General features: G+C 45.0%; 89 protein-coding genes and 1 pseudogene (2 of these 90 running past the window's edge). 51 read left to right on the forward strand and 39 right to left on the reverse strand.

The window, feature by feature from the left end; all coding sequences use genetic code 11:
• From BCU07_RS13495 to kduD, 4 genes are all read right to left on the reverse strand, one after another.
• A protein-coding gene (locus tag BCU07_RS13495; RefSeq protein ID WP_048609763.1) for an RpiB/LacA/LacB family sugar-phosphate isomerase crosses the window boundary here: on the reverse strand, positions 1-414 show its 5' portion. The gene continues 225 nt to the left of window position 1, outside the view; only the first 414 of its 639 coding nucleotides appear in the window; the start codon lies at positions 412-414; its stop codon lies beyond the left edge, outside the window.
• A 72-nt stretch (positions 415-486) separates the two neighbouring features.
• Positions 487-807, reverse strand: a complete 321-nt coding sequence (locus BCU07_RS13500) for a cupin domain-containing protein (protein WP_010431369.1) — start codon at positions 805-807, stop codon at positions 487-489.
• 7 nt (positions 808-814) lie between these two features.
• The gene (locus BCU07_RS13505; RefSeq protein WP_102429220.1) at positions 815-1,339 is read right to left on the reverse strand and encodes a YgjV family protein; all 525 of its coding nucleotides are present in this window, start codon (positions 1,337-1,339) and stop codon (positions 815-817) included.
• Between the two features lie 18 nt (positions 1,340-1,357).
• Complete coding sequence (kduD, locus tag BCU07_RS13510) at positions 1,358-2,119, reverse strand: 2-dehydro-3-deoxy-D-gluconate 5-dehydrogenase KduD (protein WP_048609765.1); 762 nt, start codon at positions 2,117-2,119, stop codon at positions 1,358-1,360.
• Positions 2,120-2,365: 246 nt separating this feature from the next.
• Here kduD and kdgR point away from each other — a divergent pair, with 246 nt between their 5' ends.
• From kdgR to BCU07_RS13530, 4 genes are all read left to right on the forward strand, one after another.
• A complete protein-coding gene (gene kdgR, locus BCU07_RS13515) occupies positions 2,366-3,151 on the forward strand; it encodes a DNA-binding transcriptional regulator KdgR (protein ID WP_048609766.1) in 786 nt (261 codons plus the stop codon).
• A gap of 115 nt (positions 3,152-3,266) precedes the next feature.
• Positions 3,267-4,574 carry an IS4 family transposase gene (locus BCU07_RS13520; RefSeq protein ID WP_029235596.1) on the forward strand — a complete coding sequence of 436 codons (1,308 nt, stop codon included), beginning with the start codon at positions 3,267-3,269 and terminating at the stop codon, positions 4,572-4,574.
• A 295-nt stretch (positions 4,575-4,869) separates the two neighbouring features.
• On the forward strand, positions 4,870-6,201 hold the full coding sequence (locus BCU07_RS13525; RefSeq protein ID WP_102428977.1) for an MFS transporter: 1,332 nt from the start codon (positions 4,870-4,872) through the stop codon (positions 6,199-6,201).
• Positions 6,202-6,386: 185 nt separating this feature from the next.
• The gene (locus BCU07_RS13530) at positions 6,387-7,268 is read left to right on the forward strand and encodes a DMT family transporter (protein ID WP_017091732.1); all 882 of its coding nucleotides are present in this window, start codon (positions 6,387-6,389) and stop codon (positions 7,266-7,268) included.
• On the opposite strand, the gene BCU07_RS13535 is transcribed toward BCU07_RS13530, so the two are convergent.
• Positions 7,255-8,445 (reverse strand): GGDEF domain-containing protein, encoded by a 1,191-nt coding sequence (locus tag BCU07_RS13535; protein WP_102428978.1) that lies wholly within the window; start codon positions 8,443-8,445, stop codon positions 7,255-7,257. The genes BCU07_RS13530 and BCU07_RS13535 overlap by 14 nt on opposite strands.
• A gap of 319 nt (positions 8,446-8,764) precedes the next feature.
• Here BCU07_RS13535 and BCU07_RS13540 point away from each other — a divergent pair, with 319 nt between their 5' ends.
• From BCU07_RS13540 to BCU07_RS13550, 3 genes are all read left to right on the forward strand, one after another.
• The gene (locus tag BCU07_RS13540) at positions 8,765-9,553 is read left to right on the forward strand and encodes a phytanoyl-CoA dioxygenase family protein (protein WP_102332708.1); all 789 of its coding nucleotides are present in this window, start codon (positions 8,765-8,767) and stop codon (positions 9,551-9,553) included.
• A gap of 20 nt (positions 9,554-9,573) precedes the next feature.
• Entirely contained in the window at positions 9,574-10,563 is a 990-nt protein-coding gene (locus tag BCU07_RS13545; protein ID WP_017059992.1) for a zinc-dependent alcohol dehydrogenase family protein, read from the forward strand.
• A 301-nt stretch (positions 10,564-10,864) separates the two neighbouring features.
• On the forward strand, positions 10,865-12,769 hold the full coding sequence (locus tag BCU07_RS13550) for a bifunctional metallophosphatase/5'-nucleotidase (protein ID WP_102428979.1): 1,905 nt from the start codon (positions 10,865-10,867) through the stop codon (positions 12,767-12,769).
• Between the two features lie 258 nt (positions 12,770-13,027).
• On the opposite strand, the gene BCU07_RS13555 is transcribed toward BCU07_RS13550, so the two are convergent.
• The 7 genes from BCU07_RS13555 to BCU07_RS13585 form a co-directional block, all read right to left on the reverse strand.
• Positions 13,028-14,176: an iron-containing alcohol dehydrogenase gene (locus BCU07_RS13555; protein ID WP_017059994.1), complete on the reverse strand. Its 1,149-nt coding sequence runs from the start codon at positions 14,174-14,176 to the stop codon at positions 13,028-13,030.
• A gap of 46 nt (positions 14,177-14,222) precedes the next feature.
• On the reverse strand, positions 14,223-14,870 hold the full coding sequence (locus BCU07_RS13560) for an L-fuculose-phosphate aldolase (protein WP_029236427.1): 648 nt from the start codon (positions 14,868-14,870) through the stop codon (positions 14,223-14,225).
• 18 nt (positions 14,871-14,888) lie between these two features.
• Positions 14,889-15,323 carry an L-fucose mutarotase gene (fucU, locus tag BCU07_RS13565; protein WP_017059996.1) on the reverse strand — a complete coding sequence of 145 codons (435 nt, stop codon included), beginning with the start codon at positions 15,321-15,323 and terminating at the stop codon, positions 14,889-14,891.
• Positions 15,316-16,764 carry an L-fuculokinase gene (gene fucK, locus BCU07_RS13570; RefSeq protein WP_017059997.1) on the reverse strand — a complete coding sequence of 483 codons (1,449 nt, stop codon included), beginning with the start codon at positions 16,762-16,764 and terminating at the stop codon, positions 15,316-15,318. Before fucK ends, fucU begins: the two co-directional genes overlap by 8 nt.
• A gap of 59 nt (positions 16,765-16,823) precedes the next feature.
• Entirely contained in the window at positions 16,824-18,572 is a 1,749-nt protein-coding gene (locus BCU07_RS13575) for an L-fucose isomerase (RefSeq protein WP_102428980.1), read from the reverse strand.
• A 66-nt stretch (positions 18,573-18,638) separates the two neighbouring features.
• Positions 18,639-19,808 (reverse strand): L-fucose:H+ symporter permease, encoded by a 1,170-nt coding sequence (gene fucP / locus BCU07_RS13580; RefSeq protein ID WP_017059999.1) that lies wholly within the window; start codon positions 19,806-19,808, stop codon positions 18,639-18,641.
• A gap of 197 nt (positions 19,809-20,005) precedes the next feature.
• Entirely contained in the window at positions 20,006-20,692 is a 687-nt protein-coding gene (locus tag BCU07_RS13585) for a DeoR/GlpR family DNA-binding transcription regulator (RefSeq protein WP_229647401.1), read from the reverse strand.
• 735 nt (positions 20,693-21,427) lie between these two features.
• Here BCU07_RS13585 and BCU07_RS13590 point away from each other — a divergent pair.
• From BCU07_RS13590 to BCU07_RS13605, 4 genes are all read left to right on the forward strand, one after another.
• The gene (locus tag BCU07_RS13590) at positions 21,428-22,126 is read left to right on the forward strand and encodes an ABC transporter ATP-binding protein (protein WP_102428548.1); all 699 of its coding nucleotides are present in this window, start codon (positions 21,428-21,430) and stop codon (positions 22,124-22,126) included.
• An 8-nt stretch (positions 22,127-22,134) separates the two neighbouring features.
• Positions 22,135-24,669, forward strand: coding sequence for an ABC transporter permease (locus BCU07_RS13595; protein WP_102428550.1), 2,535 nt, complete (start codon positions 22,135-22,137; stop codon positions 24,667-24,669).
• A gap of 11 nt (positions 24,670-24,680) precedes the next feature.
• Positions 24,681-25,802: a lipocalin-like domain-containing protein gene (locus BCU07_RS13600; protein ID WP_372123362.1), complete on the forward strand. Its 1,122-nt coding sequence runs from the start codon at positions 24,681-24,683 to the stop codon at positions 25,800-25,802.
• A gap of 198 nt (positions 25,803-26,000) precedes the next feature.
• Positions 26,001-26,210 (forward strand): hypothetical protein, encoded by a 210-nt coding sequence (locus BCU07_RS13605; RefSeq protein ID WP_102428546.1) that lies wholly within the window; start codon positions 26,001-26,003, stop codon positions 26,208-26,210.
• 278 nt (positions 26,211-26,488) lie between these two features.
• On the opposite strand, the gene BCU07_RS13610 is transcribed toward BCU07_RS13605, so the two are convergent.
• On the reverse strand, positions 26,489-27,277 hold the full coding sequence (locus BCU07_RS13610; protein ID WP_029235520.1) for an AraC family transcriptional regulator: 789 nt from the start codon (positions 27,275-27,277) through the stop codon (positions 26,489-26,491).
• 98 nt (positions 27,278-27,375) lie between these two features.
• Between BCU07_RS13610 and BCU07_RS13615 the strand changes: the two genes are divergently transcribed.
• From BCU07_RS13615 to BCU07_RS13630, 4 genes and pseudogenes are all read left to right on the forward strand, one after another.
• Entirely contained in the window at positions 27,376-28,269 is an 894-nt protein-coding gene (locus tag BCU07_RS13615) for a DMT family transporter (protein ID WP_102428545.1), read from the forward strand.
• A gap of 48 nt (positions 28,270-28,317) precedes the next feature.
• Positions 28,318-28,572 (forward strand): annotated as a pseudogene (locus BCU07_RS13620) (peptide ABC transporter substrate-binding protein); the annotation flags it as partial.
• A 382-nt stretch (positions 28,573-28,954) separates the two neighbouring features.
• Entirely contained in the window at positions 28,955-29,458 is a 504-nt protein-coding gene (locus BCU07_RS13625) for an acyl-CoA thioesterase (RefSeq protein WP_004737700.1), read from the forward strand.
• A 237-nt stretch (positions 29,459-29,695) separates the two neighbouring features.
• Positions 29,696-29,968, forward strand: a complete 273-nt coding sequence (locus BCU07_RS13630) for a hypothetical protein (RefSeq protein WP_019822928.1) — start codon at positions 29,696-29,698, stop codon at positions 29,966-29,968.
• 561 nt (positions 29,969-30,529) lie between these two features.
• Here the strand turns inward: BCU07_RS13630 and malG are convergent.
• From malG to malE, 3 genes are all read right to left on the reverse strand, one after another.
• Entirely contained in the window at positions 30,530-31,420 is an 891-nt protein-coding gene (gene malG / locus BCU07_RS13635; RefSeq protein ID WP_017060050.1) for a maltose ABC transporter permease MalG, read from the reverse strand.
• Between the two features lie 11 nt (positions 31,421-31,431).
• On the reverse strand, positions 31,432-33,003 hold the full coding sequence (malF, locus tag BCU07_RS13640) for a maltose ABC transporter permease MalF (protein ID WP_017060049.1): 1,572 nt from the start codon (positions 33,001-33,003) through the stop codon (positions 31,432-31,434).
• An 81-nt stretch (positions 33,004-33,084) separates the two neighbouring features.
• A complete protein-coding gene (gene malE / locus BCU07_RS13645; RefSeq protein WP_017060048.1) occupies positions 33,085-34,269 on the reverse strand; it encodes a maltose/maltodextrin ABC transporter substrate-binding protein MalE in 1,185 nt (394 codons plus the stop codon).
• 664 nt (positions 34,270-34,933) lie between these two features.
• Here malE and malK point away from each other — a divergent pair.
• Positions 34,934-36,046: a maltose/maltodextrin ABC transporter ATP-binding protein MalK gene (malK, locus tag BCU07_RS13650; RefSeq protein ID WP_017060047.1), complete on the forward strand. Its 1,113-nt coding sequence runs from the start codon at positions 34,934-34,936 to the stop codon at positions 36,044-36,046.
• Between the two features lie 258 nt (positions 36,047-36,304).
• Here malK and BCU07_RS13655 read toward each other — a convergent pair whose 3' ends face one another.
• On the reverse strand, positions 36,305-36,505 hold the full coding sequence (locus tag BCU07_RS13655) for a hypothetical protein (RefSeq protein ID WP_010431457.1): 201 nt from the start codon (positions 36,503-36,505) through the stop codon (positions 36,305-36,307).
• A gap of 208 nt (positions 36,506-36,713) precedes the next feature.
• Complete coding sequence (locus tag BCU07_RS13660; RefSeq protein WP_102428544.1) at positions 36,714-38,630, reverse strand: methyl-accepting chemotaxis protein; 1,917 nt, start codon at positions 38,628-38,630, stop codon at positions 36,714-36,716.
• A 456-nt stretch (positions 38,631-39,086) separates the two neighbouring features.
• Between BCU07_RS13660 and BCU07_RS13665 the strand changes: the two genes are divergently transcribed.
• From BCU07_RS13665 to BCU07_RS13690, 6 genes are read left to right on the forward strand one after another with little or no spacing between them, the layout of a single operon-like run.
• Positions 39,087-40,043 carry an AAA family ATPase gene (locus BCU07_RS13665; protein WP_102428543.1) on the forward strand — a complete coding sequence of 319 codons (957 nt, stop codon included), beginning with the start codon at positions 39,087-39,089 and terminating at the stop codon, positions 40,041-40,043.
• Between the two features lie 10 nt (positions 40,044-40,053).
• Positions 40,054-40,980: a DUF58 domain-containing protein gene (locus BCU07_RS13670; RefSeq protein WP_102428542.1), complete on the forward strand. Its 927-nt coding sequence runs from the start codon at positions 40,054-40,056 to the stop codon at positions 40,978-40,980.
• On the forward strand, positions 40,977-41,462 hold the full coding sequence (locus BCU07_RS13675) for a DUF4381 domain-containing protein (RefSeq protein ID WP_102428541.1): 486 nt from the start codon (positions 40,977-40,979) through the stop codon (positions 41,460-41,462). Before BCU07_RS13670 ends, BCU07_RS13675 begins: the two co-directional genes overlap by 4 nt.
• Positions 41,455-42,462, forward strand: coding sequence for a vWA domain-containing protein (locus BCU07_RS13680; protein ID WP_102428540.1), 1,008 nt, complete (start codon positions 41,455-41,457; stop codon positions 42,460-42,462). The genes BCU07_RS13675 and BCU07_RS13680 overlap by 8 nt, the downstream gene beginning before the upstream one ends.
• Positions 42,455-44,434: a VWA domain-containing protein gene (locus BCU07_RS13685; protein ID WP_413286169.1), complete on the forward strand. Its 1,980-nt coding sequence runs from the start codon at positions 42,455-42,457 to the stop codon at positions 44,432-44,434. The genes BCU07_RS13680 and BCU07_RS13685 overlap by 8 nt, the downstream gene beginning before the upstream one ends.
• A gap of 2 nt (positions 44,435-44,436) precedes the next feature.
• Positions 44,437-46,116 carry a BatD family protein gene (locus tag BCU07_RS13690; protein ID WP_102428538.1) on the forward strand — a complete coding sequence of 560 codons (1,680 nt, stop codon included), beginning with the start codon at positions 44,437-44,439 and terminating at the stop codon, positions 46,114-46,116.
• Between the two features lie 69 nt (positions 46,117-46,185).
• Here BCU07_RS13690 and BCU07_RS13695 read toward each other — a convergent pair whose 3' ends face one another.
• From BCU07_RS13695 to BCU07_RS13715, 5 genes are all read right to left on the reverse strand, one after another.
• Positions 46,186-48,330 (reverse strand): GGDEF domain-containing protein, encoded by a 2,145-nt coding sequence (locus BCU07_RS13695; protein ID WP_102428537.1) that lies wholly within the window; start codon positions 48,328-48,330, stop codon positions 46,186-46,188.
• Between the two features lie 336 nt (positions 48,331-48,666).
• A complete protein-coding gene (gene pstB, locus BCU07_RS13700) occupies positions 48,667-49,416 on the reverse strand; it encodes a phosphate ABC transporter ATP-binding protein PstB (protein WP_004737715.1) in 750 nt (249 codons plus the stop codon).
• 90 nt (positions 49,417-49,506) lie between these two features.
• Positions 49,507-50,370, reverse strand: a complete 864-nt coding sequence (gene pstA, locus BCU07_RS13705) for a phosphate ABC transporter permease PstA (protein WP_017064256.1) — start codon at positions 50,368-50,370, stop codon at positions 49,507-49,509.
• A gap of 15 nt (positions 50,371-50,385) precedes the next feature.
• Complete coding sequence (gene pstC, locus BCU07_RS13710; protein ID WP_017064255.1) at positions 50,386-51,315, reverse strand: phosphate ABC transporter permease subunit PstC; 930 nt, start codon at positions 51,313-51,315, stop codon at positions 50,386-50,388.
• 111 nt (positions 51,316-51,426) lie between these two features.
• Positions 51,427-52,248 carry a phosphate ABC transporter substrate-binding protein gene (locus BCU07_RS13715; protein ID WP_017064254.1) on the reverse strand — a complete coding sequence of 274 codons (822 nt, stop codon included), beginning with the start codon at positions 52,246-52,248 and terminating at the stop codon, positions 51,427-51,429.
• 465 nt (positions 52,249-52,713) lie between these two features.
• Between BCU07_RS13715 and BCU07_RS13720 the strand changes: the two genes are divergently transcribed.
• Positions 52,714-54,357, forward strand: coding sequence for a methyl-accepting chemotaxis protein (locus BCU07_RS13720; protein ID WP_102428536.1), 1,644 nt, complete (start codon positions 52,714-52,716; stop codon positions 54,355-54,357).
• 107 nt (positions 54,358-54,464) lie between these two features.
• On the opposite strand, the gene BCU07_RS13725 is transcribed toward BCU07_RS13720, so the two are convergent.
• Both BCU07_RS13725 and BCU07_RS13730 read right to left on the reverse strand, forming a co-directional pair.
• A complete protein-coding gene (locus BCU07_RS13725) occupies positions 54,465-55,352 on the reverse strand; it encodes a lipase secretion chaperone (protein WP_065583797.1) in 888 nt (295 codons plus the stop codon).
• A gap of 38 nt (positions 55,353-55,390) precedes the next feature.
• On the reverse strand, positions 55,391-56,332 hold the full coding sequence (locus BCU07_RS13730) for a lipase family alpha/beta hydrolase (RefSeq protein ID WP_102428535.1): 942 nt from the start codon (positions 56,330-56,332) through the stop codon (positions 55,391-55,393).
• A 493-nt stretch (positions 56,333-56,825) separates the two neighbouring features.
• Here BCU07_RS13730 and BCU07_RS13735 point away from each other — a divergent pair, with 493 nt between their 5' ends.
• A complete protein-coding gene (locus BCU07_RS13735) occupies positions 56,826-58,073 on the forward strand; it encodes an SGNH/GDSL hydrolase family protein (protein WP_102428534.1) in 1,248 nt (415 codons plus the stop codon).
• Between the two features lie 157 nt (positions 58,074-58,230).
• On the opposite strand, the gene BCU07_RS13740 is transcribed toward BCU07_RS13735, so the two are convergent.
• The gene (locus BCU07_RS13740; RefSeq protein ID WP_017104563.1) at positions 58,231-59,562 is read right to left on the reverse strand and encodes a DEAD/DEAH box helicase; all 1,332 of its coding nucleotides are present in this window, start codon (positions 59,560-59,562) and stop codon (positions 58,231-58,233) included.
• 361 nt (positions 59,563-59,923) lie between these two features.
• Here BCU07_RS13740 and BCU07_RS13745 point away from each other — a divergent pair, with 361 nt between their 5' ends.
• On the forward strand, positions 59,924-60,190 hold the full coding sequence (locus BCU07_RS13745; RefSeq protein ID WP_029223276.1) for an Lpp/OprI family alanine-zipper lipoprotein: 267 nt from the start codon (positions 59,924-59,926) through the stop codon (positions 60,188-60,190).
• Positions 60,191-60,335: 145 nt separating this feature from the next.
• Here the strand turns inward: BCU07_RS13745 and BCU07_RS13750 are convergent, their stop codons facing one another.
• Positions 60,336-61,310, reverse strand: a complete 975-nt coding sequence (locus tag BCU07_RS13750) for a L,D-transpeptidase family protein (protein ID WP_102428533.1) — start codon at positions 61,308-61,310, stop codon at positions 60,336-60,338.
• 346 nt (positions 61,311-61,656) lie between these two features.
• Here BCU07_RS13750 and deoD point away from each other — a divergent pair, with 346 nt between their 5' ends.
• The 4 genes from deoD to BCU07_RS13770 all read left to right on the forward strand — a co-directional run bounded on the left by deoD (position 61,657) and on the right by BCU07_RS13770 (position 67,155).
• Entirely contained in the window at positions 61,657-62,367 is a 711-nt protein-coding gene (deoD, locus tag BCU07_RS13755) for a purine-nucleoside phosphorylase (RefSeq protein WP_017061880.1), read from the forward strand.
• A gap of 82 nt (positions 62,368-62,449) precedes the next feature.
• A complete protein-coding gene (locus BCU07_RS13760) occupies positions 62,450-63,919 on the forward strand; it encodes a lactate dehydrogenase (protein WP_017064249.1) in 1,470 nt (489 codons plus the stop codon).
• A 186-nt stretch (positions 63,920-64,105) separates the two neighbouring features.
• Complete coding sequence (locus BCU07_RS13765) at positions 64,106-65,575, forward strand: hypothetical protein (protein ID WP_017061878.1); 1,470 nt, start codon at positions 64,106-64,108, stop codon at positions 65,573-65,575.
• Positions 65,575-67,155 carry a GGDEF domain-containing protein gene (locus tag BCU07_RS13770; protein ID WP_017061877.1) on the forward strand — a complete coding sequence of 527 codons (1,581 nt, stop codon included), beginning with the start codon at positions 65,575-65,577 and terminating at the stop codon, positions 67,153-67,155. Before BCU07_RS13765 ends, BCU07_RS13770 begins: the two co-directional genes overlap by 1 nt.
• A 32-nt stretch (positions 67,156-67,187) precedes the next feature.
• On the opposite strand, the gene BCU07_RS13775 is transcribed toward BCU07_RS13770, so the two are convergent.
• Complete coding sequence (locus BCU07_RS13775; protein ID WP_102428532.1) at positions 67,188-68,090, reverse strand: DMT family transporter; 903 nt, start codon at positions 68,088-68,090, stop codon at positions 67,188-67,190.
• Positions 68,091-68,340: 250 nt separating this feature from the next.
• On the opposite strand from BCU07_RS13775, the gene BCU07_RS13780 reads away from it, so the two are divergent.
• From BCU07_RS13780 to BCU07_RS13805, 6 genes are all read left to right on the forward strand, one after another.
• A complete protein-coding gene (locus tag BCU07_RS13780; RefSeq protein WP_065583793.1) occupies positions 68,341-68,736 on the forward strand; it encodes a DUF3302 domain-containing protein in 396 nt (131 codons plus the stop codon).
• A complete protein-coding gene (locus BCU07_RS13785) occupies positions 68,736-69,866 on the forward strand; it encodes an HlyD family secretion protein (protein WP_050650987.1) in 1,131 nt (376 codons plus the stop codon). The genes BCU07_RS13780 and BCU07_RS13785 overlap by 1 nt, the downstream gene beginning before the upstream one ends.
• Positions 69,867-70,168: 302 nt before the next feature.
• Complete coding sequence (locus tag BCU07_RS13790) at positions 70,169-70,717, forward strand: ECF-type riboflavin transporter substrate-binding protein (protein WP_004732085.1); 549 nt, start codon at positions 70,169-70,171, stop codon at positions 70,715-70,717.
• Between the two features lie 6 nt (positions 70,718-70,723).
• Positions 70,724-72,418: an ABC transporter ATP-binding protein gene (locus BCU07_RS13795; protein WP_017064242.1), complete on the forward strand. Its 1,695-nt coding sequence runs from the start codon at positions 70,724-70,726 to the stop codon at positions 72,416-72,418.
• Positions 72,415-73,254, forward strand: coding sequence for an energy-coupling factor transporter transmembrane component T family protein (locus BCU07_RS13800; RefSeq protein WP_102428531.1), 840 nt, complete (start codon positions 72,415-72,417; stop codon positions 73,252-73,254). The genes BCU07_RS13795 and BCU07_RS13800 overlap by 4 nt, the downstream gene beginning before the upstream one ends.
• 223 nt (positions 73,255-73,477) lie before the next feature.
• Entirely contained in the window at positions 73,478-73,942 is a 465-nt protein-coding gene (locus BCU07_RS13805) for a TetR/AcrR family transcriptional regulator (RefSeq protein ID WP_017061871.1), read from the forward strand.
• 98 nt (positions 73,943-74,040) lie between these two features.
• Here the strand turns inward: BCU07_RS13805 and glgB are convergent, their stop codons facing one another.
• From glgB to BCU07_RS13820, 3 genes are all read right to left on the reverse strand, one after another.
• The gene (glgB, locus tag BCU07_RS13810; protein ID WP_102428530.1) at positions 74,041-76,221 is read right to left on the reverse strand and encodes a 1,4-alpha-glucan branching protein GlgB; all 2,181 of its coding nucleotides are present in this window, start codon (positions 76,219-76,221) and stop codon (positions 74,041-74,043) included.
• Positions 76,222-76,395: 174 nt separating this feature from the next.
• Positions 76,396-78,576 carry a 4-alpha-glucanotransferase gene (malQ, locus tag BCU07_RS13815; RefSeq protein WP_017067441.1) on the reverse strand — a complete coding sequence of 727 codons (2,181 nt, stop codon included), beginning with the start codon at positions 78,574-78,576 and terminating at the stop codon, positions 76,396-76,398.
• Between the two features lie 185 nt (positions 78,577-78,761).
• Entirely contained in the window at positions 78,762-81,215 is a 2,454-nt protein-coding gene (locus tag BCU07_RS13820) for a glycogen/starch/alpha-glucan phosphorylase (RefSeq protein ID WP_102332726.1), read from the reverse strand.
• Positions 81,216-81,782: 567 nt separating this feature from the next.
• On the opposite strand from BCU07_RS13820, the gene malT reads away from it, so the two are divergent.
• From malT to sstT, 7 genes are all read left to right on the forward strand, one after another.
• Entirely contained in the window at positions 81,783-84,491 is a 2,709-nt protein-coding gene (malT, locus tag BCU07_RS13825; protein WP_102428529.1) for an HTH-type transcriptional regulator MalT, read from the forward strand.
• A 601-nt stretch (positions 84,492-85,092) separates the two neighbouring features.
• The gene (locus BCU07_RS13830) at positions 85,093-86,013 is read left to right on the forward strand and encodes a DUF368 domain-containing protein (RefSeq protein ID WP_017064236.1); all 921 of its coding nucleotides are present in this window, start codon (positions 85,093-85,095) and stop codon (positions 86,011-86,013) included.
• Between the two features lie 203 nt (positions 86,014-86,216).
• The gene (locus BCU07_RS13835) at positions 86,217-86,657 is read left to right on the forward strand and encodes a hypothetical protein (protein ID WP_017064235.1); all 441 of its coding nucleotides are present in this window, start codon (positions 86,217-86,219) and stop codon (positions 86,655-86,657) included.
• Complete coding sequence (locus BCU07_RS13840) at positions 86,654-87,250, forward strand: SCO family protein (RefSeq protein ID WP_004732104.1); 597 nt, start codon at positions 86,654-86,656, stop codon at positions 87,248-87,250. Before BCU07_RS13835 ends, BCU07_RS13840 begins: the two co-directional genes overlap by 4 nt.
• Positions 87,251-87,333: 83 nt before the next feature.
• Positions 87,334-87,792 (forward strand): copper chaperone PCu(A)C, encoded by a 459-nt coding sequence (locus BCU07_RS13845; RefSeq protein WP_065583786.1) that lies wholly within the window; start codon positions 87,334-87,336, stop codon positions 87,790-87,792.
• A 469-nt stretch (positions 87,793-88,261) separates the two neighbouring features.
• A complete protein-coding gene (gene rsgA, locus BCU07_RS13850) occupies positions 88,262-89,326 on the forward strand; it encodes a ribosome small subunit-dependent GTPase A (protein ID WP_052879180.1) in 1,065 nt (354 codons plus the stop codon).
• Positions 89,327-89,717: 391 nt separating this feature from the next.
• The gene (gene sstT, locus BCU07_RS13855) at positions 89,718-90,932 is read left to right on the forward strand and encodes a serine/threonine transporter SstT (RefSeq protein WP_004732110.1); all 1,215 of its coding nucleotides are present in this window, start codon (positions 89,718-89,720) and stop codon (positions 90,930-90,932) included.
• Between the two features lie 193 nt (positions 90,933-91,125).
• Here sstT and BCU07_RS13860 read toward each other — a convergent pair whose 3' ends face one another.
• The 3 genes from BCU07_RS13860 to BCU07_RS13870 form a co-directional block, all read right to left on the reverse strand.
• Positions 91,126-92,370: a tetratricopeptide repeat protein gene (locus tag BCU07_RS13860; RefSeq protein ID WP_017058838.1), complete on the reverse strand. Its 1,245-nt coding sequence runs from the start codon at positions 92,368-92,370 to the stop codon at positions 91,126-91,128.
• Positions 92,371-92,692: 322 nt separating this feature from the next.
• Positions 92,693-93,295 (reverse strand): response regulator transcription factor, encoded by a 603-nt coding sequence (locus BCU07_RS13865; protein WP_102428528.1) that lies wholly within the window; start codon positions 93,293-93,295, stop codon positions 92,693-92,695.
• An 11-nt stretch (positions 93,296-93,306) separates the two neighbouring features.
• Positions 93,307-95,178, reverse strand: a complete 1,872-nt coding sequence (locus BCU07_RS13870) for a sensor histidine kinase (RefSeq protein WP_102428527.1) — start codon at positions 95,176-95,178, stop codon at positions 93,307-93,309.
• Positions 95,179-95,399: 221 nt separating this feature from the next.
• Here BCU07_RS13870 and dsrO point away from each other — a divergent pair, with 221 nt between their 5' ends.
• The 5 genes from dsrO (at position 95,400) to BCU07_RS13895 (ending at position 102,727) form a co-directional block, all read left to right on the forward strand.
• On the forward strand, positions 95,400-96,236 hold the full coding sequence (dsrO, locus tag BCU07_RS13875) for a sulfate reduction electron transfer complex DsrMKJOP subunit DsrO (RefSeq protein ID WP_017064229.1): 837 nt from the start codon (positions 95,400-95,402) through the stop codon (positions 96,234-96,236).
• Positions 96,233-97,381: an NrfD/PsrC family molybdoenzyme membrane anchor subunit gene (gene nrfD, locus BCU07_RS13880; protein WP_102428526.1), complete on the forward strand. Its 1,149-nt coding sequence runs from the start codon at positions 96,233-96,235 to the stop codon at positions 97,379-97,381. The genes dsrO and nrfD overlap by 4 nt, the downstream gene beginning before the upstream one ends.
• A 14-nt stretch (positions 97,382-97,395) precedes the next feature.
• Positions 97,396-100,488 carry a tetrathionate reductase subunit A gene (locus BCU07_RS13885; RefSeq protein ID WP_102428525.1) on the forward strand — a complete coding sequence of 1,031 codons (3,093 nt, stop codon included), beginning with the start codon at positions 97,396-97,398 and terminating at the stop codon, positions 100,486-100,488.
• Between the two features lie 526 nt (positions 100,489-101,014).
• Positions 101,015-101,656: a c-type cytochrome gene (locus BCU07_RS13890; RefSeq protein WP_048610546.1), complete on the forward strand. Its 642-nt coding sequence runs from the start codon at positions 101,015-101,017 to the stop codon at positions 101,654-101,656.
• 9 nt (positions 101,657-101,665) lie between these two features.
• Positions 101,666-102,727: a c-type cytochrome gene (locus BCU07_RS13895; RefSeq protein WP_102428524.1), complete on the forward strand. Its 1,062-nt coding sequence runs from the start codon at positions 101,666-101,668 to the stop codon at positions 102,725-102,727.
• Positions 102,728-102,868: 141 nt separating this feature from the next.
• Here the strand turns inward: BCU07_RS13895 and BCU07_RS13900 are convergent, their stop codons facing one another.
• Together BCU07_RS13900 and BCU07_RS13905 are read right to left on the reverse strand one after the other, a co-directional pair.
• A complete protein-coding gene (locus tag BCU07_RS13900) occupies positions 102,869-103,798 on the reverse strand; it encodes a LysR family transcriptional regulator (protein WP_004732134.1) in 930 nt (309 codons plus the stop codon).
• Between the two features lie 26 nt (positions 103,799-103,824).
• Entirely contained in the window at positions 103,825-104,265 is a 441-nt protein-coding gene (locus BCU07_RS13905) for an Lrp/AsnC family transcriptional regulator (RefSeq protein ID WP_065583777.1), read from the reverse strand.
• A gap of 140 nt (positions 104,266-104,405) precedes the next feature.
• Between BCU07_RS13905 and BCU07_RS13910 the strand changes: the two genes are divergently transcribed.
• Positions 104,406-104,990: a LysE family translocator gene (locus BCU07_RS13910; protein ID WP_017058847.1), complete on the forward strand. Its 585-nt coding sequence runs from the start codon at positions 104,406-104,408 to the stop codon at positions 104,988-104,990.
• A 55-nt stretch (positions 104,991-105,045) separates the two neighbouring features.
• Here BCU07_RS13910 and BCU07_RS13915 read toward each other — a convergent pair whose 3' ends face one another.
• A complete protein-coding gene (locus BCU07_RS13915) occupies positions 105,046-105,435 on the reverse strand; it encodes a DUF1294 domain-containing protein (protein ID WP_017064222.1) in 390 nt (129 codons plus the stop codon).
• 156 nt (positions 105,436-105,591) lie between these two features.
• On the opposite strand from BCU07_RS13915, the gene BCU07_RS13920 reads away from it, so the two are divergent.
• From BCU07_RS13920 to BCU07_RS13930, 3 genes are all read left to right on the forward strand, one after another.
• Entirely contained in the window at positions 105,592-107,364 is a 1,773-nt protein-coding gene (locus tag BCU07_RS13920; RefSeq protein ID WP_102428523.1) for an alpha-amylase family glycosyl hydrolase, read from the forward strand.
• 353 nt (positions 107,365-107,717) lie between these two features.
• Positions 107,718-111,410, forward strand: a complete 3,693-nt coding sequence (pulA, locus tag BCU07_RS13925) for a pullulanase-type alpha-1,6-glucosidase (RefSeq protein ID WP_102428522.1) — start codon at positions 107,718-107,720, stop codon at positions 111,408-111,410.
• A gap of 342 nt (positions 111,411-111,752) precedes the next feature.
• Positions 111,753-112,883, forward strand: coding sequence for an ISAs1 family transposase (locus tag BCU07_RS13930; RefSeq protein ID WP_413286170.1), 1,131 nt, complete (start codon positions 111,753-111,755; stop codon positions 112,881-112,883).
• Positions 112,884-113,259: 376 nt separating this feature from the next.
• Here BCU07_RS13930 and BCU07_RS13935 read toward each other — a convergent pair whose 3' ends face one another.
• Both BCU07_RS13935 and BCU07_RS13940 read right to left on the reverse strand, forming a co-directional pair.
• The gene (locus tag BCU07_RS13935; RefSeq protein WP_081229326.1) at positions 113,260-114,108 is read right to left on the reverse strand and encodes a MalM family protein; all 849 of its coding nucleotides are present in this window, start codon (positions 114,106-114,108) and stop codon (positions 113,260-113,262) included.
• A gap of 73 nt (positions 114,109-114,181) precedes the next feature.
• Positions 114,182-115,343 carry the 3' portion of a carbohydrate porin gene (locus BCU07_RS13940; protein WP_081229325.1) on the reverse strand. 185 nt of this gene lie beyond the right edge of the window, so the window shows 1,162 of its 1,347 coding nt (coding positions 186-1,347); its start codon lies beyond the right edge, outside the window; its stop codon occupies positions 114,182-114,184.

Consider the following 115,343-nt stretch of genomic DNA (forward strand, 5'->3'; position numbering starts at 1 on the left):
ACGCTCACCTGTAAACGCTTTTTCAAAGATGTAACGAACGTTTAGTTCACCAGCCCAACCAAAACCTTTCGCAAAAGCGAGCGCGATAGCGTTGCCGTTGTTGATTTGGTTAAACAAGAACGCATCAGAAGGCTCTAAACAGTAACCACAAACCACGCCTGGATGTAAGTTCAGCGACATCAAAGCACCTTGGCCAGTGCCACACCCTGTCACAACAAAGTCAACCGCCTTTGAGTTAATCAGAATGCTCGCCATAATACCTAGATGAATATACGTTAAGTGGTGATCGTTCTCGTCTGTCATTCCTAGGTTGAAAACATCGTGACCAAAACCACCAGCAACTGACTCTAGTTCAGCTGATACCATTGCATTTTTGCCTGCTTGACTGTTTTCCATCATTAGTGCGATTTTCATTTACTTTCTCCCGCAGCATTACTGCAAATTTAAAAATTAGTGCTCAAATGTTCGTTCTAAAAAATTTAGAGCTTAAACAAAGTCTTTACGCATTGGCGTAAAGTTATCAATTAATACGCCGGCTTCTAGGCAAACACAGCCATGTTCGATACCCGGCTCTTTGTACATAGTGTCGCCTGCGCGTACCACTTTCGTTACATCGCCAATAGTGAACTCAAAGGCTCCCGACAATACGTATGTGAGCTGCTCATGAGGATGGGTATGCAACGCACCAACAGCGCCTGTTTCGAAATGAACTTCTACAGCCATCACGTTCTCGCTATGAGCAAGCACCTTGCGAGAAACTCCCGCGCCAAGATCTTCCATTTTCACGTCTTCGTTATACACAAACATGTCGTTTTTATTCCTGTTGTTGCGGCGTAATTTTGCACTTGGCGTTATCTTGGTATAGACGAAAAATAGTAACGAGGTTAATCCCTATCACTGATATTTCCATCAGCGAGCCACCAATTGAACCAATAATTAGATTATTAGTTAGCCAGCATGCAGCTCCCAATAAAAAGCCGACTCTTAGTGCAATACCATTCAATCTAAATATTGAGTACGTTCCAATAATCGTTCCCGCTAAAGGCAGAAGTTGATACCAATGCTGAGCAAAACCGATTCCGCTGCCAACCGCGAGGGCAATAAATAACCCTGCAGCCCACAGCGATTTGGTATACATCGCGGTGCCAGTTCTGAGTGCTGAAATCAAAGCACCGATTGCCGATGTAATGGAACCCAATAATAAAAAGTGAATAAGATGGTTAACGTTCAACATCAACATAACCACTTTGAGCTTTTTGTCGTCCTTCTGGTAAAAGGTCGAAAGGCCCAGAAGGAAACTTACTAGCCCTACAGCTTGTGCAACGATCTCGTTAACCATCTTATATTACAAAAATCGTTATCGTGCTAACCATCCACCATCAACAGCAATGGTATAGCCATTAATGTAATCCGATGCAGGTGATGCTAAGAACACACATGGGCCAGCGACATCTTTTGGTGTACCCCAGCGATCAGCAGGAATGCGCTCAAGAATAGCTTGGTTACGATCAGCATCTTCACGCAGTGCTTGAGTATTGTTGGTTGCCATATATCCAGGTGCAATCGCATTAACATTAATGTTATCGCTCGCCCATTCGTTCGCCATCGCACGGGTGATACCCATTACAGCACTCTTAGACGCAGTATACGAAGGAACACGAATACCACCTTGGAAAGAGAGCATTGATGCGATATTAATGATCTTGCCGCCAGTGCCTTGCGCTTTAAACTGCTTCGCAACAGACTGAGACATAAAGAAAACGGTCTTAGTATTGATGTTCATTACGTCATCCCAGTTTTGCTCAGAAAACTCAATCGCGTCTTCTCGGCGAATAATGCCGGCATTATTAACAAGGATGTCGATGTGACCAAACTCAGTCAGCGCTTTATCTATAATTCCAGGAATATCTTCCTGCTTTAGAAGGTCAGCACGTACGTCTAAAAACGTATGACCCGCTGCATTCATTTTTTCGATGGTATCTGTTGGCTCAACACGATTTACGCCAACCACTTTACATCCAGCTTCAGCTAAACCAATTGCCATACCTTGACCAAGACCGGTATCACAACCCGTCACTATCGCTACTTTACCTTCCAGATTGAATGACTCTAACATCATGTTCGCTTCCTCAATTACGTTTAGTGTTGTGGCATTTCTGTAATGTCGCCCACTCGATTTAGTCATACAATAAAACATAAATTCGTTGCTGACAATTATTTTTGAAACGACATTTCAAAAATAATTTCTGATTAAGTTAAAACTTTGAAGTTGATCGTTCTCGTTTTTTATTTTTTTGAAAAGGCTTTTTAGAAATTACGAAAAGTGGTATTTTGTCTTGATATTAGATAGCCTAAAGGAAGAAAAATGGAGAAGTCCACCCAACCAGAAGCCGTTTCATCGGTATTAAAAGTTTTTAATATTCTTGAATCTCTGGGGGAACAGAAGGAAATAGGCGTATCAGACCTTTCACAACGTCTAATGATGTCTAAAGCCACTACCTATCGCTTTCTACAAACAATGAAAATGCTTGGCTATGTATCTCAACAAGGCGAAGCTGACCGATACTCACTCACATTAAAGATGTTCGAACTTGGTTCAAAATCACTCGAGTGGGTTGATATGATCACAATTGCAGAGAAAGAGATGCGTGTGATTTCAGAAGAGACTAATGAAACCATTCACTTAGGTGCGTTGGACCATGGCTCTATCATCTACATACACAAGATCGATTCTAGCTTCGCGCTGCGCATGCACTCGCGCGTTGGTCGAAGAAATCCTCTGCATACGACTGCGATTGGTAAGGTTTTATTGGCAGAACGTGACGAAGAATTCGTTCGCACTCAGTTGGCAGACGCCGAGTTTGTGAAAAGCACAAAAAATACCCTTGAAAACGTCGACCAACTTATCGACGAACTTAAAGCGGTTAAGCTACAGCACTTTGGCGAAGATAATGAAGAACAAGAGCCAGGCTTACGTTGTATCGCAGCTCCAGTTTACGACCGTTTTGGTACCGTAATTGCTGGCGTCTCAATTTCATTTCCTACCATTCGATTTGATGAAGAGAAAAAAGCTCACTATGTGGCGTTACTGCACAACGCAGGTAGAAATATATCCAAGCAATTAGGGTTTAATGATTACCCAATAAAATAATGATAAAGGCGGCAGTTATTGCTGTAATGCCGATCAGTTAAAGCCAAAGCGATCGGTTGAAGGATCCTTCAGAGCTGTCAAAATCCAAGTGTATTTAATGCACTTGGATTTTTTTATGGATGTTTCTCAAGCTCTAAACATAATTAATGATTGGAAACCTAGCAGCGTTGAGACTTTGTCTGACTTGCTTCCAATTGAACTCATCGACGAAGCCTATTCTCTTACTGATACTGTCACGATGAGAAAGAGGAAATTAACTTTAGAATCCATGGTGTGGCTGCTTGTTGGAATGGCTATCTATAACAGTAAATCCATGAAAGATTTAGTGAACCAACTTGATATTGTCGACCGTACAGGTAAAGCTTTTGTCGCACCGAGTGCGTTAACTCAACGTCGAAAGACGTTGGGTGAAGACGCAATTAAAGCGGTCTTTGAGCGAATGACTACGTCATGGTTAAACAGTGCAAAGTTACCCCAATGGAATGGATTAACGCTGCTTGGCGTCGATGGCGTTGTTTGGCGAACGCCCGATAACCCGCAAAATGAAAAAGCATTTTCTCGACAAAAAGGGACGCAATATCCGCAAGTGAGAATGGTCTGCCAAATGGAACTAAGCAGTCACATTATTACGGCCAGTGCATTTGATAATTACAATACAAACGAAATGATATTAGCTGAAAAACTGATAGAAACAACACCAAACCATAGCGTAACAATGTTCGATAAGGGGTTCTATTCTTTAGGTTTATTACATAAATGGCAAGACTCTGGCTCAGAGCGCCATTGGCTTATCCCCCTCAAGAAAAATACACAATATGACATTGTTCAATCTTTAGGGCGAAATGACAAACTTGTTCAATTACACAGTAATCCAAGAGCTAGAAAGCTATGGCCTGATTTACCAAAGTCGATAACCGCTCGACTTGTCACTCGTAAAATTAAAGGAAAAGACTACCAAGTATTAACCTCCATGACGGACTCCCTGCGTTACCCATCAAAAGATATTGCAGGCCTTTATGAGCATCGTTGGGAAATAGAGCTGGGCTACCGAGAGCAAAAACAATACATGCTTGGAAACCGTCTTACGCTGCGAAGTCGTTTACCAGAGCTGGTCAAGCAGGAGTTATGGGGCATCTTGCTTACTTACAATTTAATCCGATATCAGATGGTCGAGCTCTGCTTCAATTTAAAGGGAAATTACCTTCCTTATCAACTGAGTTTTAACGGCACGTTAGCTCATGTATCAGCGTTACTTGTAGGCTTACCTTATTCAACACCAGGCGCAATACCTCGTCAGCTAAAGGGGTTCCACAACATGGCTGAAAGCTTAATACTTGAAGGGCGAAGGGAAAGGACATTCCCTAGAAGAGTTAAACCCAGACCACAACGGTATGCTAAGAACAAAAATGCCGTTCACTCTTAAGTGAACGGCATTAGCAGTTATTGCTGCCTTTTTTATTGCGAGTTGTCCCCTTCAATTAATAGCCCAAGAATCATCGACAAGTCATGTTGTGCGTAAATAGAACGACATATAGCTCAGATAAACTCCTCCCCCCTTCCACCAATCATACGCAGACCATCAAGCCTATAACCCACCATGAACCATGCTCTCGAAGATCACCCAAACCAGATATTGTAGGGATTTGACAACAATTCATGATTTAAAAGAGTAAAAGGGTTATACATAATAATGTGTTATCTAAATTACTGAAATTATCATGACGCTCAAAGAGATCCTTAAAATTCCCAATGTCCGCTACTTCTTAATGTTTAGAAGCAGCTACTTTGCGCGTTTTTACTACCCTATATTCACCCTACTTTATTTAGATTACGGGTTAACCCTGTCTCAATTCGCGATGCTCAATGTAGTTTGGGCGGCCACCATTGTGCTTGCTGAAGTACCGTCGGGTGCATTCGCCGATACCTTAGGCCGCAAGAAACTGGTGGTGCTGTCTTCGATTGTGATGTTTGTTGAGATCGCAATGATCGCCTTAGTGCCAACCGGAAACCCCGACTTGGTGTTCATAGTCTTTCTGATTAACCGGATTCTCAGTGGCTTAGCGATGGCACTGGCCAGCGGCGCCGACGAGGCATTGGCTTACGACACCTTAAAAGAACAAGGTAATGAAGAGTTGTGGCCGCGAGTGCTGCAAATCCAGCTTCGTGTCGCCTCAACGGTCGGTATCTTTGTCACGCTGATTGGTGCGGCGATGTACGACGTGAACTTTATGACGAACATCTTTCATTTCCTTGGACTAGCCGAACCAGAAAGCACTAAAGACCTGATGCGTATTCCTGTGTTTGCCACCCTATTTGTAGCGATGATCGCCATCTATGCCGCGATTAATATGCGCGAAGAGAAAAAGGTGATGCCAAGCGACCAAACCAAATTGGCAACCACCATCTCAAGTCTTAAATTGACGATCGATGCGGGTAAGTGGGTATTTGCTACGCCTTACGTGCTGTTCATCTTGCTCTACTACAGCCTATTCGAACACACCTCACGCATGTTCCTAACCATGAACAGCCAATACTATCTGGCCATTGATATTCCAATTATCTACTTTGGTTTTATTGGCGCGGGGATCAGTTTGCTTAAAATCATATTGGCAGGGCAAAGCCGGAGATTAGCAGAGAGCATTGAGCCTAAAACCTTCATTGTAGTTATGGGATTGGCAAGCATGGCGACTTATTACTGGATCAGTTTAGGTTGGTCGATTTACGGAGTAATTCCGGCACTGGTATTAATCTTTATCATCATGACGATGAACATTTTCATTAGCTACCACCTGAATAAAAAAACCGAATCACACAACCGAGCCACTGTCCTCAGCTTTAAAGGCCTGATGTTTAATCTCGGATACGGACTGATCGGGATCTTGTACGCTTACTACTATAAGTTGGTGTCTCAGGGCTACACCGAACAAGAGATAGAGCAGAATCTTGCCTTCTTGACCTCACTGTCTTCGTTTTTCTATTACTTCACTCTGTTGTTCATTACGATCAGCGCACTGTTCTATTTCAAGAACCGAAAAGAGCCCATTTTTTGAGGCAGCTAGCTATATTGTGTTGAAGTTCAATGAGCTGACTCTTCAAAGGTTAGCTCGCACAAAGTTCTGATTTACCCAAATAGACTATCGCCTGAAAATAGACGCTCAATAAACAAACAAGCCCCTTCTTCTATTGGTTAAATTTGTTAATATAATCATAATTTTATATAACACACGGAAGCGTCATGTCATTTAGTTGGATAGCCTTTACTCTTCTCGCAGCCTTCAGCCAATCTTGGCGCAATGCCTTTCAAAGCAAGTTAAGTGGCACCATGAGTGTTGCTGGTGTGACGCTGGCGCGTTTTATCTGGGCAGGCCCAATCGCCTTAATTTATCTGTGCGCCCTCTATCAATGGAAGCCAGTATCCACACCTGACTTTTCGGGTGAGTTTGTTTTCTACATTATTGCAGCAGCCATTATGCAGATCCTCGCGACGGGCTTAATGGTGATGTTATTTAAGCTCGAAAACTATGCGATAGGAGCAGGCTTAGCCAAGTGTGAAGCCCCCGTGTCTGCTGTGCTATCCGTACTGTTTTTTGGTACTGCTTTGACACTAACAGGTTGGGTCGGCGTGCTTATTGGCACGTTAGGCGTACTAATCATGAGTAGTTCTTCTGGTTGGCGAAGCTTGTCTCCGAAAGTGTTTTTGTTAGGTATGGCGTGTAGTACCGCTTTTGCTTTAACGTCTCTTTGGGTACGTGAAGCAAGCTTGAGCATAGGGCTGCCCTTCCCTCACAGCGCTGCTTGGGTGCTGTTTCTGGTGATAACTCTTCAGACATGCATTATCTGTACGTATCTCTTTTTCAGAGAGCGAGACACGCTGCGCCAGATATTCAAGAAATCTAAACTGGTGGTGATGACAAGCCTAGCGAGTGTTATCGGTTCTCTGGGTTGGTTTAGCGCGATGTCGCTTCAAGCCGTGCCGTACGTAAAGACACTCGGGCAAGTCGAAGTGATCTTCATGGTGTTGATATCCTATTTCTGGTTAGGGCAAAGCATCGCGCGCAAAGACATTCTTGCGCTCATCTTGCTTTCTATCGCAGCGGTCTTGGTTATGTGGCAGTGACGAGCTCGTTAATATGACTAGGACAAATTGAAGTCATATTGCGACCATTTGTTTTCGCTTGATATAACGCTTTGTCGGCTCGGCTAATAAACCCATTCCAACTCTCATGCGGATGAAGCTGAGCAACACCAAAACTCGATGTCAGAAACATCTCATGTTCTTGTACTGCTGATACCTCTGAAATAGACAATCGCAGCTTACAAGCAATAACCTGAGCTTGTAGGAAATTAACATTAGGCAATAAAATCATTATCTCGTCTCCGCCAAAACGAAACGCACTGGCTTTGGGCGATGTTTTTATCGCACTTTGAACCATTTCAGCAAAAGACTTGATGACGAGATCACCCACAATGTGTCCGTGTTGGTCATTGATCGACTTAAAGTTATCAATATCCATCATAATGGCACTGACAGGCGCAGTCTCCGCCTGCTTCATGATAACTGGAACTATCTCATCTAATGCTCTGCGGTTTCCCAGTACCGTTAGAGGATCGCTGTAGGACAGCTCGTGAATAGAACTAAGCAACCTTGCATTAATCAGCCAAAGCATTGTAAAGCTCATCGACACAATAAGAACTATGCTCACTAAAAAGGCAAGTTGATGAATGAGCGTGGCCGCCATGAAATCCTGCAGCTCAGCCGAAAATAGCGTTACCATTACTCGGAAAACCATAAACCCACCATATATCGTAAATGACAAGGCCATCATCCGAATACCTAGAGTCAAGTCATCACGCAGGCCCTTTAATACCGCAAAGGCAGTGCAAAGAGTCACAAAAGCCAGATATAAACTAATGAGGATAATTCGAGCCTTTATGGAGGGCTCATAGAACGTGAAGTAAATAAAACATGGCAAAAGAGCCAACATCATTAGACTACTGAGGTAGGTGCATTTGAGAGAGTATTCTCGAAACAGACATAAGCTATACAAGGCGAGATGAAAACCAAGCGCAATGACCATATTGGCACCAATAACTGTGACCCAATCAGGGAACTCCCCTCTTAGGCTCAACATCAACGGCCCAGTTCCGATAACAAATATTGAAATGGAAAAGATTGAAAGCCCTTTAATGGACTGTTGAGTGAATTGAAATAACAACAAGCCAATACAGTAAATGAAAGAGAACAAAATAATAATAAAATTAAGTGTTCTCATATCCAGCGAAAAACCATCCATGATTTTCTATCTTCCATACGCAACCAAATTTCAACATGGTCAATAATCATGCAAACCACAAAAACATTCACCATGTGAATCTTTTTATTTTATAAAAAAAGGGGGTAGATCACATATGCGGAGATTTTTATCGCATGAGTCCATGATATGGATAGGCATGTAACACTCGCCCCCATAGAGTTTTATCGCATCACTGAATCTACAGGCTTCTGCACTCGTTACTTGGTTGAATGACGACTGTCTGGCATTATGCGCCCAAGAAATCTCTAGGGCTGTTGACCTTAGTTATTATACAGCAAAGAATGAACGAAGGTAGTCAGTGGTAGAAAACAGCCAACAATTAAGTGACCGTTACGACGAACATGGTTACTTTGTTATCAGAAATTATTTCAATGAAGCTCAAATTGCATCGCTTAGAAAAGTCGTGCTGAAATTTCATGAATCATGGAAAGCAGACAACGAAGAATTCTATAAAGAAGAAGCATTTAACTCGTCTTTAATTACGGGAAGCGAGTATTTGCTCGCCGACGATAGAAGCGTGCTTTTCGACTTCATCAGCTCGAAACAAGTGATGAACGTGGTTGATGCGGTGATTCCGAACAAACCAGCATTCATGAATACACAGCTGTTCTTCAACCCAGTAAATCCGCAACAAAAAGACTTCTGGCATCGTGACTGTCAATACGATTACGACGTTGATGACCAAATGAAAGTCATCATGGAAACCCAGGTATTGCATCTGCGAGTGCCCATTTTTGATGAGCCAGGTATGGAACTTATCCCTGGCACACACAAGCGTTGGGACAACGAAGAAGAGTACAATGTTCGCCAAGAAGAAAACGGCAAAGTGAGCAGCGATGACATCTCTGGTGGTAAGCAGATACCATTAGCCGCCGGTGACTTATTGGTGTTTTCAGCGGACATGATCCACCGAGGCCGATATGGCTTGGATCGTTTGGCTTTGGATATTTTGATCTTTGATTCGGCGGCAGACTATGTCGACTACGTTGATGACGATTGTCTGCCAACACCAGCCATGTTGAGCAACATTTCCGACCCAAGATTATTTATGAACACGCTACACTTAAAATCGATGCAGTACTCATAATCCATAAAGGTGCCCAAACTATGACTGACACTAAGCAAAATACCCGAATTAGCCAGTTCCGTTTCGGTCAGCCAAAAGAATCTCTCAAGTTAGAACATGTCGCTTTAGGGGTACTAGACAAAGATAAAGTTCGCGTACAAATTGAAGCGACTAACATCAACCCTAGTGATCTGTTGTCGATTTATGGTGTGGGCCAATACAAACATAGCCATCAGCCGCCGAGAGTACCGGGATTTGAAGCGGTAGGAAGGATTGTAGAATCCAGCAGTGCTGAGTTTATAGTGAATCAACGAGTGCTTGTGGCAACCAGTGGAACATGGCAGAACTATGTCGATGTATCACCAGATGATCTGTTCCAAATTCCTCAACATTTAGACAATGGCTACGCCTGTCAGTTGTACATTAATGCGCTAACCGCATGGGTGCTAACGACAGAAATAGCCAAGCTGACCCAAGAGGATGTGTTGATCATCAACGCGGGCAGTTCAGCCATCGGTAAGATCTTCTCCCAGTTATCAGCATCACTCGGCTTCAACATCATTGTCGTTACATCACAGCAGACACAATACCCTGCCACTTCCTGTTGGGTGATAGATGCGAACGCTGATCTAGTTTCTCAAATTAAGGCATTAGGCTTGCCTATGCCAACCGTTGCCTTTGATGCGATTGGCGGCTCACCCGGAACCGATCTTGTTCACACCCTTGGCAACAACGGGCGCTTTATCAACTATGGGACGCTGTCGTTGGATTTTTACGAGCCACGCTTCTTTGAGTACGCGAAAAACCAACACATCGATTTCAGCACCTTCTTCTTGCGTTATTGGGAGGAAGCAGAAGGTAAAGATGTTCGCCGTGATAAGTTCACGACCATGCTAGATCACTTCATCACAAACGACATTCAGCTCGACGTTGACCGCTATCTACCATTCGATGAAGTGCAAACCGCGATTGATCTCATTGAATCGAAAACCACACGCCTAGAGGGCAAGATCATCTTACTGCCACAGTAAGTGAGAGTTGGACGATATATACCTTGTTTATTTCAACAGGCAAGACGTTCAACAGCTTACAAGCGTGCTTGTTAATACACCATCGCTTAGGAAGTTTGATTAAAGAAATCGAAGATTGAAAAGATAGCGAAGAGTTGTGGTGCATTTCTCCATAACTTAAGTGGTTACGAGATGGTCATGAATCACATTTATTTGAAACATCAATTAGTTATATCATTAGAAATGTGATACTGATCACCCATAAGATAACCTCGATTCTATATGGTAGCGTCATACTTAAAACCACGATGTGAACATACTTATGAAAAGACACATACTATCAAGCGCCATCCTACTCTCTCTAGCCTTTCCCACCTTTGCAGCTGATGGCGATATACACGATGTCACGATACTGGGTACTTCAGATATCCACGGTCATTTTATGGCGTGGGATTACGCGGCAGATAAACTCAACACTCGTGGTAGCTTGAGCCAAATCGCGACCAAAGTTGGTGAGATCCGCAAAGAGCAATCTAACATTATCCTTGTCGACGCTGGCGATACCATCCAAGGCAACTTCGTAGAAACCTTCAAAGACGAGCCCGTTGATCCAATGATGCTTGGCTTTAATCACATGAAATACGATGTGTGGGTTTTAGGTAACCACGAATTCGACTTTGGCCTCAAAACCCTCAACAGGGCCGTTACCCAATTTAAAGGGCAGTCTCTCGGTGGCAACATCAAGAACAAAAACGGAAACCCATTCCTGCCTGGTTACACCATCCTAGAACGCGGTAGCATTAAGATCGGCGTGATCGGAATGGATACCCCAATGACGGAGGTCTTTGCGCAAGGTACCAACCGTTTAGAAGGCGTCACTTTCACTAATCCAACCTTGGAAGTGAAGAAAATCGTCAAAGAGATTGATGATAAAGTGGATGCCATCATATTGGTTGCCCATATGGGAATTGAGAACGAGAATGACATTGCCGACACCGGTGTCACCGACATTGCCAATGCAAACCCAGAGCTTGATGCCATCGTCGCTGGCCACATGCACACTCGCATCGATAAAGCCGTTGTAAATGGCGTTATTATTACTGAACCCGACAAATATGGCCGCGCCCTATCTCGTATTGATCTTCAATTTGAAGAGCGCGATGGCACATTCACTCTCGTCAACAAAGACAGCTTCACCTATAAAATTAAAGGTATCGACTCTGATGAGAATATGGACGAGTTATACCAGCCTTACCACAAACAACTCCGAGAAATGGCGAACAGACCTGTCGCTCAACTTACCGGCGTTGATTTAGTCCCAGAAAACGAAATCCGCGGTATCCCTCAAGTCCATGTTCAAGACACAGGCATCAGTGCGCTATTCCAAGAAGCGAGCTTCTTCTATGCACCCAAAGCCAATGTCATTGCACTTCAAATAGACAACGACAATGCAGAGCTCGATGTTGGCCCAATCAAAGCCAAAGACATCGCGTACAACTACCAATACGCAGGTGGCGAAATCACTGTCTATCAGATGACAGGCAAAGAGTTAAGAACCTACATGGAATGGTCTGCAGGCTACTTCAACTCAGTACAACCTGGCGATGTGACCTACAGCTTTAACCCTGAACGTAGAGCTTCAAAATATTCGACCAATGACTTCTTCGCGGGCGTGACTTATACCATCGACCTCACTCAACCTGCAGGTACCCGCATCACCAACCTCGCGTTTGCTGATGGCACACCGGTTACTGATCAAACAGAGATCCGTATTGGTATGAATAGCTATCGAATGGGTCATCTAACCAAGAAAGGCGGCGTGCTAGAAGGTGAATCATTCCCTGTACTCTTTGATACGGAAGCAGAGTATGGAGAAGAAGCAGGCACGATTCGTAACATGACTATCAAGTATCTTAAAGAAGAAAAGAACGGCCAGTATGAGGGTAAGCCTCAACAACGATGGGCACTTTCTGGTTTAGAGAGTCGTTACAATGAACAGCGTGAGATCGTAAAATCATTGATTAATGATAAAACCATATCAATCCCAACCAGTGACGATGGCCGCTACACAAACATCGCTTCTATCAACGTAAAAGAACTGATGTTCAAATCTGACGAAGCCAAACAAGCAGCCATAACCACACGCGAAAAGAAACTGGCGCAGGCGACTGAGCAAGAGAGTAAGCAAATCAAACGCGAAATCACTCTGATTGAAGCGCTCAATTAACCCCTGACCTCAACCAATAACGACTTAACAACGCTTGGAGCGTGGTTAGGTCGTTTTTGTTCCCATTTTCCAACACCACATCTGTACTGAGTAAAACGGTTAATATTGGATGAATGATCTGCAAAGGCCAACTCATAGTTGGACAAAATCTTCTCAGCGAGTTTCCTAAATTAGTGATTTATGAATCACTTCAAGTATTGCAAACCTCCAATCAAGTGGCCAAATTCACTCAGCCACTACAGTACCACTACACGGTTGCTATAACGCCAACTCGTAAAGGTGATAAACGTCTTCACTGGTCAACGTTCTTGGGTTGCCTCCCATACAAACATCATCCATGGCTTTTTGAACCCAACCATCAATATCCGCATGCTTAACCCCAAGATGAGCCAGCCCAGAAGGGATACCCACTTCACGAGACAACGTGCAAATCAGGTCCACCGCTAATAGGGCTGCATTAGTGTCGTCTAACTGAGACGTATCCCCACCCATCGCTTCAGCTACTTCTCTAAACGCACTTGGAATCGTTTGAGCATTGAATGCGCTCACCACAGGCAGCAAGATAGCATTACAAACGCCATGCGCTAGGTTGTGTGTTGCCGAAGGCTGATGTGACAACGCATGAACCGCGCCTAATCCGGCTGAGTTGAACGACATCCCCGCTAAAAATTGCGCATCAGCAAGTGCCGACCGAGCTTCTATGTTCGCTCCATCCTTTACTGCCATAGGCAGCCATTTGGCAATTAGCTTAACCGCCTCGAGTGCGGTCGGAAGTGTTAAACGATGGGCGCCAGGAGTCACAACCGACTCAATGGCATGGGTCAGCGCATCCATACCCGTTGCAGCGGTAACAGAGGCAGGCAAACCAACCATCAATGATGGGTCGTTAACCGCAACATCTGGAATCTGTTTGGTGTCGACGATCACCATCTTAACGAGATTCTTCTCATCGGTAATCACCGAATTGGACGTCATCTCCGCCGCTGTTCCCGCCGTTGTATTAATAGCAATAAAGAACGCACCGCTATTCTTAACCAGGCCGACCCCATTATAATCGGTGATTTCGCCTTCATTTGATGTGACAATACGAATCGCTTTCGCACAATCAATAGGGCTACCGCCACCAACCGCAATCAAACAATCGCACCCGCTCTGTTGGTAAAACTCAGCACCTTGATTAACCAAACTAACGGTCGGGTTAGGGGTGACCTTATCAAAGGTGACATAATCGAACCCTTTATCATCGAGTGCACAATAAAGAGAATCTAATATCCCCAATTCAATAAGGTTTTTATCTGTCACTATCATTGCTTTTTTTACGGGTCGACAGTCCAACACTGCAACAGATTCTGCCACCGCACCTACGCCGGATAATGATAGTTTTGGTAAATTTAATGCAAACACCATAGTCATTCCTTTACGGTAAGAGCCCGACGGATCGGGCCGATATCAATTACTTCTCAACTCGCAATCCATACGTCTTGAACTTATCGAGTACATGATCCATCTCTTGGTTTGGAAGCACTGGAACGTCTGGCTGAATCGCTGCACACTTGAGATAAAGCTCAGCCAATACCTCGGTTTCATGTGCTAACCACAATGCTTTCTTCAGATTTTCACCAACGGTGATCATGCCATGATGTTGAAGAAGAATAGATTTACTTTGACGAATGCCAGCATCTACATAATCAGCCAACTTAGGAGAGCCAAAGGTAGCATAAGGTACACAAGGTATTTCTGCCGCGCCCGATGCTGCAACCATATAGTGGATCGCCTGGATTGGACGATTGAGTATAGACACTGCTGTCGCGTTAATGGCGTGGTTGTGAACAACGGCATGGCAATCCTCTCTCGCTTGGTAGCAGGTTAGGTGGAAAGCCCATTCGCTTGATGGAATTTTGCCTTCCTCAAATTCTCCGGATTCGCTTACAAAAACGATCTTTTCCGGTGTCAGATTCTCATATTCAATACCCGTTGGAGTGATCAATAAACCACCTTCATAGCGCACCGAGACATTACCTGCGGTGCCTTGGTTTAATCCCAGCTTAGTCATCTCTAAGCATGTATCGATAATGTCTTGTGCTAGTTCATTTCTTGTTATTGTCATCGTATTACTTCCTTAAGCTGGCGTTACGCCTTTCTTTAAAATGATGTTTCCGTATTTAGCGGTTTCGCCCGTCAGTACAACTGCAAAGCATTTTTCGGCGCGGTCGTAAAAATCAAAACGATCCATGTGTTCTAATGCAGGCTTGTCTTTCGTGGTCTTTGTGATTGCCGCCATGTATTTCGATTCAACTGTTGGGTCGAGCTGGTCACCCTCTACTGCTTGCATCATGATCAGCGGGCTTTGGCAGTACACGTCGAGCTCAAATAGCGGTATTGTGCCCTCTAACAGCGTATCGATATTCACGCCATCGGCTCTTAGCACCACATGCGATCCAAACGTCTCAGCAGGAAAATGGGCGTCGGCAAACAGAATTTCATCGCCATGCCCCATTCGACTTAATACGGCAAGCAGTTCTGGGCTTATTGCCGGATGGATTCCTTTAAGCATTGTGTATTTCCTCCAATAACTGGGCGTATTGTTCACGGCTCTCAGACGGGGTGATGACTTGGTAAGCAGGCTTCATATTTTCTTGGGCATGATTGGCATCAATAAATACCCCAGCCCCTGCAAAGGCATACATCGCTGCCCCCGTCACTGTGGCTTCAGGCTGTTCAACCACATGGATAGGGATGCCAACAACGTCAGCTCTTATTTGGTTCCACAGTCTATTTTTAGACCCACCACCCACCACCATTAAACACTCGGTATTTAAGCGACAAGTCGTGGAAAGATAGTGCAGACTGCTCTTGAGTTTGAAGGCCAGTCCTTCTAGAGCGGCGCGGTATATCTCGCCCCTTGTGGCATTAATGGACAGGCCAGTAATCGCACCATTTCCTTTACCGTCACCACCAAGTAAAAAGGATGGATCGAACCTAACGCCATTTGCACCGATAGGGGCCGCTTCCCCTTCCGAAACCATCACCGCGTATTTACTGCTGCTCTCGGCAATATCCGTAAAGTAGGTGTTGGCGACCCATTCCATTACTGCACTAGAGAGCCATTGGATTGCTGGGTTAAACAAATCATTTTTAGCATCAAGCTCTGTTGTCATGCCCTCTTTGAGATAGTCAGGTTTTAACTGAGGACGTGGCGAACGAGCCATCAAGATCTCCCAAGTCCCTGAGCTTAAGAAAGACTGATTCTCTTTGGCACCAGAGCCGAACAAAGCAAACTGAGTGTCGTGACCTGCTGAAATCACTGGAACTCTGTTTGGAATGCCAAGCAGGAAGGCGACATCGTCTTTTAAACAACCCACTATTTCGCCCGCTTCAACCATGGGAGGAAAGTGCGCCTTCGTCAGCTCTAGGTACTGTAATACCCCTTCATTCCAGTCACCGCTGTCTAGGTCCGTCATCATCGACGTGCCAGCCATCGTTCGATCGGTTGTTAATTCGCCCGTCAGCTTTTGTGTCAACATCGACGAAATAAACACCCACTTATCCATATTGCTATAGACTTTTGGTTCGTTGTCTTTCAACCACTTAAGCTTGAATAAGGTATTGAACGAATAATCCCCGATGCCGTTGGTCAAATACAGTTCATCGCGGTCAATATCTTGCGAGATCTGGCTCATCACAGGCGCGGTACGAGCACATTTCCAAGAAATAATGGGATAGATCTGCTTTCCATCTTTATCGAAGGGCGCCCCGTCCACTCCAAAGGTAGTGACAGAAACGGCAACAATATCCGTCGAATTAATTTGAGCCGTTACCTGCTTTGAACACTCAACAAGCTTTTTCCAAATCTGTTGAAAATCCCAAACATGTTTAGTGCCATTCTGTAGCGTTTCATTAGCAATATAGTGCGACGCAACAATTTCACCTTGCTGGTTAATCGCAATAGAGCGGACGTTGGTGGCTCCGCAATCAAGAATAATAGCAATCGACATAACTCACCCCTTTAAGGCCTACCCCAAGTTGGGGCAGGCAAAATTAGTTACCTATTGAATTACTTATAGATAGGGCCGAAGTTCTGACAAGCGCGATAGTCCTGTCCCTCAACATCCTGACCAAATGCAGACCAAGTATGCGGACGAAAGATGTCTTGGCTATCCACGTTATGCATCGATACCGGAATACGCAGCATTGCAGCGAGAGAGATTAAATCGCCGCCAACGTGGCCTGAAGTGATAACACAGTGGTTAGCGCCCCAGTTTGCCATAACGTCATAAACCGATTTAAATGCGCCTTGGCCAGTCAAGCGAGGGACGAACCAGGTCGTTGGCCAAGTCGCGTTAGTGCGCTCATTTAGGGTATTATGAACATCTTCTGGCAGTTCGATAGAGTGCCCCTCAGCAATTTGCAGCACTGGACCAATACCCGAGATAATGTTGATTCGATGCATAGTAAATGGCATACCACCTTCAGTTAGGAACTGAGACGAGAAGCCGCCCCCACGGAAGTATTCTTCAATGGCTGGGCACCATTTCGTTGCATTTAGAGACGCTTCAACGTCGGCTTGTGTCAGTTCCCAGTGCGGTTTCATCGCCGGCTTACCCTCAGCTGTTCTCGCTTTACCTGCCCCATCGAGCGCTGCTGAGCCAGAGTTAACCAGGTGCAAGAAACCGGAATCTGGGCGGATCCCTGTCACACGCTCTACCGCATCTTCAGACCAGTAGGTACGAACATCATGGAAAACCTGAGCCTCACCCGTCAGTAGCTTACCAAACATCATATTTACGCCGTTCAACGCGTCGTTTTCTGTTGCCACACAGATTGGTTCACGAATGCCGTTCCAATCAAATGAGGAGTTCAAGATGGCCTCTGAAAAATCGCCATTGGGCAAATGATCTGTCCAATGACGCTGACCTTGGAAGCCAGCCAGAATAGCATTGTGTCCTAGCGATTCTTCACCAAAGCCTAGCTCTGCAAGTTTTGGGTTGCCTTGCATCAAATCGCGCATGATCATGGTCATCTTAATGACGGTATCCCAATCCTCTGCTTTACGCTCTTCGGTGAAAGGGGTGCCGTTATAATCTTTACCTTCTTTACACCAGTCTCGTACCCAAGCACGTGCCAGTTCAAACTCTTTCTTGTCATAGACTTCTCGATCCAAACGGCGTTTGATTTCTGTCATATCGACATATTCATTACGCATGCCCAGATACTTCTGGAAGAACTCAGGGTTAACCACAGAGCCCGCGATGCCCATAGATACAGAGCCCATCGAGAGATAAGATTTACCGCGCATTGACGCGACGGCTAAACCTGCACGGCAGAAGCGAAGAATCTTGTCTTGTACGTCACTTGGGATTGACTCGTCTCCTGCGTCTTGCACTTCTTTGCCGTAAATTGAGAATGCCGGTAAACCCACTTGTGAGTGGCCTGCCATCGCGGCGGCTAGGTATACTGCACCTGGACGCTCAGTACCATTGAAACCCCAGATGGCTTTTGGTGTATGCGGGTCCATATCAATGGTTTCTGTGCCATAACACCAACACGGTGTTACTGTCAGTACAAGGCCCACATTTTCACGTTTAAATTTGTCAGCCGTCGCAGCAGATTCTGCTACACCACCAATACAAGAGTCGGCAAGGACACACTCCACTTTCTCTCCGCTAGCATGGCGAATATTCTCTTGAATAAAATGAGCTGCGCGCTGAGCCATTCCCATAGTTTGATCTTCAAGAGATTCGCGTACACCCATTTGACGACCGTCGATGGTAGGACGAATACCGATTTTAACTAACTGTGACATCATTGATGTTCCTTATTATTTCTTTAATTCAGGGGGCAGGTTAATGCTGCCCCTGTGGATAATTCTTTACTTAACTTGGTAACCTTTTGCGCCGTAGTACACTAGGTAAACGAAGCCAATGAATGGGATAACAAATGCGGCACCAATGCCTGCTGCATCTGAGATTTGCCCCATGATGGCGGTTAGCAGTGCACCACCCAGGATTGCCATGATTAAGAAGCTTCCACCAAACTTTGAATCAGACCCTAAATCTCTCAGTGATAGCCCAAAAATAGTCGGGAACATCAGAGACATACATGCAGACACACCGACTAGTGCATAAGCTCCTGCTAACCCACCCACTACCATGATTACAGCGACTAAAATCGCAGCGATCGCAGCCAAAGCAGCAAGTAGTTTTTGTGGTTCAATGTGTTTCATCAGCGCGACACAAACCCAGCGCATGACAGAGAAAATCACAATAGATGTCAGTAGGTATGTTGATGCTTCTGCTTCTGTACCGCCGACTTCTTGCATCACGTAACGAATAGTCCATGACCAACAACCAATTTGCGCACCGACATAGAAAAACTGAGCTAACACGCCTTTGGTGAAGTGGCTTCGCTTGACAATACGGCGGTACGCCTGACCAAATGTAGACTCACCGGTAGTACTTGTGTCCTTTGCGGCCGGCATCTTAGTTTTAAGAATCAATAGCCAAATTAAAGCAATAACAACTGCTACGCCCATATAGGGCATCATTACTGCGTACAGTTCGTCAGATTGAATTTTCGCTAGTTCGTCAGCAGCCATGGCCGCACGTTCACTATCCGTTGCAGGGTTTAGTTGCGATAAGATGTAAAATTTGCCAATTAACACCCCAGTGATCGAACCAATAGGGTTACAAGCTTGAGCAATATTTAGACGTCGAGTTGCGGTTTCTTCAGGACCCATCGCTAATATGTATGGGTTGGCACTTGTTTCTAGAATGGAGAGACCGCCAGCTAGAACAAATAATGCCAGCAAGAAAGGTAAATATTCCATTGCTTGCGCGGCGGGATAAAATAGCAGTGCGCCGGTTGCAAACAATCCAAGGCCCAAAAGCACTCCGGCTTTATAACTGTATCGCTGTATGAAAAGCGCAGCGGGAAGAGCCAAACAAAAATAAGCGCCATAGAAAGCCGTTTGTACCAAACCGGATTGCATATCGGTTAAAGTAAATACTTTTCGAAACTGTGCAATAAGTACATCAGTCATGTTATTTGCCAAACCCCACATGGCAAAACAACAACATAGTAGCCAAAAAGCAAATTTAATTTCCTTTGGTATTACCTCTACTTTATTATTCCTCTGTGTTTCAGACGAACTTATATTGAGAGTATCATTCATAAGATATCCTTATTTATTAATTAAATTATTTATTTTTATTTTAAAGTTTATTTTGTTTCACGTTATTACAAATCAGTTATTACTACATCTACCGATTCGTTATCACATATTTTAAGAAGACTTCTTTTTTTGTATTTAGATTTATCGGCAATTAGAATAACTTGATCAGATATATCGATAAAACTTCTTTTTATTTGATAGTTATATTCATTTGAATCCCAAAATCCTGAGTCATAATCAAACCCAACGCAGGAAAAGAAGCAGACGTCCAAAGACATATTAGCCAGTGTCTCCACTGCTAGTGGACCATAGAAACTACTGTACTTCTCGGAATAACTGCCACCAGTACAAATTACATTAATATTACTTTTACCTTCAAGGGCAATAACATTCTGAAGAGAATTGGTAATAATAGTGCAACTGATATTTGGAATCTCTCGAGCGAGACACCAACTCGATGAACTTGCGTCTAAACCTATTACCATTTCTTCTTTAATATAATCTAACGCTTTGCTTACCAGTAATTCCTTTTCTTCTATATAGTCCTTAGAACGCGCATGAAAAGAAAGACCTTCATCAATTTCTTGAACACTAATAGCCCCACCATGAACTCTTTTAAGTGCGCCCGATTCATCAAGCTTTTTTAAATCTCGACGAATGGTTTCCACAGAAACATTAAAGGCTTCTGCTATTTCTTCGACGGTTGCACTTCTTTGATCATTTATTAGTTCAACAATTTGTAGGCTTCTCATAATGGTCTCCCGCTTGCTTGATTATTAATTTACCAATGAAAAAATGGCAAAACTGTGACGAAATCGCCATCAAGCCCGTTATTGACCGATTTGTGACTGATATTGTGGACTATTAAACACAAATGCCCGAAACTTATAAAAACAGTCATTCATTAATAAGGAATTATAATTGTTAGAACAGCTTGTAATCACCACTTACATAGATTGAATGATATTGCGAATACTTGCCTATTTAGACCAAAGCGTATAACTCAGGAGAGGGGAGGACACGAAATGTCTGCACAGAGACAGTAATAAGAATCCACCAAGTAAACATGAAACAATGATTAGTTGAACTTGGCTAACTAAAGTGGGTAAAAACAAGAGAATTAATACTCTAAGAAACTTGGGGGCATTAACAAGTTAGAAAAACAGCACTATCCCCCTCCCCCAACACACTTTCATAAAGAAAACCTTTAACACGTTAAACCATGATTTATTGCACTTAAACGTGGTCACGAACCGTCTGACGATAAATTCGAAAGCCTCTGAGGTGACTCTAAGCTCCCACAAACACCTGTATTCCTCCTCACACTGATCTATTTCTCTCTTTTCGCAGTACAAGTTATTAATTATTCGATATAAATCGCTTTCTTTTTCAAATTGTTGTCTACAGTTTTATAGATCTTGTCGCTTCAGTAATTGCCACAAGTAACGACACCTTTTGATGGTAGGTTTTGGTTATAAGGAAAGGAAATGGAAAGCCCAATTGTCACACTTACACATGCCAGCAAAAGCTTTGTTGATGGCAACGATACCCATCACGTGCTGGAAAATGTCGACTTCGCTTTGGCGACAAGCGCAAGCGTGGCTTTAACAGGGGCGAGTGGCAGTGGAAAGAGTACTTTACTCAACCTAATCGCGGGCTTTGAACCTCTAACTGGTGGCGAGTTGTGGCTCGATAACGAGAACACATCAGATTGGAGAGATCCACAGTGGAGCCGATTCCGTCATCAAAAGCTAGGCGTGATCTTTCAACAGTTCAACTTACTAACCCCACTCAACGTAAAACAAAACATCGCCTTCCCGCTCCATTTGAATCAACAAAAATGGAGCGACTGGTGCGATTATTTAGTTGATGCATTGGGTATCAACGAGTTACTCGAAAGACATGTATCCGCACTCTCTGGCGGTCAGCAACAACGAGTCGCAATAGCGCGCGCGCTAGCCCATAAACCCAAACTATTGCTTGTCGACGAACCCACAGGCAACCTCGACCACAAAGCAGGGTTAGAGGTTATGAAGCTGCTGAGTGAAATCACCACTCAAGGCAACACTGCGGTGCTTTTGGTTACGCACAGCCCAGAATGCGCCAGCTTTATGCAGACAAAATTGGTGTTAGATGATGGTTGTTTAAGGAACGCCGATCTAACCCCAAGAGCAGCAGCGTTGTGAGTAATCCAATGAAGCAAACTGGCTTCGCTCAGAACCAGCTCACCCATACCAAACTGACTCTGAATCTATTCGCGGCGCACTATCGTCAATCACCATTGCAAGCCGCAGCGATTCTGATCGGCATTGTGTTAGCGGTCACCTTGTTTGTCGCAGTGCAAGCCATCAACCTCAATGCCAAGCGCAGTTATGCAGAATCGACCGAGCAACTTAGCGCTCAAGCGCAGAACCTTATCATTCCACCAGCAGGGCAAAACTATTTGCCGGAATCGCTCTACTTCAGCTTAAGACAAAGTGGATTAAGCGCAGCGCTACCTGTTATAGAAGGGCGAGTAAGAGACGAGCAAGGTCGACGTTGGTCAGTTCAAGGCAGTGAGTTGATCGCCGCCCTCACTTCAAGATCTCGTCACGCTCGCGTCGACGAACAAAGCAACACTCAAACCAAAGAACCAAACATTTCCCTGTTCGACAATGCCTTACCTTTGCCGCAACTCTTAGCGGGTGAACCCATTGTGATGATGAGCCAGTCGCAACACCAGAACTTGGGAGGAGTAGACACACTCACTTTGGATGAAGTGCTCACTCAAGTGGTAGTGCTACCAGATGAATGGCAGCTAGGTAGCCGAATGTTGATGGATATTGGGTTCGCTCAGCAACTGCTTAACAAGCAAGGGCAACTGAGCTACATCGCTATTTTTGACACTAAGAGCGACACTAAGAGCAATCCTCAGGATAAATGGCAAAGCCTTATTGGCGAGCAAGGACGATGGATTTCCAACAACCAAAGTACGGATCTGGGTTCAATTACCGATAGCTTTCACCTCAATCTCACCGCCATGAGTCTGTTGGCGTTTTTGGTTGGCCTATTCATCGCTTACAATGGTGTGAAGTACAGTTTACTGAAGCGTAATCGGCTATTGGTGCAAATTCAACAAGCCGGCATTGCGCCAAGCATCGTGTTTTCAGCTCTGTTAGTCGAGCTGACTCTTTTAGTCACACTAGGCGCGTCGCTTGGTTTCATTCTCGGCATCCAACTCAGCCATTGGCTGCATCCAACCGTCGCGATAACACTTGAGCAACTTTATGGTGCAACACTGCTTCCCGGTACATGGCAGTGGCAATGGTTAGTGCAGGCACTGCTACTCACGCTGGCCGCAACGCTTGTCGCTTGTTGGCAACACTTTAAACAGCGGGTGCGACAACCCCTCTCTTCCCATGGCGGTTTCTATCAAGCGCCGGAAACGTCTAACGAAAATCAGCTGTTTGTTATCGGGTCAGTATTAACTATTCTCGCGTTAGCAGGTTTATGGATGAGCGAACATCACCGCTTCACCATGGCATGGCTCGGTGTGTTAGTGGTATCGATTCCTTTGTACCTGCCCAAAACGCTAAGCGTGCTAGCGAACTGGAGCGAAAAACGCACCCAATCGGGGTTAATACAATATCTGTTTGCTGAGCTACGTGAACTTATTTCCCCTCTCTCCCTTGCCATGATGGCGTTGCTTCTCGCTGTCACCGCCAATATCGGAATGAATACCTTAGTCGGCAGCTTTGAATCCACGTTAAAGCAATGGCTTGAACAGCGCTTACATGCCGATATTTACGTTAGCCCTGCCCAAGGTGAAATCGCGAATGTGGAACGTGCGTTAGAGCAGTTTGAAAATGTTGAAACCGTTTATAAGCAATATTATGTCGATGATAACTTGCAGGGCTTACCTACTTTGCTCGGCACCAAAGACAAAGACACACTTGAGCAAACCATGGTATTTCAATCCCACCTTGATGATTTCTGGACGCGCTTTTACCAAGGTGAATTCGTGGCGATCAGCGAACCTACGGCAGTGAAGCTCGGCTTGCCGCTTGGAAGCCGACTCAAGCTCGACGCGATCCAAGACAAAGCGCTCATCGTCGGGGCGATTTTCCACGATTACGGCTCACCGAATGGCGAAGTGTTACTTGCACCTAATTTGTGGATCGAAAGCGGATTTACTGACTTACCCACCAGCTTGGGAATCAAAGTCTCTGGCGACCCACAAGTGGTGTACGAACAGTTACGCCAACAACTCAATCTGCACCCAGGTCAGCTTTACAATCAAGCACAGATCAAATCGATCGCTTTAGAGATCTTCTCACAAACTTTTGCCATCACGCGGGCGCTTAATGGCGTCACATTAATGGTGGCGGTGATTGGGTTGTTCTGCGCCTGTTTCATGTTGCTCGATGCACGTAAAGCCGCCATTGCAAGGCTGTATGCACTCGGTGTTAGTCAGAAAAAATTGATGGCAATGGTGGTCGGGCAAATCGTTGTTCTGGTCGCCTTCACTCTGGTTATCGCTTTACCACTCGGCGCTATGGTCGGTTATGTGTTGACGGACATCGTTACCCTACGCGCCTTTGGTTGGAGCTTAAATTACGTATGGAATTGGAGTGATGCACTCAGCATCGCAACCATCACCATTTTAGTGGCAGTGATTGCGACCTTGATTCCACTGTGGCGTTTGGTCAGCAAACCCGTGGTATCCAGTTTACAGAGTGAGGTGTTGTGATGAATCGAACAATGAGAGTTTTCGTTCTCACACTTGGCATCTTGCTCCTTTTAGGGTGCGATGAATCCACTCAACCATCAGCTCAAAATATGGGCTCAATACTTGGCACTGGAAAACAAACCGACGATGAAACACAAAAAGAGACTGATCAATTCACACCGGTAGTTAAAGGTATCGACATCGCCTTCCCTGCCGACCATCAAGCACATCCAGATTTTCGTCATGAATGGTGGTATTTAACCGCAAACTTAATTGATGAAGAAGACAATGTGTTAGGTGTGCAATGGACACAGTTCCGCTTTGCGGCTGCACCACATGAAAGTGGCAATAGCACCAAGGAAACTACGTGGCAAAGTCAGCAGATTTACATGGCGCACAGCGCTGTCACCACTAAAAATAGACACTATGCCGATGAAAAATGGTCACGTGACCAAGCTGAACTGGCGGGTGTAAGCGATTCGCCGTTTCGTGTTTACCTCGATGATTGGCAATGGACGTCGACGACCGATGACCTGTTCCCAGCTACATTGGTCGCTAACTCGGGTCAATTTGGATATTCGCTTAAGTTAACCAACAACGCGCCATATCAAAAGCAAGGCGAACAAGGCTACAGCACTAAAAGTAGCGATGGCAAAGTGGCTTCCTATTACTACAGCCAACCATTCATCAATGTATCGGGCGAGGTAACTATTGATGGCGTCACCCATCAAGTTTCCGGCAAAGGTTGGATAGACAGAGAATGGAGCTCGCAGTTTTTACTCGACTCGCAACAAGGTTGGGATTGGTTTGCGCTAAGGCTGAGTGATGAAACCAGCTTGGTGGTATTTCAACTTCGAAACTCAACTACAGGCAAAGCCAGCTATTCTCATGCGAGGTTGATGAATCAAGATGGCTCCGGCATCGCGATTAAGCAGCAAGACATCAGCTTAACCGCCATCAAGCAAACTAAAATCGACGGGCGTGACTACCCAACAGAGTGGCAAGTTTCGATTCCAAGCCAGCAAATAGAACTGACCGTCTCGGCACTCAATCCAAATGCCAAAATGCCGCTGTCGGTTCCTTATTGGGAAGGGCCAATTGAAATCAAAGGTTCTCATTCCGGATCTGGCTATATGGAGTTGACGGGGTATTAGATTGTGTATTAATACAGGTGGAATCTAACAACAAATACATCACCATCGACTAAAACACTTTCAACCAAAACCTCCACCACGGAGGTTTTTTGTTATTCCATATGTTCTATTTACCTTAACGCCTGTTGAAAAATATCCAATTTAACCAAACGATGAGCTCCCCTAAAATACCAATCTTATGCTTAGGGGAGATAGAACATGATTAGCTCAGTGCACAATGACGAACTTAACAGATACATCGAGAAACTAGACTTAAACCTTACCAAGGATCAGGTTCGTGAACTTGGTTGGCAGCAAAGTAATGAAGAGGTAGGAAAAGAAAAAACAGTATTAGGCTCGTGGTTTTTCTTTTCTTTCTTTGGCTTATGTACGTCTGCATGTCTTGCGCTGCTGATGTATATCTCATGAAGATAAACAAAACAATGACCACGTATAACCAGCATGGAACGTTCAATTGGTTCGAGGTCGATGGAGAAACGTACATACTGTTCAAGGTCGGCAGCAACAGTGCTCTATTGAACCAACACTATGAGGATGTCACCGAACAACAGAGCGAAATATATGGGCTGTTAGGGCGATTCCATAAGCTCATACTGCACGTATTCACTTATGGTCTATCTATTCACTTGTGGTCTATCTACGCACTAACTAGCGCAAACATCCGTTCTTTTGGCAACAAGACCGAGCTACAACAAACGGTTCTTATACTGCTCTGGCGTTTGGTTCGCGTAACGTTTGAACATGGTGATAAATGGGCTTGCTTGGTTATAACCCAATGTAAGAGCGACCTCTTTAACCGATTGGCCGTTTCTCAACAAGTCCATTGAGTATAGGTAGCGCACTCGCAGTCGCCACTCGGTAAAGCTCATTCCAAGCTCGGTCTGGCAGTGGCGAGAAAGGGTTCTTTCCGTGGTGTGGACACGTTCAGCCCAATCTTTCAGCGTCACTTCATCGGTTGGGTTCTCTTCAACAGAAGCCAATATAGGCGCTAGATACTTATTATCGGTTGAAGGCAAGAAGTGGTGTTCAACCTCACGCTGCGCAAGTTGGTCAAGCAGTACCTGAACGAGCCTTTGGTCTTGCTCGGTTTCCGCAACATTGATCCCACGATCGCGAAAATCATCGATAATAGAAGACACAATCGGCGTGATCTTTATAAGGCTGGTTTTATCTGGCAGGTGTTGCGTGAGTTCTGGGGCGATATTTAGTGAACAGTAGTCCAAAGGCTTACGGTTATAACTGCAATGCATCACCCCGGCCGGTACCCAAATCGCTAGATGTGGTGGCGCTAGAAATCGAGTGCTTTCCGCTTCCATCTCTAATATACCACCACTGATCAATTGAACCTGTCCCCATGAGTGGCTATGAACTCGGGTTTCAGTGTTCGAAAGAAACGCTTCAAAATTCATAAATACGTTGGATGGTGCCTTATCAATTAATAAGGATGGATGAAGGTTTCTGGAGTGTTTTTTCAAACTTGTCTTCCTATCGCGCTTAATGTCTTTCTAAAGATACTTGTAAGTATAACGACCTGTCAAACTAGCCGCACCAACTCATTCGCCACGGAATTCACATGCATTACCTATTACCATTTTTTACAGTCTGTATCTGGGCCGCCAATGCAATCGTCAACAAGCTTGCTGCAAGCACCATAGAACCTAGCGCAATGAGTTTTTACCGCTGGTTTTTTGCGATGTTAATTCTCACGCCTTTCTGTATTCGCCCAGTGATGAAGCAGTGGGCTGTCATTAAGCCAAACTTATCTAAATTAGCGTTCCTCGGCTTTTTGGGCATGGTGTTGAACCAATCTCTAGGTTACTACGCAGGCTTAACCACAACCGCCTCTAACATGGCATTAATCACTTCTTTGGTTCCATTGGTCAGTGTATTTTTAAGCGTCCCTTTGCTGCACAAGTCGATTTCTAGTTTGAGTATTGTTGGCGGTGTGTTGTCACTATCAGGCTTAGCCCTGATGTTAGGCAAAGGCGATCCGTTATTCTTCATGCATCAAGAATTGACTCAAGGCGATGGCTATATGCTAATTGCAGCCTTTGTTTATGCTTCTTACTGTGTACTACTGAAACGCTGGAAAATGCCAATCAGTAGCTGGGTGGTGATATACATTCAGGGTCTGTTTGCTGTCGCGATGCTTACGCCACTTTGGCTTACCAGCGAACAACTTTTACCACCGCAACAAGCGCTCCCATTGATAGCTTACGCAGCGGTTGCCGCTTCGATTTTAGCGCCTTGGATGTGGGTGAAAGCGATTGACACCATTGGTGCTGACTCAAGCGCGATGTTCATGAACTTGCTTCCGGTTGTAGCGATCGTATTAGCCGCGACATGGCTTGGCGAAGAGATTAACCAGTTCCACATCATTGGTGGTGTGATGGTGATTTCAGGTGTCATCCTTGCTCAAATCAGAAGAAAACCAAGGCTTGAGGCTCCTCTCCCTCAACAAAGCTAAACGCATTACCCAACGCTCACATTAGGGTAAAAATTCAAACTCACGTTTCACACAGCAAATGAGAGTGGCTACTGTAATCCATACTATGATGAGCCCTTACAGCAAGCGAGTAAAACGGAAGATCAGGCTAATCGCTTCGCTTTATACCAGCATGCTGAGTCACTACTTAACGAATCAGCAGCAGTTATGCCTTTATATCACTATAATCACACTCGATTAGTGCGAAATACACTCAAAGGCTTCCCTAACAACAATCCGAAAGGAAATATCTACGCGAAGGATCTATACTTCATAAAAGAGTAAAAGTGAGCTGAAGAATAAATAGTTTTAACTACCACTTTAGTGGTAATTGCGATAAAGTCACTTTAACTAAACCAAACAAGCAACGGTTAGTTGGCAAACAATAAAAGGTACCGACATGAGTACCTAAAGGCTTAGAAACACCTAGCATTACGCTAGGTGTTTTTTTTGCAATCTACCCTTTCTTTTAGCTTACTCTCGATTGTCTTTCCGTGTTTATCTCTCACCTTGAAACTCAATAACCATCAATATTCATCGGTTCGTCATCCGTTTGAAAAAAATAGTCTTAACCGTGAGATTATCCGCTTTAATTTCTATCATCTTATGTATATTGTTATTAGCAAGTAACAAGCATGTTATGCAGCATAATAATGAAGGAAGATAGATGAGCAGTAACAATAGCCGACAAGATGGTAAACGAGACGTTACTCTGCGTTTTTTAGCTGAACCCGGGGATGTGAACTTTGGTGGTAAAGTTCATGGTGGCGCAGCAATGAAATGGATCGATTTAGCAGCCTACGCTTGTTCCGCAGGTTGGAGCGGTAAATACTGTATAACAGCCTATGCAGGCGGAATTCGATTCGTTGCCCCAATTCATGTAGGCAACCTTGTGGAAGTAAGTGCAAAGGTCATTTACACAGGTTCATCTTCAATGCATATCGCTATCGACGTGCAAGCAAGCGACCCTAAAGAGCTCAATAACCGCCTAACAACTCACTGTATCGTTATTATGGTCGCTGTCGATGAGAATGGTAATCCGACTAAAGTGCCAGAGTGGATACCAGAGACGCCAGAAGACATCGAATTACGAGATTCGGCTATTCGCCTAATGAACATGCGAAAACAGATTGGTGAAGAGATGGAAGCTCACGTGAAGTACCTGAAATAAGGTCCACCAGCAGCCCTCCCCCTATAAAACTTTATTACAATGCCAAGCGCCTGCTTGGCATTGATCTATTTGATACCTTCGTGCTCTACACCGCCAAATCCGCTGCACACCCAATACAGACGATAAGAGCGTGATACCCAGCCAAAGGTTGAAATGAATCGGCACTTGTTCACTGATTTATTTTGACTGTAATAAAGTCGTCATTTTGCTCTGATTAAATACCGCCAATCATAATAGATGCATTTGAATTTCTTGGAGCCACTCTTGAGCGTCATACGCCCCACTCTTAGCGAGTCTACACTGAACAATTTAAAGGCTGTTGAGTACCAATGGGTTAGAACTTTGTACGTCGAAGGCTACGACAGCAATGAAATCAACCACTATATCCAAACGTGTTTCGGTGGAGATCCGACATTTGCCGATCTATTTCGTCGCGTGGCACTCGATCAAGAAAGTATCTATGTGTTGTTGCAACACTTAGGTTGTGCTCCTTCTAGTAAAGAGTTCTAACTTCTAAGTCCCACCAAAAACCAGAAGCATAAATAAACCCACCTCCATAACCCTCATGAATGTCACTTGAATATTCTGTAACTACCTCTCGCTTACCCATACATTTTCAGTGCAATTTCAGGTTTTGTTGCATACAAATCATTGAAGTATCACGCATTGGAATATTCACAACATATCAATAGTACAACAGCCACTTATACTGAGTGTCTGATTTGTGAGACTAGTTCATTTCTACAAGTAACCAAAATGAAGTGGTCGGTATTTAGGAGAGAAGTAACTCGAAACTTTGGGTTTTAAAGTAGATATGAGCGCGATAGTTAACGAGTAACGCTGACACAAAAAACAAAAAGTAGCAGGCATAAAAAAACCCAAGTAAATACCTGGGTTAGAGTTACAAAAACCACTAATCATTAATAGCGTAAGGAACCTGATTAGTAGCCAGCTATGCGTAACCTGAGGGTTATTTTTATTACTGATCGGCGGCCAAACCAAATGATGTAATAAAAATGCCAATATAGAGCGACCTAACGGTCGCTCTTTTTCTTTCTTATAGAGTACAGCTTATCCTTTTACACCACCTGCCGTCAAACCACCAACTAACCAACGTTGAGCAAGTAAGAACACGATAGTAATCGGAAGTGCTGATAGTACAGCCGCTGCCGCAAAGTCACCCCATAGGTAGTTCTGAGGGTATAGGTACTGCTGCATACCTACTGCTAGCGTGTAAGAGTTCACATCTGTAAGTAGGATAGACGCTACTGGCACCTCACCCACTGTCGCGATGAAAGATAGGATAAACACAACCGCTAGGATTGGCACAGACAGCGGTAGTAGAACCAGTCTGAATGCTTGCCAAGGCGTTGCACCATCAAGGGCTGCTGCCTCTTCCAGAGAGTTATCAATCGTCTCAAAGTAACCCTTAATCGTCCATACGTGCAGTGCAATACCACCAAGGTAAGAGAAGATTAGACCACCGTGTGTGTTCAAGCCTAAGAACGGAATGTATTGACCAAGTTTGTCAAACAGCGCGTAGATTGCTACTAGAGCCAATACTGCTGGGAACATTTGGAAAATCATCATCGCTTTCAGGATTGTGTTCTTACCTTTAAAGCGCATACGAGCGAACGCGTAAGCCGATGTCGTAGACAGTGTCACAATCAGAATCGATGTGATACCTGCAACCTTCACTGAGTTCCATAACCAAGTTAGCACAGGGAACGGAGGTGACGTTACCGAGCCATCTGCGTTCGTTACTGACATACCCAATGCTAACTTCCAGTGTTCCAATGATGGGTTATCTGGAATCAAACTACCGGTTGCGAAGTTACCTTCACGGAACGAGATCGCGATGATCATCAGTAGTGGGAAGATAATCATTGCCAAGAAGCACCACAACACTGCATGCGTTGCCCACACTCGGTATTTAAGGCCTTTACCTTGTACCATAGCCATTGTCGTGCTCCTTAATCTTGAGACAGTTTAGTGAAACGAAGGTTTAGTAACGCTAGTGCACCAACCAATAGGAAGATAAGCGTTGCGATAGCACTTGCTAGACCGAAGTCTTGACCGCCGCCGCCTTCGAATGCAATTCGGTACGTGTAGCTTACAAGCAAGTCTGTGTAACCCGCTGGCTCAGAAGTACCAATCATGTTCGGGCCACCGTTCGTCAATAGTTGAATCATTACGAAGTTGTTGAAGTTAAAGGCAAACGCTGCAATCAATAGCGGTGTAAGCGGTTTAATCATCAATGGGAACGTAATGCGCTTGAAGTTATCAAGGAAGTTCGCACCATCGATTGCTGACGCTTCGTATAAATCATCAGGAATCGCTTTAAGCAGACCCATACATAGAATCATCATGTAAGGGAAACCTAGCCATGTGTTAACCATCAACACCATGGTTTTCGCTAAGATAGGGTCTGAGAACCAGTTCGGGCTTAAGCCGAAGATATTCTCGAGCACCATGTTGATCTCACCAAAGCTTTGGTTGAATAGACCCTTAAAGATAAGAATCGAGATAAACGCGGGTACGGCGTAAGGCAGAATCAGTAGAACACGATAAATAGAACGACCTTTCAACTCTTCCCATTGCACGATGTTAGCCAATACAAGGCCGATAACTAGCGTGAACGCTACGGTACATACCGAGAAGATAACCGTCCAAATAAAGATGCTGATAAACGGTTCTTTAATGCCGTCATCTTTCCATACACGCTCAAAGTTATGCGTACCAATGCTAACCACGAAACCTGGAGAGATGGTATTACCCGTAAACTCACCATTTGCATCAACAGGCTGGTAGAAACCCACATCCATATTTGGCTTGAGAACTTCACCCGTTTCATTGTTGATTAACGTTTCTTCATCGTCTTGTAGCGTGTAAAGCGGAGCAACAGAAGCAAACTTACGTAAGCCACTCATGCGGATGTCACCACCGTCAGGTAGATTGAAATCAACACCACTGATTGCTGCTCGGTTTTGAATGATCGCTTTGATCTTCTCTTTTTCACCTTGCGCAGACTCAATAACAGATAGGTCCATCTCTGTTTCTGTCATATTGTCTAGAGAAAATACGTCAGTCGCTAACAGTTGATCGCCATCTTTTACAACGATCTGGTGACCGTCATCTGTCTTGTACAAAGTAAATGGGTAGCTCTCACCGCTTTGGAAAGAACGGTCTAAAAGAACGGTTTGAGTGCGCTCTAGAGAAAGTTGGTTTTTCGCGCTGTAGTTAGTAAACGCAAGCCCTACGGTGTATGCCAATGGGAAAAGAATGAACAAGATCATTCCGGCAATACCTGGGTAAATATAACGGTGGGCGTAAGTTTTTTTACTACCAAAAATGTAAAGTGCCAAAGCCGTTAAGATCACTGTAAGCAGCGCAAAAGCGAGCTCACCGCGAGAATACATTAGAATTGTAGCGTAGCCGTTTATTAAGCCAACGCTACCAAGCAACCCCCATTTAATGAAGACGCTTTTACTGCCTGGAAGGCTTGATGGTGCTGGGATAGCATCTGTACCTTGAACTGACTGCATAGAGGAACCTGCTAGCGATATAGATAAAAAATAGAAAAGTAAGGAGAGGTTACCCTCTCCTTAAAAGGTAGTGCCTGGGTGTTACTTAACCATACGACCTTCAGCAGCTTTTAGTGCTTGGTCTACTGATTGACGGCCGTCAACTACGTTGCCGATCGCTTCTTCCATGCTGTACCAGAATGTTGTGAACTGAGGGATGTTAGGCATGATTTCACCGTTCATCGCGTTGTCCATTGTTGCTGCAATACGAGTATCGCTGTCTAGTTGACGTTGGAAAGAGTTAAGAGCAACAGCGCCAAGTGGCTTGTCGTCGTTCAGGCTCTTCATACCTTCATCTGTTAGTAGGTAGTTTTCCATGAACTCAACAGCTAGGTCGCGGTTTGGAGACGCAGTGCTGATACCACCTGCCCATACACCAACGAAAGGTTTAGACGCTTTACCGTTGAACTTAGGTAAAGTTGTTACGCCGTAATCTACGCCAGCTTTCTTGATGTTTTCCCAACCCCAAGGGCCGTTGATTGTCATTGCAACGTTACCCGCAACAAATTCAGACTCAGCAACTGAGTAATCCATGTCTGCAGAGATAACCTTGTCTTGTACCATCTTCTCGATGAAACCTAGAGACTTCTGAACACCATCAGTCGCTACGCCCGCATCTTTAATGTCGTAACCTTCTGCAGTCTGTTTGAATGCGTAACCGCCGTCAGCTGCAAGTAGAGGCCATGTGAAGTAAGCGCCGCCACGTAGAGGCCACATGATCGCTTTCTTGCCGTCTTTTTTAAGTTCAGCATCAAGTGCTGGGATTTCTTCCCAAGACTTAGGTGGGTTAGGAACAAGCGCTTTGTTATAAATTAGAGAAACTGACTCAACAGCAACAGGGTATGCGATTGTTTTACCTTCGTATGAAACAGCATCCCATGCGAAGTCTACGATACCTTCTTTAGTTTCTTTAGAAGGTTTGATATCAACAAGAAGTCCCGCTTCTGCATAGCCGCCAAAACGGTCATGTGCGTAGAAGATCATGTCTGGGCCATCGCCAGCTGCTGCTACTTGAGGGAATTTCTCTTCTAGCTTGTCAGGGAAAGCGACGGTTACTTTAACACCAGTATCTTCTTCGAAGCGTTTACCTACTTCAGCCATGCCTTCATAAGCTTTGTCACCACCTACCCAGATTGTTAGTTGTCCTTCTTCGATAGCAGCATTTGCACCAAAAGAACCCAGAGCAACTATTGTACCTAGAGCTACAGCGCTTAGAGCGTTTTTCATGTGAATATCCTTTTTATATTTATACGTAGGGCACATCTACCAAGACGAGCCAGTTTTCGGAGGTTATGATCTGAGAAAACAGACCCTAGCTCATCATCCTAGCCACTACGCCCTAGCTATTATGGCTTAAATTCGTGATCGCCATCCGGTCAGATTAGAGACTGCAATCACAAAACGTATACTCATCGTGATCAACATCACCGTTACGTGGTGGATTTATTTGAACTGGATCGCCAATTATTAATAACCCCATTTATCTACTCCTCCCCTCCTACTCCCCCTAGTTAATTTTCCATTAGGAGGATGTACCCTTACGCCAATTCACCGAAACTGCATTCATCCAAGAGTGGATAGTAAGAACCCTTTACCGGCAAGTGTTATGCGTTGACGCATTATTCATTTAGTTGGCTTCACTGCCCGCTGGTGTCTTATATTAGCATCGAGCTAAATCTGTGATTGAATCACGGGGGAGGTTTAGCTGGATGTGGGGGAAATGGGCATCAGTTTGGCTATGACGGGTGGGCTTGGTTAAAGAAGCCAAGTCTCACCCACTTTTTTCTTACTCACTCAATACTTACCAATTCCTACAGTTACTGCTGACCCAAAAATTTCTTATAATGATAAGCAGTAAAACTTAAAATTTGATCGATCGAGGACAAGCTAGATGGCGAGTGTCACGTTAAAAAACGTTTATAAATCATATGGTGATGTACAGATTTCTAAGGACGTAACCTTAGACATCAACGAAGGTGAATTCGTAGTATTCGTTGGACCATCAGGTTGTGGTAAATCGACGCTATTACGTTGTATCGCAGGTCTAGAAGACATTACGTCTGGTGATTTGTACATTGGCGACCAACGCATGAATGACGTTGAACCGTCAAAGCGTGGCGTAGGTATGGTATTCCAGTCTTATGCGCTTTACCCTCACCTTAACCTATACGACAACATGTCTTTCGGTCTTAAGCTAGCAAACGCAAATAAAGCTGAGATCGACAAACGCGTTGAACATGCTGCAGAAATCCTTCAGCTTGGTCACCTTCTTGAGCGCCAACCTAAAGCGCTTTCTGGTGGTCAACGTCAACGTGTTGCGATTGGTCGTACTCTGGTTTCTCAACCAAACGTATTCCTACTTGATGAGCCTTTATCAAACCTAGATGCCGCGCTACGTGTTCAAATGCGTTCGCAAATCACCAAGCTACAGCGTCAACTGGGTTGTACCATGATCTACGTTACCCACGACCAAGTGGAAGCGATGACAATGGCGGATAAGATCGTTGTTCTGGATGGTGGTTATGTATCTCAAGTCGGTAAGCCGCTTGACCTTTACCACTACCCTCAAAACCGTTTCGTTGCTGGCTTTATTGGCTCACCGAAGATGAACTTCATGTCGGTACACATTGAACAAGCTGAAGCAGAACGCGTATTGGTACAACTTTCTAATGGCATGACTTTCTGGATCCCTGTTGATGGTACGACTGTCAATGCTGGCGATCGTATGTCTCTGGGTATTCGCCCTGAACACTTGATGTCTGCTGAATCAGGTGACGCGACGATTGAAGCTGACGTGATGATGGTAGAGAAACTAGGTAACGAAACTCAGGTTTACCTAAACCTTGAAAGTGCCGATGCTGATGTTATCTATCGCCAGCCAGACACGTTGAAAATCGAATCAGGTGACAAGTTGGCGATTGGTATTCCAGCGCACCGTTGTCACCTGTTCCACAGCGATGGCCGCGCATGTCGTCGTTTGTACAAAGAATACGGCACAGACTAATCGCTTAGCCTTTTAGGATATAACTTGCCCATATCGAATCCCTCTTACTCAGTAAGGGGGATTTTTTTATGTGCTGGATATTTTTATGTGTTGGATACGAGTTTCACTTACATTGAATAGTTCATGAGTCAGCCACTCGGTCTTTCGCTAGCGGCAATAAAAAAGGTCTAGCAAGCGCTAGACCTTTATCTGTTAGTTAGGCTATGAACCCAACCGCTAATATCACTTCTTTCAGACATGAAACCTGTCTAAATCAACTTAGTGAATTGGCGTATCATTCTGTTTGTTGAACTGGCCAAAATGCTTCTCTAACACTTCAGGAGTCAGTTTGCCTTCCGCCTCTAGTCGCTTGAACTCAGCAACAATTGCTTTTTGCTCTTCAAGTGATGGCAGTTTCACCTCAGGCTCATCGCCCATCTCTTGAGTCATCTGCTCTAGTTCTTTTTCAAAATCGCTCATGATACTTACCTAAATATTAAACCTAACGAGATTTTACTCATTTACGCCCTATGATGCTAGGGTGATTAAAAGCAAAGCCCGAAACCAGATCAAGCTAAAGGCAGTTAGAGGCAAATTAGCGTACTAATAAAAAGAGCCGGATTAACGATGAAATGACCCCAGCTCTTCGTCTATATCCCTTTCTAAGTCATGTTACAGCTTGAAAGAATTAAAGCTTAAATGAACCAACCATCTTATCTAGACGAGACGATAGATCACGAAGCTCTTGGCTCGCTTCAGCAAGTTGCTCAGCCGTGCCCGTTGTCACTTCGTTGATTGCGTTAATCTCTTCAATGTTCTGGTTGATGGTGTGAACTACGGTTGATTGCTCTTCCGTTGCCGTTGCCACTTGAGTGTTACGGTCTGTGATATCAACGATACGGTCTGAAATGCCACTCAGCACGTCTACCGCTTCATCCGAAGCCGATACACCTTCAAGGGTAATCACCTTACCCGCACTCATTGCCGTTACCGCATCTTTAGCATCGCTTTGCAGTTGGTTGATCATCTTTTGAATCTCTTCCGTTGAATCTGCGGTACGGCTTGCTAGGTTACGTACTTCATCCGCTACAACCGCAAAACCACGACCTTGCTCACCAGCACGGGCGGCTTCAATTGCAGCGTTTAATGCGAGTAAGTTAGTTTGCTCTGAAATATCACGAATAACACCCAGAATAGAACCGATGTCTTGAGTTGTAGAAGCCAGTTGCTCTACTACCTGACCCGTGCTTTCAATATCTTGCGCCAAACGACTGATCGCGCCTTTTGCTTTGTTCACCACAGAGCGGCCTACTTCCGTATTGCCTGAAGCTTGAGTTGCCGTTTCTGCTGCGGTTGCCGCGTTCGATGCAATCTCGCTGATGGTCATACCCATTTGGTTAATTGCAGCCACCACTTGAAGCGTTTGGTCGCGCTGTTCTTGGCTGTTGTCGTGGGTGATGTGAGCTTTATTCGAAACACTCTCTGCAGCCACTTGAAGCGCTTGGCTTGTCGAACACACCTCTTTCATCGACTCGTGAATCTTTTCAATGAATCCGTTGAAGCCTTTTGAAAGCTGTGCAATTTCATCGTTGCCTTTCACTTCGATACGCTGTGCAAGGTCACCGTCGCCTTCACCTAAGTCGCCGAAACGCTTAGCCAAAAGCTTGATCGGTTGAGTAATGCTGTTCGCCAGAACTACGCCCATTAGGATAAACACTAATGCCACAACCGCAGTCATGATCAGCATCTTCTGCGCTGTCGCATCTAACTCTGCAAACACTTCACCAGTCGGAACGACACCAATAACAAACCAGTCCATTGAAGACACATACAAGCTCGCCACGAACAGCTCTTGGCCTTGGCTTTCAGTGGTAATCAGGTTAAAACCCGACTTGTTCAGTAGTTGGCTTGCTTGAGGACCGTAAAGTTGTTGAAGTGAAGAGTCACTGCGAGAACGCTCACGGTGAATTTGAACATCACCTTGGCTATCGGTTAAGAATACGAAGCCTGTATTTTCAATCTTAAAGCCATTGAGTAAGTTAACCATGTCATCCATCGATTTTGATAGACCAGACATCGCCAAACCAGAAGGCTGCTGATAGTTAGCAAACATCTTCACTTCGCCATTCGCTTCTTGGAACATGCTCACCATGGTCGGCTGTCCAGATTGCGTAAAGCCAAAGAACCAACCATCTTGTTGTTGGTTTAGCTGACGTAAGAAACCATCTTGATTCCAGTAGTAAGCTGTTTGACGGTTCGCTACCGAGGCATCGTTCAACTGATATTGGTTGCGAACATTGTTCAGTTGTTTAACCAGCTTATTCTCTAGCGCGGCATCGCGCTCGGTCGATTCGATAGCATCAGAAATAAATTCATTTGAAGCAATTTGCTCCGCCGCTAGTAATAGCTGAGAGACTTCTCGGTCAATTTCACCATTGATTCGCTCTAGCATTCCTGGAAGTTCAATATCGATCAATCGATGACTTAATACATCTCTTGCTTGTTGTTGTGCCATTGCGCCGACAATCACTGTCGATGCAAGAACCGCAAAGGTAATTCCAAGTACAACTTTTTGCTTGATACTCAGAGAGTTAGTTTTAAACATATTTGGACCTTTAAAAAGAATCGCTCGTTATTGGTATACCCTGAACAGGACTTTTTTAGTGCACTCCAACAAGCAATGCACAATCTGAGTGATGTATCGGCCACAACCAATAAAACTAGAGACTTTCTTCTCAAAAAACTGCAAATATGATGTAACAATTAGAAATATTCACCTTGAGCATGAATTAACTAAGCAAATACCGCATTGTCGAGAGTCAATTTTAGTTCTCACCCCCTGAGACCCAACCGAACTCAAACCACTCCCCACCGCCGAGCTTTTGTATATAAAAACCAATTGATATAGTAATAATCACAACCTAACGATTTTTTTAGCTAACCACTTGTAAATATTTCCAATTTTGAAAAAATAAATTACGCAAATGTACTGGAACTTTTTCCTCGAAATCAGTGACCAATACTCAAAATAAAAATCAAATGGATACCCAGAGAGTCCAAAATGCACAAAACAAATTTCGAAGTCCTTCAAAACTATCTAGAGTCTCAAATCATTGGTCAAAAAGAGCTCGTTAAGCAACTGATGATCGCCCTTTTAGCGGATGGTCATATCCTCGTTGAAGGACCTCCCGGCTTAGCAAAAACTCGCGCAGTAAAATCATTGGCTGATTGTGTTGAGGGTCACTTCCACCGCATTCAATTCACTCCCGATCTGTTACCTGCTGATTTGACGGGTACCGACATCTTCCGCCCTGAAACTGGGGAGTTCACCTTCCAATCAGGCCCGATTTTCAACTCGCTGATTCTAGCGGATGAGATCAACCGAGCTCCGGCGAAAGTTCAAGCGGCAATGCTGGAAGCAATGGCAGAGAAACAAGTAACTGCCGGTCGAAAAACCTATGCGCTGCCTGAGTTGTTCTTGGTAATGGCAACACAGAACCCAATTGAACAAGAAGGGACTTACCCGCTACCGGAAGCTCAGTTAGACCGATTCTTGCTTCACCTAGAGGTTGAATACCCAGATATGGAAAGCGAGCTTGAGATCTTACGACTCAACCGTGGTGAGGCTCAAGGTAACGAATCAGCTCAGCCACAACAGATATCTCAGCAAACGATCTTTGAAGCGCGCCAAGAAGTGCTCAACATTCACATGGCAGACACCATTGAGCAGTACATCATCAGACTGGTTATGGCGACTCGCCAACCTAAGCAATACAGTGACCAACTTGATCAATGGTTAGACATGGGTGTCAGCCCGCGTGCAACCATTGCGTTAGACCGTTGTGCCCGCGCTCACGCTTGGCTTGCAGGACGAGATTACGTCACGCCACAAGACGTTCAAGCGATGGCATTCCCTGTGTTACGCCACCGTCTACTGCGCAGCTACCACGCACAAGCTGAAGGTGTCACCGCAAACCAAGTGATCGTACACCTTATTTCATTGGTTGGCAGCGCATAGGGATACGCGCATGAATAATCAACTACCCAATCATAGTGACGGTGTCACGTTAAACCTGGACGAACTTCTGCAATACAAAGCGCAGTCTGTTCGCTGGTTGCCTCCCGCCAAGAGCCTTTGGTCACAGCTTAACGGCCAACACGAGAGCAACCGTAAAGGTCGCGGGATGAATTTCTCTGAAGTTCGTCAATATCAAGCGGGTGATGACATACGCAGCATTGATTGGCGTGTAACAGCCAGAACAGGCAAAGCGCATACTAAGCTGTTCTCTGAAGAGAGAGAACAACCTGTCATCTTGTATTTAGATTTATCAAGCAGCATGATTTTCGGCTCAACCTTGTTGCTGAAATCGGTTCAACTTGCACACTTTGCTAGCCAACTGTGCTGGCTTACTGTGGCTCAAAAAGATCGAATTGGCGCGGTGATCGATACTGGCAAAGAGGTCATTGAGATTAAGCCAAGTGCAAGCAACCATGCTCCACTGCGTATTTTGCAAAAAGTCATAGAAATCAATAATACGGCACTGACCAATCCAGACAATCACAGCGACACGACCTTAGAGCATGGACTGAAATCTCTGCACCAGCTTTGCCCTAAAGGAAGCGATATTATTATGCTCAGTGACTTTGTGCGTTACCAAGAAAGTGACTACTCACTTATCAGTCAAATTCGCCGACACAACAGAGTACGTCTTGTGCATTTCTACGACCCGCTAGAGCAAGGTGAAACCACCTATAAAGGCTCTAAACAGGTCACCGATGGCAGCAAAACTCAATGGTTTAATTTCTCTTCTAATAAAGAAAAGCAAAAGCTTAACCATGCTTTTTCGCTTAAGAAACAGCAGCTGCAACAGATGGGGTTATCTCTCGCGATACCTTATAGCTCGCTGTCGAGTGCGCAGTCACTCATGAGCCAGATATCAGGAGCTCAGTCATGAAACAGCCCTTAGATTTAAGTCCGGTGATTGCGCCAGACGCCCCGACTTGGTGGCCTTTGGCGTGGGGTTGGTGGGCAGTCATTATCACAGCCATTTTCCTGATTGCCTTGGTGTTTTTCATTCTAAAACGTAGAAAAAACAATCAACAGGCGAAACAAGAAGCGCTGTCTTACTTTAGTAATAGTCAGTCCCAAGATGGCTTGTCTCCGAGCAAAGCACAACGCATCCTTCGTCAAGCAGCACTGAGCTATTTCCCTCGTGAAAAAATTGCAGGTTTGTCTGGTGATGATTGGTTGAAGTTCTTAGATGCGCAATTGGCGAAGCCGTTATTTGTAGCAAAACAATCCCAGTGGCAACAAGCGCTCTATCAAGATGTAGCCCTAATGAACGACGAACAGAAAAAGGCTCAACAGCAATTGGTTAATGATTGCGAAACTTGGCTTCGCAAAGCACTTCCTCCAAAGCGAGGTCGTTATGAGTGATTTTCTAAGCACTATGTTTCTAAGCAGGGACTTGCTAAACATCGAGTTCGTTTGGTGGTGGATGTTCTTCATCGCGCCACTGCCGTTGCTCGTTTACTTGTTCTCACCAAAGTCAGAATCAAGCCATGTCCTAAGACTTCCATTTCTGCCAGAAGACAGTAATACCAAAACACCGAGCAGTCGCTTACCAAAGGCGTTGTCCGTGATTATCTGGCTTCTGCTGGTTACGGCGAGCGCGCGCCCTGTATGGTATGGCGAACCGGTAGAGTTTCAACCGAAACATCGTGATTTGATGTTGGTTGTCGACCTCTCCTACTCGATGAGCCAAGAAGACATGCAGTTCAATGGCGAATACATCGACCGCTTGTCGGCGGTGAAACGCGTATTGAGTGACTTTATTGAGCGACGAAAAGGCGACCGAGTTGGACTGGTGTTATTTGCTGATCACGCCTACTTGCAGACCCCGCTTACGCTAGATAGAGATACGCTTTCACAACAGCTCAATCAAGCGGTGTTAAAGCTGATTGGTACTCAAACAGCGATTGGTGATGGTATTGGTCTTGCCACCAAAACCTTTGTCGATAGCAATGCGCCCCAACGTGTAATGATTCTACTCAGCGACGGCAGTAATACCGCCGGGGTATTAGACCCATTAGAAGCGGCGGATATTGCAAAGAAATACGACGCAACGATTTACACCGTGGGCGTCGGTGCAGGCGAGATGATGGTCAAAGAGTTCTTCATGACGCGCAAAGTCAATACTGCTCAAGACTTGGATGAACGTACACTAATAGAAATTGCCAAACGCACCGGCGGTCAGTACTTCCGAGCGCGTGACAGCAAAGAGTTAGCGACGATTTACGACACCATTAACCAGTTAGAGCCCGTGACGAACGCCACTAAGATCTGGCGACCGCAACAAGAGTGGTTTGTATGGCCACTGTCGGCGGCAATGTTCTTCGCATTTATGCTGTTAGCCATTAGGAGAAACAATGTCTAACTTTACTTTTATCTACCCATATTGGTTCTTGGCGCTTGCCGTGCTGCCCGCTATTTGGTGGCTGAGCAAGACACAGTCCAAACAAGGATTACTCGCGTCACACATCGCCCGTTACTTGGCGCCAGAATCAAGCAAGCCATCGAAAAATCGCAGTACTTACTTCGGTATTTGGTGGCTGGTCGGCGTTATTGCGTTAGCTGGGCCAAGCTTCGAGAAAAACGAACAACCAAGCTTTGAAAAAACGCAGGCACGAGTTGTGATCATGGACATGTCGATGTCAATGTATGCCACCGATATTAAGCCGAATCGCTTAACTCAAGCGCGATACAAGGCTCTTGATCTGCTTTCATTATGGAAGGAAGGGCTAACAGGCATGGTGGCGTATGCTGGGGATGCTTACACCATTAGCCCGCTAACGTCAGACATCAACACCATCAAAAACCTAGTGCCTAACCTATCGCCAGATATCATGCCTTATCAAGGTGGTGATGCCGCATCAGCCGTTAAGCTTGCGATTGATATGATGACTCGCGCGAAGATCTACCAAGGTGATTTGGTATTGATTGCTGATGACATCGATGACCAAGAGAAGAAGCAGATCGACTCCCTACTCTCTGGCAACGATTGGACATTGTCGATTCTAGCTGTAGGGAGTGAAAACGGTGCGCCAATCTCGTTACCTACGGGGTCGATGCTGCAAAGCGACTCAGGACAAACCGTGGTGGCAAGAACCAACTTGAAGAACATGCGCGAGCTTACACGCCGCTATGGTGGCACGTTCACTGAAGTTCAATTTGATAACTCAGATGTTGAACACATCGCGAGCTACCTCGACCGCGTTGCAACAACATCGGAAGTAACCAAGACCAAGAACTCACTCAACACCAGAGTGAACAACGGTTTCTGGTTACTGCCTTTGCTATTACTTCCGGCACTTGGATTATTCAGGAAAGGGGTTATTTGGTGTGCCTTAGCTGGAGTTATCTCTTTTAGCCAACCAAATACTGCGTTTGCGAACCCGTGGAAAACCAATGATCAAGTAGGCTATCAGCTGTATCAGGACGAGGACTTCCAACAAGCTGCTGAACAGTTCACCCAACAAGAGTGGAAAGGCATTGCTCAATACAAAGCCGGTGATTTCGAAGCCGCAGAGCAGACGCTGCAAGAGCTTTCTAGTGAAGATGCTCGCTACAACCTTGCTAACGCTCAAGCCCAACAAGGTAAGTACGACCAAGCGATCCAAGAGTATCAACGTATTCTTGAAAGCAACCCTGAACATGCTTATGCGAAGAAGAACCTAGAGATTGTCGAACAGGCTCAGAAGCAACAGCAACAGCAACAGCAACAGCAACAGCAACAGCAACAGCAACAGCAACAGCAACAGCAACAGCAACAGCAACAGCAAGGCGATTCTGACTCCAAAGACCAGAATGACCAAAATCAGCAAGGTCAGCAAGGTCAGCAAGGTCAGCAAGGTCAGCAAGGTCAGCAAGGTCAGCAAGGTCAGCAAGGTCAGCAAGGTCAGCAAAATGATTCTTCGCAAAGCTCTCAGGATCAACAACAAAGCTCCAGTGGCAAGTCGCAAGATCAAAGCAGTAACCAAGATCAACGCGGTAGCCAAGACCAAAACTCATCTCAAGGCCAACCTGAAAATCACTCTGACTCTGAAAAGTCTAAACAAGACGACAAGCAAGCCACGCAACAAAGTAACAGTGATCAGCCGAAACAGAGTGACCAAGAAGGCGCTACACCTCAAAGTGCTAGCGCACAACAAGCTTCAAAAGAAGATGGTGAGCAAAGTAGTCAGCAAGCTGTAGCACAAACCTCAGATCAACCTCTGTCGAGCGACCCTGACATGCGAAAACTTGAGCAAGTAGAAAGCGCCCGTGACCCGAGCCAACTGCTTAAAGCGCAAATGATTTTACAAGCACGACAAAAAAGTGCTCCTAACAACCAGAACAAAAAGTGGTAACCATGCGATTTTTAAACAAGCCATTTTTATCCGTACTCCTAACATTGTTGTTGGGAGCTTTCTCGTCCTTCTCAGTATTGGCTGCAAACGCCGTGGCGAGCGTTTCACATAACAGTGTCACCAAAGATGAAGTGTTCCTTCTTAGAGTTGCAACCGATGAAAAGGTCTCCTCTGATGCTCTAGATCTAACAGCGCTCCAGCAGGATTTCTATGTTGGCACACCAAACTTTGGGTCGTCGATGCGAATCGTCAATGGCAGCCGTTCGGTATCAAGTGAATGGAACATTAGCCTTGCTCCACTGCGTTTGGGTAAGTTGCAAATCCCGAGTTTTGATATTGAAGGGGCAAAAACCAAGCCTATCACCATCAATGTTGCAATTAACAAAGCCGCTCCAACTCAACATGATATGGCAGAGTTCCAGCTTAATCTCAGCAAGAACTCGCTGTACCCAGAAGAAGTGGCTGAGCTTGATGTAAAACTCATCATCAAAGCTGACCCAAGAAGGCTGCAAGATCCTAAAATAGCGCCACCGAGCTCGCCGGGCTTAGATGTGGAACCTATTGGTGAATCGAAGCAATTTCAAGATGTTCTCAATGGACAAGAGGTGACGGTAGTTCAACAGTCTTTCCGTATCTCTTCACAAAAGGCCGGACAGTTTAAGCTGAATGGACCGAAGCTGAATGGAGCCGTTGTTTACTCAACCAACAACTCCAGTACAACGCGTCTGTTCCAGCTCGACACGCCCGTTGAAATCTTAGATGTAACTGTGAAGGACGTACCAAAAGGCTACCAAGGTGAGTGGTTACCAACATCAAACTTCAAACTGATTCAACAATGGTCAGATAGCCAAGGCAATCAACTGGGAAATAGTAATGGTTTAGAAGGCGACAACCAAACCATTGAAATGGAAGCGGGTGATTCGTTAACTCGTACCATCACGATGACGGCTAGCAACTTAACGCAACACCAGTTGCCAAAACTGAATATCACCTACCCTAATTCGGTACGTGTTTATGAAGAGAAGCCGCAATTTGGCACAACTCAGTCAGGTGATTCTGTCGTTGTTTACAAGCAAGTCTTGATTCCGAAAGAGGCAGGAAACATCTCGCTTCCTGATGTGTCTCAAGCTTGGTTTAACACCGATTTGCAATCAGAACAAACCAGCAAAGCGCAGGGGCTAGAGTTAGCGGTAAAAGCAAGTGATCGCGCAACGTCAAGCACTCCACCAGTAACTGCTACGCCCGCCCAACAAGTAAACCCGACGGTTGTTACTGTGGATAGCCCTGGGATCTGGCCATATCTCACCGCCCTATTTGCAGCTTTGTGGCTAATCAGCTCAGCATTGGCATTCTACTTCTGGTCACGCCGCGGTGTAACGACAAAACCAACACACACTGTTGAACGTCAATCAGATACCGCAGAAGCGCTTATTGAAGCTCTAAGAACGAAAGATGGCGTGATGACCAGAACCTTATTTGAGCAATGGAAATATGAAAATACAGATCTAAGTGATGAGACGTTACAAACCGTTGAAGCCGAACTCACCAAGCTAAACCAAAGCCTTTATGGTGAAGCCGGTTCACCAGCCCAAACATGGAGCCCTGAGCTGGCAATCAAAACGGTGAAGAAGCCCAAGAGAGTTGCGAGTAAAAAGCATAATAGTTCGCTAGAAAATCTTTAGTCGACGCTGTTCATCAAGAACAGTAAAACACAAAGGCCGTTGATCATCTTGAGATCAACGGCCTTTATTTTAAGAAAGAGAGGCTGTGACTTTTTTACGTTTTAAGGCAGAAACAATTCGATTTCGCCCCGAGTCTTTGGCTTGATACAAGGCTTTATCTGCCTTGCCATACAACAAATCAAAATCGAACTGATGCTGGTCAGACGTTATCGAGGCATAGCCAACGGATGCCGTTAAATATGGGCTGGTACTACTTTCACAATGCAGGATTTTTGCCTCTTCAATGCATTTTCTAATCGACTCTGCACGTTGCTTTGTCTCTGAGTGATTCGTGCCAATCATCAACAACATAAACTCCTCTCCGCCAATCCGGCAGAAGGTTTCTTTATCATTGTGAACATGGGCATTCAGTATCTCACCTACCGTCCTCAGAGCCGCATCCCCTTCAGTATGACCATAGACACTGTTGTACAAACCAAAGTGGTCGAGGTCGACAAGAATCAAGCCAAATGTAATTTCGTTCTGTAAGGCAAAGGCACCTTGATCGTCACCGTTCAAGTCTTCTAGAACCTGCGACAACATACGGCGGTTTCCAAGGCGCGTCAGTGGGTCTAATTTAGAAATGATGTCTAACTGTTCATTGGCTCTTTCAAGCTCTTGAGTGCGCTTACTGACCTCTTGCTCAAGCGTTTCATTGAGCTTTTTAAGCTCCTCTTGCGCCATGGTTCTTTGCAACACCTCTGCGAGGCTAGAGGCAAAGATACGAATTACTTCGCGAAGCTGGGAAGTTAAAGGGCTGCGTGTTAACAAGTTATCAGCAGCGATAAACGCAATCGGCTCACCCGTATTGGTGGTGAGCATGGTCATTGCCGTCCAACCGACTCCCACAATATTGAAATCGTGATAGATAGGAACTGATTCTTCAAAGGCAACTTGATTAGGGCAAGCACGAGCTGCGGCTACAATGTCACGTTCCACCAGCTCAGAGCGATAATAGGACTCATCGACAATATCGCCTTTGATGTCAGTGCCCCAAGTACCTTGCATGTAACTGCACTTTTTGTCTGTTAGGAAAACAGCCAGTCGATCGATACCTAGATGTTGAATCGCAAAACTAACCGCGGACTTACAGACTTCACTGACGCTATCGCATCGGGACAGCTCAACCATACTCGAGTGCAACATACGTATGTTCTGCTCTTGGCGCTTGCGAATATAGATTTGAGAAAGCAAAGAGCCAAAAGACTCAAGCATCTGCTTTTGATAGTTAGTAATCGGTGAGCGATGAATGTAGTTATCCATGGCGATCCAGCCGACAGGTTTGTCGCCTTCACGTAAGATCAACATGCCATTCCAACCTTGCCCTACGACCTTGCCTTCGGTGTATAGCGGCGCTTTCTCAATAATAACTAGGTTGATGTGATTGTCAGACAACGCCTCAATGTATTCGGCTTCAAGTTGATGTAAATCGTACTGAGTATGATGCTCGCTGTTAGTTTTTCCCCGCTCATCGGTGCCGTAAGTGCCACTAAAGCAGCGCTTTTTCATATCGAGTAACATGAAGATCGCACGGTCAAAGCCTAGACGGTCGCGCACTGCCTCAACAGAAGCCTTATACAAAGCATCCAAAGAGTCAGGATTAGAAAGCTCTAACGCGACCTGATGGACTAGTTTCATGTTCTCAACAAATAGCTCTCGCAGCTTAATTTCATCAAGGTACTGCGCTTCACGTGTGTCTCTGTATTTTATCTCCAGCGCAGCGTTCTTTTCCGCACGAATACACTGCCAGCGAGCTGCGGCTAGTTGAAGGACATCAAGATCTTGGTCAAAGGTTTGATTAACCTTCTCAGCATTGCAATTTTGAACAATTAAATAAGTTCTGGAGGCAGGTGCGTTGTCGAGCATCATGATAAACGACTCCCCACCAAGCACTTTCATGTGTTCCCACTTGCAGGTGTTGATAGCCATTGGCAAAACCCCGTCTGCGGTATCAAACTGTGAGACCCACGGCCAAAATGTAGAGGGGTAGCTCGCCAATGAGGTTAGGTCGCCATAAGAAAAAAGCGGTAATGCGTCGCTCTCCGGCGTCGGTTCAGCAAATATTCCTATCCCTTTTGGAGTAAGTACCTTAACCAGATAGTCAAAAAGAGACTCAGCCAACAGACGATGGTCGCGTGTCGCAGATATTTGTTTTGCAAAGGCTTTAACAGGCACAGCTTCCTTCCATTGGCGATTAAGAATAAAGCAAAAATACAGAAGGCTTGATATGCAATCAATGTAAGTAAAAATGAGATGTTAAGCGGGTCGCAGTTTCACCTTTAACATTATCACAAGCATGAGAAGGACGACAAAAATGGGATTCTCTGCCCAAAATCACATCGACATTGGGGATTTTTTAGACACATAAAAAAGCCCCACCTATAGTGGGGCAAAACTTCCATCGCTTATAGTTATAGTGATAATTCTGTTGTTCTATTCGATTATCTAACCTGCGTTTCAGTTAGTGTGTAAAGGTATCTAATCGCTTAAATACCACACGTAAATCGTCGATTAACCGAAGTCACCGTTTACGTAACCTTTAGTACGATCATCTTTTGGTTCACTGAAGATAACGCTGGTTTCGTTATGCTCTACAAGCTCTCCCATTAGGAAGAAAGCCGTGCGGTCTGAGATACGACGCGCTTGCTGCATTGAGTGCGTTACGATAACGATAGTGAAGTCTTTCTTCAGATCTTCCATCAATTCTTCAATCTTGTGTGTCGCGATTGGGTCTAGAGCCGATGTTGGTTCATCCATCAGGATTACATCTGGTTCCATTGCAATGGTACGTGCGATACATAGACGCTGTTGTTGACCACCAGACAGACCAAATGCATGCGCTTTAAGACGGTCTTTTACTTCATCCCACAGTGCAGCACTGCGTAGCGAGCGCTCAACCACTTCATCGATGTGTTTTTTGTCTTTGATACCTTGAGCACGTAGGCCGTATGCCACGTTCTCGTAGATGCTCATTGGGAACGGGTTTGGCTTTTGGAATACCATGCCTACGCGGATACGTAGGTCAGCGACATCGATATTACCGTAGATGTCAGTGCCATCCATATCCAGCTTACCCTTAATCGTAACGCCTTCAATTAGGTCATTCATGCGGTTCAAACAACGCAATAGTGTTGATTTACCACAGCCAGACGGGCCAATCAGAGCAGTAACCTGGCGAGTTGGAATTGGCAGGTTGATAGATTTAAGCGCTTGGTTGTCGCCGTAAAACAGATCTAGGTTCTCAATATCAAATTTATTCATGTTCGTAATCTCTAAATTCTTAAATTCGTGTCTAACTTGATGCTTTCTTTATCACGGGGGCTCGCTTTATTTATGAGCAAGCTAATGAGCTTAGTAAGTTGCCGTGTTGAAGCGTCTCGCAATCAGTTTTGTAACCATGTTGATCAAGAGAACCAGTACGATTAGGACTGTCGCCGTGCCGTAGGCTTGGTTCCACTCATCGATAGTAAATAGCTCTGTTGTCAGCTTATATAGGTGAACCGTTAGTGTACGGCCAGAATCGAATACCGACTCAGGAACACGTGCCACCATACCTGCTGTTAAAAATACAGGTGCTGATTCGCCAATTACACGACCAATACTAAGAATGACCGAAGTTAAGATACCTGGCATTGCGCTTGGTAAGATCAAACGCCAGATAGTGTAGATTTTTGAAGCGCCAAGGCCGTATGAGCCTTCGCGGTAAGTTTGTGGCACTGCCATCAATGCTTCTTCTGTAGTACGAATGATTACAGGAAGAATCAGGATACTTAGCGTTAGTGCACCCGACAGAATCGAGAAGCCAAGACCAAGAATCGAAACAAAGAAGGTCATACCGAACAGACCAAAGATGATCGATGGGATACCAGCTAACGACTCAGTACAGAATCGAATCACTTTCACCAATCGGCTACCTACTTTCGCATATTCAGTTAAGTATATCGCCGTCATGATGCCCAGTGGCGCGGCTACCGCAATCGATGCGATTACCATGTAGATCGTGGCAATGATCATTGGGAAAATACCACGTTCTTCACCAGTACGAGTGTAATCGTCAGTGATGAAGTTCCAATCTACGTATTGCAGACCGTTCGATAGGATGTACCAAATAATCCAGAATAAGAAACCAACGGTTACAGCTGCAGCTGCCCAGATAAAACCTTTTAGGATGTTATCTTTGGTTTGACGTGCTTGTTTTAGTTTTACGCGATCCATATTACTTATCCTCGCCTACTTCGCTTTTTCACGGTTAAGATAAAGTAGAGCACCATTTAACATCATGATGAACACTAGAAGTACAACACCTGTTGCGTACAGTGCGTTAGCGTGAACGCCACTTGCGTAAGACATTTCAATTGCAATGTTTGCTGTTAGCGTACGAGCAGAGTCCAAAATGCCTTCTGGCATTGCTGGCGCGTTACCCATAACCATGATGATTGCCATCGTTTCGCCAAGTGCGCGGCCGATACCCAAAATCACACCAGTCATAATGCCTGAACGTGCAGCAGGAACGAGTAGCTTAAAAATCGTGTAGATTTTCGAAGCACCCAGTGCAAGTGAACCTTCTTTGTATGTGCGAGGTACAGCACGAATCGAAGTTTCAGAAACCGTGATAACGGTAGGAAGAATCATGATACCCAGAACAATGATACCCGCCAGGATAGTGTTACCCGCTGGTACTTGGAAAACGTTCTGAATCATTGGAACGATAATTACTAGACCGAAGAAGCCGTAAACTACCGACGGGATACCCGCTAGAAGCTCAACTGCTGGTCGAATAATATCTGCAAGACGCTTTGGAGCAATCTCAGCAATAAAAATAGCGGTTAATACACCAACTGGCACACCAACAACTACAGCTCCAAGTGTCGAAACAATCGATGCAACAATCATGGTTGCAACACCGAATAGAGCTGGAGGTAACCAGTCAACACCCAGAACGATGCCAGAAACACCGGCCTCTTGGAATGCAGGGATACTCTCTGCAACGATAAAGTAAGCGATAACGGCTAGTGATACGATGCCGATTACAGCACTCGATAAGAACAAGCCGTGGAAGATTCTTTCTCTCCAGTCGATGCGCTTCTTAGCACGTAGACTTGGCTTGTTGATTTGAGTCGCTTCAGTATTCATAAGCTTTTCACTATTTGCGATGGTCATATATAAAATCTCAAACTTTGTGGCTCAATAAGAGCTCGAAATAAACAAAGTTGAAAGAAAAGGCTCAGCCTAAAGCAGGCTGAGCAATAATTAAGATTGAGTCAGTTAAGATTAGTTAACTGTGATGTAGCCTTTCTTACCAGCGATAGCTTGAGCTTCATCTGCAACCATCCAATCTAGGAATTGTTGAGTTTCAGCTGTTGGAGCGCCTGCTTTGTAAAGAACTAGGAATGGACGAGCAACTTTGTAAGAACCGTTCTTAACGTTGTCTACAGTCGCAGCAGCGCCGTCGATAGTTAGAGCTTGAACAGATTCGTCAACTGTACCTAGAGAGATAAAGCCGATAGCGTATGGGTTGCTTGCTACAGAAACTTTAAGTGCGCCGTTACCGTTTGCAACTTGTGCACGTTGAGAGATAGCCGATACTTTCTTATCGCCAATCTTCTTCTTAAGCTTCATGATGTCTTCGAATGCACCACGTGTACCTGATGCAGTATCACGAGTGATTGCTACGATTGGCTTGTCAGCACCACCAACATCTTTCCAGTTAGTGATGTCGCCTTTATAGATTGAAGTGATTTGCTCCGCTGTAAGAGCAGATACTTCGTTGTTCGGGTTAACAACAACTGCGATACCGTCACGAGCGATAACGAGCTCTTTCAGGTCAGCTGTTTTCTCTTCTTCTTTTAGGTCACGAGAAGAGATACCAAGGTCAGCACTTCCATTTTTTGCTGCTTTGATGCCTGCAGAAGAACCTGGTGCTTGAATTTCGATGAACACTGGTTCGCCTTTATTCATGTAGGTTTCTGCAAAAACTTCAACCAGTGGAGAAGCACTGTTAGAGCCAACTACAGAGATAGTTTCTTTAGCTGAAGCTGTATTCACTGTTAGAGCGCCTAGTAGTGCGATTGCACCGATAACTGTCTTTTTCATCACAAATTTCCTTTAGTGGCGTTATTGCCGTAATGTTGTGTTTTGCTTGAACGAGGCCTACTTTAGAATCCGAATATGACAGTTGTGTTTCACTTAATTGAAGCCTATATGACAACTGCAATTTATTTTCTTGTTTCTCCCCTACCAATTAGCCTTAAAGTAATAAATTAGCCCCACTCATAGGCACCGAATATTCATTCCAACCTACTTAAGCTAAACCGCTCAATATCTCGCCATCCCTTTTATTACCTAATACCACACAAGGTTCTGTGCCAAATAACCCTACCTTAAAAATGGCTAAAGCCTTGTTTGTACAATAAATATTCAAAATTTATCAAATATCTATCTCATATATCAAAATCGAATTCATTACTGATTGAATTGTCAGTCTCATTAGTTAGAATCGCCAACTAATTCTAATAATAATAATTCTCATCTATTTGTTTTATTCAAGAAGGACATTACATGCGCCAACTTCTCAGTGGCTTATCAATCAAAATACAAATTCTTATACCCGTACTATTTTCCGTCGTTTTACTTTTAGCCGGTGTCATTATCGGTAGTGAAAAGCTAGAAAGTGCATTCAAAGATGTATCAGTAGCGACCGACCAATTAATCTTACATAAAGAAGAACTAAGCGAAATCGTCGACAACAGCTATGGCATGCGCATCAAAGCGATTTACAGTCTATTCAATGCTGATGACGTAAAAACATTGGTTGAAACACTAAACCAAAAACGCGATCAGAATACTCGCCTACTGAATTCATTAGACACAGTGCCAGGCATGCAAGATGAAGTGGCCGCGATGAACAAAGCGATGAATCACTATGTCGATTTTTCTCGTACCACCATGCTTCCGCTATTAAGAGCGAAACACGGCGATGCATCACTATCTTCAGATTTTGAAAACCGCTACCAGATCGCAATCGACCAATACCGACATGCGGGTAATGAAATGGTGCAAGCGATCAATACTCTGTCTAAAAAGCTGAACTTGCTTGCCACTCAAGAGGTCGACATCAACGGTCAGCAACACGCTAGCACGCTGACTACTGCGACCATTGCACTGTTGGTGATCCTGTCTGTAGCTCTAATTATCAGTTGGACGCTGGCTGGTATCATTGTTAAGCCGATCAGCAACATTCAAGAAACGATGCGGGAAGTAGCAAAAGGTAACTTGTTAGTTAAAGCAGAAGAGTATGGCGACAACGAAATCTCACGCCTAGCACAAGACGTAAACCAGTCTGTTGAACAGCTGCGTGACACGGTAAGCTCGCTGTCTCGAATCAGTATCGAAGTGGCTTCTGCGTCGACAGAGCTAGCGGCTGTAATGACACAGTCCAGCGTTAACTCAGACCAAGAGAAGCAAGAGGTGGAGCAAGTTGCTTCTGCTGTGAACCAATTGGAAAGCACAGCAGCACACGTTAATGAGAACGCAGTACAAGCCGACTCAGCGTCTAAGCAAGCTGACGAAATGGCGACACACAGCATGAGCTTGTTTAATGAAAGCAACAAAGCTAACGAACAGATGGCGATTCAGCTAAGCGAAGCTGCAAATGTTGTGGGCACGCTAAAAGAGCACTCTGAACAGATTGGTAAAGTGATTGAGGTGATTCAAAGTATCTCTGAACAAACTAACCTGCTGGCGCTTAACGCAGCAATCGAAGCCGCTCGTGCAGGTGAAAGCGGTCGTGGTTTCGCAGTGGTTGCTGATGAAGTTCGAATGCTAGCGGCACGTACACAAGATTCAACCAAAGAGATCCAAACCATCATAGAAGGTTTGCAGGTTCAATCCGGTAACGCGAATGAAAGCATGAGCAGCTCATTATCTATGCTGGAACACAACCAAACTCTTGCAGGTGAAGTAAGCGCGGCGCTTTCAGGCATTGCTAACTCGGTAACGGACATGACTGAGATTAACACTCAGGTTGCCTCTGCCGCCGAAGAGCAAAGCCAAGTAACCTCAGACATCAACCGTAACATCTCAAACATCTACAGCCTAGTAAGCCAAAACGTTACCGACATTACTCAAGCCGCTGCAGCAAGCCACGAGCTTTCTAACCTAGCAGAACAACAGAAGCAGCAGTTGGATTACTTTAAGGTATAGGCTTCAAGGTACGAAGTTCAAGGCAAACAGATTCAGGCTGTATGCTCTTTAGAACTCGCCGATAAACAAAAAGCCAGCCATCATGGCTGGTTTTTCGCTTTTAGACACTACTGGCGAGATTCAGCCGCTCGAATTCTTTCAATCGCTTCTACCCTTCTAAGCTGTTCTGGTAGGAAATGTTCAGTCCTAAGTTGCGCAATCTTCTCTTGTTGTTCGGTTTTTGATAGGAATGAATCTTTCAAGACATCATTTCGTTCTGCGAAGTAGACCTCTAACGAGTCTTCAAAGGCCGCTCTTTGTTTATCAAGTGCTTCAAGTCTCTGGGTTGCTTCTTCACCGACAAGTTCGCTTCTCTTTAAGTATTTACCCTGTTCATCGAGACCTTCAGAGCTAGAGAGCTGTTGGAGTAACACCTGATTCTGGTGACTCGACTGAACATAATCAGGTTGCTCAGATAGATAGGATTCGAGTCTTTGTTGGTATTCTTCATCCTCTAATCCCTCCTGTTTCAGAAGTAACTTTTCTAAGGCGATTTCTCTCATTCTGTTGTCGTGCGTAAACAGAATACTTATCTCGCTCTCACTGAAAAACTGAGCTTGGAGGTCAAGGAGCGCTTGATTAAGTGCACGTAGATCATCAGCGGAAATGGATGTGGTACCGAACTGCACGTCCAACGATGTCAGTGCCGACTTATACTCAAGATATTTGGCAAACAGTGCTTCATCAACCACGGTTGTTGATGATTGTTCGTGGTGTTTCGCCACGTTGTCTCGAATATCTTCAAGGGTTAATTCTGTATTACCTGACACGAAATATTCCATCATGTCTTTTGCTGATGCGTTATCGATGTCGGTATCTTGCTGAGAGGTGACTTTCAATGAGGAGACGCGTTGTTCGTCGTCAGTATGTGTATCTTGATTATTTAGATATAAAAAGACCGCCGCTGTGCTCATCAGGGCTATCGTGGTTATCGACAAAATGGCGGTCTTTTTCATCATACTTCCCTTGTTTTCTTATTAAACGGCTTTGCAGACTACAAGCCAGCCAACTTCAATCGATTGGCATGCTGACGATATAGTGTTACAGGATCTGTCTCAAACAAGTGGTGAATTCCCAATAACCCATTAATCTCATCTAGGTGGTTCATTTTGTAATCATCACCAATCACTTTGCCCAAATGCGCGCTGCATGCTCCTACTAAGCCATCATTAGGTTCGTTGAAGGCTAAGCCTAGGATTGTCATCGCTCCGTCGGTAGGATCAAGAAGGTTGGTAAAAGTGGAAGACCCTGTCCATGAATAGTAATAAACGCCGTTACTTGCTTGCCACTCACCATCGCCACACTCAGACGTCGGAACGCCCTCAGGGTAAAACTGGTTGAAGGCTAGCGAGCCTTCTGTGGTCAATGCTTCAAGAGAAGCGAGGCCGTCTTGGTCGAGATCCGTTCCACCAGATAAAAGGTTAATCAGTGTCGTTAATCCACCTGCTAATTTAACCGCGATACCTTCTGTGACAGAGCCTTCAGATACGTTCCCTCGAACGAGATCAGCGACCTTAGAACCTTTATGCACACCGCCAATACTGGTCACTGAAGCAACAAGATCAGGTCGAACTGACGCAACATAACGAGCCGTAGGCCCACCGTGGCTATGACCAACCAGATTCACCTTACTTGCTCCTGTTGCAGCTAACAGCGTTTCAACTTGGCTGAGTAACTGTTCACCACGGACCTCTGAACTGTTGGTTGCAGAGACCTGAGCGACATATACGTTCGCGCCATCTTTGGTTAGGGATTCAGGTACGCCATAGAAATAGTCAACGCCCGCTAATGTATCGAAACCAAACAGACCATGTACCAACATAATGGGGTATTTCGTTTCAGTGTATCCGCTGGCTTCTAATGCTGATGCGCTCGTTCCGGCATATACGCCAAAACTGGATAGGCAGGCTATCGTCCAAATTAATATCTTTCTCAATGCTCTTTCCTTAAACAGATTAGACCTCTGATGAGTAAAAGGACCGTAGATGATAATTTTATAAAACAGAAAGTAACGACTTCATATTTGTGATGGCGAACTTGAATTAAACAGGTGCGATGAACATCAGGCAAACAGAATCAGGAGAAAAACAAAAATATAAGCAATTGATTAAATTAACATTTAACTAAGGTTGATGAGATTGTTCTTTCAATATCCCGACTCAAATATCAATTCAACATTCTCAATAAACCAAAATTATTCGACAAATAACCGTTTGGAAACAGGTATTTTTCAACCAAAAACTCGTTGATAACTTGATGCTTATTCCATTAACGACACACCACAACCCTGAATATATTGACGCTAATTATTGATTTTAGATATAGGTCGTACCAGTTATTTACTTATCCACTTATCCACTTATCAAGAAACAAGAAACAAGCAACAGCGTTTCTGTTTGGCTCATCTAAATATAAAAGAGAATACAGTGATGAAAAATACGGCTTTAATACTCACGTTAGCCCTGCCTTTTGCCGCTTATGCCGCTGAAGACTCAATACCAACACCTGAATCGATTACATCTGCACAAGTACTCAGTGCACAAGGCTCAGAGACCTATTCATATGTTAGATGTTGGTATCGAACCGATGCCTCTCATGATTCCCCAGCCACCGACTGGAAGTGGGCAAAGAACGAGAGTGGTGATTACTACACGATCAACGGATATTGGTGGTCTTCTGTTTCTTTCAAAAACATGTTCTACAGTGATGCGCCTCAATCTGAAATCAAACAGCGTTGCGAACAGACGCTCGACATCCAACATGACGCCGCTGACATCACCTACTTTGCCGCAGATAATCGCTTCTCTTACAACCACTCCATCTGGACCAACGATAACGCGTTCCAGGCCAATAGCATCAATCGTATTGTCACCTTTGGTGATAGCCTGTCCGACACTGGTCATCTATTTAATGGCTCACAATGGTTTTTTCCGAACGCAGATTCGTGGTTTTTAGGGCACTTTTCGAATGGTTTAGTCTGGACGGAGTATTTAGCAAAAGCGAAAGATGTCCCTCTGTATAACTGGGCTGTGGGTGGCGCCGCAGGTACCAACCAATACGTGGCATTGACTGGTGTTTATGATCAAGTCACCTCTTATCTGACCTACATGAAAGTCGCCAAAAACTATCGTCCGGAAAACTCACTGTTTACTTTAGAGTTTGGCCTCAATGACTTCATGAATTACAACCGAGAAGTCGCCGATGTAAAGGCTGACTTTAGCAGCGCGCTGATCCGCTTAACAGAATCTGGTGCGAACAATATCCTGCTGTTCACCTTACCCGATGCAACCAAAGCCCCTCAATTCAAATACTCTACCGAACAAGAGATAATAAAAGTTCGTGGCAAGATCTTAGAATTCAACCAGTTCATCAAAGCTCAAGCCGAGTTTTACCAAGGTATAGGGAAAAACGTGGTGTTGTTCGATGCAAGTGCGTTGTTCGCCAGCATTACCGATAACCCAGAACAACATGGCTTTCGAAACGCGAATGACGCCTGTCTTGATATCAATAGAAGCTCAGCTTCAGACTATTTGCGAAGCCACAGCTTGACTAATGATTGCGCGACCTATGGCTCAGACAGCTATGTATTTTGGGGCGTGACACACCCAACCACTGCCACTCACAAATACATCGCAGACCATATCTTGGCGTACTCATTCTCAACGTTCAATTTCTAGCGGAAGAGCCCAGCGAGTATCATGAGTTACCGCCTGTAAATACCGAGAGTTAAGGGCTTACACAAAGTACAGCTACAAAAAAACCGCCATCTTCGGCGGTTTTTGTTTGCATCAACCTTTCAAAGCTAAGCCTAAGCTTTTAAGTCACGCAAGTTGATTACTCGTCGTCCACTTTTGGTGCAACTTTCTTCTTAGGGATAAACACGGTATCACCCACCGCCACATTTTGGTGGAAGCTCTTATCGCGCTTAACCGGTTTCTTCGGCGTCTTCTTAACTTGAGTGTTGGTCTTCTTCTTCGCTGGCCCGCCTTTAGCAAACGCAGGTTTACGAGGCTTAATGCCTTTGAATTTACCTTTCAAGCCTTCAAGCACAGAGAAAGTAAGATCTTGTTGAAGGTAAAGCTCAACACGCTTAAAGCTGTCCCAGTCTTTTGGACCAACTAAAGAGATTGCATCACCTTTGTTACCCGCACGACCAGTACGACCAACGCGGTGCACGTACTCTTCTGTATGCTTAGGCATATCAAAGTTGATCACGTGGCTTACGTTTGGAATATCGATACCACGAGAAGCAACATCGGTTGTTACCAAGATCTTGTAAACCGCACGCTCGAACTGGCTCATGATGGCATTACGTTGCGTTTGGTTTAGGTTGCCACTCAATGCAACTGCTTTAAGCTTTTTCTCGTTCAACTTATCCGTTAAACGGTCAGTATCGGCACGAGTTGCAGTGAAGATCATCACCTGACGGTATTCAGCTTCTTCAATCACACGATCCAAGATCGCTTCTTTATGATCAAGATGGTCACACAGGTAGAACTTCTGAGTGATATCAAGGTGCTGTTCGTTAGAAACACCAACAGAGATACGCTTAGGTGCGTCTAGCATTTCATTTGCAATGCCATTCACTTCCGCGTGATCAAGCGTCGCAGAGAACATCAACGTTTGACGACGACGGTGCTTAGCTGCATTCGCAATGCGACGTAATTCAGGTGCGAAACCTAAATCCAGCATACGGTCAGCTTCATCAAGGATTAGCGTTTCAACACCATCTAAAAACAGTGAGCGGTGCTCAAGGTGATCAGCAAGACGGCCTGGAGTCGCAACAATAAAGCGAGGGTACTTACGCAGAGCTTTAACTTGGTCGTTAAAGTTTTCGCCACCCAAGATAAGTGTCGCTTCGTAAGACAGACCGCCAAGCATGCTACGCAGCTCGCCGTAAACTTGTTTTGCTAGCTCACGAGTAGGAGCCAAAATTACACCACGAGGATCTTTAGCAGAAAACGCTTTTGTTTTTAATGCTTTATGTATCATCGGCAACACAAACGCCAATGTTTTACCTGATCCCGTTTTTGATGAAGCCAATAGATCCTTACCAGCAATAGCAACAGGGATCGCTTTTGATTGGATCTCTGTCGCCTTCTTGAAGTCGTAATGTTTTAAGTTCTTCAGTAAGCGGTTATCTAAGCCTAAATCTTTAAAGTGCAAAGGACTCTCCAGTCATGATGGTATTGAATAAAATTAATTTAACGTGACATGATACCGCGAAAGTACTTTATAAGGATAGAGATCACAGTAAATTTATCCTTTTATCTAATGTTAGCCAGAATATTGTATGCACCGCGAGCAAAGGGGTGACTCCCCTTTCACTGCCTTATTACCGCGCCAAACACTTCATCTCAAAAATGAGACAGATTGTGATACCGAGCTAATTACCTCAAAAATTTAGCAATTTCTTTAGTTATTGTTTTTGCAGTTAAAAAATTAGTCGCTACAATCATTAATGAAGCGACTATATGATAAAGAATGTATAGCGCATCTTTTGATGATAATTAAGCAAGGAGTTCTTATGAATAAGACGTTAATCGCAGCTGCAGCCTCAGTATTTATTTTAGCTGGTTGTTCTTCAGAGCCTGAAGAAGCAGCGGTATCAGAAATGGACCAACTAACTAACCAAGTTGCTGAGCTAACCAGCGAAGTAGAAGCACTTAAGAGTGACAAAGCTGCTGCTGAAATGAAAGCTCAAGAAGCATCAGCTGCCGCTATGGCAGCAAAAGAAGAAGCGGATCGTGCTAACGACCGTATCGATAACATTGCTGAGTCTTACACTAAGTAATTGAGATAGAAGCTCAATTAAGCTGTAGATTTCAAAAGACGTATATACATGCAGTAAATTGACAACACCACCTCTTTCGAGGTGGTGTTTTTTATTTAGGGAGAAGAGAAAGAAAGCTTTAAGGCTTTATTCACAACCTATCAAATTAGAACTCAATCACAGGCGGTGCGATTTCAACAGGCACACCATTTTGAGCAAAGATAACTGCTTTTGCCTTTGAGTTAGGAAGGTCTGCATCTTCAAGCCACCATTTCAATTCAACAGGGATTTGCAGTAATTTCTTAGAGCCGTCACTTCGCGTCAATGGTTCGTGCGCTTCAACAAACACGCTTCTATCAGGCTCTAAAGACACTTTAATAGGCTCATCGATTATCGTGACTTGTTCACCACGACTAACCTGTTCAAAAAGCCACTCAATATCTTTAGGTTCCATACGAATACACCCGGAGCTGACTCGCAAACCAATCCCAAAGTCTTTATTGGTGCCATGTATCAGGTAATCACCGGCACCATAAGCAAGTCGCAATGCATACTCACCCAAAGGGTTTTCAGGCCCAGCAGGAACCACTCTTGGTAACTCTATGCCTTTCTCTAAGTACTCTTTGCGGATTGAGTTTGGAGGAGTCCAAGTCGGGTTTGGACGTTTTTGGCTTATCTTTGTGATCATCTCAGGAGTATCACGCCCTACTCGACCAATACCGACAGGGAAGACATGCACCTGATTTTTCTCAGGCTCAAAGTAGTACAACCTCAACTCAGCAAGGTTAATCACAATGCCTTTTCTCGGAGTATCCGGCAGAATTAAACGGCTAGGAATGCTTAACACATAGCCTTCAGCAGGAAGAAAAGGATCGACCCCTTTGTTTGCCGCCATCAAAGAGAGAAAGCCAATATCATATTGCTTTGCAATAATAGCCAACGTTTCACCCGCCGCAACTTCATGTTGCTGGATTCTACCCACAATGCGGCTTTCCGTTGGTGGCAATTCAAAGGTTGCAGCAGACACCCACGATGAAGCTATCCCGCTGGCAAGCAAAGTAGTTCTTACAACAAGCGACGCCGCCCTGTGAAGTCGTGTTTTCATTGACGGCAAAGGCGTCGAGTTAGCGCAATGCGACATACAAATCCTTGGTTTGTCTTTTATCAAAGTTTAGATTATCTCTGATCAAACGTCTCTACAACGTATTGTTGTCTCGAAACTGATAGACAACAAGTTTATGTGTGGGCCTTTTCCTCTCATTCGCTTGCAATTAACCCATACAAAATCGATTGCCTTTACGCTTTCAACAGATTTAGTTATCAATATTAATAAAACTATAATGGCAGACCTGTTTTGTGACTAAAGTCTCATGGAGCCACGTTCTAACTCGCTAATATTGCCTCAACAAAACGAATTCAATTCAACAGAATCGGTAATTGATTAAATCCTGTTCCTATAATTACCGTTTAAACTTTGGAGAACGACCATGGCTACACCTCATATTAATGCTCAAGCTGGTGATTTCGCAGAAACAGTACTTATGCCGGGCGACCCGCTTCGCGCAAAATACATTGCAGAAACATTCCTTGATGACGTGAAGCAAGTTTGTGACGTTCGCAACATGTTTGGCTACACAGGCACTTACAAAGGTAAGAAAGTTTCTGTAATGGGCCACGGTATGGGTATCCCATCATGCTGCATCTACGTACACGAGCTAATCGCTGAGTTCGGCGTGAAAAACGTTATTCGTGTAGGTAGCTGTGGCGCGGTACGTGACGACGTTAAACTAATGGACGTTGTTATCGGCATGGGTGCATCTACTGACTCAAAAGTAAACCGCATTCGTTTCAACAACCACGACTTCGCTGCTATCGCTGATTTCGGTCTTCTAGAAGAAGCAGTAAACCAAGCTCGTGCACAAGAAGTTCCAGTTAAAGTTGGTAACGTATTCTCTGCAGACCTTTTCTACACTCCAGAAGCTGACCTTTTCGAAAAAATGGAAAAGCTAGGCATCCTAGGTGTTGATATGGAAGCGGCTGGTATCTACGGCGTTGCTGCAGACCTTGGTGCTAAAGCACTAACTATCCTAACAGTATCTGACCACATCATCCGTGGTGAAAAACTAAGTTCTGAAGAGCGTCAAAAGTCTTTCAACGACATGATGAAAGTTGCTCTAGAGACAGCAATCAACATCTAACGATTTGATAAAAGATACATTGAAAAGCGTTACCCCGCAGCCAGGCTCGCTTGGCTGCTCAAATAATCCCGAGGGGGAGATCGTGTCTAACGACAAGCTGCCAAAAGATGCGGATGGTTTGCAACTCAACTTTTGTAAAACATTGGCGTGTGACAACTTTGGCTTGAGCGATGCAAAACGGTATGTTTTGCAACACGCGAACCCTAAGCGTCCAGCGATGGTTTGTCGTGAATGTGGAGCTTTCCCCCCCTTACTTAACAATCGTGAAGTGTTAAGCGAACTTCATCGCCTAAGACAACTTCACAGCGACGGGCTCCCTGCTTGTCGTAATGATGATTGCGATAACTTCGGCTTATCGGTTCATACCCATAAACATCTTTATCATGCCTTCGGCTACAGTGGCGACAGGCAGCGTTATCGATGCAAAGACTGCCAAACAACCTTCGTTGATAAATGGTCTGGATCCAATAAAAAACTCCAATTTCAAGAGAACCTCATGGGCTTACTGTTCATGGGCTATTCCGTACGTGAAATCTGCCGAAAATTAGAGATCAACCCAAAGACTTTCTATGATCATGTTGACCATATCGCGAGCCGTTGTCGTCGTAAATTAGCGATGATCGATGCACGATGGGTTAACCATGCAAAAGATTACGAATTCGCATCTCACTACCAGCGTCTGCAACCACAAAGTAACAACGGTGTGGTATGGATAGCGACGGGCGAGGCGCATTCTGGTTATATCCTTTGCCAGCACGTCAACTACTCTCAAAATGAAGAACCATCAGGGAACGTCGACCACAACCCTTATGATGATGTGGCACGCTTTGTATCCAAGGAGCACTCTTCAGAAGCAAATCTCGAACTGCCTCAGCCCTCTGACAAACTAAAAGAGCGCATTGAACAGCAATACCAAGTGATTCTTGCGAGAGGTAACGTTGAGGACCCTATGGGTAACCTCACCACATTTAGCTACCCTTCAAAAGGCGCACTCATTCGACCGCCTTATACCTCTTATGCTCACTTCTTACATGTGTTGGATATGTGTAACGAAGACAAGCATGTCGCCATCTATATGCCACAAGATCCATTACTAAGATCTGCCGCTTTAAGCGTATGTTTGCCGCGTATTCAGAGTCAAAATATTGACCTTATGTACGTCGAGGAAGATTCAGGCTGGCAAGACGATCAAAGTTTTGAAAAGATCGACATCGTTCACATGAGTTGGTGGCGCGATCGCTGGGCTATTGCGAATCAAGGTGATAACCAGAAAGGTATCTGCTACCTAACCGGTAACAATCCAGAACCAAAACAGTGGTTTAACACGGCCTCAATTCAACAAACTAAGTTCTATCAACAACGCTTTCAGCTGTTATTTGATAGCTTTATTAATGAGCCCAGACGTAAGCTTCGTCCTGGGGGCATTCTTCCATTGCTCGACATATTTAGAGCTTGGCACAATCTGTGCTACCAAGATAAGCAAGGGCTCACGGCAGCACAGCGCTTAGGCGTAGCAGAGCTGCCATTAACTCTAAAGCAACTACTTTCATAGCAACAAAGCCTTTAGATAATTATTCGGGAACTCATTGATTTTAAAGCAACAACATGAGGTAACACCCATAATTAGAAAAGATCGATGTTCCTTTGACGCTCTAGGAAAGATAATTGGTGCTTATCTCAAATCACACTCTTATAATGATTGTGTTATCAATATGTTCGATAATCATGGATGTAAGTCTTGGACAAAAATCAGTACCTTCTTGAAACAGAATTAGAAAAACTCAAAACTCGTGTCGACTCTGAGCCATCGGTGATCCTAGAGATTGCCCAACAGTGCCTAGTCCGATCAGAGCAAGTTCTGTTTGAAGAGGGTGCCATCCAGTCATTAATGTTAATGGCAAGATGTAGCTGGAACCTGATGGATTACCAAAAAGGTTTAAAATACATCAAGGAAGCCTACAAGCGCCAAAGCCGATTAGATACCGACCTTTTTCTCCCTGAAATCCTCCATTTACACGCGCTCCAGTTCTGGGGACAAGCCAAGTACTATTCCGCCCAACAGTTCTGGATCAATGCTTTAGAGCAGTCCGCGTTGGTTGATGAAGTCGAAATTCAAATTGAATGCCTCATTGGCCTTGGCAATATTTGGCGGATGACCCACGAATATAAACTTGCACGTTCTACCCACCAGCTTGCCGTTAAAGTTGCTAACAACAGCCGCATTGGTTGGTTAGAGGGTAAAGCCAGAATACTGCTTGCGTGGGATTACTACCTGCTCAACAACTATGTTGAAATGCTGTCGGTATTGGACGGTGCAGAAGAAGCATTAAAAGACCATAAAGATAACACTTGGCATGCAGAGGTATGGGACTTTCGAGGCCTTGCCCTACTTGGTCTTGAACGCTTAGATGACGCGGAGCGCGCCACGGCCAAAGCGCACAATCTGGCAGTTGAACACAACCTAGTTTGGATGAAGGCGCACTCATACATCAGCCGAGCTAGATTGGAGCTCCTGAGAAAAAGACCAGAACAAGCGGCGGAATTACTGAGGCTCGCAGAACAATCCGCAAACGAGTTCGATAATGGCGAGTTGCTGAGCCAAATCTGTTACCAACAATCTTTGGTAGCGGAAGAAAACCAAGACTTCCAAGCCGCGCTCGTCGCCTTTAAAAAGTACCGTCAATATTCTATCGGCATGCTCAAAGAGCAAACGACACGTGTCGGTTTGGACAAAGCACGCAGTTCAAAACGCCAACTTGAACAGAGAGCACGAAAACTGATTAATCGTATTCGCGGTCAGCACGAGTACGATCCTGAAAAGCACCTCTCTTACGTTGTCTCTGAAACCTTTTGGTGGGAAAAGTTGGTGCTGTTCAAGACAGAGCTTAAACGTTCAAACCACAGCATCATTATGTTCCATCATGTCGATACTGATTACTTAGATGTCTGTACCGAGATTGCTCATGCTTTATGTAACCAGAATGACTTCATCGCAAGGCTAAGTTCTGAACGTGTGGCCCTTATGCTTTCCGAAAAAGGCGAAGCCGCAGAGCAAACCTTCCAAACTCTCAGCACCATGCTTGATATCTATCCATGGCATAGAAAAGGACTAAAGGGTTCGAAACCGACCGTCAGCCTCAATGATATTTTGACGTTCCCGTTCACGCTTGAACAATTAGAAGAAGACGATGCTGAGGTAATAGAATAATGGAAACTCTATTAAGCAAGATCACAGACGCCGGTTTAGACCCTTCATCAGTATCAGGTGAAGAAGCGATCATCTTCTGGAACCACATTCGTCAGCACGTTTCGACAACGCAAACAGAGCAAGCGCACTGCTATATCATTAGCTCTGAATACCGTGCCGAGTTACAACAAAATCAAACCAGTATCGAAGAGTTGAGACGAGCACTCGATCTGCTCCACCTTCCTGCCGATATCGAAGATATTCTGACAGTCAAAACCAGTTTAAGTGACCGCTTAGTTGAAACTGGTGATTACACCTCAGCACTCAATGAATTCGTCAGTTCATCGACTATCGCGGTTGAACACGGTCATATCGATGAGTATGTATTAGCTATTTTAGGCATGGGCAACCTGTGTGATTCCTATGGCGATCACAACAGAGCACTTCGTTACTACCAAAAAATCAGCAGCATAGACCATGCGATAAGCAGTCGCTCACTTCGCCTCAAATTCAAGCTGCATATGGTAGCAAGCCTACTTCTACTCAATCGCATTACAGCAGCCAGCGATTTACTGAATGAGTGCGAAGAACTGAGTATTTTGGTCAGTGACAAGTTGCTCACAGCTCAAATACTGCTTTACCAAGCAAAGGTGCTGCGCGCTAAGAAAAAACACCATGAAGCGCTACGCTGTCTGTCTAAGGTTCAATACCCAGCCAACAGCACTCAAGCAAGCTGGCTTGCAACCATGACTCGTCTAGAGCTCTCACATTGCCTAAGTGCAACCGGCAAGCAAGACTACGCGAGCATGATTTTGTCGAGCACAGACAAACGCGTGAAAGCCTACTCGTCGCCAGTACTTGCAAAACGATTCTACGATTCGCTGAGTGATGTGTGTATGAATCAAGGGCGTTTTCAAGAAGCGCTAAGCTATGAGAAAAAAGGCTACCGAATTGAAACCGATCTGATGAAGCAGATCCCGATCAGTGAACTCGGTGCAAGCCAGCTACGCCGACTGTCTCGTTTTGAGTTACAACTCAAACTCATTCTCTCTGAACAAGAGAACAAAGAGCTCAAAGAGACAACCGAACAACACAAGAATGCGGTGGCTCAGCTTCAACAAGACGTATTCACAGATCCATTAACAGGGTTGCACAACCGCCGCTGGTTAGATGTGAAACTGAAAGACATGCTGCTGCACGATACCTCTTTCGCGCTGATGGTTATTGATATTGACCACTTCAAGTCTATCAATGATGAACTGAGTCACTTAGTGGGTGATAAAGCGATTGTTAGTGTGTCTCAAGAGCTGCGTTCATACTTTAAGTTTAGAGGCGCATCGTGTGTCAGGTTTGGTGGAGAAGAGTTCCTCGTCATTCTAGAGAACACTGATCTCCCTAAAGCAGAAATGCACTCTGAAAATTATCGAGAGCGCATCTTCCAATTCGGTTGGCATGAGATACTTGGGGAGCGCGGTTTGACCGTGAGTATCGGTATCACTTTACATCGTGACGGAGAGAATACTCAACGTACCTTCTACCGTGCCGATAAAGCGCTATACCGAGCTAAAGCCAACGGCCGTAATCAAGTGTGTACAGAGTAATGGCATGTCACTCTGTAGCTAAGGCCAACAGCTTATTGAAAAAAGAACAGAGAAATACCAGCAAGGGCGGCAAGCGTCCCGATGATACTTTGTTTAGACACTTTCTCCCCTTTCAGCGCATAGATCACCAGAATAAAGACCGGGCTGGTCGCTATCAACGTTTGTGCAATCGCAGGGTTAGCATTTTTCAACGCCACTTGTTGAAGCCATAAAGCGAGAAACGTTCCGACAAAGATTGCCCCTAATAACCACAGTTTATCGAACCTAGTCATTTCCCATAGGTCTCTTTTTATCGATGAATACGGCTTCTTTTCAACAAAAGGGATAATCAGCATCACAGCAAACACGCCAATCGTCAGGCGAATCAAAGCACCTAACAATGGTGGGATATCACCCGCCACTAACGCGTAATGAGAAATAACCACACCAGATGCCTGACAGACACTCGCCACAAGCCCATAACCAATGCCACCCCACTGCGCTTTGTTATTCGATTCACCGCTCGCCGATTTTGATGGCTGGAAGACAACGAAGGTCACCGCTAGTGTTGTAATCACGACACCGAGCCAACTTTGCACTGTCAATACAGCGCCCAGGAACATTAATGCCAGCACACCAGAAAGAGGCGGGGCTAAAGATTCCAGTAACAGCGTCTTATTGGCACCGATTCTTTTCAACGCCGCAAAATAGGCGCTATCTCCAATCGCAATGCCAATCACACCTGAAATTGCCAATATCAGAAAATGGTTGGTACTCAGTTCAAACTCCGGCATCGGTATAAGAGGCATCACCAGCAACATCATCCCTGACGCCACTACACCCTTAACAATGTTAAATTGCATCGCAGAGAAGCGATGTCCAAATTGCCCATAGATCCATGTCGCACATGCCCACACAATTGCAGCGCCAATGGCCGCCAATTCACCTATATACATCCGTATTTGTCCCTTGTGGTTATGCCCGTCATTCAGAATCTTAACTGTCATCATTTCAGCTTAAATACCAACCAGAAAGTCGAAATAGCCTCTTCACACGCGATGAGAATTTATAAGATTCATCAATGCTTTTATTCGCATTAGAAGCGACAACACATTATTTTCAACTCGGTAAATCATTTTTATAACAATTACTTAGATGATAGCGTAGTATATTTATAACTAACATCTAACATTACAAGGATCTGTTATGTTTTTAGACTACTTTGCACTCGGTCTACTGATTTTCGTAGCATTGGTTATCTTTTACGGCATCATCGTTATTCACGATATTCCCTATGAAATAGCTAAAGAACGCAACCACCCTCATCAAGATGCTATTCATGTCTCAGGCTGGGTTAGCCTATTCACCTTACACGCTATTTGGCCATTCCTTTGGATCTGGGCAACGCTGTGGCGTAAAGATCGTGGTTGGGGCTTCGCTAAATTAGAAGAAGAGCAACACGATATTCATCATCGCGTCGATATTCTCATCGAGCAAGTGAGTACCCTTCAGGAAGAAATCGCACAGCTCAAGCAAGCTGGTGCTGGGCAAAACAGTTCAGAGAAAGAGACCAACAACGTTCAAGATCAGGAGGCTAAGTAATGGATTTACTGCTGATAATGACCTACGCGGCACTTTGTATCACCATCTTCAAAGTATTTAATATCCCGCTCAATAAATGGACCGTGCCTACCGCCGTTCTTGGTGGTGTCGTCATCATAGGTACTTTGATCCTACTGATGAACTACAACCACCCTTTCACGCAAATTGGTAATCAAGTTTACTCAACAACGCCAGTCGTTTCAGGCGTTAGGGGTAAAGTTATCGAAGTGCCAGTAGAGGCAAACAAACCTCTGAAGGAAGGGGATATTCTTTTCAAAATCGACCCAGTTCCATTCGAAGCTGAAGTTGCAAGATTAGAAGCTAAAGTAAAGGAAGCAAGCCAAGGTGCGCTTGGAATGGAATCTGAAGTGGCTGAAGCTGAGGCTGCAAAAATCAAAGCCATCGCAGAGAGAGATAAAGCCCAACGTGAATTCTCTCGTTACAAGCGCGGTTATGACAGCGGAGCCTTCACTGAGCAACAATTAGATACTCGCAGACAAGCTTACAAGGCATCAGAAGCCGCCGTGAAAGTGGCAGATGCTAATCTAGAACAGGCAAAAATCGCCTTAGACTCTGAAATTGGTGGCGAGAATACAGCCGTTTTAAGCTTACTGGCTGAATTGCGTAAAGCTCAGTTTGATTTAGAGCAAACCGTGGTTCGAGCTCCCACTGACGGATACGTTACGCAGCTAGCATTGCGCCCAGGCGTTATGGCAGTGCCGCTTCCTTTAGCTCCGGTAATGACGTTTGTTCACACAGAAGAACAATTCTATACCGCTGCGTTCAGACAAAACTCCTTACAACGCCTGCAACCGGGTTACGAAGCTGAGTTCTTGTTTAGAGCATTGCCAGGGAAGATATTCAAAGGACGTATTGATGAAGTGATTCCAGCTATTGGTGAGAGCCAATTCCAAGCTAGAGGCGCGCTTCTAGGTACTGATGCGTTGCGTACCAGTGGTCGTGTGTTTGTTAAATTGAGCATCACTGATGATCTGTCTGACTACCATTTACCTATGGGTACCGCGGTTGAAGTTGCCGTTTATTCTGACAGCTTCACTCACGTGTCTATCATGCGTAAGGTCCTTATTCGCATGAAGAGTTGGCAAAACTATCTATACCTAGACCACTAAACGGGCGTAGATATGTGACGAACCCGCTTAACACATTGTTAAGACGAATGAAAAAGCCAGACCCGCTCTGGCTTTTTTGTTGCTTGATTAACCGTAAAATTGCGCTTTTTACACGATATTTAGGTGTTCAGATGGAATTTTAGACATCTAGACACTTACCTTCCCTTATGGAAGGGTTCTACTGTATAATGCGCGCCTTATTTTTTATATTTGCCCAAAAAACGTTCTCATTGAGACGCATATTAATAATGGCGAATATTCGTTCTTTATTAAGCTTTATCTTTCAGTATTCGAGGTTATCTATGAACTTTTCAGCTAAAACAGTGGTCGTTATTGCCATTGGCGCGGCACTGTACGGCATTGGTGGTTTACCTATGTTTGGTGTCCCAGTGTTTGCGAACACGACATTGAAACCAGCGATGGCAGTTCTAGCACTGTTTTCTGTTTTGTTCGGCCCAATTGTTGGCTTCTTAGTTGGCTTTATCGGTCACTGGGTTACGGATCTATTCGCAGGCTGGGGCGTGTGGTTAACTTGGGTTTTAGGCTCAGGTATCGTAGGTATGGTTATCGGCTTATTCCCAATGATGACTAAGAACCGCCTTCAACAAGGTGAACTGCCAATGAAAGATTTTGTATTGTTCGTGATACTGGCCCTTGCAGGTAACGTTGTAGGCTATGGCTGCTCTGCGTTCCTCGACACCATCCTATACGCAGAACCGTTTACTAAAGTCTTCACTCAGCTGTCTATCATCGCAGCGGGTAACACCGTTCTGATCGCTGTTGTGGGCTTCCTGATCCTAAAATCAGTCGCTAAACGCAACAAACAAAGCCGCAACCTGACTGAGGCATAAGCGATAATGACTATAGCATTTTCGAACTTCTCTTTTAGATATGAGTCGCTGGATAAACCGACGCTAAAAAATATCAATCTAAGGATAGAGAAAGGAGAGAAAATCGTCATTATTGGACCAAGTGGTAGTGGTAAATCTACCCTAGGTCAATGCCTTAACGGTCTGATTCCTCATGCTATCAAAGGTGAGGTGACTGGCTCTCTAGAGATCAACGGTAAGAACATTTCTGATTTTTCTATGCACGACTATACCGAGCAGGTTGGCACAGTATTACAAGATACTGATAGCCAATTTGTCGGTTTGAGTATTGGCGAAGACATCGCATTCGCACTGGAAAATCAGTTAGTGTCGAACATTGATATGTACCCTCTGGTTAAGTCGACAGCAAAAATGGTCGACTTAGCAGATATGCTTGATCGCTCGCCACATGATTTATCCGGCGGCCAGAAACAACGCGTGTCATTAGCGGGCATCTTAGTTGATGACGTTGACATCCTGTTGTTTGATGAACCTTTGGCTAGCCTTGACCCGAAAACGGGTAAAGCGACTATCGAAATCATCGACCAACTTCATAAAGAAACCAACAAGACTATAGTCATCATCGAGCATCGCCTTGAAGATGTACTACATCGCGATATCGATCGAGTGATCTTGATGGAGCGCGGTGAAATTGTCGCGGACATGACACCCGATGAAATCTTAGCTTCTGAACTGCTTGAAACACACGGTATTCGTGAACCACTTTATTTATCTGCTCTGAAGGCAGCGAAAGCACCTTTGACCAGTGAAGATAAGCTATCAAACCTCAAAGCTCTCGATTACAAAAGATTCCGCCCTGCGGTTCAGGCTTGGTTTGCAGAGCGCCCGACTCCAGTTGCCGAGAAGCAGTACCAACCTTTGCTTGAGGTCCACGGCCTGACTTACTCTTACGATGGTGAAAAGAACGCTCTCGAAGATGTCAGCTTTAAGATTGGTAAGGGTGAGTTCGTTTCAATCTTAGGCAAAAACGGTTCAGGCAAATCTACCATCACTAAACTCATCATGGGTGTGATCGATGCCGATTCAGGCTCTTCCTATCTAAATGGTGAAGACCTATCTGAGCTTTCTATCTTTGAAAGAAGCCAGAAAGTCGGTGTCGTGATGCAGAACCCAAATCATATGATCTCTCATCATATGATTTTTGATGAAGTTGCATTCGGTCTGCGTAATCGTGGGGTTGCAGAGCAGGAAATCAAAGAGAAGGTGGAAAACGTTCTTGAGCTGTGTGGCTTGAGCAAGTTCCGCCACTGGCCAATCGAAGCGCTAAGCTACGGTCAGAAAAAACGCGTAACGATCGCTTCTATCTTAGTATTGGAGCCAGAGCTTCTGATCTTGGATGAACCAACAGCGGGTCAAGATTACCGCAACTACACCTCAATGCTGGCGTTTATCCAAAAGCTTAACCGCGAGTTAGGTATCACCGTCGTGATCATTTCACACGACATGCACCTTGTTCTAGAGTACACCACACGCTCAATTGTCATTGCAGACAGCAAGTTGATTGCCAATGCCGCGATGACGGAAGTATTTAGCCAACCATCACTTCTAGAACGTGCAAATCTTTGTACCACCAGCATTTATGAACTCGCGACTATGATGAAAATCGACGACACCAATGCGTTTATGCAGTACTTCATCGACTACGAGAGAAGCGCTCAATGAACGCATCAAAAGTAAAATTCGGCATCAATTACATTGATACAAAATCACCGCTTCATGCACTTAACGGCATCACCAAATTTGCGCTCTTCTTAGCTTGGGTAACCGTGGTCTTAACTACGTTCGACCTAAGATTGATTGCACTGCTTATTGTGACTGGTTTATACCTGCTAAAGCTGACCAATGTGCCTGTACGCGTATATAAGCCTCTGTTATTGGGTACGGCGAGTGTATTGAGCCTAAATGCTTTGTTCATGTATCTGCTGGCTCCACAGCAAGGTACTGAGCTCATCGGCAGCAAAACCTTATTGCTGACATTGCCGGGTAACTACTCGTTGAGCCAAGAGACTCTGTTTTACTTGGTTACTGTGACGCTCAAATACATGAGCATGTTCCCGATAGCGTTGATTTTTGTCTTCACAACGCATCCGACTGAGTTTGCAGCTAGCCTCAACCGTATCGGTGTTCCTTACAAGATCGCCTATGCGGTCAGCTTAACACTGCGTTACTTGCCAGAAGTTAAGAAAGACTTCATCAATATCATGCATGCTCAACAGGCTCGTGGTGTAGAGCTCTCAAAGAAAGCGCCTCTAATTACTCGAATCAAAAATGTGGCTAAGGTTCTAGGCCCGCTCATTTTCTCTAGCTTGGACCGAGCAGACGAGATCTCTAACGCAATGACGTTACGAGGTTTTGGCCGACACAAAGCTCGCACTTGGTATAGCTATGCACCTTTGAAACGTATCGACTTTGTTTGTTTAGGTGTCATCGCTTTTATCGTGGTGTTAGCCATTGCGAAACGCATTCTAGAGCCGCAGTTATTTTGGTATCCGTTCTAGTCATCTGAATTAGCATAGATAAACAAAGACTTTAAATAACACACCGCTCAATAGGGCGGTGTTTTTGTTTATGCCAAAATCTGATTGATAATTGAACCAATGACACAATACTGACTATATTTAACGATAAATTGACCAGTTATTTACCCTTGGAGTTTGAGATTTAATTCATAAGCTCTTAATATACTCGTTTACAGAATGTTACACTCAATAGAGATTTGTAATGGCTCGAATTACTCAAGTACAGAAACTAGAAAATCAAAAAAACTACGATGAGATCGTACTAAACCTTTTTCTGGCTGAAGGACATGAAGCACTAACTTATGCAAGGATTGCTCAAGAGATTGGCATTAGTTTAACGACGCTTCAGGGCTATTATCCGTCGACCCGCGCTATTCGCTCAGTACTTCACGAACACATGCTATCGATCGTTATAGACAGTCTAGACTTTTCATCGGAAGCGCTTTTTATCCAATCTTGGCAAGCCGCTCTAGATAATGAGCAGTTTCGATACGTGATTAAATTGATGTTTTTCCATGCTTCGCAAATCAAGAATCCTGAGCAATTTAACCTCAGCTCGAACGGCGAATTTCGTGAAAAGATGTTGGACAGTTTCGGCAACAACTCAGTTCGAATCCTTGAAATGGTAGTCGGACGCTCAATGTTCTATCTCACCAACTTCAAGTAACGCTAACCAGCTTACTGAAATAGAAAAAGGGAACCCTAGGGTTCCCCTTTTTAGACTTTCAGAAAAGTGAGCAGCGATGACCTGCTCAACTTATAGACCTAATTTAGCTTGTAAAAAACGGTCGATAACGGCGGCAAACGCAGCTCAATCGATGTGTCTAGCCCTTCGCTTTCTACAGATTCAATCTCAGCAGTCTGCTTCACTTCAAAACCGCTGCCTGCATAGTCGACAGAGTCTGTATTCAACAACAATGCGTATTCACCTTTTGCAGGAACACCTAAGCGGAAATGCTCGTGAGGCACTGGCGTAAAGTTAGACACTATCAATACTCGCTCACCAGATTCACTGATGCGCTCGTGCGCAAGAATGCTCGCTTCAGCAGAGTCCTGTAGACGCCATTCAAAGCCTTTCGGATCAAAATCAAGATCGTGCATTGCAGCTTCAGAGCGGTACAGATTGTTCAGGTCTTTCGTTAAACGCTGAACACCTTGATGACGCTCGTAATCCAGCAAAAACCATTGCAGCTGGTCGTCATGGTTCCATTCAGCCGTCTGACCAAATTCTGCACCCATGAAGTTCAGCTTCTTACCTGGTTGCGCATACATGTAACCCATATAAGCACGTAGGTTTGCCGTTTGCTGCCATTCATCACCAGGCATCTTGTTGTGGATAGAACCTTTACCGTAAACCACCTCATCGTGAGACAGAGACAATACATAATTCTCACTGTGTGCGTAAACCAGTGGGAAGGTAATCGTATCGTGGTGATATTTACGGTTGATTGGGTCTTCTTGAATGTAAGACAAGCTGTCGTGCATCCAACCCATGTTCCACTTAAAGCCAAAGCCTAAGCCGCCCATAAAAGTCGGTGCTGAAACACCAGGGAAAGCCGTTGATTCTTCAGCAATCGTCATCGCATTCGGGAAGTGTTTATACACTTCTTCGTTCATCCACTTAAGGGTTGCGATAGCGTCGTAGTTTTCGTTGCCGCCATCCGCATTCGGGATCCATTGGTCATGGCTACGCGAATAGTCGAGGTACAACATCGAAGCAACCGCATCAACACGGATGCCATCGATATGGAATTGTTCGAACCAGTAAAGAGCGTTTGCTACCAAGAAACGACGAACATGCTCTTTGCCTAAATCGTAAATGTACGAGTTCCAGTCTTGATGCCAACCACGACGTGGATCTGGATCATGGAATAATGGCGTACCATCGAAGTTTGCTAGGCCGTGATCATCACTTGGGAAGTGAGCAGGAACCCAGTCCAGAACAACGCCAAGACCCGCTTGGTGACATTGATCGACGAAGTATTTGAAATCATCTGGAGAGCCAAAACGGCTAGTCGGTGCAAATAGACCTACAGGCTGATAGCCCCAAGAACCGTAGAATGGATGTTCTGAAACTGGCATTAGTTCAACGTGCGTGTAGCCAAGATCCGTTAGGTATGGGATCAGCTCTGCCGCAAGCTCGCGATAATTTAAGAATTCACCTTCAGCGTTACGCTTCCAAGAACCTGCATGCAATTCATAGAACGAAAGCGCTTCTTTGCGCTTTTGCGTTACCGGGCGATTTTGCCATTGAGTATCTTGCCACTGGTAACGAGCGTGATCGTAAGTTACAGATGAGAACGATGGGTATTGCTCAGAGTAGAAACCCCATGGGTCAGCTTTGTGTGGTAAGCCTTCGCCATTTGGTCCTTTTAATTCAAACTTGTATTGAGCGCCTTCTTCCAGTTCAGGAATGAATAAGCCCCACATACCGTAATCTAGGCGTTGCATTGGGTGGCGGCGACCATCCCAAGCGTTGAAGTTACCCACCAAGCTTACCGCAGTTGCATGCGGTGCGTACACCAAGAAACGCGTACCTGAAATCGTCTGTCCATCACGCTCTAGCGTAATAAACTGAGCCCCCATGTGATGATACATATCTTTCGGTGTATGAAGATCTTCATAACTCGCGTACAGATCGTGGTACTGGTAAGGATCATCGATGATCTGTTCTACGCCAGCCCAATCAACCGCAAGCTTATAGTGAGTAAAACGTAAGTCTCTCTCTTGCTTAAGAATGAAACCACTTTCACCCTCTCGCGCTAACTCAATACGAGGTTCCTTTCCAACAATCAACTCAACTTTATCTGCCCCAGGAATCCACACACGTAATTCACCTTGCTCAGAAGGTAGGTATGGCCCTAAAAACGCGAATGGGTCTGTGAAACAAGCCTGTGATAGTTGGGTATATATTTGTTTTTGCTTTGAAATCGAACTTAGTTCCAAAACGTTTCTCCCTAACCAAACATCCAAAAAACATAATACAAAAATGCCCGCTATTAGTGCGGGCAATATAACGACGGTTTATTCTACCAGATGAGCATTCATTATTGAGTGACCGAGGTTGTAGTTTCGTACGGCGTAAGCAAAAAACCACCTAATTTCAAGTCACTCACGTCATTACTTACCGGCTTTTTCTCGAACGTCAGTCAGCTTAGAAGCGATACGATTAACGCCTTCGTGAGCAAATATTTCGTCCAAGTTCATTGATAGTTTACGACGCCAGTTAGGGTATTCATCAACCGTGCCAGGAATGTTTACTGGCTTGTCCATCTCTAGCCAATCTTCTAGCTGAACGCTCAGTAGTGTTGAACCACCAGCCGCTACGTGCAGTTGAAGTGCCTCAGCAAGGTAAGAGTCCATCGGTACTTGGCTCGCATCGCGGCCCACACCTTCTGGTAGGAAACCATGCCATGCTACTGAATCTAAGATACCTTGCTTGCACTCTAGGCGGTCATCGAACAAGGTTTCTAATTGTTCTGCATCTGGGTATAAGCCAATCTCTTGGCCCATTTTCAGGTCATCACAGTGCCAGAAGCCACGAAGCGTTGGCATATCGTGAGTACACAGTGCCGCCATCGATTGTGATGCGTAGTGTTTTGGTGAGATGAAACCACCGTCATCTTCTGATGTTTCGAAGAAGAACACTTTGTAAGAATGCACGCCAGCATCTGCAAGGATGTCGACAATCTCATCCGGTACCGTTCCTAAATCTTCACCGATAACGCTACATTGGTAACGGTGAGATTCAAGCGCCAGAATAGACAGCATATCTTGTACTGGGTAGTAGATGTACGCGCCCTTAGTTGCGTTCTCACCCTTTGGAATCCACCACAAGCGCAGTAGACCTAAAACGTGGTCGATACGCAGTGCACCACAGTGCTTCATGTTCGCACGAAGTAGCTTGATGTAAGCGTCGTAGCTTGTTTCTTGAAGCACTTCTGGGTTTAACGGAGGTAGACCCCAGTTCTGACCCAAAGGACCAAGAATATCAGGTGGAGCACCAATGCTCGCATCCATCACTAGGTTGCCTTCGTCAGCCCAAGTCTCGCTGCCTGAATCTGCAACACCTACCGCTAAGTCACGGTACAGGCCAACAGCCATGCCCTTCTCTTCTGCAAGAGACTGTGCATCGTTGATCTGGCAATCTGCTAGCCATTGCAGGTACATGTACAGATGAACGTTTTCTAAGTTCTCTTTGATGTATTTCTGTGTCGCTGGGCTGTCGAATGTACGGTACTTCTCAGGGAATACCGGCCATCCCCACATGCCAGAATCTTCTGCATGCAGTTCACCATGTAGAGCATCAAACGCCGCTTGATGCATCAGGCTATCGCCACCCTCTTCTACGAAGGCTAAGAACGCTTGTGCACGGTCGCTGTTTTTGTCTAGATGACGAGTCTTAAATTCTGCGAATAGCAGAGGCAAGATGCTCATCTTAAGCTCAGACACTTCGGTGTAGTTTACCCAGTGTGCTTCACGCGCTTTTTGTAGACGCTGTTGGAACTCTGCGCTGCCGACTGTTTGTTGTGCTTCTGCACTTAGTGCAAATTCAGGAACTGAACTCACATCAATGTATAAGATGTTCAACCAGCGACGAGAAGATGGGCTATATGGGCTCGCACCTTCAGGGTTCGCAGGGAACAATGAGTGAATTGGGTTTAGACCAACGAAGTCACCACCACGAGAAGCGATATCCGCAACAAGCTGTTTTAGGTCTCCGAAATCACCAATACCCCAGTTATGCTGAGTTCTTAGGGTATAAAGTTGAACACTGGGTCCCCAAAGCTTTTTGCCTTGCTCGATTGGTGACTGCTTGAAACACGCTTTTGGCGTAATAATCAGTGTCATCTCGTAAGGCTTCTTACGGCGCTTACGGCTCACAATGAGCTTGTGATAACCCCATGCCAAATCACTTGGCAATGCAAACACTAAAGGGCCACCCTCGGCACGCTCGTCACGAATGACTTGAGATTGAAGATAGCCTTCAAGTACCTCTCCTTGCTCGGTTTCTAAGCGCCAGCTGAACTCACTTTCACGAGCACTTACACCTAGATTAAGCGCCACTTCTACTGGCTCACCGTCACGCAAGACAAGAACTGGGTCTAGTACATCTTTTTTGTGTTTTCTTTCTGCTGACTTAAGCAGTGCATCATCGCTGCTTGTATCGTAGCCCAACGAAGCCAATAGAGACGTGATCGTCTCGTCTGATACTTGTGCTTCATCGCCCCACGCACTAACGTAACTGTCGGCAATGTTTGCCATTTCTGCGACTTGTTTTAATACGGTCTGTTCTTTCATCGCTCTCTCCGAAAACGTTCTGACGCTTTCTATTTTGTAGGGTTGTTAATTTAATTTTTACTAATCAATTAGCTTGTGACAATCGGTTTGTAAGCAGCTTGTTTATAAACGAAACCTTTAAGCCTTTCGTTTGCTCACAAGCTAATTGAGCCAAGGCAGAAACTGCCTTGGCTACTTTGGAAGTATTAACGGTTAACCGCTTCAAGTTTCCAGATGTTGTTCACGTAGTCGCGGATAGAGCGGTCTGATGTGAACTTACCAACCAATGCTGTGTTAAGAATTGCTTTCTTAGCCCAACCTGCTTGGTCTTTGTATTGCGTGCCCATGTCTTCGTGCGCTTTCACGTAAGATGCGAAGTCAGCAAGACATAGGTAAGGGTCACCACCGTCTAGCAGGCTATCAAACGTTGCACGTAGAAGGCCTGGTTGACCTGGAGTGAACTCATCGCCAGTCAGTAGGTCTAGAGATGCTTTCAGTAGTGGGTCTGCATTGTAGTAGTCGTATGGGTTGTAGCCTTGAGCTTTCAGAGCTTGAACACCATCAACGTCTAGGCCGAAGATGTAGATGTTTTCATCACCCACTTCTTCACGAATCTCAACGTTTGCACCATCCATCGTACCGATAGTTAGCGCGCCGTTTAGAGCCATCTTCATGTTGCCCGTACCAGATGCTTCTTTACCCGCTAGTGAGATTTGCTGAGAAACGTCTGCTGCAGGGATGATAATTTCAGCCATGCTTACACGGTAGTCAGGAATGAATACCACTTTCAGTTTGTTACCGATGCGAGGGTCGTTGTTGATCTTCTCTGCAATCTTGTTAACCGCGAAGATGATCTCTTTCGCTAGGTGGTAACCCGGTGCTGCTTTCGCTGCGAAGAAACATACGCGTGGCTCACACTCGAAACCAGGTTCGTTAAGAATACGGTGGTACAGAGATAGAATGTGTAGCAAATCTAGGTGCTGACGCTTGTATTCGTGAAGACGTTTGATTTGAACGTCAAAGATAGCGTTAGTATCTAGCTCGATACCCATGTTCTCTTGAACCCAATCAGCTAGGCGCTGTTTGTTTTCTTTCTTAACAGCCATGAATTCTTTTTGGAATTTCGCGTCTGTTGCAAACTTAGCGATGCCTTCTAGCTGCTCAAGTTTTGCTGGCCATTCAGTGCCGATCTTACCCGTGATTAGCGCAGATAGACCTGGGTTACAGAACTTCAACCAACGACGTGGCGTGATGCCGTTCGTTACGTTAGTCAGTTTACCTGGGAAGATTTCGTTGAATTCAGGGAACAAGTCTTTCTTAACCAGTTGAGAGTGAAGCGCAGCTACACCGTTTACTTTGTAAGAACCAATCACACATAGGTTTGCCATGCGAACCATACGGTGGAAACCTTCTTGGATGATAGAAAGCTTCGCTTGCTTCTCACCATCACCAGGCCACATCTTGCGAACTTCTTGCATGAAGCGGTGGTTGATTTCAAAAATGATTTCCATGTGTCGTGGAAGAAGACGATTGATTAAAGATTCAGACCAAGTCTCTAGTGCTTCAGGAAGTAGTGTGTGGTTCGTGTATGCGAACGTATGAGCACTGATTTCCCATGCTTGGTCCCAAGATAGACCTTTCTCGTCAATCAAGATGCGCATTAGCTCAGGAATCGCGATCGTTGGGTGTGTATCGTTCAGCTGAATCGTTTCTTGCTTAGGCAGATCTTCTAGAGAGAAACCTGCTGCTTCGTGGCGACGTAGAATATCGCGAACCGATGCTGCTGAATGGAAGTACTGCTGCATTAGACGCAGAGTCTTACCTTTCTCGTGGTTGTCGTTCGGGTAAAGAACTTTAGTGATGTTACCTGCATCGATTAGCGAGTGTTGCGCTTCGAAGTAATCACCGTTGTTAAAGCTTGCTAGCGAGAATGGTGCGATTGCCTGACATTCCCAAAGACGCAGCGGGTAAACCGTGTTTGACTCGTAACCTACGATAGGTAGATCCCAAGGCATTGCTTTTACTTCCATACCTGGAACCCAAGTACGAACTTCTTTACCGTCAACGAATTCAACGTCTACATGACCGTAAAAACCAATGTGTTGTGCTAGTTCTGGACGAGCTACTTCCCATGGGTAACCTTCAACACCACGCCATGCGTCAGGTGCTTCTTGTTGACGACCGTCTTGGAAAGATTGTTTGAATAGACCGTACTCGTAGTGAAGACCGTAGCCTACTGTTGGGTATTCTTGAGCGGCACAAGAATCCATGAAACAAGCAGCTAGACGACCAAGACCACCATTACCTAGTGATGGGTCGCGTTCTTCTTCTAGAAGGTCAGTTAGGTTTTGACCTAGCTCTTCCATTGCATGAGTGATCTGTTCGTAAAGACCCATGCTGATCAGGTTGTTACCTGTTAGACGACCAATCAAAAACTCTAGTGATAGGTAGTTAACGCTCTTAGCGTTCTTAATTTTTTCATCATTTTCAGTTTCTAGCAGGTCAAAAGTCGTTAGCTCTGCAAGAGCACGACCCATTGCTAGATACCATGAACGGCTGTCTGCTGTTTCAACGGTTGTTGCGTAGGTTGCAGATAAATGTTTCTTAACACTCTCTTGGAATGACACTTTATCGAAAGTTTTTTGCTGAGTTGGTTTCATTTCAGAAATCTCGCTTTTAATAGTTCTAATTCATCTGTGACATATCGTGCATGGTCACCATAAACTAAACATCCTCCCGCTAATGCAACTGACTAGGAGTAGATGGGAGGGCGTAGGGGGCGTACCGACTTAGGGTTAGTGATCTGACTCTCATGTTCTGACTGAGAACAAAAACTTGGAGTGACTAAGATCACAAGCTCCCGTTCGATAACTTAACTTCAATTGATGTGACTTTTATTTAACCAGATTAAAGTCATTGTCAAATCTGATATTCAGATCACGAAAATAATTTCCAACTCTCATCTTTTGCATAGATTCCCGTGTAGGGATGAACGAAGTCACATTCACAAACCAACCCGCAACGTGAGCAAAGTCTCAAATAAAGGGCGTAGACACCCAAAAACATGCAGGAGCGCAAGGTTTCTGAGGAGGATCATAGTCGGTGACGTTTGGCTTCACGTAATATGAGTAAAGACTTAAGTAATTAGGCTAATGTCATTGGAGTGCACTCAACGATAGATTGGGATATTCCAGAACATAGCCACGGAATAGGTGTAAAACTTCGATATGTGGATCCCTTCGAAACTGACTCGTCCCGGCCGCTTACATAATGCAATCCTACGACCTAGGGTTCTCGATCTGCTTCACAATGCAGATTGCTATAAGCTTGTGTTGTTCCGCTCTCCAGCGGGCTACGGCAAAACCACCATGGCTGCACAATGGTTGGTAGATAAACCCAATGTGGGTTGGTACAGCATTGATGATAGCGACAACGATGCCTTCCGCTTTATCAACTACCTACTTCAATCACTTAATAAAGCGACTCAAAATGCCTGTCCGAATGCCCAAAAGCTGGCAGAAAAACGACAGTTTTCATCGCTGCATTCTTTATTAAGTGAAGTATTTGCCGAGATGTCGGAATTCCATCACGAGTGTTTTCTGGTGTTGGATGACTATCACTTGGTCAACAATGACGACATCCACGAAGCCATGCGCTTCTTCCTCAAACACATGCCCGATAACCTAACGTTGGTTGTCACCAGTCGTGGTACGCCACCACTTGGTACAGCAAACCTGCGCGTTCGTGACTTAATGATCGAATTAGGTAATGACTCGTTGGCGTTTGATACCGAAGAAACCACACGCTTTTTCAACCAACGCGTAGCCGACGGCATTGATGACACGACGGCAGATAGCATTTGTAGTTATGTAGAAGGTTGGCCTTCTGCACTGCAACTTATCGCGCTACAAGCACAACACCAAAAACGCACTCTTGCACAGTCCGCAGAGTCGTTCTCTCACTTTAATCACGCCCATCTTTGGGACTACTTGGTTGAAGAAGTATTCGACCTGCTAGACAAAGAAACCCGACAGTTCTTGATGCAATGTTCCGTGCTTGATCACTTCAATGACGAATTAGTCTGCGCGCTTACACAGCGTGAAGACGCACTGGGTATGATCGAATCACTCAATCGATTTGGCTTGTTCATCTACCCGCTTGAAGGCGAGAAGAACTGGTACCGATTCCACAATCTATTCGGCGAATTTCTTGCCCACGAGCGCCAAGCTCGAATTCCACAGCAAGAAGCCGAGTTGCACCGAAGTGCCGCGAAAGCGTGGATCAAACAGAAAACGCCTCATCAAGCACTGCGACATGCACAACGAGCTGAAGATCCAGAGCTGATCATTCAAATCCTGACTGAACACGGTTGGCCGATGTTCAACCAAGGTGAGCTGTCGTCACTAGAGATGGCGATCAAGCAACTGACTACCGACCAACTTTACAGTGAGCCAAAGCTTTCGATGTTGCGTGCTTGGCTTGCACAAAGTCAGCACCGTTATGACCAAGTGGGTACTTTGTTGGAAGAGGCTGAGACTCAATATCAAGCGCGAAACATTGAACTCGATACTCAGCAGCAAGGCCAATACAACGCCTTACGCGCACAAGTTGCCATCAACAGCAATGAGCCTGAGAAAGCATTGGAATTGGCTGAGCTTTCGTTGAGTCAGTTGAACACCACCGTTTATCGTAGCCGCATTGTCGCAACCTCGGTTGTGGGCGAAGTGAATCACGTAATGGGTAACCTAAGCCGTGCGCTACCGATGATGCAACAAACAGAAAAACTGGCACGTCAGTATCAGGTTTACCATCAGGCCCTGTGGGCGATTCTGCAACAAAGCGAAATCTTGATTGCTCAAGGTTATGTTCAAGCTGCATTTGAGCTACAAGACAGTGCATTCAAATTGATTGAAGAACATCAGCTGCAATACGTACCTCTGCACGAATTCTTGCTGCGTGTTCGCGCTCAGATCTTCTGGTGTTGGAACCGACTAGATGAAGCGGAAGAGTGTTGCTACAAAGGCTTAGATATCCTTGGTCACCACTCTCCGAGTAAACACCTGCACAGCTATTCTATGTTGGCTCGTATTTCATTGAGCCGTGGTGAGATTGATAAAGCGTCGAAATTTATCGACCAGATTCAGCACCTATTGCGTCAATCGACTTACCACGTAGATTGGACGGCAAATGCTTCTCTTTCTTTGATTCTGTTCTGGCAAGTAAAAGGCGATAAAGAGGCGATACGTGATTGGCTGAGTGTGGCGGTTCGACCTGAATCGGCAAGTAACCACTTCTGCCAACTTCAGTGGCGAAACATCGTTCGTGCTCACATCATCCTTGAGCAGTATGAAGACGCAGAAGAAGCGCTAACTTTCCTTAAGAGTGAAGCCCAGCGTTCGCACCTGATTACAGACACCAACCGCAACTTGATCGTTGAAGCCGTGTTACGTACACAAATTAACGATGAAGACAGCGCACGAGTACTGCTTGAAGAAGCGCTTCATATGACTAACCAAACCGGTATGGTCGGTAACTTCTTAGTCGACGGTGGGACTATCGGGCATATCTTGGATAAGTTGAGCAACAAGCCTGGCTTAGGTGATTTAGAACGTCACCGCGCGCAACAAATCATGAAGGATATCTCCACGACCCAACGCAGTCGTTCGGTGCATTTCGATGAAGACTTTGTTGAGAACTTGGTTAATCACCCGAATATCCCTGAGCTGGTGCGCACTAGCCCACTCACTCAGCGTGAATGGCAAGTGCTTGGTCTGATCTATTCAGGATTCAGTAATGAGCAGATCGCTCAAGAACTCGATGTAGCGGGTACCACGATCAAGACTCACATCCGTAACCTTTACCAAAAACTCAATATTGCTAACCGTAAAGAAGCAATCAGCACAGCGGAAAACTTGCTGCAGTTGATGGGGTACTAAAACGGATTCGAGATTGATTCGAGATTGATTCGAGATTGATTCGAGATTGATTCGAGAAAACATAAGCTAGTCACCGATGGTGGCTGGCTTTTTTTTCATCTGAAGTTTAGAACCTAAAAATGTAGGAATGGGAAAAGTAAAAAGACGATCACCAAACGACAGGCAAAAAAATAGCCAACCGCAATAATCGCGATTGGCTCTATATATTTGTGAACAAATCATAGGTTCACTAACAACGTCAGTTGGCTAGGTGACCCTCGGCTTAAGAAGGGTCAATGTATATAATGCAGTTAGCGTGCCAACTTTTATTCGACGTTTTATAAGCCCTGCATCGCATAAAAACCATGAATTTGTCATGCGAATTGCAAAGTGCATTTGCATAATGCAACCAAGATGCAATATCGATAAGAGATCAGTTTCATCGCTGCTCTTAATGACAAATCACTAAGTGGTTGTTATCTAAATGTTAGGCAAATATTCACTTCAACTTATTGCCTTACAATTAATAGAGTAATAAAAGCCCTTCCCCAAAAGCATATTCATACTTTTTTTACACTAAAGTTTGTATACTGCACAAAATCATCCTCAACTCTATGAAGCAATGAACTACTTAAGTACTTTTTTCAAAGGCATGGCTATGGGCGCAGCAGACGTTGTTCCTGGCGTGTCGGGCGGAACCATCGCATTCATCACTGGTATCTACGATACGCTACTAGAAAGCATTCGCAGAATTAACCCTAGCGTACTTGGCTTATGGAAACGCGAAGGCTTCAAAGCCGCGTTTAATCACATCAATGGTTTCTTCCTAATTTCACTGTTCGCGGGCGTATTCACGAGCATTGCGACATTCGCAAAATTGATTTCTTGGTTATTAGTCACCCACCCTGTTCCACTGTGGTCTTTCTTCTTCGGCCTGATCTTGGTCTCGGTTTTCCATATTCTTAAGCAAGTAGAGAAACGCGATATGATTCGCTTCGTGTTTTTGCTACTTGGCGTTGCTTTCGCTTATAGCATTACCGTGCTTAAACCGCTGCAAATGGAACCAACCAGCATCAACGTATTGATTGCGGGTGCGATTGCTATCTGCGCGATGATTTTACCCGGTATTTCAGGCAGCTTTATTCTGCTCCTGATTGGCATGTATGGCCCCGTGCTTGGCGCCGTTAAATCATTTCAAGTCGATGTACTTGCGCTATTCCTTGCGGGCTGTGTGATCGGACTGCTGACTTTCTCACATGTACTGTCTTGGCTATTGCGTTCATTCCGCGACTTCACATTGGTATTCTTAACCGGTTTGATGATCGGTACGCTGCCTAAGATCTGGCCTTGGAAAGAGACCATCAGCTGGCGCACAAACTCAAAAGGTGAACAAGTTCCTCTGATTCAAGAAAACCTATCACCGTTTGATTTTGAAGCGGTAACCTCTCAGCCTTCTCAGTTGGTCATGGCGATTGTGATGATGTTTGCTGCGATTGCATTGGTTTTAGGCCTGGAGAAGTTCGCAGAGCGTAACGCTGACTAATCATTCAACGTATTTCTGGAACATGTTCAGAATGGATAGAACTTAGAAATACTAAGCTCACATATCTATTAAACAGACAAAAGCGAAGCCAATGGCTTCGCTTTTTTAGTTCTACCATACGCACAAAATTGCTTTTTGATACAAGCACGTATTGAGTGGTGTGATACCATCGCCGTTCTTATAAAATCAAATGAGAACACGACATGCACCCAGCATTAAAGGTTGCTGCGCTCGGTATTGCGCTGGTCGCTGGCTTTTATGGACCACAGGCAGTCGAGCAATTTAAATCGGTAGTAGAGAGCCACTCTCCTGACGTCAACTTAGATGACTACTGCATGCTTTCAACAACATGGTGTGAGCAAGACAGCGTTGCTATGACCCTTGAGCATGAAACAGCTCAACCTCTAGTCCCAACAAAAATCAAAGTGGTGTGGGAAGGCGCGGCCTCTGAAACCTTGATGCTATCGCTGACCGGTTTAGAGATGGAAATGGGCTCAGCACGTTTCCAATTAAAAAATACTGGTAACAACATCTATGAAGGTGATGTCATTTTACCCGTGTGTACCATGGATCACATGACTTGGCTTGGTGAGCTCACCGATGGTGTTGAAACCGTAAAACCTGCAATAAGGATGGCAAGATGAGTAGAAATTGGTCGTTAGCATTGGTTGTCGCTTTTGTACTTGGCTTTGGTGTCAAAAGCTATCTTGATGGGCAAAACGAAGTTCAAGAACAACACGCTGCAAAACAAGAGTTCTCCGCAACGACTCTTTTCGGCAAAGACAACCAACCAACGGAAATCTTTGACCAAACCGATGACAGAATTCGTATCGTTTACTTCGGTTTCACACGCTGCCCAGATGTGTGCCCCACTTCTTTGGCTATGTTGGCCGGAGCACTTAACCAAGTCTCTGATGAAGCAAAAGCCAAGATTCGCCCGATGTTTGTCTCTCTCGACCCTGAGCGTGATGCAGCAGAGGCCTCATACGAATACGCACAATACTTCCACCCAATGATGGAAGGATTAAGTGGTCCTTTGGATGTGACAACCACGCTTGCACACAACTACGGTGTTATTTTCAGAAAGACCAAGCTGGAAGGTTCAGAGTTGGAATACACCCTTGACCACAGCTCATATTTTTATTTTTTAAAGCCCGACGGTACCTTGATTACCAAAGTGCCGCATACGTTAACGCCAGCGCCAATTGTTGAGGCTATCAACAAGCTGACGCAGTAAAACGTAAAAACAAAGAACTTACTCAATAAAGTTCAAAAAAAGTCAGGTCCCAGACCAAAAACATAAAAATTAAGGACAACAACATGAAGTTAAAAGCACTTGCTCTAGCCGGCTTATTGCTCACTCCCCTTGCTCACGCCAATAGCGATATTATGGTTCATGACGCGTACGCTCGTGCAACCCCGCCTTCAGCAGTGAACAGCGCGGTATTCACGACTCTGATGAACCACAGCGATAAAGATCGCGCTATTGTTTCTGCGACAACGCCAGCAGCAGGAAAGGTAGAACTTCATGATGTTATCGTTGACGGCGACGTAATGAAGATGCGCCAAGTTCAACAAATCACAATCCCTGCAAATGGTGAAGCGGTACTAAAGCCAGGTAGCCTACACATCATGTTGTTCGACCTAAAAGATGGTCTAAAAGAAGGTGAGCAGATCGAAATGACTCTGACTTTCGCTAACGGTGAAACGCAAACCTTTGACGCGCCGGTTAAGAAAGTAATGAGCGGCATGAAAAAGATGAATCACGATCATCACTAATCGGATTCATAATCAATGAAATAAATTAAGCCACGATGACTTCTCGCCATCGTGGCTTTTTGTTAAACTGAGCGCGCTTTTTATTCAAAGCCTGAACACATCAATAAACCAAGGAGAATAGAAGATGATTGTAATGAACACACTAAAACTGGCAGTAAAAGTAACGCGTTAATTTGTTTGGTTAATCAAACTTAAACACCGATCTACCAACTTATCGTCATCCATTGACGACCGCACACTTTTACCCGGTTTACTGTTGATCATAAGTGATCAATACCTGCATGCCCAACAACGCATGACTAAATCCGGGGTCCTATCTATTTGAATTCGACCCAAGCACAAAACATTTTTGACGTCTCGACGCTTTTTGATATGACTAACGCTTTTCGATCTCATCAACAACCTGAGATCTTACAAGACGTTAATGCTCTCATAAGAAAAGAAAGCTCGCACGTCTGGGTAAATAGACATGAATTCACAAAACGCATTTTCTCATCCAATGTCACTTCAACAACTTGGATGGCAACCTGTATTCCAACAACAACTGACACTCGAAGACTATGACCACTCCGTCATTGCTCGTATCGTCGCACATCACCGTAGTGGCTATACATTAGCGTCAGAGCAAGGTGAAATTGTTCTACCCATCCACCAAAACCAACCGGCAATGACCGTTGGCGACTGGGTGATTTTGAACTCTGATCTGCAATTCGACCGCTTACTAGACCGTCAATCGCTCTTCCGCCGTAAAGCTGCTGGCAGTCGCGTAGCTGAACAATATATTTCAGCCAATATCGACACGGTTTTTATCGTGGTTTCGTTAAATAACGACTTTAACCTAAGCCGCATCGAGCGTTATCTCGCTCTCGCTAATGAAGCGCAAGTTGAAGCCGTTATCGTACTCACCAAGAAAGACTTGTGTGACGACTACCAAGACAAAGTACAGCAAGTACAAAGCCTAGACCCAATGCTGATGATCGAAGCCGTTAATAGCCTAGACCAAGACTCTACTCAAGTATTGTCGCCTTGGTGTAAAACGGGCAAAACGGTGGCTTTGATGGGGTCGTCTGGTGTTGGGAAATCTACGCTGGTCAACTCGCTGCTTGGGGAGACTCAGCAGGCCACGGGTGGCATTCGTGAAGACGACAGCAAAGGTCGACACACAACGACGTCACGCTCACTGCATTTACTGACATCGGGCGGCTTACTGCTTGATACGCCAGGAATGCGAGAGTTGCAACTTGCAGACTGCGCCGAAGGGGTAAGCGAAACCTTTTCTGATGTCGAAGAGTTAGCTATGCACTGTCGTTTCTCTGATTGCCATCATGAATCAGAGCCTGGATGCAAAATACGCAAAGCCATTGAGAGTGGAGAGTTGTCTGAAAGACGATTTAATAACTATCAAAAGCTATTGCGAGAGCAAGCCAGAAATGGTGCCTCATTGGCAGAGCAACGTGCTAACAGTAAGCAGCTTTCGAAGATGTACAAAACCGTTCAATCAGAAAGTCGAAATCTTAAAAAAGCTTCTGACTAAACCTTTAAGTTAACGACTATAAGTTGTATTTGAGACAAGCTTAGCCCCTTAGTGTTAAACACGTGGGGCTTTTTGTTTCAATTTGGTCTTAGTGTGACTATTTATGCACACAATGTTCTTACCAATAGTCGTTTACATTTCCAAATTTACAGTATATTGAGTCTATTAAATGTCATTTTGTAGATTTATAGCTCAATCAAAACACATTTGATTAACATTTAGCTCTAAAAACACCACGTAGCGCAAACAATCACCCTAAAAGTAAACTATTCCTAGACACCCTCTTAGATCCCGCTAATATGACCGCCCATTCCACTAGTGTATAGTCGGATTTGGTACAACTTTATAAAAAGATACATCACTATAATAAATTAACAATTGCAGGTATTTTATGCAAAATCACAACATGCTCGCCCGCATCGCTCGTGGAAATCTCGTTCTACAGATCCTTGCTGGTATTGTTTTCGGTGTCGTTCTCGCCATGGTGTCTCCTTCAGCAGCTCAAGATGCAGGCCTACTAGGTAGTCTGTTTGTTGGCGCTCTGAAAGCTGTTGCCCCAATTTTAGTATTCATTCTTGTTGCAGCTTCTATCGCAAACCAAAAGAAAGGTCAGCATACTCATATGCGTCCGATCATTGTGCTTTACCTGATTGGTACGTTTTCTGCTGCACTGACTGCTGTAGTACTGAGCTTCATGTTCCCAACCACTTTGACACTGGTTGCTGGCGCTGAAGGTGCTAACCCTCCTCAAGGTATCGCGGAAGTTCTTCATACCCTTCTATTCAAGCTTGTAGATAACCCAGTTAGTGCGCTAATGAACGCAAACTACATCGGTATTCTTGCTTGGGCAATCGGTCTTGGTCTTGCACTGCACCACGCATCTGCAACAACCAAAGCGGTTTTCGAAGACCTTAGCCACAGTGTTTCACACATTGTTCGCTTCATTATTCGTCTTGCGCCATTCGGTATCTTCGGCCTTGTTTCGACTACATTCGCAACAACGGGCTTCGATGCACTAGCAAGCTACGGTCAACTGCTAGCGGTTCTACTAAGCTCAATGCTGATCATTGCTCTTGTCGTTAACCCACTGCTTGTCTTTGTAAAGACAAAACAGAACCCATACCCACTTGTACTACAATGTATTCGTGAATCTGGTGTAACGGCATTCTTCACTCGTTCAAGCGCTGCAAACATCCCAGTGAACATGAACCTTTGTAAGAAGCTAGAGCTAGATGAAGATACTTACTCTGTTTCAATCCCTCTAGGCGCAACCATCAACATGGCGGGTGCTGCAATCACCATCACTGTGTTAACGCTTGCAGCTGTACACACAATGGGTATTGAGATTGATATCTTCACTGCGATCCTACTAAGCCTTGTTGCTGCAATTTCAGCATGTGGTGCATCAGGCGTTGCCGGTGGCTCACTGCTACTGATTCCTCTAGCTTGTGGCCTATTCGGTATCTCAAACGATGTAGCGATGCAGGTTGTAGCGGTTGGTTTCATCATTGGTGTGATTCAAGATTCGGCTGAAACAGCACTTAACAGCTCAACTGACGTAGTGTTCACTGCGGCTGTATGTAAAGCTGAGCAAAACAAAGCTTAACAGCTCTTGGGTATTAGGCTTAAGCTCTAAGCTCTAAAAGCAAATAGCACACAAATAAAAAGGGAAGCATTCGCTTCCCTTTTTTGTTGTCTTGGTTTTCTAGATTACGGCTAGGAGCTATATAGATTTATAGCTTTATAGCTTCACAGCTTTAGTCATTCTTGTCTAACTCATCAAAGCTAACCAACACGTTTTAGTGGTTGCTTTTCCAGCTTGGATCCACGGCTGCCTGACTGAAGTCTAGAGAGTTAGGACTTGCTTCTTTGTTATGCGTTGCTTGATCGCTGGGTGACCCTTGATTCGCAGCACCGCTATCATGGTTTGGCGTCGCCTGCTGGCTGTAATCGACGTTAGAACCTTGCTCACTCGACGCTTTGGTCTCTAAATGACTACCATCGACATTTAACTCCTCACCTTCTTCATCGGACGCTTCTTTAACCTTCTTAGGGACAGGGACATTGCGTTTGTAGAGCTTGTTGAGCGCCTTAATGATTGAGTGCTTAGTGATTGCTTCTTGGGTCAACTTAGTCATTATCGGTTTAGTCAGAGCTTGTAAGCCCACGACAGCATCCACACCAAGTTCCCCGCCGACTTTATCCCTCAAATGCTTGGCTTCTGAGTAACCAAAATGAGCCGATAAAAATAGCCAGATATAAGCAATGGCATTGCCGTGTTCACCATGGTCAATCCAAGCTTCACCTGCTCTAAACATGGCTTCTGCACTGTTCTTTTCTGCGGCCGTCTCAAACCAGTAAACAGCCTCGCCATGGTTAGGCTCAACACCCACACCGTTCAAATAACTCATACCAAGTTTGATCTTGCCGTCTAAGCTATTCTTTTCCGCGGCCTTTTGGTACCACTCGACAGAGCTTTCGGCAGAGTAGTCTGGGTTTTCTTTATCTAGACACCAGTCACCGATAAACAGCATCGCTTCGGTATTACCACCAGCCGCAGACTCTTCAATATAGGTATAACCCTTAGGGATGTTCTTATCGGTTCCACGACCAAAGACGAGCGCTTTGCCCATCTCGAATTTCGCCGATACGTCATTGTCTAAAGCAGAGATTGCTAGCTGCCAAAAGTTGGCTTTCTCTCTTAAAATGAGGTCTTCTTTACGCTTCATGCTTAGGCGCACAATGCCATACATGCCATTAATATTATCGAGTTGCGCTGCTTTGTCGTACCAATACAGAGCTTCCTTAATATTGTTACGTTCAGCTTCTTTTGCCAAATACAGTATCGACGGTACATGCCCAGTTTCGGCTTTGAAGTGACGCTCTTTTTGCTCTTGTATGCGCGCTTTTTCAATCGCTTTTCGATAAGCGACAGCACGAGCCTTACGTTCTTGTTCCAAGCGCTGCTTTCTTAGCGATAAAGAGATCAGCCACACGGCGACAAGTATTAACGAAAGAGCCGTCGCACCAATTGCAATTCCCATTGTACTCATAAAATATTTTAACCTAACTCGGCTGATACTAGCCCCGATATCGGGAAAGTGATCAACCCATAGTGAATGGTATGTTTCTAATTACAGGGAAAAGCGCCGTTATTAAAACGTTCCGCCCTAAAATGAACTCAGTTCAGTATCTCAGGAATACATAGCGATAAAAAGTCTACTAAGACCTATCCGTATGCACTCCATAAATGGTGTGATCTTGCTTCAATATAGATAAATTATGAAGGCTGCCTTTCATCAGGAAAGTCCTAAAGCTTGGTGACGAAATTGATGGGTTTCCATCAGGAATTTCGCACAGTGATAGTTAAGTCAATTGCCCGTATATGTAAGCCAACTCGGCAACCGTCTTCGCTGAGAATTTCTTCATCAAGCTTGCTCGGTGTACTTCTACTGTTCTCATCGCGATACACAATTCATCAGCGATTTTCTGATTACGCTTACCATCAATGATCTGCTTAAGGATGTCGATTTCTCGTTCGGTCAGCGACGCATAAGCTTGGCGATACACATTCATGTGAAGATGCTTTTCAGAAGCCTTTAATCCTTGCTTGATTGCCTCGGCCAATTCCCCTCCTTTAACCGGCTTTTGAAAGAAGTTCATCGCACCTGCTTGCAAAGCTTCCACCGCCATTGGCACATCGCCATGCCCTGTGAGATAGATAACCGACAGCGGACTCTGCGCTTTCACCATTAACTCATGAACTTGTTGCCCTCTCATCTCTGGCATTCTGCTGTCTAGCACTACACAGCCCGACTTTGTGAGATCCACAGAGTCTAAAAAGCTCGGGCCATCTTCATAGGCTGACACCGTAAAATCATGCTCTTCCAATAAGAACACCAATGAGTCACGCATCGACTCATCGTCATCAACCACATAGACAGGAAGCCTTTGATGAAGTTCAGGCATAGCAAGATTCCTTATGAATCATTTGAAATAGAGGAAGGTAGTGTCACCGCGACATGACAACCATGAGGAGTCAGTGAAGTAATGCTCATTTTGCCACTGTGGTCTTCAATCACATCTTGGCAAATCGCAAGCCCTAATCCCAAGCCGTTTTCTTTGCTGCTCACAAAGGCTTGAGTGACTTGTTGCTCGGTAAAATCTAAGCCCGTACCGTTATCGATAACCGACAGCATCATTTTATCCGGTTGATACTCGGTAATCACTTTAATTGTCGATGGTTCGTTATTTTTGTTACCAATATCAGACGTAGCGCTTTGTTCGCGATGCATCTGAGCATTACATGCATCAGTCGCATTGTTGATCAAATTTACAACTACCTGCTGCAATCCGACAGGGTCAACATGTAGCGTGATAGGTTTACCCACGACATGACGTTCAATGGTTATCTTGTGTTTCTCTAATCGAAATTGCAGTAGCTCGATGGTATCTGTAAGAAGCACTTCTATATCAATTTGAGATTTATTTGATGAACGCTTTTTGATCATGTTTCTTAAGCGTTGGATAATCGCATCAGCACGGTCCACTTGCGACTGGATCTTCTCAAATACAGGCTCTATGTCAGTCAGCGGTTTGTTCTTCGAAATCCGCAGTAAACCACCTTCGCTATAATTCCGAATTGCTGCCAGAGGCTGATTAATCTCGTGTGCCAAGCTACTTCCTAGTTCACCAACTACCGCGATACGCTGTGAGTGCTCTAGCTGTTCACTCTTACTTTTCAGCTTGTACAGCGTCGCTTCTAGTTGCTTTTTGCTGCGGCTGAATTTGTATTCTAGCCAGAAGTGGTAAGCATTTAGAGACACGACAAGAATAAAGAACGCCCATGCCCACTGTTGATTGTACTTGAGCCAGATTAACGCTTCTTTCCACCAAGGTTGTTGCAGTGGATGCATGTCGAGTTGTTGGTATAGCTTGTCGATCGACAGCAGGCTTGTCGGTGAAGTCCAGCCCGATGCATTCGCTGCAATGGCTGGTGCACTGCTTTTTGGCATAGCAAATAACACCTGACTCATTTGTTTAGCCAGTGCCGAAGACGCTCGCTCTGTTTTGGCAAACGACCAGTTAGGGTACAACGGTGTAGACACCTGACATCGGAACCCTTCTGGTGCTTGATTCTCGATAACACGATATTGACCCGCCACCAGCAAACCTTCGCTGAACATGCTCTCGACCAAACACGCAGGCACCACCGCAGCTTCAATGTGCCCTTCACGCAGTTGATACAAGCTAGCATCAATAGGGAAACCTAAGAACTGAGTATTAGAGAAAAAGTGATTGGGGTTGAGCCCTTGTTGCATCACTTGGTAACGCATAGTGAGGTAACCACCAAAAGCATTTTCAGAGACTGCCGCAATCGGCTTACCGCTGAGTTGTTCGAGAGAGATATAGGGCGACATTCTTCTCACCACTAAGGCGGAACCAATGCTGCGTGTATTACTGGTGCCTTGAGCTTCAAAGTTATGACTGGTCATGGTTGCCATCCAAGAAAGCGCATACTGGCGTCCTAATCGAACCGCCTGACCGGGGTTGGTGATGACAAAGTCGACCTCAACACCTTTTACCGCATCAGCCATCTCTTCTAAGTTGAAAGGCTTGAGAACAAAGTGTTTGCCGGGAATGCGCTCCGACAACCAATCCATCGTCGGCTGCCAACGCTGCTGCGCGGAAAGCTTGCCTCGAATAGCCAGCACACCGACCTCAATCACCTGTTCCGACTCAACAGTGTTTGATGTTGTAATCTCTTGCTCCGCTTGAGCGGCTAAACAGATTCCTGCAGTTAGACTCAACCAACAAAGGCTAACGATTGATATTAGGTTTCGGACTGTCACTAAAATCTCTTTCTCCACACTGATGGCATGTTCACACTCGAATAACGCATTGACGACACGTTAAATAGAGCCTTTAAACAAAGCATAACAGCTAGATTGGTAAAACCACATTTGTTCTAGATCAACTTTGATCTGGGTATGTGGAAATCCACAATACCTCGTGAACGGTCAAAAACTGACAATGAGCCTAACAGATCGAATACCCATTTATAGGTACCTCTATGGACTCATTGAAAAGACGGTTTCTCAGCCAATTCGGTAAAGTTTCCGCCGGCGCTGCGCTCATTCCCATTGCCGGAATCAACACCGCAGTCGCCAGCACAGCCATTCGCAATAACAACCAGCCTGACCGCAAGGGCGAAGTAGGTAAACGCTACGCCATGGCGATTGATTTGCGTAAGTGCGTTGGCTGTCAGGCATGCACTGTTGGCTGCAGCGTTGAAAACCAAGCACCAATTGGCCAATTCAGAACCACCGTAAAACAGTATGAAGTCTCCCTTGATGATGGTTCGACTGCTCAACAAGACGTGAAATCTTTCATGTTACCTCGTCTCTGTAATCACTGTGACAACGCTCCCTGCATCAAGGTTTGTCCAGTTCAAGCGACCTTCCAACGCGAAGACGGTATTGTCATGGTCGACAACGAACGCTGCGTAGCCTGTGCTTACTGTGTTCAAGCTTGTCCTTACGATGCTCGTTTCATTAATAACGACACCCTTACCGCAGACAAATGCACCTTCTGTGCACACCGCCTTGAAGACGGCTTACTGCCTGCTTGTGTAGAAACCTGTGTCGGTGGCGCGCGTGTCATTGGCGACCTTAAAGATCCAAACAGCGAGATCAACCGTCTGCTCAATGAAAACCAAGACGACATCAAGGTGCTTAAGCCAGAGCAGAATACCAACCCCCATGTTTTCTATATCGGCATGAACGAGCGATTCGTTAGTCACATTGAAGGCCAACCTGCGATTTATGATCCAGCCGCCATCGATAACTCATCCTCTAGCAAACAAGAATTGGCAATCGCGACACAAGGCAAACAAGGAGAGACAGCATGAATATCACTGAGGTGTTAGTCCCCGCTCAAGAGATCGCTTGGCTACCGTGGGCGGTTCAATATTTCTTCTACATAGGTTCGGCTTACGCGGCCGCTATTCTGTTTTTGATTGCACTGATATTCAAAAATTCAACCAGCCACCAATTTCGTTCTGCCCTTGTGCTTGTGATGGCAATCGGTGCGATTGTTGGGCCATTAGCGCTTACTGGTGACTTGCATCAACCCGGACGTGCGTGGCATTTCTATGCTCACATCACACCTTGGTCATGGATGTCATTGGGCTCTCTGTTTCTACCTTTGTTCTCTGGTCTGGCTGTCGCAACCGCATGGGTTTACCTGCGTGATGACATCGCACAACTGAAAGAGAGTGAAAACCCACTTCTAAAACGTTTGGCTTGGCTGACGCTAGGTCAATGGCAAATATCGTCAAAGCTGATGATTGCGCTCGCTGCTGTGACGGCTATTTCGGGCCTAAGCATCGCGCTTTACACAGGCGCAGAGATTGCGATTTTGGCGAGCCGACCGCTTTGGCATCAACCGGCTTCTCCGCTGCTTTGGTTCACGACCGCATTCTTTGCTGCAACGGGTTTAACGCTGTTGATTTGGGCTCTACTGCCTTCAAGCAAGCCAAGCTTAAAACCAACAGACCTAGCTTTGATACAAAGAACCATTAACTTAACTGGTGGCCTTGCCATCATTCTCACGTCGATTTGGGCATCTAACCATGGTCACTTCAGCCTGTATGAGAACGACGCTTGGGGCATCAATTTAGGCATCATGACCACCAGCATTTTGCTGTGCATGATCTTGGTTCTACCACTGCAACGCCTATCGCAAAGTAAGCTAGGAATTATCTGTGTTGCGCTTGCGACCATAGTTTCTGCATGGGCGGTACGTTGGGTCACCATGATGGAAGTTCAAACCATTCCCCGTTTCGATGTTGGCCCATTCCCTTATGAACTGCCGATGGGTAGCGCAGGATTACTCGGCATCGTTGGCATGTGCGGCCTGTGGCTAGCACTTGCGTTGTTCGCCTCTGAAATCGTGTCTGTTGGATCTACACGAACAACTGGCTCTGCGACAAAGACAGCATCTAAGCCAAACCAAAACACACCTTCACCACTTAACCGCTCACATAGCTTGTAGTCTGAGGAATCATCATGGATAACAAACGTCGTCAATTTTTGAAAACAGGCCTTGCTGCCGGTGGTGTTGGAGCTTTTGCTGCAGGTTATGCGACAACCACAAAACACATGGTTCACGGTGCTATCGATGGCACCGCGGGTAAGAAAACCAATCACATCCATCACGGTAATTCGCTAGAGACAGAATACAGTGTCGATGAGCAAGGTAAGATCTCGCCGAATCCAAACCAACGCGTTGCACCATCAATGTGTTTTGGTTGCTGGACACTGTGTGGATTGCGTGTACGTATCGATAATCGCAATGACGAGATCTTGCGTATCTCGGGCAACCCGTATCACCCGCTATCAAGTGACCAACAGATCCCATTCAAAACACCGGTAAAAGACGCCTACATTGGCTTGTCTGGTGAATCAGGCATCAATAACCGCTCGACAGCCTGTGCCCGTGGTAACGGCATGTTGGAGATTCAAAACAGCCCATACCGAATCACTCAACCGCTCAAACGCGTTGGTAAGCGTGGTGAAGGCAAGTGGGAACCAATCAGCTACGAACAACTTATCTCTGAGATCACCGAGGGTGGTGACTTATTCGGTGAAGGTGAAGTTGAGGGCTTACGATCGATTCGTGACATCGAAACACCACTCGATCCGAACAACCCTGAATACGGACCAAAAGCCAACCAACTGCTTGTGACTAATGCCGGTAATGAAGGCCGTGACGACATCTTGAAGCGCTTTGCATTTAACAGCTACGGCACTCGTAACTTTGGTCACCATGGATCTTACTGTGGCTACGCGTTCCGCGCAGGTTCAGGCGCGATCATGAACGATCTAGACAAGTTCTCGCACTTAAAGCCCGACTTCAACAACGCAGAGTTCATTCTTTTCATCGGTATGTCTCCAGCTCAAGCGGGTAACCCGTTTAAGCGCCAAGCAAGACAGCTGGCTGAAGCTCGTACCAACGGAAAACTGAGCTACACCATAGTGACTCCGAGCCTTCCTGCAGGATCTTCAAGCCTTGCTGCGGGCGATCGAAACAACTGGCTACCGATCAAACCGGGCACCGATTCAGCATTAGTGCTGGGTATGATCCAATGGATCATCGAGAACCAACGATACAATCACGACTTCTTGTCTCGCCCAAGCGCACAAGCGATGCAAAAAGCAGGCACCACGCATTGGTGTAATGCTTCACACCTTGTGATCAGTGACGAAGCACACCCACAAAACGGGCGCATGCTTCGCGCATCGGATATGGGTTTGCTAGAAACAGGCGAACCGATGTCTGACGATGACGGATTTATCGCACTTGATGTGACAACGTCACTATTGGCATCACATATTCAGGTGAATGAAGCGGCTCTGTTCGTCGATCAAGACGTAGAAGTTGATGGTCAGACTGTTCGTGTTAAGTCTTCTCTGCAAAGATTGAAGGAAGAAGCCTTCAAATATGACCTTGCATACTACAGTGAGCAGTGTGAGATCCCGCAGGACCAAATTATTGCACTAGCGAAACGCTTTACCAGTTACGGGACGAAAGCAGTCGTGGATACTCACGGTGGCAACATGCACACCAACGGCTTCTACAACTCGTTCTCTATCCTAATGCTGAACGCGCTGATCGGTAACATCAACGCGAAAGGCGGTGCGATGGCGAAAGCGGGTGGCTACCCGACTTCGGTTGCAGGCCCACGCTACGACTTTACTAAGTTTAAAGGTAAGACTAAGCCTCAAGGCGTGTTCTTGTCCCGCAGCAAGTTCCCGTATCAAAAAACCAGCGAATACAAACGTCGCGTTGCCGCCGGTGAGTCACCTTACCCGACGCGCGCGCCGTGGTATCCAATCTCAGCACCGCTGTTAACCGAGCACTTATCAGCTGCGATTGATGGCTATCCTTACCGCGCAAAGGCATGGATCAACCACATGGCGAACCCACTTTATGGTGTTCCGGGTTTAGACAACTTGCTGGGTGAAAAGCTTAAGGATCCAAAACAGCTTGGCTTGATCGTGTCTATCGATGCATTCATCAATGAGACCACAGCATTATCGGATTACCTCGTGCCAGACACGGTGACCTACGAAAGCTGGGGCATGGCAACACCTTGGCATGGTGTCGCGACTAAAACGATCACCGCTCGCTGGCCGATTGTTGAGCCTAAAACTTCCCGCACTCAAGACGGACGTGCCATCAACCTAGAGAACTTCTTTATTGATCTAGCGAAAACACTGGGCTTAGGTGGCTTCGGCGACAACGTAATCAAAGACAATCAAGGTAACTGGCACGGTATTCATAGCGCTGAAGACTTCTACCTGCGCTCAGCTGCTAACTTGGCGTTCGTAAAAGGTGGCGTGCCGAATGTAGACGCCGAAGATATCGTTTGGTCTGGTCTAGAGCGCCTTATACCTGTAATGCACAAAACGCTTAAACCAGAAGAGATGCTCAAAGTAGCGTACATTTTTGCGCGTGGCGGTCGTTTTGAAGACGCAACCAATGCGTATACCAATGAAACTATGAAGTACAAATGGACCAAGCCATTGGCTATCTGGAATGAAAAGCTTGGTACCTCTCACAACACCATCAGTGGTGAGCAGTACATGGGTTGCCCGACATGGTATCCACAAAAGCTGGCAGACGGCACGCCATTAGCAGAGCAATTCCCAGCAAAAGAGTGGCCGTTCACCCTGACCAACTTTAAGTCCAACATTCACAGTGCGGTGTCCAACTTGTCACCACGCTTGGAGTCTATCAAAGGCGTGAACCCGGTTTACATTCACCCACAAGACGCCTCTTCTGCAGGCATCAAAACCGGTGACGTATTTGCCATTGAAACACCGAGTTCAACCACACACGCGTTGGCGATGGTGATTGATGGCATTAAACCGGGCACATTAGGCTTTGAACACGGCTTTGGCCACAAAGAGCTCGGTGAACGTGCACACTGGATTGGTGACACACAACAACCAGTGAAGATGAAGTCAAACGATGGCGTTAATATCAATGATATTGGTTTAATTGACCCAACGAGAGAAGGCAAAGGCGTGATGTTGGATTGGGTTGTGGGGGCAGCAGCAAGGCAAGCGCTTCCGGCTAAGATCTACAAGGTCTAGCTTAAACTCAGCAAGCTATAACTTAATCACTGATTCAAAACACTTCCTTATCTGATTTGCAGATGAGAACACAACAGGGCAACTTCGTCATTCGAGGTTGCTCTGCTTTTTCGTCCCCTTGATCTAGAAAAGCACCCTATTTGGATAAACGTCCAATCTACATAAAGTACCCAATCTACATAAAGCATCCGCTCTAGATAGAGTAATCAACCCAAAACCATTAGGTAATCTTCATTTCACCACAACTTTTTTAGCCCGCATCCATAAAGCAGCTATGCTTATACAATCGGTGCCATAAAAGAGCCTTAACAAGCAGTTATACCGAGGCGAACATGGCAGTTCCCTTGCACTTCGTTAACGGCAGTTGGATTCGCCTATCGAAATCCACATCAATACCACTATGGTGATTGAGGTTATTAATGTGAGACTTACCTCAAGTTCCCAGTGAATTAATGTGGAAATCCACAATAGCGCGAGCAACCAATTATGTCGAAAATGCGTGCATTACAACCAATAGCGACGCCTCATGATTAAGCTGAACATAAAAACTCAAACTCTAACGCTTTGCATCGCTGCTCTGGGAAGCCTTTCTTTATCCGGTTTTGCACAAGCAGCACCCAATCCAATGCCAGAAGCCGCAGAAACCTGTAGCGGTTGCCACCAAGCCGACGGGAAAGGCATGCCCAACATCGCACCTATGCTTGCAGGGCTCAATGCTGACTACCTAGAACATCAACTAGTCTTATTCTCAAGTGGTGAGCGTCAAAGCGCGATCATGAAAGGCATGGCTGATGGTGTGTCTGATCCTGCGATTCGTCGTGAAGTTGCAGAATACTTCGCTTCATTACCTTCATACGACTTCACCGATTTAGAACAACGCGGCTCACAAGCCGATATCGATAACCCGTATCGTAAACTTGTATTCCAAGGTGATTGGGATCGAAACATTCCTGCTTGTGCTACCTGTCATGGACCAAGTGGTATGGGCGTAGACAAATTTCCTCGCCTAGCGAGTCAGCATGCCGACTACATTCAGACTCAGCTCAACGCTTGGAAAAACGGCACTCGTAAGGGTGATGATTTAAACATGATGGGCAATATCGCCGGCAAGTTGACCGACGATGAGATCAAAAACCTCTCTTACTATTTCGCATCTTTCCGATACTAAAGGGCTCGCATGAAAACATTACTTTTAATTACCGCAACCCTTGCCTCTGGAATCGCTTATGCCGAAGCTGAGTTGCCAGATCGCCAAACCGAACTGCCAGCCGTTGAGAAGCCTCAAGACAACAAATATCTGGTGCCACGAGACTTGGTTGATATCCCTGCTGGGGAATTTGGCGACAAAGTAAAATTGGGGTACTCGCTGTTTGTCGATTCACAACAGATGCGTGGTACGTTCGTAGGCAATGAACAAAACTGTGTCAACTGCCACATGCAAGCGGGCATGAAGCCTAACGCTGCCCCTCTTTGGGGGGCGTACATGGCCTACCCTGCGTATCGTTCTAAGAATGACAAGGTAAACAGCTACGCAGAACGTATCCAAGGTTGCTTCACCTACTCAATGAATGGTCTGCCACCGGCCGAGGGTTCAAAAGAGATGGTCGCACTGACGGCTTATTCATACTGGCTGGCGATGGGCGGCATCTTAGATAAGAACGGCATGCAAGATACACCCGTTCCTGAGATTAGCGATGCCGACTTACAAGTCGGTGGTAAAGCTGAAAGCTTCCCTCTTCCGGAAGAACTGCTAAGCAAATACCCAATCGATGACCGAAGCAAACTGGCAGGTCGTGGCTATCCTAAGATTGATAATCCTGAACAAGAGCCATCGATAGCGCGTGGTGAAAAGGTTTACCAAACCAACTGCCAAACCTGTCATGGTCAAAATGGTGAAGGTATTAAAGGGGCTGACGGACGTTCATACTTTCCACCATTGTGGGGCGAAAACGCGTATAACTGGGGCGCGGGTATGCACCGGGTGAACACCGCTGCCTATTTCATCTATGAAAACATGCCGCTTGGAAAGAGCCAGCAACTTTCGATTCAAGATGCATGGGATGTGGCTGCATTTGTGAATAGTCATGAACGCCCACAAGATCCTCGATACAAGGGTGATGTTGCTAGCAATGCTAAGCGCTACCACAATCACCAAGGTTACTATGGCAAAGAAGTTGATGGTCATGTACTAGGTACCAAAGCTTATCCGAGTGGTAAAGAAGTGATTCATGAGCATTAATAGGTATTTGTGAATATGAGCCGTTCACGCCAGCTATAGCTAAGCTTTACATTGTAAATCAGTGATAGCCGGAACAATTAAAAAGGAGCCAGATCGTGTGACGATCTGGCTCCTTTTTAGTTTGAACTATTAGAAACACAACTAACCTTGCTGCATCTTCTCCCAAATGGTCGGAGAGCCAATATAATCTTGAACTGTAGTAATAAACTCTTTGACCAGCTTGGTCTGTTTACGGTGCGGATACACAGCGTAGATTGCAGTATCAATCGTTGAAATCGGGTAATCCGGAAGCAAAGTAACCAAGCCTAACTCTTTCATTGAGGCATACAGGTTTGATTGATCAAGGAAGCCATATCCGAGGCCATCTTTCACACAGGAGACCATGGTGCGAACATCACTTACCTTATAGTTACCGCGAATCGTCAGGCTCTGGAAGGTATTACCGTGCGGCTCTTCACTGATACGTAAATGATCGACCGTCATATCGCCATTGGTATAAATCACAGCAGGTAGCGCGAGCAAATCTTGTGGCGTTTTCGGTTCACCGTGCTGCTTCACAAAATCGTTTGACGCGACCAACATGAAATTACTGTCGGCAATCTTCTTCGCAATCAAATTCGATTCAACAAGCTTACTGAAGCGAAACGCGATATCAAACTGCCCTGCAATGATATTGGCGATCTTATCGTCTAGTGAAAGTACGATCTGAACATCTGGGTACTTTCTCATGAACTGAGTGATGATAGGTTGCAAATATTGCTGCCCAAAATAGATCGGTGAAGTAATTCGTAGCACGCCTTTTGGCTCTGACTGGTATGAATCTGCAATGCCTTGAATCTGATTGATGGTGTCTTTCAGTACATAGGTTTGTGCGAGAATATCTTCCCCTGCCGACGTCAACGAAAACGAGCGTGTAGAGCGGTTCAGCAGCTGAACACCTAAATCTTGCTCGAGCTTTTTGATCTGTTTAGAGAGTGATGAGTTGTCCATATCATGTAAGGTTGCCGCTTTGGTAAACGACCCTTGTTGAACCACATCTAAGAACAATAACAACTGATTGGTATTTGGCACTGCGCCTCTCCTGAAATAAAACTCGACTAGCGTTCGTCTTTAGGGGTGTCCATCACAACCATAGTCGTAATAGATTTCACCTGAGCACATTCCCCAAGCACATCGGCATGAAACTTCTTATAGCCCGGTAGGTCTTTGGTTTCTACCCTTAGCAAGTACTCGTTGGCACCGGTAATGTTGTGACACTCCACCACCTCTTTTTCCATACTGACGTGCTGTTCAAACTCCAGCTGAGCCGCTTTGCTGTGGCTTGATAAACCAATCGAAACATAAGCAATAAAACCTACCCCCATCAGCCCATTATCCAGAACCGCACGGTAACCTTGAATGATACCTTTACGCTCAAGATCCTGGACGCGCCTTAAGGTCGCAGAAGCCGACAAGCCAATCCGTTCTGAAAGCTCAATGTTGGAGATTCTGCCGTCCAATTTAAGCTCTTGCAATATCCTTTCGTCAAATCTATCCATAAGTACTTATTATTGTGCATTTAGTGATAATAGAGGAAATAAAAGCACATAATTACCTCACTTTCCACCTACTATGTTTCTCAACACGTGAAAGTCATGACCGGTCAGTCACTTCGTTCATTTTTTGCTGGAGAACCATAATGCCTTTAGAACAACTTAGCGCACTTGCCTTGTTTGCGTTCGTCTCGACCTTCACACCAGGTCCAAATAACATCATGCTCATGACATCAGGAGCAAATGTTGGCTTTGCCCGTACTATTCCGCACATGCTTGGCATTGCTCTAGGGTTTGCAGCCATGTTGCTGCTGGTTGGCTTCGGTTTAATGGGCATTTTCAACGCTTATCCGGTTACTCACCAAATCTTGAAATACCTAAGCCTTGCTTACCTCGTGTACCTTGCAATTAAGATAGCATTGAGCGGCAAAGCCAAAAGCACCGAGGCTTATAAGCCAATGACCTTCATCGGCGCGGCAAGTTTTCAGTGGGTGAACCCGAAAGGTTGGTCGATGGCGCTGACGGCAATTTCAGTCTATAGCAGCGGCAGTTCATGGTGGGAGCTTGCGATCATCGCAGGTATCTTCACGCTCGCCAACTTGCCTTCTGTGACCTTCTGGACGGCAGCAGGTAAACAACTGCAACACTGGTTAACCACACCCGTCCGTATCAAAAGCTTCAACTACGGTATGGCAGGCTTGCTTCTAGCATCGACCATTCCGATGCTCTAGTCGAATAACTTCTGTATTTTAACGGTTGGTACTCCTGTGCTAACCGTTATTCTCTTTATAAATAACCCACAAGTTCACTAAGCCAACGACCAAACATCGTCTGCCCGCTCGGCGTTAACGTCCACACAAACGCCGCAACATTCACTGCCACTGTCACCCAATATATGGCTCTGAACGGCTGCTTCTGCGTTTTATGACGCAGCTTATCTTGAGCAATCAACGCCCCTAGCCAGCCACCAGCAACAGAAAAAATATGCAGAGTTTTCTCTGGCACACGCCAATTGCCATTGATCGCTGCTCGCTTGTCCTTCGCGTACACAAAAAACGTCACGAAACCGATAACCAAATACCACACCAACAGCGCTTTAGAACTTTCCGCAAACAACACAGACACCGCCACCAGAACCAAATAAGTGATAACGATTTGAATAGATGAAGACAACATGACTCCTTTTGAGCAACAGCTCACATACTGTAGCAATTACGCCCTGTAGATTTTGATAAGGATGAGTAAGGCATATTGTAATTCGGTTAGCCTGCAAAGAATAAACAAGCCCTTTCATCCCTACATAACATGATGGAAGTTAAAGGAATTATAAATATGTACAACCAAAAGTACGCCATCTACCAAGTTTTTACGCGTTTATTTGGCAATAAAAACACCCAACATGTTCCATGGGGCACAATCGAGCAAAATGGCGTCGGTAAGTTCAGTGATTTTACCGACAAAGCGCTGTCTGAAATCCGCAAACTCGGTATGACTCATATTTGGTATACCGGAGTGCCACATCATGCGCTCATCAATGACTACAAGCACCTTGGTATTTCAGACGATCACCCTAGCGTGGTGAAAGGCCGTGCGGGATCACCATATGCCGTCAAAGACTACTATTCCGTAAACCCAGATCTCGCAGACAACCCTGAATGCCGACTAGAGGAGTTCGAGGCACTCATCAAAAGAAGTCACGACAATGGTTTAAAAGTGATTATCGATATCGTACCGAATCACGTTGCGCGTCATTATAAAGGCTTAAACAACCCAGAAGGTGTCAGTGACTTCGGCGCTCAAGATGACACAACGCTGGAATACCACAAAGACAATAACTTCTACTATATTCCCAACAGCACCTTTGAATTGCCAGACATAGAGCCCGCTTTTACGCCGCTAGGTGGTGAACAGCATCCCAACCTAAACTCCCCGTTTATAGAGACGCCCGCCAAATGGACAGGTAACGGCTCACGTTTAGCCAAGCCTAGTTTCGACGATTGGTATGAAACCGTAAAGATTAATTACGGTGTGCGCCCTGACGGTTCAAAAGATTTCCCTGAGATCCCCAAAGACTATGCCCAACGCGATTACCGAGAGCATCACCAATTCTGGGAATCGGTCGCTGTGCCTAGCTCTTGGGTTAAGTTCCGAGACATCGCCTTGTTCTGGTTAGACAAAGGCGTTGATGGATTCCGTTACGACATGGCTGAAATGGTGCCAGTTGAGTTTTGGAGCTACCTCAACTCATCAATAAAGATGAAAAACCACGATGCCTTTCTGATGGCAGAGGTGTATCAGCCGGACTTGTACCGTGAATACATTCACTTAGGCAAGATGGACTACCTCTATGACAAGGTAGATCTGTACGACGGCCTCAAAGCCATCATGCAAGGCAAGGCTTCAACGGCAATCATCCCTGAAATCCAACATCAAATGCACGACATTGAACATCATATGCTGCATTTTTTGGATAACCATGACGAGCAACGAATCGCCTCACCAGAGTTTGTAGGCAATCCACATATCGCAAAGCCTGCGATGCTAGTTAGCGCTCTATTGAGCAGCTCTCCAACCATGATCTACTTTGGGCAAGAAGTCGGCGAACCCGGTGCGGAGAATGCAGGCTTTGGACAGCCCTCACGAACTTCCATATTTGACTACATCGGAGTCCCACAACACCAAAAGTGGATGAACCACGGCGCATTCGATGGCGGGCTATTAGACGAAAACGAAAAGCAGCTGCGTCACTTCTATCAAAAGGTAATGAACTTTTCGCTAGAGCACTCATCGATAACAGGTGATTACCAAGACTTACACCAGTGCTGTAACTTAAGTGATTCAGTCTACGCATTTCTGCGCTCTGACCACCAAGAGCTAACCATTGTTGCAGCTAATTTCAGCCAACATACCACTGAAAATATTCACTTAAAGATTCCAAGTGATGTAATCCAAAAACTCAAATTAGTTGATGGTCGTTACATACTCAATGAATATATTGAAGGCATAGCGCAACAAGTGCTCGACATTGAGAACAGTGTTGGCAGTTTTAATATTGAATTGAAACCGCTGGCGTCTTTGGCTTGGGTGTTATCCTTAAATGGATGATATACCTATCAATATAAATTACCGAACAGCTCGCTTTTAGCTAATTGATAAATAACTTAATTTCCACATTAAATTAACACTCTCTCAATTCGATATATTACTCACAATAATAAGGATGAGCTCTCATCCTTATTAACTACGCCTAGCCTCTACGCCTTACATTATTGATATTATGCAAATGAGTCATTGATCCAATTAATTTAACAATAACCAAATACAAAGCGTGATATTGACACTAGGTTTCCTATATTTACGAATTTAAAATAACTTTATACATTGCCATCACAAATAGTTGACCTTGGTTAAAGCTAGGATATTCATCTTCATAAAAAGTGAAATATGGATATCAAAACGTGAACAACATAAATATTAATAAAATTATCTCTCTACGAAATACCTTCAATGTAACCAAAAAGAGAAGCTTCAAGCGCTCTACTTTGGCCAAAGCAATTTTACCTCTATTCACCGCTACTTTGATTGCAGGTTGTGGCAGTGATAGTGACAATGACACCGACGCAGGCAATGATGGCTTATACAAAGCAGGCGAAAACGAAGTAGTAGTGTATTACAAACGTGATGTTGCAGCCGCAAGCACTTCAGGCTCTACTTACGACGGTTGGGGACTTCACCTGTGGAATGGCGAAGGCTGTACTAGCACAGACTTAGTCGGCATGGGGTTGAGTGAAACCGGAACCGATTGGAACAGCCCTTACGAATACGATGGTATCAGCGATACTTACGGTGCTTACTATGTGTTGAAAGTCGATCCTGATGCTTCTGACCCACATAAATGCATGAACTTCATCTTACATAATGGCGACGAAAAAGCGTTTGGCAGTGCCAATTCTAAAATCGAGCTCACTAAGCTTGGCGATTCACAAGGTGTATTCGGGTTCCATGGCAGCAGCGAGTTATATTACGACCCAATTTCAGAGCGCCCAGTCAATATTGATGGTCAAAAAGCACATTGGTTAGATGCGACCACCATTGCTTGGGAAGCCGCTAGCAATGCCGACTCTGTGAAGCTGTTCTACGCACTCGATAACAGCATCACGATGAACGACGACAAAGAGATTGTCGGTGGCACTGCAATTGAACTAAGCAAAGACGGAGAACTATCTTCTGAATTGAAAGAGCGTTTCCGACACCTTGCAAGCTTACCTGCCCTAGCTATCGATGTTGACGACAGCACACTTCGCACTATTTTAAAATCTCAGATAATTTTTGTTGCCTACAATGCCAATGGCGATGTTATCTCTTCAACTGAGGTTCAAAAACCTGGTGTGCTTGATGCGGTATTTGCTAGCGAAGATGCTGGTAATGCAATGGCTGAAGAACTCGGCGCGATTGTTGAAGGCAGTGCGGCGACCTTCAAGCTTTGGGCACCAACCGCGCAAGATGTAGAGCTAGTTCTTTACAGCGAAGACCTGAAAAGCTCACAAGTTTTTCCAATGACAGAAAGCACTGAGACGGGTATTTGGGCGACTGACGCGGTGTCTAATGCAGTCAACAGTTACTATCGTTACCAAGTGAAGGTCTACCACCCAACTACAGGAAATATCGAAACTCGCCTAGTAACCGACCCATACTCTCTCAGCTTGTCAAAGAACTCAGCATACTCTCAAGTGATTGACCTGAATGATTCAACCTTGAAACCAGCGAACTGGGACAACTACCAACGACCAACCGTAGAGAAAGACGAAGACCACGTACTTTACGAATCACACCTACGTGACTTTAGTTTCAGCGATAAGCTCGGCACAGCTAGCCTAAATGGCAAGTACCTCGCTCTTACAGAAGCCGATCGTGAGTCGGTCAAACACCTACAAGCTCTCCAAGAAGCAGGTTTAACTACGCTGCATATCTTACCAGCATTTGATATCGCTACCGTCGATGAAGATGCCGCGAGCCGTGTTGATATCACCGACACCGTAGGAAAACTGTGTGATGTAAAACCGACAGCTACCTTATGTGGAAGCGAAGACGAAAACAAAGTCATCGAAGACGTACTCGATGGTTATGACCCTTCAACGGGTGACGCACAAGCATTAATGAATGACCTTCGTATGCTTGATAGCTTCAACTGGGGCTACGACCCATTCCATTACACGGTTCCTGAAGGAAGTTACGCGACCGATCCTAATGGTTCTCAGCGTATTCTCGAATTCCGTCAGATGGTCAAAGCTACGCACGACATGGATCTTAAGCTGATCATGGACGTGGTATACAACCACACCAATGCGTCTGGTGTGAACGATAAGTCGGTACTGGATAAGATTGTCCCTGGGTACTACCACCGTCTTAACGTCAACACTGGTGGCGTAGAAAACTCGACTTGTTGTGACAACACTGCGACCGAAAACCTGATGATGGGTAAATTGATGGTCGACTCACTTAAGGTGTGGGCTGACGACTACAAAGTGGATGGTTTCCGTTTTGACTTGATGGGCCACCAGCCAAAAGATGTAATGGTCGAAGCATTGGAAGAAGTGCGCAAAATCGACCCGAATACTCTGTTCTACGGGGAAGGCTGGGACTTTGGTGAAGTCGCCAACAACGCCCGCTTCGATCAAGCAAACCAAATCAATATGGCAGGTACAGAAATCGGTACCTTCTCAGACCGTTTGCGTGACGCCGTTCGTGGTGGTAGCCCATTCGATGGTGGTGTCGACTCAGAAGGGAACCACCCACTTCGCTTTAACCAAGGCTTTGGTAACGCAGCGATTGCCAATGAAGAAACCAAAGTTGATCAAGATTCGATCAATGGTCGTTTACATAACCAAGACCTTGTTCGTTTGGGGATGGCAGGTAACCTCGCAGAATACGTACTGATTGATTACAAAGGCGATACCAAACTGGGTAAAAACGTTGATTACAACGGCGCGCCAGCTGGTTACACCAAGATGCCTTCCGAGAACATCTCTTACGTTTCCAAACACGATAACCAAACACTTTGGGATAACAACGCTTACAAGATCGCCACTGGTACTAGCTCTGCAGAGCGTGCGCGTATGCAGTCTGTATCGCTTTCTACCGTGATGCTAGGCCAAGGCATACCATTCATCCATATGGGTTCTGAACTGCTACGATCTAAGTCTATGCAGCGCGATTCTTACGATTCTGGTGACTGGTACAACCGCGTCATGTTTGATGGGACGGACAACAACTGGAATGTTGGCTTACCTCGTGAAGATAAAGATGGTGCAAACTGGGATCTGATCAAAACAATCATTGCTGACAGCGCGGCTAAACCAGACTCAGACGACATTGAGCTGACTAAGCAGCAATTCCTAGAGCTATTAAAGATCCGTAGCTCAAGCGAACTGTTCCGCTTAGATACAGCTGACGAAGTTATGAAGCGTGTCGACTTCCGTAACGTAGGCGAAGATCAAGTCGAAGGCCTGATTGTCATGTCGATCGATGATGGCGTGTCTGCGGGCGACGATCTTGACCCTGCAAATGATGCGATTGTGGCAGTTGTAAACTCAACTAATGAATCTCAATCATTCAAAATCACAGGAGCAACCGGCTTTACACTTCATTACGTTCAACAAAACTCGGCTGACGACACAGTGAAAGGCGCAAGCTTTGCCGCTGAAACCTTCACAGTCCCTGCACTAACTACCGCTGTATTTGTACAAGCTCAAGGTGATGCACAAGGTGCTGGCCTGCCAGTTGATAACTCAGACAAGGATGTATCTAGCATCCCACCATACGGCCAAACAACAGTTTACGTTAAAGGTGACATGAATGGATGGGGCGCAACGGATGATTGGGCAATGAGCTTTGTCGCTAATGGTGTTTATTCTGTGACAGGCAACTTGGAAGCGGGTAACTATGGCTTCAAGTTTGCTGATGCTGATTGGGTATCACCTAACTTTGGTTGCGATTCAGTCGAACTTGCTGGTGGGTCAATCGACCTAGGTACTGATGGTAACTGCCAATTAAGCGTAACAGAAACTGGCAGCTACACATTCACTCTGAATGCAATTCACGAGCTGGATGACAATGTAGATGGTCCAGTTGTTTCGGTCACTAAGCAGTAAAGCTTAAAGTATCGAAGCGAAGTAACAGATAATAAAAACCAGCGAAAGCTAGCCTTTGGGAGACGCCAGTCTCCCTTTTTTTGTCCTAAACAAACACCATTCCCAATACACCACATCAATCCATGGTCTCCATTAATCCCAATGTTAATAGATAAAACGAACCACTTTAGTTCTCAGGGCAAGATCATGAAAAACCCATATGGAATAAGGGGTAGCGTGAAGTGATGTTTCCACTAATTTGTACACTGAAGTCACAACAAATTCAATACATTCAAGATCGATTTGATGATCAGATTTAGGTGTGATCATATACTGTTTTTTAACAGCAGATATTTAGCCATAATGAATGGATTAAGCCTTTTGGACCATATTTCAGTTATTCGAGACCCTCGCCAAGCTTGGAAAATAGAGCACACGCTAACCGACATTATCTTCTTAACAATTGCAGCAGTGATTGCTGGTGCTGAAGGTTGGGAGGATATTGAAGATTTTGGTGAAGATAACTTGGAATGGCTTAGGCAGTATGGTGATTTCAAACAAGGCATACCAGTACACGATACCATTGCCCGAGTTATCAATCTTATTTCCGCCAAGCAACTGCAACGATGCTTTACTGCGTGGATGAAAGACTGTCATGAGACGACAGAGGGTGAAGTGATTGCTATCGACGGCAAAACTCTCAGAGGCACATACAACAAAGACAAGCGTTGTGGTGCAATCCATATGGTTAGTGCCTTTAGTGCAGCAAACCAAGTTGTACTAGGACAAGTGAAGACTGCGGATAAAAGCAATGAAATAAAAGCGATCCCTGAACTGCTTGAAATGCTTTCCTTGCGAGGTTGTTTAGTGACTATTGATGCTATGGGATGCCAGAAGGATATAGCTGAAAAGATAGTCGCTCAAGATGCAGATTATCTCTTAGCGGTAAAAGGTAATCAAAAACGATTGGAGCAAGCGATTAGCCAAGTGTTTAATTCTAGTATGATTAATAGTTTTGAAGGTGATAAATACGTCACTCAAGAGAAAGGGCATGGTCGTACAGAGACGCGTTTGAGTATGGTTGTTCACAATACAGATTTCTTAGGCTATATAGCGTTTGATTGGGCTGAACTCTCCACAATTGGTATGGTCGTTTCAATTCGTCAAGAAGGTGATAAGCCAGCAGAAACAATGCAAATCAAGCACTACATAAGCTCAGCAAAACTAACGGCTAAAGCTTTACTAGAGAGCACGCGAGCACATTGGAGCATTGAAAATCAGATGCACTGGCGATTAGACGTTGGTTTTAAAGAAGATGAATGTCGGATACGTCGAGAGCAAGCCGGTGAGAATTTAGCAGTTATAATACATATAGCTTTAAATCTGCTGACGGAAGAAATCAGCTTCAAAGCAGGGATCAAAAGAAAGCAGAAAAAAGCGAACCGCAATAACGCTTACCTTTCGCAAGTCCTTGCAGGGCAAGGGGCTTCGTAATCTTGCCCTGCTTTAGTTCTTAATAGAAAGCATAACGAGTACATGTGAACGTCTCATTCCAGTGTACGTAAAATTTAGGAAGCCGAGCTTAGGTCGGTAGATGAAGTGGCGATTCGTCAACAGAGTTCGTATTCAGCGGTTTGAGAAGAGTAAAATAGACGAGAGTGTTTTAACTAGTAGCTAATAAATAAAAACCATAAATAACGAATCACGCCCATTTATATTAGCCATTGGTTATTGTGTTTAAGTCTGTGGTTATTTACATTCAAGCATTCGATGAATATCAGTATTACTTTTAATTTATTATGGACAATAAAAAAGGCTCCTAGTCAGGAGCCCTTCTCTTTATATCAATCGGTATTTACAAACTCGTCGACTATTTTTTATTGACGGCTTTTACAAAAATTTCTTGTGCGCCTTCAATACCAAGTGCTTTTGCTTCATCTAGTAGGCTCAGAGCTTTGGGAATATTATCTGCGTCTACTGCTGCTTGAATGGCATTATGGTAGTAAGTTTGTGTTTCTGGTTGAATTGCTTCTATTGTTAGCTTCTTGCTTTCAATAACAGGAATTTCAGGAGCTGATGCAGATTTTGAAGGTTTCGTTAACCCACTAAAGAAACCTTCACGTTTTATAGCAACTCTAACTTCACCAATGTCAACATGCTTCGCTTCAGGATCATCAATAGCAGGGACAACATTTCGCTTGGCAATAGCCATTGCTTTGGCCGGGTGCAATAGCTGGGTAGTTTGTGTTAAATCTTGTTTAGTAGTGTAAACAACACCATAAATACGAGTGGTACTCATCGGTAGATTCAATTCAACTTCACCAAATAAAACATCACCCTTTATAAAGTCATTTTTATCATAATCAAAAAAGGATGAGTCGTAATTTCGCAATAATTTAAAATTTTGATCATAAATGGCTAAATTTGGAGAAAATACTTCTAAGCGTTTAACCATGCCCGAAAGTTCTATTATGACCTGAGGCTCAGAAACATCAAAAGAAAAACCAGCCACTGGTCCCATTATGTCTGTGCTATTTAAAATCTGAGAATCTTCAGAAAAGTGAATAGAAAAGCTTGATGGAACGCCAACTTGATTCCAACTAATTTGCTCCACCGTAGAGATACTTGCTTGTTCCGAGCTCGAAGAAGAAAAATCTTGGTGGCTCGCACAACCAAATAAAACGGTCGCCCCCATTAGAATCGATACTATTTTTTTCATTCACTTATCCCTTGTAATACAGTAGCCAGCTTGTAAGCTGGCTACTGTTTTTTATTAATGACTAAATGCTAGATTACCACCAAGCTTCAACTTGTGCACCGAACATTAAGTCATTGTTATCAACAGCTTTGTCGCCACTGTAACTAGATGCAAATACTCGAATTGCAGGTCGAGCCCAGAAATTTGAACCGGCTTGCCATTGTTGAGCAATTGTAACTTTCGTTAAGTCTTCTTTATCAGCCCAAGGGTATTCATCTTGGTGATAGCCAAGCTCTAGAATAGTGCTCATTGTTTCAGACCATTTGTAGCCAGGACGAAGAACAACACTCATAGCTTTGCCATCACTGTTGCCATTGCCGTCATCCAACAACTGAGCATAAACGAACGAGTAACCAAGATTCCATTTTTCAGCTTCGATTACACCCCAATCGATTAGACGTAAAGACTCTCGTCCTTCCTGACCTAATTCCATGTTGTACGAATCACCTGCGTGGTTACCTACGAAACCAGCCCAAGCATAACCTTCAGTTGCATACTGAATAACAGCTTTGTTAAAGCCCATGCTATGGCCTTGAGTGTGTTCAGCTGTAAGGAAAAAGCCTGCTTTATCTAGACCATAATCACCTGCATTACCAATACCGCCGTCAATTGCATCACTTTGTACATCTGTATGAGAAGGGTCTGCAGCCATTAAAATGAACTCCATACTACCCTTGTCATTTGTTTCAATACCTGTCAAGCGAAGGTCGATTGAATTAGCAGTTGAGTAAACTTGTGTACCCTCAAGTGGCTGTCTTTCATCTTCAGGTGTCGATGGATCATCTGCAGTTAGTAATGGAGCCTTCCATTTATGCTGAACAACTGCAGCATGAAGCTTCGCAAAGCCCAAATCAATGTTTTCAACACCGGCACCAGCACCAGAGTTATTTACGTAGTACATATCCATAATATGAACATCTTTACGTCCGTAATAACGTTCACCAGCCCAAATGCTCATGCCGTTTGCCATAGTGTAGTCAGCCCAAGCTTCACGGAACGAAGCTCTCTCACCAGACCATGGGTCATCAGGATCTGTACCGATACTTTGGAACGAATTACCACGTCCATCTAAGCCACCATTCTCATACGTGCCAAATGCCATTAGAGTATGGATATTGAATGCATCGCCATCTGAACTTTCCCAAATCTTGTTTACGCCTAGAGAAAGTTCAGCATAGTTATCACACTCATCGCCT

Origin of the sequence: Vibrio sp. 10N.261.54.E10 (assembly GCF_002877735.2) — a bacterium.
Classification (GTDB): domain Bacteria; phylum Pseudomonadota; class Gammaproteobacteria; order Enterobacterales; family Vibrionaceae; genus Vibrio; species Vibrio crassostreae_C.

Coding starts and splice junctions, on each gene's coding strand:
- BCU07_RS13500 (WP_010431369.1), bottom strand. CDS start 807: ATGTTTGTGTATAACGAAGACGTGAAAATGGAAGATCTTGGCGCGGGA.
- BCU07_RS13505 (WP_102429220.1), bottom strand. CDS start 1,339: ATGGTTAACGAGATCGTTGCACAAGCTGTAGGGCTAGTAAGTTTCCTT.
- kduD (WP_048609765.1), bottom strand. CDS start 2,119: ATGATGTTAGAGTCATTCAATCTGGAAGGTAAAGTAGCGATAGTGACG.
- kdgR (WP_048609766.1), top strand. CDS start 2,366: ATGGAGAAGTCCACCCAACCAGAAGCCGTTTCATCGGTATTAAAAGTT.
- BCU07_RS13520 (WP_029235596.1), top strand. CDS start 3,267: ATGGATGTTTCTCAAGCTCTAAACATAATTAATGATTGGAAACCTAGC.
- BCU07_RS13525 (WP_102428977.1), top strand. CDS start 4,870: ATGACGCTCAAAGAGATCCTTAAAATTCCCAATGTCCGCTACTTCTTA.
- BCU07_RS13530 (WP_017091732.1), top strand. CDS start 6,387: ATGTCATTTAGTTGGATAGCCTTTACTCTTCTCGCAGCCTTCAGCCAA.
- BCU07_RS13535 (WP_102428978.1), bottom strand. CDS start 8,445: ATGGATGGTTTTTCGCTGGATATGAGAACACTTAATTTTATTATTATT.
- BCU07_RS13545 (WP_017059992.1), top strand. CDS start 9,574: ATGACTGACACTAAGCAAAATACCCGAATTAGCCAGTTCCGTTTCGGT.
- BCU07_RS13550 (WP_102428979.1), top strand. CDS start 10,865: ATGAAAAGACACATACTATCAAGCGCCATCCTACTCTCTCTAGCCTTT.
- BCU07_RS13555 (WP_017059994.1), bottom strand. CDS start 14,176: ATGGTGTTTGCATTAAATTTACCAAAACTATCATTATCCGGCGTAGGT.
- fucU (WP_017059996.1), bottom strand. CDS start 15,323: ATGCTTAAAGGAATCCATCCGGCAATAAGCCCAGAACTGCTTGCCGTA.
- fucK (WP_017059997.1), bottom strand. CDS start 16,764: ATGTCGATTGCTATTATTCTTGATTGCGGAGCCACCAACGTCCGCTCT.
- BCU07_RS13575 (WP_102428980.1), bottom strand. CDS start 18,572: ATGTCACAGTTAGTTAAAATCGGTATTCGTCCTACCATCGACGGTCGT.
- fucP (WP_017059999.1), bottom strand. CDS start 19,808: ATGACTGATGTACTTATTGCACAGTTTCGAAAAGTATTTACTTTAACC.
- BCU07_RS13585 (WP_229647401.1), bottom strand. CDS start 20,692: ATGAGAAGCCTACAAATTGTTGAACTAATAAATGATCAAAGAAGTGCA.
- BCU07_RS13590 (WP_102428548.1), top strand. CDS start 21,428: ATGGAAAGCCCAATTGTCACACTTACACATGCCAGCAAAAGCTTTGTT.
- BCU07_RS13595 (WP_102428550.1), top strand. CDS start 22,135: ATGAAGCAAACTGGCTTCGCTCAGAACCAGCTCACCCATACCAAACTG.
- BCU07_RS13600 (WP_372123362.1), top strand. CDS start 24,681: ATGAGAGTTTTCGTTCTCACACTTGGCATCTTGCTCCTTTTAGGGTGC.
- BCU07_RS13605 (WP_102428546.1), top strand. CDS start 26,001: ATGATTAGCTCAGTGCACAATGACGAACTTAACAGATACATCGAGAAA.
- BCU07_RS13615 (WP_102428545.1), top strand. CDS start 27,376: ATGCATTACCTATTACCATTTTTTACAGTCTGTATCTGGGCCGCCAAT.
- BCU07_RS13625 (WP_004737700.1), top strand. CDS start 28,955: ATGAGCAGTAACAATAGCCGACAAGATGGTAAACGAGACGTTACTCTG.
- BCU07_RS13630 (WP_019822928.1), top strand. CDS start 29,696: ATGCATTTGAATTTCTTGGAGCCACTCTTGAGCGTCATACGCCCCACT.
- malG (WP_017060050.1), bottom strand. CDS start 31,420: ATGGCTATGGTACAAGGTAAAGGCCTTAAATACCGAGTGTGGGCAACG.
- malF (WP_017060049.1), bottom strand. CDS start 33,003: ATGCAGTCAGTTCAAGGTACAGATGCTATCCCAGCACCATCAAGCCTT.
- malE (WP_017060048.1), bottom strand. CDS start 34,269: ATGAAAAACGCTCTAAGCGCTGTAGCTCTAGGTACAATAGTTGCTCTG.
- malK (WP_017060047.1), top strand. CDS start 34,934: ATGGCGAGTGTCACGTTAAAAAACGTTTATAAATCATATGGTGATGTA.
- BCU07_RS13655 (WP_010431457.1), bottom strand. CDS start 36,505: ATGAGCGATTTTGAAAAAGAACTAGAGCAGATGACTCAAGAGATGGGC.
- BCU07_RS13660 (WP_102428544.1), bottom strand. CDS start 38,630: ATGTTTAAAACTAACTCTCTGAGTATCAAGCAAAAAGTTGTACTTGGA.
- BCU07_RS13665 (WP_102428543.1), top strand. CDS start 39,087: ATGCACAAAACAAATTTCGAAGTCCTTCAAAACTATCTAGAGTCTCAA.
- BCU07_RS13670 (WP_102428542.1), top strand. CDS start 40,054: ATGAATAATCAACTACCCAATCATAGTGACGGTGTCACGTTAAACCTG.
- BCU07_RS13675 (WP_102428541.1), top strand. CDS start 40,977: ATGAAACAGCCCTTAGATTTAAGTCCGGTGATTGCGCCAGACGCCCCG.
- BCU07_RS13680 (WP_102428540.1), top strand. CDS start 41,455: ATGAGTGATTTTCTAAGCACTATGTTTCTAAGCAGGGACTTGCTAAAC.
- BCU07_RS13685 (WP_413286169.1), top strand. CDS start 42,455: ATGTCTAACTTTACTTTTATCTACCCATATTGGTTCTTGGCGCTTGCC.
- BCU07_RS13690 (WP_102428538.1), top strand. CDS start 44,437: ATGCGATTTTTAAACAAGCCATTTTTATCCGTACTCCTAACATTGTTG.
- pstB (WP_004737715.1), bottom strand. CDS start 49,416: ATGAATAAATTTGATATTGAGAACCTAGATCTGTTTTACGGCGACAAC.
- pstA (WP_017064256.1), bottom strand. CDS start 50,370: ATGGATCGCGTAAAACTAAAACAAGCACGTCAAACCAAAGATAACATC.
- pstC (WP_017064255.1), bottom strand. CDS start 51,315: ATGACCATCGCAAATAGTGAAAAGCTTATGAATACTGAAGCGACTCAA.
- BCU07_RS13715 (WP_017064254.1), bottom strand. CDS start 52,248: ATGAAAAAGACAGTTATCGGTGCAATCGCACTACTAGGCGCTCTAACA.
- BCU07_RS13720 (WP_102428536.1), top strand. CDS start 52,714: ATGCGCCAACTTCTCAGTGGCTTATCAATCAAAATACAAATTCTTATA.
- BCU07_RS13725 (WP_065583797.1), bottom strand. CDS start 55,352: ATGAAAAAGACCGCCATTTTGTCGATAACCACGATAGCCCTGATGAGC.
- BCU07_RS13735 (WP_102428534.1), top strand. CDS start 56,826: ATGAAAAATACGGCTTTAATACTCACGTTAGCCCTGCCTTTTGCCGCT.
- BCU07_RS13745 (WP_029223276.1), top strand. CDS start 59,924: ATGAATAAGACGTTAATCGCAGCTGCAGCCTCAGTATTTATTTTAGCT.
- BCU07_RS13750 (WP_102428533.1), bottom strand. CDS start 61,310: ATGTCGCATTGCGCTAACTCGACGCCTTTGCCGTCAATGAAAACACGA.
- deoD (WP_017061880.1), top strand. CDS start 61,657: ATGGCTACACCTCATATTAATGCTCAAGCTGGTGATTTCGCAGAAACA.
- BCU07_RS13770 (WP_017061877.1), top strand. CDS start 65,575: ATGGAAACTCTATTAAGCAAGATCACAGACGCCGGTTTAGACCCTTCA.
- BCU07_RS13775 (WP_102428532.1), bottom strand. CDS start 68,090: ATGTATATAGGTGAATTGGCGGCCATTGGCGCTGCAATTGTGTGGGCA.
- BCU07_RS13780 (WP_065583793.1), top strand. CDS start 68,341: ATGTTTTTAGACTACTTTGCACTCGGTCTACTGATTTTCGTAGCATTG.
- BCU07_RS13785 (WP_050650987.1), top strand. CDS start 68,736: ATGGATTTACTGCTGATAATGACCTACGCGGCACTTTGTATCACCATC.
- BCU07_RS13790 (WP_004732085.1), top strand. CDS start 70,169: ATGAACTTTTCAGCTAAAACAGTGGTCGTTATTGCCATTGGCGCGGCA.
- BCU07_RS13795 (WP_017064242.1), top strand. CDS start 70,724: ATGACTATAGCATTTTCGAACTTCTCTTTTAGATATGAGTCGCTGGAT.
- BCU07_RS13800 (WP_102428531.1), top strand. CDS start 72,415: ATGAACGCATCAAAAGTAAAATTCGGCATCAATTACATTGATACAAAA.
- BCU07_RS13805 (WP_017061871.1), top strand. CDS start 73,478: ATGGCTCGAATTACTCAAGTACAGAAACTAGAAAATCAAAAAAACTAC.
- malQ (WP_017067441.1), bottom strand. CDS start 78,576: ATGAAAGAACAGACCGTATTAAAACAAGTCGCAGAAATGGCAAACATT.
- BCU07_RS13820 (WP_102332726.1), bottom strand. CDS start 81,215: ATGAAACCAACTCAGCAAAAAACTTTCGATAAAGTGTCATTCCAAGAG.
- malT (WP_102428529.1), top strand. CDS start 81,783: ATGTGGATCCCTTCGAAACTGACTCGTCCCGGCCGCTTACATAATGCA.
- BCU07_RS13830 (WP_017064236.1), top strand. CDS start 85,093: ATGAACTACTTAAGTACTTTTTTCAAAGGCATGGCTATGGGCGCAGCA.
- BCU07_RS13835 (WP_017064235.1), top strand. CDS start 86,217: ATGCACCCAGCATTAAAGGTTGCTGCGCTCGGTATTGCGCTGGTCGCT.
- BCU07_RS13840 (WP_004732104.1), top strand. CDS start 86,654: ATGAGTAGAAATTGGTCGTTAGCATTGGTTGTCGCTTTTGTACTTGGC.
- BCU07_RS13845 (WP_065583786.1), top strand. CDS start 87,334: ATGAAGTTAAAAGCACTTGCTCTAGCCGGCTTATTGCTCACTCCCCTT.
- rsgA (WP_052879180.1), top strand. CDS start 88,262: ATGAATTCACAAAACGCATTTTCTCATCCAATGTCACTTCAACAACTT.
- sstT (WP_004732110.1), top strand. CDS start 89,718: ATGCAAAATCACAACATGCTCGCCCGCATCGCTCGTGGAAATCTCGTT.
- BCU07_RS13860 (WP_017058838.1), bottom strand. CDS start 92,370: ATGGGAATTGCAATTGGTGCGACGGCTCTTTCGTTAATACTTGTCGCC.
- BCU07_RS13865 (WP_102428528.1), bottom strand. CDS start 93,295: ATGCCTGAACTTCATCAAAGGCTTCCTGTCTATGTGGTTGATGACGAT.
- dsrO (WP_017064229.1), top strand. CDS start 95,400: ATGGACTCATTGAAAAGACGGTTTCTCAGCCAATTCGGTAAAGTTTCC.
- nrfD (WP_102428526.1), top strand. CDS start 96,233: ATGAATATCACTGAGGTGTTAGTCCCCGCTCAAGAGATCGCTTGGCTA.
- BCU07_RS13885 (WP_102428525.1), top strand. CDS start 97,396: ATGGATAACAAACGTCGTCAATTTTTGAAAACAGGCCTTGCTGCCGGT.
- BCU07_RS13890 (WP_048610546.1), top strand. CDS start 101,015: ATGATTAAGCTGAACATAAAAACTCAAACTCTAACGCTTTGCATCGCT.
- BCU07_RS13895 (WP_102428524.1), top strand. CDS start 101,666: ATGAAAACATTACTTTTAATTACCGCAACCCTTGCCTCTGGAATCGCT.
- BCU07_RS13905 (WP_065583777.1), bottom strand. CDS start 104,265: ATGGATAGATTTGACGAAAGGATATTGCAAGAGCTTAAATTGGACGGC.
- BCU07_RS13910 (WP_017058847.1), top strand. CDS start 104,406: ATGCCTTTAGAACAACTTAGCGCACTTGCCTTGTTTGCGTTCGTCTCG.
- BCU07_RS13915 (WP_017064222.1), bottom strand. CDS start 105,435: ATGTTGTCTTCATCTATTCAAATCGTTATCACTTATTTGGTTCTGGTG.
- BCU07_RS13920 (WP_102428523.1), top strand. CDS start 105,592: ATGTACAACCAAAAGTACGCCATCTACCAAGTTTTTACGCGTTTATTT.
- BCU07_RS13930 (WP_413286170.1), top strand. CDS start 111,753: ATGAATGGATTAAGCCTTTTGGACCATATTTCAGTTATTCGAGACCCT.
- BCU07_RS13935 (WP_081229326.1), bottom strand. CDS start 114,108: ATGAAAAAAATAGTATCGATTCTAATGGGGGCGACCGTTTTATTTGGT.